Source organism: Wenyingzhuangia heitensis (assembly GCF_011762155.1).
Lineage (GTDB): Bacteria > Bacteroidota > Bacteroidia > Flavobacteriales > Flavobacteriaceae > Wenyingzhuangia > Wenyingzhuangia heitensis.
Map to the genome: position 1 here is coordinate 1 of NZ_JAASQL010000001.1, position 115,343 is coordinate 115,343.

The window sequence follows — 115,343 nt, forward strand, 5'->3', positions numbered from 1 at the left end:
CTGAGCCAGGATCAAACTCTTCATCGTTATTTTGTTTGATATATTACTATATCTTAAATTGTGATGATGCTCAAAAAAATCTTCGTATCTTCTACTGAAACTAGTTCAGTATAAACACGTAATTTACTCTTTAATTTTACGCTGTCAATTTCAATATCTTCAATGAACTTCGCACCTTAAGTGCCTTATTCCTTATCATTCCCTCTCGGTATGAATCACTTAACTCAATCGCTAAGCGGATGCAAATATAAGAACTTTTTTTCTTTTAAAACAAATAAAATTTAAATTATTTTTTAAATCTTTTTTCCTTCTAAAACTAACAGAAATCTCTGCCTAAATAAACCCTTATAATGTATCTGAACTCATCAACTTGACTAACTAAATAGTCGTTGTTGCGGGTGCAAAGATACGTTACTTATTCCCTTTTTACCAAATCTTTTTTTAACTTTTTTTAAAGTATTTCTTGAAAAATACTTAAACTATTTAAAACAAGGACGTTGTAAGCGTAAATAATTATGAAAATTTAACAAACATTATAAAACATCACCTGTTATTTAAAAGAAATACTGTAATACTACTAGGAAGAGGTCCTTTTATGATACTAAAGAAGTCTGAAAGATTATTATTCCCTCTATTAAATCCTAAATTAAAAATCAGGTATATTATAGCTTTGTTATTAAATAAAGAATGATTACTAAGCTAACCACATAAAAAAAACCATTTAGAAAAATTTCTAAATGGTTTTTTTTATGTGGTATTGACTTTAACTATCCTCCAAAGTCATCAAAACGTACATTTTCTTTTGGTACACCAAAATCATCACACATTTTAACTACTGCTTGGTTCATCATTGGTGGTCCACAGAAATAGAATTCTATATCTTCTGGAGCTTCATGATTGTTTAAGTAATTATCAATTAATGATTGATGAACAAATCCTACAAATCCATCCCCTTCATCATCATGTATATCTTTTTTAACCTTCCAATTATCCTCTGGTAGAGGCTCAGATAGCACTAACTGTAACTTAAAGTTAGGGAATTTTTCCATTAGAGACTCGAAATAGTGAATATAGAATAATTCACGTTTAGAACGTCCACCATACCAATAGGTAACTTTACGTCCCGTTTTCATAGTGTGGAATAATTCATATAAGTGAGATCTCATTGGTGCCATACCTGCTCCACCTCCAATATAAATCATTTCAGCATCAGAATCTTCGTTTATAAAAAATTCTCCATAAGGTCCTGAAATAGTTACTTTATCTCCTGGTTTTTGATTAAAAACATAAGAAGAGGCAATTCCGGGATTTACATCCATCCATCCACCCTTAACTCTATCAAAAGGAGGACAAGCAACACGTACATTTAACATAATCTCTCTTCCTTCAGCAGGATAAGAAGCCATAGAGTAAGCACGTTCTACTGTTTCTGGGTTTTTCATTTTTAATGGCCACAAACCAAATTTTTCCCATTCCGCTTGAAACTTATCAGGCTCTCCTGGGTGATCTGTTGGATGAGCAGTAATATCCATATCCTTATAGTCTACTTCACATGGTGGAATTTCTATTTGAATATATCCTCCTGCTTTGTAATCCATATCTTCTGGAATCTCTACTACAAACTCCTTAATAAATGACGCTACGTTGTAGTTACGAACTACAGTAGCTTCCCATTTTTTAATTCCAAAAATTTCTTCTGGAATAGAAATTTCCATATCATTTTTTACTTTTACCTGACATCCTAAACGAGCTCCTTTAGCTAACTCTTTACGAGTAAAGTGAGGCGTTTCTGTTGGTAAAGCTTCACCCCCACCTGAATGTACGTGACATTCACACTGGATACATGTTCCACCTCCACCACAAGCTGATGGTAAAAATATTTTTTCGTTACCTAAAGTTGACAATAAAGAACTTCCTGTTTCTACTTCAATTGTTTTTTCTCCGTTGATCGTAATTTTTACTTTTCCTGACGGTAATAATTTTGCTTTAGCTCCTAATAAAATACTTACTAAGATTAAAACAATAATCAAGAAAACAACGATACTAATTGCAATTACATTCATAATTATATCTGTTCTTTATTATTATAATTTGATTCCTGAGAAACTCATAAATCCAATCGCCATTAAACCCGTAATGATGAAAGTAATTCCTAAACCTTTTAAAGGTCCTGGAATATGAGAATATGCTATTTTTTCTCTAATAGCTGCAATAGCAACAATTGCTAACAACCAACCTATTCCCGATCCTAATCCATACACTGCAGATTCTCCCACATTGGCAAAATCTTTTTGCTGCATAAACAAAGAACCTCCTAAGATTGCACAGTTAACAGCAATTAACGGTAGAAAAATACCTAATGCTCCGTACAACGCTGGTGCAAAACGCTCAACAATCATTTCTACCAATTGTACCATAGATGCAATTACTGCAATAAACATGATAAAACTTAAGAATGACAAATCAATACTAGCGTAGTCTGCTCCTAACCAAGATAAAGCTCCTGGCTTAAGCAAATAAGAGTCTATTAAAAAGTTTACAGGAACTGTAATAGATAATACAAATACTACTGCCGCCCCTAAACCTACAGCTGTATTTACTGTTTTTGATACTGCTAAGTAAGAACACATTCCTAAGAAATATGCAAATACCATGTTCTCAATAAATATACTTTTTACAAAGATGTTAATATATTCCATCGTAACTATAGATTTTAGTGTTGTTCAATTAATTTTCTGTTCTTAGAACGTTGTACCCATATAATGATACCTACTGTGATTAATGCCATTGGCGACAATAACATAAACCCGTTATTTTCGTATCCTAATGCATACAACCCAGTAGAATCTGCTATTGTTTTCGCCTTGTGACCTAAAATCTCAATACCAAATAATTTACCAGATCCTAACAATTCTCTAAACACAGCTACCAATACCAATATTAATGCATAACCTGCACCATTCCCAACTCCATCTAAGAAAGATTTCCATGGTCCGTTTGCCAAAGCAAAAGCCTCTAAACGCCCCATTACAATACAATTGGTAATAATCAGCCCAACAAACACAGATAACTCTTTACTTACATCGTATGCATATGCTTTTAACACCTGATCAACCAAAATTACCAAAGAGGCAACGATTAATAATTGAACGATGATACGAATACGTCCTGGAATTAAGTTACGTATTAATGATACAATTACATTTGATGCAATTACTACAAATAATACAGCTAAAGACATTACAACTGCTGGCTTTAATTGCACAGTAATTGCCAATGCTGAACATATACCTAATACCTGAACTGAAATTGGGTTATTATCATTTAATGGATCTGATAATAACGCTTTATTTTGCTTTGAAAATAATGCTTCTTTTCCTTCTGCCATGACTAGTTATTTTTAAAATAAGGTAAATAATGAGACAAACGTTCATCTATCATTTTAGACACCCCATCAGAAGTAATAGTACCTCCAGAAATTGCATCTACTCCATGATCGTCTTCTGCTTTTGCTCCACCTTTAACAGCAGTAACAGAAACAAAATTGTTTGATTCATCTAAAATCTTTTTTCCTGTAAATTGAGTTTGAAACCAATCTGTAGTAATTTCTGCACCTAAACCAGGAGTTTCTCCTTTGTGATCGAAATTAGCACCTACAATTGTGTTTTTATCTGAAGCTAAAGCTATATACCCCCAAATAGCATCCCATAAACCTGCTCCATACAAAGGAACAATGTAAAAGGTTTCACCATCTTTTTCGGCTACATATAAAGGATAACGTTGTTTGTCTTCATCCTTTTTAATTTCATTTTTCAAACCAATTTTAAAAGCATCGGTACTTGTATCAACAGTTCCATCATTTTTTAAAGCCAATTGCTTTTTGATATACTTGTTAAATTCAAGTTCTGCTTCTTCTCTTGATACACCAGTTACCCCAACGGTTCCTAATATATTCTGCATTTTTTCTGCTTTTACGTTTGTATCCTGTAAAGGTTTTAAACTAGTGGCAGTAAATGCTAATAATCCTGCAATAATTGTTACAATAATAATTGCGAAGATAAACGTGTATGCGTTACTATTCTTGTTCATAATTATGCAGCTTTTAAACGATTTTTACGTTTTTTAATGTTCCCTGCAATCACATAGTGATCTATTGTTGGAGCAAAAACGTTCATTAATAAAATAGCCATCATCATTCCCTCTGGATATGCTCCGTTAAACACACGAATCAAAATTGCAAAGAAACCGATTAAGATACCATAAATCCATTTTCCTTTTTCTGTTTGTGCTCCAGACACAGGGTCTGTAGCCATAAACACAGCACCAAAAGCAAAACCTCCTACTAGTAAGTGTTGCCACCAAGGAAAGTTCATTAAATCATTAACACCAAGTGTGTTAAAAATTAATGCCATTACAGCACCTCCTACAAAAGTTCCTGTTATAATTTTCCAAGAACCTACTCCTGTAAAAATTAAAACGGCAGCTCCAATTAGGATGGCTAGCACAGAAGTTTCTCCAACCGAACCAGGAATAAATCCTAGAAACATATCCATTACAGACCAGCCAGGTTCAGTACCTGCTGCTAATTGCCCTAAAATTGTTTCTCCAGACACTGCATCAATAGTACTTGCATCTGCAACCCATACCTTATCTCCGGACATTTGTGGAGCGTAAGAAAAGAATGCAAAAGCACGAGCAATTAAAGCTGGGTTAAAAATATTCATTCCTGTTCCTCCAAATGCTTCTTTACCAATAAACACAGCAAAGACAACAGAAACAGCTAACATCCACAAAGGAAAGTCTACAGGCATAATTAAAGGAATTAACATTCCTGAAACCAAATACCCCTCGTTAACTTCATGTTGATTGTATATTGCAAAAGCAATTTCTATAGCCAAACCAACACCATAAGAAACCAATAACATTGGTAAAAACTTCCAAGCTCCAAAAATAATACAGTCTATAAATGCTGTACTTTCTCCTAACTGTGAAAAGTGTTGATATCCTAAATTATACATTCCGAAGAACATAGCTGGTAACAATGCAAAAATTACAGTTACCATTACCCTTTTTAAATCTACTCCATCTCTAATATGCGCTCCTTTGCTTGTGTTGTGTTTTGGCACAAATAACAAAGTATCGATAGAATTGATTGCTGGAGCAAATTTCTCAAGCTTACCTCCCTTATTGAAAGGTTTTCTTATTTCGTCAAATTTCTTTCTTAAAAAATCCATTATCCTACTTCTTTAATCATTAAGTCTAATCCCTTTCTGATGATGTCTTGAGCTTCTAATTTAGAAGTATTGGTATAATCAACCAAAGCAAAATCTTCAGGAGCTACTTCGTAAATCCCTAAATTCTCCATTTTCTCAATATCATTTGCAATACAAGCTTTTAATAGTTGCATTGGATAAATATCTAAGGGAACTACCTTTTCCATTTCTCCTGTAACCACTAATGCTCTATCTTCTCCGTTTGTACTTGTTGTTAATTCGTACTCTTTACTAGAGTTTAACCAAGCAAATGAAGTTTTAGAGTTACTGTGTATTGATCCACTACCTACAAAAGGCAACCACCCAAAGAAGCGGTATTCTTTTCCTTCTGGAATTATTGTAATTACATTGTCGTAGAAACCTAAAAAGTCATCAAGTTCTATTTGAGTTCCTGTTAAAACATTTCCTGAAATAACGCGAGAACCTTCTACAATTGCATTTTGAGTAACAACTTCTTTTATGTTTTGACCTGCTGCCAACACATGATATTGAGGATTGTTAACCTGAGAACCTACCAAAGCTACAACTTTTAATGCGTTGTAATTTCCTGTTAAAAAAAGCTCTCCAATTACAGCAACTCCCTGAGGACTTACAGTCCAAACCTTATCACCTTGATTTACTGGATTTGTAGCTGCTATTTGAGTCCCTACATTTCCTGCAGGATGCTTACCATAAACATTTAAAATGTTTGCGTTTTCTATCTTACTAAAAAAACTAGCTTCACTACCATCAACCGCTAAATTAACAGCACCTTCAGTTAATTTTGACAACGCATTGATTCCTGCTTGAAAAGCTTCCTCTTTCCCTTTTAATGCATACGCATAATCGGGTCCTAATGGAGCGGTATCAAATGACGAAACAAAAATAGCCTTTGGAGAATCTGCTGGATCTGCAACAACATCATAAGGACGTTGTTTTACATACGCAAAGCTTCCACTCTCTAAGATTTTTTCTAAAACAGCCTCTTTATCCAAGTTTAATGGATTTGCTGCTCCAAAATCTTTGAACTGATCTTCTGATTTTGCTTCAATGATAATTGCTAAAACCTTACGTTTAGCCCCTCTTTTAACCTCTTTCACAATTCCACTTACAGGAGAAGTAAACTTAATCCTGTCATTTCCTTTTGAAAAGAAAACCACATCACCAACAAGAACTTCTTCACCTGCTTTAACAGCAAGTTTTGGTGTAATACCATGAAAATCTGTAGGTTTAATAGCGTAGAAAGCGGAACGAGAAGATGCAGCTGTAGTCAGAGCTGCCTGTCCTTTAAGCTTAATAGTTAAGCCTTTTTTTACCCTAATGTCTTGTGACATATTTATAAATTTAATTTATTTTGTACGTATAAAATATGCAACAAATTTAAATAAATTGATTCTTGATAGGTCTACAAAAGGCCTTTTATTTAGAGGCTTTGTTTTATTTATAATAATTCTAAGTAATTTTGTTTTAAATATTTCGTTAACACCAAATAGTTTCAAAAAAATGAACATCAATTTATTACAAAACAGTATTTTAACCAAAAATTATTTAATGTTTTATAGATCCTTCTTTCTGATTATTTTGTACAGTTCGTGTTTGTTTTCTCAAATAAACGATGCCCATTTTATTAAAAGTGTATCAGTAAAAAACAATAAGAGTGAATTCCCTCACACTGTTCATCCATTACAGAGCACCGTTACTTTTAGCTTTGATGATGTTACTGGAAACCAAGAAGAATACTATTATTTAATTACACATTGTGAGGTAGACTGGACTCCATCAGACCTTCCTAATTCTTATTATGTGGATGGGTTTAACAACTTACAGATTAATAATTTTGAAAACTCTTTTGGCACATTGCAAAATTACACTCATTACAATTTTACAATTCCCAACGAAAACACTACCATTACAAAAACCGGGAATTATCTGTTTCAAATTCTTAACGAAGACGAAACTATTGTTTGCGAGCGAAAGATTACATTTTACAACAATCAAGTTACAGTAGGACTTAAAATTTCGGAAAGTAGAGATTTAGCTAATTTCAACAAAAAACAAGCTGTTGCTCTAACCATCTACACAGGAAGCTTAAATATAAACTATCCAAATCAAGAGCTTAAAACATTTATTTATCAAAATGGAGATAGACAAAACAAAACTCCCTTTTTAAAACCAACCTTTACAAGCAGCAACACCTACACCTATAGACCAACCCAAGAAACTGAATTTTATGCGGGTAATGAATTTTATTATTTTGACAATAATGAAATTTTGAGAAACTCTAGGTTTGTTGCTAAAAACTACAGAGAAGACAATGACTATCACTCTATTTTATTCCCTAAGAAAAGTAGAACTAATAGTTTATACACCTACAACCCTGATATTAATGGAAGTTTTGTCTTTAGAAACTTCAACTCCGAAAACACAAACACCGAAGCAGAATACAGTAAAATACATTTTGCACTGCAAAATGAAAAAGAATTCTCAGATAAAGATATTTACGTATATGGAGCTTTTAACAACTTTCAATTTACAGATAATAACAAATTAAAACTAGAGGAGTCTGGGAAATATTTAACAACATCTATTTTACTAAAACAAGGTTTTTACAATTATGATTTTGTAATTAAAAATGATGATGATGATATTGACAGACACACTATTAGTGGTTCTTTTTACGAAACAGAGAATAACTATGAAAGCCTTGTGTATTATCAACCTATAAACTCTATATACTACCAAGTAGTAGGGTACGGAATAGCCAATAGTAAACAACAAATAGAAAATTAGTTGTTTACTAATTTTATCTTGATTATATTTAAGTAAACGAATTTTTAATTAATGACCGAAGCAACTACTCAAGGAATTAAAATATCTGTAAATTCTGTTTTTTGTGGAATGCAAGAGCGCAACCAACAAAAACATTATTTATTTGATTATTATATCATTATTGAAAACTTATCTCCTAACACCGTTCAATTATTTTCTAGACATTGGGAAATATATGATTCTTTAAATCAGACAGAAATTGTAGAAGGAGAAGGAGTTGTTGGTATACAGCCTATTTTAAAAAGTGGCGAAAGACACGCTTATAAATCTCACTGTATATTGCTTTCTAATTGCGGCTCTATGAAAGGCTACTATAATATGTTGGACCTAGATAAAAAAACTACTTTTAAAGTAGAAGTCCCTAGATTTCAACTACAAACAGACTCTATACTTAACTAATTCTTTTTAATAAAAAAACAGCATTGTTTTGTTTTACAACTACTTCTTTACAATTGGTTGGATGTATAAATTGATACTTTAAAGACGGATTAAACCTTAGTGACTCTTCAATAAACTCACCTTTAAAATCATTAACACCCATTGCTGTATATCTAGCAATTTTATATGTGTTTTTTACAACAGATTCCATTTTAAACCAAGCACCACTACCAATGCCACCTAACCAAGTTGCATTTTCTATAAAAAAATTCTCTTTATCAGGAAACTCGGTTCCTATTCCACTTAATTCAACATCAAACTTATTAAAGAAACAACTAAAATATTCTTTTAACACAGACCTGTTTGCATAGTGTTGTATTTTAGAATTGTGCACTACCAAAATTTCATTTTCAGTAGTTCCTTTTATTACATTACCAATAGGGCTTGGGGTAAATAAATTAGAAGTTTTTAATTTTAACTGTATCTGTTTATCGCTACAAGAATTTATAATTGTATCTGTTACAAACCTGGCACAGTTGCTTCCTTTTTTAACAAATGCTCCATACGGAATTTCTTTCTCATCAATTAATTTATCAATAAAAAAAATTGCCTTTCGATAGTTAATTTCAGTATTTACACTAGCCACCAACCGACCACTACCATGCGTTTTTTCAGGATGCTTATTTAGCCATAACAATAGCTCATCAATATTAATTAGTTGATTATTTTTAAAAATAGCTTTTAAAGGAACTTCTAACTCTACATCTGTTTCTTTTGAACGAACCCTACCCGCTCCATAAGAAGTAATATACCTACCAAAATCATAATAATCTACTGTTTGTTGCTCTTTATGAATTAACAACAATGCAGCATGTCCTGCCTGAACAGCATCTTTAGTTCCTACCCCAAACAAAGGCCAAATTTTACTAGAAAACTCGCCGTAAGCAGGACGAACCACAGTGTCTGGATACGATAAGATTACTATAACTCCATCAGTAACCATAGACTACACATTTACTTTATCAAAAAGATTGTTAAATCTATGCGTTTCATTTTTTACATAATCAAAATATTGCATAGACAACTTATCTTGTTCTTTTACCACCACCGTTGTACTGATTGTTTCTACAATATCTCTTTTCATTTTTGGAGCTATTTCTACACTCCCTAAACTATCATTCTGATGAAATTTTAACAACTTTTCTTTTACACATCCTTTTTGCGACAGAATATCTTTTGCAAACCATTCTTTACGAAGTACTTTAACCTCATCGGTATACAAAGTAGATGAGGACCATATATAAGGCTGATCTGCATTTAGCACAGTTACGTGTTTTGTTTTATTACACCAAACTAGCTCATAAGCCTTGTTTGTGCTTTCCCAGTCTACAACAGTTAATGTAAACGGTGCTACATCTGTTAAATCAATAGACTCTAGTGTTGTTTTTAAATTATTGCATGTTAAAATAGACTTTACCACAACACCTCTACTTTTTGGATATTTTATAGCAGGATCGTGATATATAAAACCACCATTTAACAAACAAACCAAACGTTTTTGTTCCGAAACACCAATCCAAGTTCCACCAGCTACATTGTCTTTTGGATACATTAAATTTACATCCAATTCTTTATAATAAGCAGGTGGCAAAGTTTCTCTTTCTACCTGTTCGTCTCTGTTAGAAATAAAAACAAATCCTTTTAATGTAGGAACATAAGTTACGGTACACATAGGCAATTTAAAATATAATTACTTTTTCTTTTGTCTGTAAATCTATTAAAAATTACACTTCTTTAGCATTTAGAGTGTGATGGTTTCTTAAGATTGTTAAATTTGCAACCTTAACAAACTAGCATGCAACGCATACAAAAGCAATTTTCTATTACAAATCTGTCTAAAATCAAAAATCAAATATTGATTTGGGGAAACAAACACTCTAAAATTGCATGGTTAGACTCTAACAAAAACACAAAATCTACCACGCAAGCATTGTTGGCTGTTAATGCAATTAGCACACTAAAAACCGATTCTAAAAATGCTTTTGCCCAATTAAAAGAATACATCAACTCTATTAACGATTATGCTTTTGGTTTTTTAGGATATGACTTAAAAAATGATGTAGAAAACTTAAGTTCTAATAATATTGATGCTAGTGAATTTCCTGAAATGTATTTTTTTCAACCCGAAAAACTAATAGAGATCACAACAAATACTGTCCTTTTTAAATATCCCGATTATTTAGAACACGAAATTGAAAAGGATTGGAATGATATTTTAAAAGCACACTACCATCCACAAACAAAAAACAGTTTAACAATTAAAAGTAGAGTTGATAAAACAACCTATATACAACAAGTAGAAAAAGCTTTAGAAAAAATTCATTTGGGAGAAGTTTATGAACTTAATTATTGTCAGGAATTTTATTCTGAAAACGCAACCATTGCTCCTTTAGAAACGTATTTAAAATTAAACAGTATTTCATTGGCACCATTTGCTACATTTTTAAAATTAGACGATTTGTTTTTACTATCTGGATCTCCAGAAAGGTTTTTAAAAAGAAAGGGAGATTATTTATTGTCAGAACCTATTAAAGGAACTGCTAAAAGAGACACAAATCCTGCAAAAGACAAAGCACAAGTAGAAAGTTTAAAAAACAATACCAAAGAAATTGCAGAAAACATAATGATTGTAGATTTGGTAAGAAATGACTTGTCTCACATTGCCCAAAAAGGAACCGTTAAAGTAGACGAACTATGTAAGATTTATACTTTTAAACAAGTTCATCAAATGATTTCTTCTATTAGCTGTAACATAAAAAACAATATTCATTCTGTAGATGCTATTAAAGCTTGCTACCCTATGGGAAGCATGACAGGTGCACCTAAAATTGCAGCCATGAATTTTATTGAAGAATTAGAAGCTAGCAAACGTGGCATTTATTCTGGTGCTGTTGGTTATTTTACACCCAACCAAGATTTTGATTTTAATGTAGTTATTAGGAGTATTGTCTACAATCAAACAAAAAAACACGTGTCATTTTCTGTAGGTAGTGCCATTACCTCTAAAGCAGACCCCGAAAAAGAATACGAAGAGTGCTTGCTAAAAGCCAAAGCAATGCGAGAGGTATTAACAAACTAAGATTTCTTATTTTTATAAAAAACAATCCTGTGCTTAAAGAATTAAAAAATCACTTAGCTGCCAACTTCCCTTTTTTAAACAATCAAAAACTATTAATTACTGTTTCTGGCGGAATTGACAGTATTGTTTTAGCACATTTATTTCATCAACTAGGCTATACTATTGCAATTGCACATTGTAATTTTAAATTAAGAGATGAAGAAAGTAATTTAGATGAAGCTTTTGTAAGCAACTTTGCCAAACAAAACAACATTCCTTTTTATGCAACTCAATTTAACACCAAAGAGTATTGCTCCAAAAACAAAGTATCTACACAAATTGGAGCCAGAGAACTAAGGTATGATTGGTTTGCTACTTTATGTAAAGACTTTACATACAACTATATTTTAACAGCTCATCATTTAAACGATGTGATGGAAACTTTTTTCATCAACCTATCTAGAGGAACAGGTATTGATGGACTTACCAGTATTCCTGCAATTAACAACAATATTATAAGACCCTTGCTTCCTTTTTCTAGAAAAGAAATTGAAACCTATGCTAATGATCAAAACATTAACTGGAGAGAAGACAAAAGCAATGCAGAAACGAACTATTTACGAAATAAAATTAGACACAATATTGTTCCTGAGTTTTACAAACTAAACTCTAACTTTGAAGAAAATTTTAAAACAACACTTTCTAATATTTACAAAACTAAAGCATTTATAGATTCTAAAATAGCATCCTTAAGAGACACTCTTTTTAATACTGATAAAGACATCATTCGCATTCAAAAATCAACTCTTTTAACATTAAGTGAGTTTGAAATTTATGAGCTTTTTAAATCTTTTAATTTTCATTCTCCATCAGAAATCAGCAAACTATTACTAGCGCAATCTGGCAAAGAAATTTCATCAACAACACATAAGTTACTTGTTAATAGAGAGTATTTTATTCTTTATCAACAAGATAAAAACACAGAAGAAAAAAGCTATTTAATCAAAAGTTTTAACGACTTAAACAAATTACCTTTTTTACTAACAAGCTCATCAACACAAACAACAACAACAACAACAACAACAACAACAACAACAACAACAACAACAATAGACAACAATAACATTGCTTTAGATCTTACTAAAACTAAACTCCCCTTACTAATAAGAAAATGGCAAGAGGGAGATGTTTTTTACCCTACAGGAATGTTAGGCAAAAAGAAAGTTAGCAAATATTTTAAAGATCAAAAATTTTCTAAGCTAGACAAAGAAAATTGTTGGCTGTTATGTAATTCTAAAAATCAAGTAATCTGGATTATAGGACACAGAGCAGACAGGACACAAACCACTAATGTAGCTAAAGAAAATACTGTTTTTTTACATAAAAAATGATATTTCTCAGTATCTATAGCGTTGTTAACTCTTTAACTATTTAATTAGAACTGTATTTTTTTACATTATTTTTTTACAGTACACAGCCATGTTGTATATTTATAAAAATTAATCTAATAAAACATGTCTAAACAAACCAAATTAACAAGATTCAATGATAACGTTCTTGCTAAATACCAGGTTTACAATAGTGTTTTTTCTACCCTACCTTTTGATAGCGTAAGTAAGACAGGAACACTTTTGCCTTTATTTAACGAGAATTGTATTGAAGGTTTTAAAAGTGGTAAAACTCCCACCGAAATTGTAGATGAATTCTTTGACAAATACAAAACAGGATCTACCGAAGAAGAAAAAATTAGTTTTCTTTTTAAGTTCATCCAATACATAGAACGTCAAGTAGTATTGTTTGATGCTATTGAAGATGCTGCTTTCCCTATTGTAAACAATATGGCGGGTGTAGGTACTATCAGAAATATTAAAGAAGAAGCTAGTTCTAAACGTGTAAGAAAAGAGTTAAGACAATACTTAAACGAATTTAAAACTCGCTTGGTATTAACCGCTCACCCTACGCAATTCTATCCTGGAACTGTTTTAACTATTTTAACAGATTTACAAGAAGCTATTAAAAATGACGATTTAAGTTTAATTAAAAAGTTATTAGCTCAGTTAGGAAGAACTACATTTTTTGCTGATAAAAAACCAAGCCCATATGATGAAGCAATTAGCTTGATCTGGTATTTAGAAAATGTTTTCTATCATTCTATTAGTAAAATATACGATTACATTCAATCTCATTTATTTGATGGTGATGATATTGATAACGAAATTATCAACTTAGGATTCTGGCCTTGTGGAGATAGAGATGGTAACCCATTTGTAACTACAGAGACTACATTAAAAGTTGCTAGAAAATTAAGACAAACAATTCTTAAAAATTACTACAGAGACGTACGTCAACTAAAACGTAGATTAACGTTCCCAGGTGTTTTTGAATTGATGAATGAAATAGAATCTGCTTTATACGATAGCTGTATTACAGAAAACTCTCCTATTAGAATTTCTGTAGAATCATTATTAAGCAAAATGATTTCTATTAAAAAAACCTTAAAAGAAGAACAAAGTAATTTATTTGTAGATGAAGTAGATAGCTTTATCAACAAAGTAAAAGTATTTGGATTCCACTTTGCAACCATGGATATTCGTCAAGACAGCCGTGTGCATCACGATGTATTTACGGGTATTGTAAAAGAATTACACGAAAAAGGAGATACAACTTTCCCTGCAAACTACTTAGAATTATCTCCAAACGAGCAAATTGAAGTATTAGCTAAGGTAAAAGGAGATATCAACCCAGATCAATTCTCTGAAGAAATGGTTGTTAGAACTTTAGGATCTATTAGAGCTATTGGAACTATTCAGAAAGAAAACGGAGAAAAAGGTGCCAACCGTTACATTATTAGTAACAACCAAACAGCATTAAACGTAATGGAAACATTTGCGATGCTTAACCTATCTGGTTTTGATGATGGTTTAAATGTTGATGTTGCTCCTTTATTTGAAACCGTTGACGATTTAGAAATTGCTCCAGAAGTAATGAGACAATTGTATTCTAATCCAGAATATCGTGCTCACGTAACAACTAGAGATAACAAACAAAACATTATGTTAGGTTTCTCTGATGGTACCAAAGATGGTGGATATTTAATGGCCAACTGGGGAATTTACAAAGCCAAAGAAGAGTTAACAAAAGTATCTCGTGAATTTGGAATTAAAGTAATATTCTTTGACGGACGTGGTGGACCACCAGCTCGTGGAGGAGGAAAAACATCTAAATTCTATGCTTCATTAGGAGAAAATATTGAAAATAAAGAAATTCAGTTAACCATTCAAGGACAAACTATTAGTTCTAACTTTGGAAACTTAGACTCTTCTCAATACAATATTGAGCAATTATTAGGAGCAGGAATTACCAATAAGATTTTTAACGATCCGATGAATGCTTCATTATCTGATGAACAAAAAGAATTATTAGAAAGCCTAGCAGAATCTAGCTTTAAAGCATATTCTGACTTTAAAAACCACGAAATGTTTGTGCCTTACTTAGAACGTATGAGTACATTAAAATTCTATGGTAAAGCAAACATTGGATCTCGTCCATCTAAACGTTCTAAATCCGATCAATTAAACTTTAGCGATTTAAGAGCTATTCCTTTTGTAGGATCATGGTCTCAGTTAAAACAAAACGTTCCTGGTTTCTTTGGTGTAGGTACTGCCTTTAAAAAATACGAGGATGCTGGCGAATTTGACAAAGTTCAAGATTTATACAACAACTCTAACTTCTTTAAAACGTTATTAGAAAACAGTGTAATGTCTATGGAAAAATCATTCTTTGACTTGACTAGCTACATGGCTAAAGATGCAGAGTTTGGTGAATTCTGGAATATTATTCACGATGAATTTGAATTAACTAAGAGATTGTTGTTAAAACTAACAGGTCACAAAGAGTTAATGCAAAACTATCCTGATGGAAAAGCTTCTATTGCAGTACGTGACTCTATTGTATTACCATTATTAACCATACAACAATACGCACTTAGAGAAGTACAAAACATGAATAGAGAAGGTATTCCTAATCCTACACGATTAGAGACTTTTGAAAAAATTGTAACTCGTTCATTATTTGGAAATACAAATGCAAGTAGAAACTCTGCTTAATAAAATATAGTGTATATAATATTAAAAGCCTTCTGAGAAAATCAGAAGGCTTTTTTTTATGATAGTATGTTACTAAAAAAGTCATAGAATATCATTTAAACCCTATTACTTTACTTGTATTCTTAATACCTACAACTGATTACACAATTCATCAGGAATATTATAATTATCATCTATATACTCCGTTTTATCAAAAGTAATTGTATGCTCATGACGACGACCATTGTAATACACTCTAAAACTATAAGGTTTATTCAGTTCCATATCATGTAATGTTATTTCTCCTCTATAAATATATCCTTTGTATTGCCAATAATTATACGTTTCATTAAACATATACAAATGTGTAGAAGGTCTAATAATTCTATCATTACACTCCCCTGAATATTTTACGTGTATTCTTATAGGTGCCGGTGGTAGTTTAGAAACCATTGATGAAGCATCTATATTTACTTGCCCGCCTGCACAACCATCAAAAGCAGGAGATCTAAAAATTTCTTCTCCTCTATTGTATCTAGAATCACCAGAATAAACAACAAGCTGTAAATTTCTTCCTGCAGGTGTATTGTTTAATTCAAAAGTTTGTCCATCGTACCAATATTGTGTTTTTGTTGCGTTGTAAGAAACCTCTTGACTGGTTCCTTCGTAAACAAAGGTTGAAAGCAACCTGCGAGAATCACTACTACTAACACCTGGCAAACTAAGCTGTAATGTAACCGGAGTACCATTACTACTGTCTCCCCACCAAGAATATCTACTACATCTTCTTCCATAAAAATCCATATTATACCAAGACAAGTGTGTGGTAGTATATTCAACCTGAAGTTTACCATCTATCATTACAACCTCACTATCTCCATGATAATCCCACTGCCCGTTATCTTTACTATAAGACCAAATAGGAATTACATCACCTAATTTAACCAACTCCCCTGTATCAGGATTCATAGAGCCCGTATCGACACTCATTGTTATTGTAATAGCTTTTGAAAAGTTTTTTACTTCTACACCTCCAACTTCCATATCTACAGAAACAAAACCAGCAGTTACAAATGCCACGTCATTTACAACTTCTCCACCATCTAACGTTACAGATTGAGGAGAAAAACCTCCAGGAAAAGAAGTTAATGCATCAATATTGGTAGGAGAAAAATTGGTTACTTCTAATTCAACCTCATCACCTTCAATAAGATTTCCATTTATATCCTGAAACTGAGTACCTACATCTATAGAAACTTTCGCTTTATTTTTTGTTTGATTTACTATTTCAGTTTCAATGACAATTTGCTCTTCAGAAACTCCATTTTTAATAGAAGCTGTTTTTTCTTCTCTTTCAATACCATCTACCGGAGATGTTTTATTAACTACATATGCCGAAACCTCAGTTCTTTCATCTATACCTATAGTAACCGGAACCGTTGTGGTTAAATAATTATCACCCGATATTTTTAACAACACTTCAACAGGATTATTTTCTATGTTTTTATTTGGGTTTACAACTAAATTAACAACACCATCAATAATTTTTAATTTAGATATATTTTCTCCTGCATCTGTAACCACTTTGTCTTTATCATCTCCTAAAACCTCTACACTTAAAGCAGTATCTCCTTCTAAATTAGATTGTCCAGAAGGATCAAAAACTTGAATTACCGCAATTTGATTAAATAAATCTGTATCAATAGTAACCTTAAATTGATCCTCAAACTTCTTATCTATACACCCTACTTGTCCTACAAGAAGTAGTGTAATTATTATATATTTTATTGTTTTCATAATTTAAATTATTAGTTAGTTATTAAAAAGAAAAAGCAAACCTAAATGCTACATAAGGCAAAAATTTATTTTCCTTAAAACTTTCTTGTAATAAACCCTCTTGATTTTTAGTGTTTTCTATCAGTCCATTTGCATTTAAAGACATTGATGGTCCATCAGCATCATAGTAAGCTCCTAATTCTAACCCAAAACCAAAACCCGATTTTGGTACAGGTCTACCAAAAGATATTCCAGCGTAAGGCAACAAACCATTCCACTCTGTATTTATAAGTAAACTCCCAATATCATCTGAAGTAAAGACCACCTCTCCAATAGTTACTTCATCTTTAAAAGTCATCATTACATCCACATCACTACTAGTAAAATACCCCGCCCCTAAAACAAATCTAAATGCTTTTCCAAAAGGAGCTATACTAATTAATGCATCTATATGACTAAAATCAAATTCAGCATCTACTAACATATCTTCTCCATCTATTTCATAATCAAAACCTTCTTTTTTATAAGGCAGCGTACTATACCTAGCAGTTGCATAAAAATAATTGTTAATTTTATAGGAATAGTCTATTCCTAAACCTGTACCCACACCAATAGAGACAGCGTGTTTTTTTTCTTTTTTTTCTTGTGCATTTATCACCCCTACGGAAGATAGAATGCAAATAATTAATAGTAATTTTCTCATACACATAGTTTTATAGTTAAATATTATAGTTACACTACTTTTATTACAACAAAGAATCCCCCTCCACCAAGCATCAAAAGATCAAAACTGTTTGCATTCTTTTTTATGTAAAGTAAAAGACCTTTTAAAAACCTATTTTCATACTAAAGTATGATTTACTCAAAACCTGTTAAAAAACAAGTTTACCAACCTAATAAATAGTACTTTAGTATGAAAATATGGAACACAACAGTCCTTAATATTGTTGTTATGAAAAAGATTTATAAAATAATTATTGCTGATGATAATAAATTCTTCTCAGATGCACTTGAAAGTTACTTAAACAACTTTGAGGATTTTAAAGTGATTGCAACCTGCAACACCATTAATGAAACTATTTCTTATACAAACAGCACTAATTTTGAAGTATTAATTTTAGACTTAAGTTTTAACGGAAAAAGATCTTTAGATTTCCTAAATCAGATTAGACCTAACCCTACTCTTTTTAAAACAATATGCTTAACCAGTTTTAATAACTGTATTATAAAAGATGAAGCTATTTCCTATGGAGTTGACTATTTTATGGGCAAAAACACAGACTTAATTAGCTTTCCTGATGTTATTAGAAACCTATTAACAGCTCACAAACCCAACAATAACACAAATAATTCAACTGACACAAAAGCAAATCTAACACTAAGACAAATAGAAATTATAAAAGCTTGTTTTGAGTTTAGCACAGAAAAAGAAATAGCACACTATTTAGACATCAGTATTAATACATTAAAAACGCATAAACAACATTTATTTAACAAAACATGTGCAAAAAATAACCTGGAGTTAATTAAATATGGTATAAAGGAGGGGATTATTATTATTTGATAGTCTAACTTTATAAAATGAAAAAAAATCTGTTGTTAACATTCTGTTTGATGAATGTGTTTTTATATGCTCAAAAAAAGAATATTTACAAGCAATGTTTTTTCTTAACAGATACAATTGAGTGTAACTCAATTATTAAAGCGATACACCAACTAGAAAAAGGAAATTTTAACAAACCCTTTGGAAACAACATTTATCATAAAATACCTAAAAACAAAACTGTTTGGTTCCATTTTAGATTGCCTGCTAATAAAGAAACGTCTTACTTTACCATTGCCAATTCTTATTTACATCACGGAAAAATATACACACACAACGCAAAACACATTGATAGTTTAAACACCATTAACTATTATGACAAATTTGGGTTTAAAAATGTTTTTTATAGACACCCTACTTGGGAACTAAAAGCAACCAACACTCCTACGGATTATTTTATTCAGATAAGAGATGATGAACCCAAGGCAAGACTAGAACTTTTTTTAAACTCATCAAATGATTTTTTAAAAAGAAATCAGATTGAATACTTTTTATTAGGTACAACTCTTACTTTTTTATGCTCTTTAATTTTAATTATACTTGCTTTATTTACAACTCAAAAACAATACAGCTTGCTATGGTACGGAGGTTTTGTTTTATTTTTAATTACCGCCATACTTGCCAACAAAGGTGTTGGAACACAGTACCTATGGAGTACATCAAAATTTTTAATACAATCTTCCAAAAGTTTTTCTCATACACTTGCAACCATGTGCGCTGCTTTTTTTTACGCTAACTTTTATCCTTTAACCCATAAACATAAAATCATCAAAAAAATATTTTTAGGCATAGGTTACTCCTGTCTACTTCTTACCACAGTCTATTTATACAAATTGTTGTTTGGAGGATTGCCTTATTGGTATTTATCTGTTTGGATTGTATTAAAAATTTCTTTGCTTATTATTGGTGTTTTACATTTTTATTTATTGTTTAAAAAAGTAATCCCGCTATACTTAGCTATTGGTTTTATTTTCTCTATTGCGGGAACATTTACCTATCAATTTTACAACCCAACTCAAAACTTTTCTTTGTTAAAAACCTACTTCTTTACAGATATTTTTTACCTAACGGTAGTATTAGAACTAACCTTGGTTATGTATTATATTATTTCTGAAATTGTAAAAGGAAAACTACTTTCTATTTATTTAGAAAAAGAAAATCTAACGCTAAAAAATTCTTTACAAAATATAGAAGACACACATAAACACAAATTCTCTAGTAACGTACACGATACTTTTGGAAGTTATATAGAGGCTCTAAATCTACAAGTTTTAGTAAACCCCGACACTCAAAAACTACATGAAATTATCAATTCATTTAGAAACGAATATCATCTTTTATTAACAAATATGTTTACTCCTAATTTAAATCCAGAGAATTTTATAAAATCTGTAGAAAGCTACTGTTCTAAAATGAACCATTTAACTAGTCTACAAATTGAATTTAATCATGTAAACTCTCACAATTTATCTATCCCAATAATTTATGCACAAGAGATCTATAAAATAATTACAGAACTAACCACCAATGTAATTAAACACGCAAATGCTAATAATCTTTTGATTTCTATTATATACTACAATAATTCTATTTTTATAGAACTGAAAGACAATGGTATTGGTTTTAACACAAACACCTACACCAAAGGAGTTGGTCTTGAAAGTGTGAACAACAGAATAGATCTTTTAAAAGGAGCGTTTACTATAAATTCTGGAGCTAATAAAGGAACTGTAATTAAAATACATCTTCCTATTTAAGATTTATCTTTTAAAAAAAAAGACCTGTTTTTTAGCACTAAGACAGTGATCGTAATATTGAATACGTTCTACTACAGAATTGACCTTTTACAGCCTCAATACCCATTTCTCCCTTTATTCTAATTACTTTTCTTGTTTAGTTTCTTATAACGTAATCATCAACAATAATAAGATTTTAAGAAGCTCTATTTACCTTATTAAACAAAGTAATTAAACTACATTGCAAATATTAAGCACAAAAAAAGGAGTAGCGAACACTACTCCTTTTTAAATACTAAATTTTATAAAAAATATTACCCTAAGACTTATAAAGCTACTTGGTGATAATATGTTTTAGCTTTTGTATCATCTTTAACTTCTAAGAAATACTTCACTTCTTTTTTAGCTCTAGGAACAATTAGACCTCTGTACTTTTTACTAAAGTTAGCCTTAACTTCATTTCCTTTAAAGTCTATCAACTTAATACTAGAGTAGTCACCATTATATCTAACTAACACTTCTGTTTTAGCTTTTCTAATAACAATATTACCTCTAGATGCATCACTATCTTTTCTCATAGCTGCTGCATATACTTCTGCTTTTGTTTTTGTCTTTTTCTTTACAAACTCCGCATCAGTATCAATATCTTTTAATCCAGATAACGATTCATAAGTATAAATACTACCTTGGTAGTTATAAACTTGCCCTTTTGTAGCTTTAGCAACGCTTGTGTAATCTACACCAACTTGAGGAGATGATGGCTCTAATAAAGTTGCATCAATTCCATTTAAAGCTCCATAACTCAAACCTAATGAGCTATAATTTTGTCCGTAAGATGTACCTACCAACAACAACACTGCGATTAAAATAAATTTTTTCATAATCATATCATTTATGTTTGATACAAAGTTACTGAACATCTACAGCCTTTGTTTTAACTTAATGTAAAATAAGAAGTAAAATAGCACTTTAGTGAAGTTGATAAATTTAGATTGATTAATAAATAGCAAAAATGCATCTTTATTTTTTTTATTGAATATTTAATAAATTTAACTCAATATTATTGACAATAATTCAAACTGCGAAAAAACAGGAACCAAAAACCGACTCTCTCAATGTTAATTTAATATTAACAGAAAGAGATTCAAACGCTTAAAAACCTTCTTTCATTACTTATTTTGAGTTAGTTACAAAATTAACATTAGAAAACATTCTGATTTTAGATACTTTTAACAATTTTTGAGCTAAATCATTAAATCTTCCTACATCTTTTAGATATCATCTCTAAAACTATTACACAAGAGCCCCTTATTTAACCAAACAACTAGTATTCTATAAGTGTATAGTTAGCTTTACTATCACATTAGACAAATAAATAAAACTTACTAATCACACAACCTTAACCCTAAACTAAGTGAACCCCAATAATGCACGTCTTTTGCTCCTTTAAACTCTTGACTCCTACCATTAATAGTAAAACCTAGATAGGCAGTATCAAAAAAATTAAAATTTACACCTGTACTACCCTCAAATTGATATCTACGAATGTCTGAATGATTTATTGTATACACACTATTATCTGCAAATAAGGCTCCTTCTAACGTACTGTTGTGCAAAACATGTCTTAATTTTGGCTCTATATAAATATTAACTCTTAGCAATTTCTTCTTTTTCTTCATCAATATAGCTTCCTTTTTCTTTTTAGCGGGTGGTGTCCCAACTATATAAGGCGTAGTATTTATATTACAAGCTAAATTTAAGCCCAAAGAAACATCTGTCATGTAACTACCTAAATTTGTACCCAATCTATAGGCAGATGCAAAATTAAATCCATTCCATTTTTTATTGGCGAATTGCTTTAAATAATTAACATTATAGTTAAATGTAAAAACATTATCATTCCCTATTTGATGATGCCAACCTTCTGGCACAATTCTTTTAGTTCCAAAAAGCTCTTCATCATGAATGTAAGATTGTCCATCCTTAGCCAAATCAAGCCCTAAAAAACCAATATACAATTCAGATTTTAAAAAGCTATTTTTCCCATAGTACTCTTTCCCAAAACTTAAAGCAGTAAAAGAAGCGTAAGGCCTGTCTCCATACTGTATTTCTGATCCTAAATTTTGAGGAGTAAATGCCGTAACACTAAAAGCAAAGGTGCTTCTTACATATTCAGCATTTTTTAAAGGGATAAAAGGTTGATAAAATTTCCATTCTGGTGTTAGCAATTCAACTTTTACACCTCCTGTATAATGATCATCATCATTTCTTAAATTTAAAAAATAAGCAAAAGAATCATTATCATGGGTAACCATTAACTGATATCCACCTCTATCTTGACTATAAGACAAGTTACAAACCAAACAACAAAATATTATAAGTAGTTTATTCATCTTTTAACCCTGTTAAATCAATAACACCTCCTACAACGTCATCCTTACTATCTTTTAAAAGTTTAGCAAGTTTTACAACCTCATTCTCACAACCATCAACTTCATTTATATTTGCTTTTATAACCAATACAATTCCTTCTGGATCTTCTTTACCTTTTTTATAAGACATATTAGGTATTGGTTTTATCATATCACTTGGTATAACTTCACCTTCTTTAAATAAATAACCCGACTCCTCAGTATCATTCAGTTTTTCAATAAAACTAAAATTAGTTGTAGTAAGAGTTTCTAAATGTTTTTCTCCTATCTTATCTTCCCAAGCCGCCATAATAGTAATTTCTGAATTTATTAAAACTTTAGATTCATCTTTCTCTTTACAAAAACAAGATTTTTTGGTGATTTTTGCTTTGGCATAATTAAACTTTAAGCTTTTAGGAACTAGCTTAAAATAATTGTCATGATTCTGAATTTTAACCTTTAATTCCATAGCTTCTTTAACATCATTGTCTAAAGTCCTTTTAACAACAATTGTATTTAAGCTATCCTTATAAAAGCCTTGTTGTTGCATTACTCCATTATAACTGGCCGTGTATTTATCTTTTTCTTTATCTATAAAATCTACTAGCTTAGTATAGCCAAAACCTATAAGTTCTTTTGCTATTACCAAACCAAGAGATTCAATAATTTTTTCTTGTCCGGCAACACTATCAACTTCATTTATTAAGTTTATAGTTACCTTAGAGTCATTATCCTGATAAGAATTTTTGTGAACGGTACAACTTGTTAAAAAGACAAGTCCTATTACTAAAATTTTAAAATTTTTCATGGTGATGCTTTTAATTTATTACATATATATTTAGTTATCAGAAAGGTAGACTATGGTAAAAGAGAAACCCTCATACTTTGGTATGGTTTTAAAAAAGAGACTAAAAAACACATTTAAAACAAAAAAACTCCATCTTAATTAAGATGGAGTTTTATATTTTTAAATCTAAGCTAATTAATAAGCTCTTTTGTTATTTCCTTCGTAAAAATTAATAAAAGCCTCGTTCACAACACGCTTACCTCCGTCTGTAGGGTAATCTCCTGTAAAATACCAATCTCCAGAATGATTAGGACAAGCTTTGTGCAATCCTTCTATTGTTTGAAAAATTATCTCAACATCTGCATTAATTTCAGAAGTCTTTAACATTTCAGAAATTTTAGCAGAAATTACTTCTGGCGTAAAAGGTTTGTATATTTCTTTTACAAAATTCACAATTCCAGCATCGTTTTTACTACGTTGTTTAATACACTTATTATAAACGTCTGTTACAATTTGGTACTGACCTGTTTCTTTTAACAATTCTACAGCTGCTCTAAAAGCAATAAAGTCTCCTAGTTTAGCCATATCAATACCATAACAGTCTGGATATCTAATTTGTGGTGCAGATGAAACTACTATAATTTTCTTAGGTTGAGTTCTATCTAAAATTTTAATAATACTCTTTTTAAGTGTAGTACCTCTAACAATACTATCGTCTATAATAACAATATTATCATCTTTCTTAACAACACCATAAGTAATATCATATACATGTGCTACCAAATCATCACGACTATCATCTGCCGTAATAAACGTTCTTAATTTAGCATCTTTAATTGCTAATTTTTCAAAACGTGGTCTTTGTGATAAAATTGTACTTACTTCTTCTGCACTTAAATTTTTACCTCCTGCTAAAATCTTTTCAGTTTTTTGTTGATTTAAAAAGTCTTCAGCAGCTTCAAACATCCCGTAATAAGAAGTTTCGGCTGTGTTAGGTATATAAGAAAATACAGTGTTTTCTAAATCTCCATTAATACTTTCTATAATCTGTGGAAAAACTCTAACTCCTAAATCTTTTCTTTCTTGATAAATATCTGCATCACTACCTCTAGAAAAATAAATACGTTCAAAAGAACAGGCTTTTTTCTCTAACGGTTCTAATATTTTTTCAATACTAACTTTTCCGCTTTTTTTGGCAATAATTGCATGACCCGGCTCTAATTCTTGAACTTTTTCCATTTTTAGGTTAAAAGCTGTTTGAATTACAGGTCTTTCAGAAGCGACAACTAAGACCTCATCATCTTTATAATAAAAAGCGGGACGAATACCAGAAGGATCTCTCATTACAAAAGCATCTCCATGACCTAACAAACCAGCCATTGCATACCCACCATCAAAACTGCGAGTTGCTCTTTTTAAAATATCTACTAAATCTACTTTTTCTGCAATAATAGGAGAAGCTTCTTTTTTAGTATACTTTCCTTTTACTCCTTGATAAATAGATTCTACTTGGTCATCTAAAAAGTGACCAATTTTTTCCATTACCGTTACTGTATCAGTACTTTCTTTTGGATGTTGCCCTAACTCTATCAATTCATCTAACAATTGACCGTTGTTTGTCATGTTAAAATTCCCTGCAACAATTAAGTTTTTGTGTCTCCAGTTAGATTGACGTAAAAAAGGATGTACATTCTCTATAGAATTCCCTCCTGATGTTCCGTATCTAGTATGACCTAAAAATAAATTTCCAATAAAAGGAATGTTCTCTTCTTGCCAAGCAATATCATTCTTCTTATCCGAATTCGCTTCCATAGTATCGCTAATACGGTTGTTAATCTTTTTAAAGATATGTTGAATTGGTTGCTGTTTGTTAGAACGGATTCTACTAATGTACCTGCTTCCAGGATTTACGTTAAACTTAATACTTGCAAAACCAGCCCCATCTTGTCCACGGTTATGTTGTTTTTCCATTAACAAGTACATCTTATTTACTCCGTAAAAAGCGGTACCATATTTTTCCTTATAATACTCTAAAGGTTTTAGCAACCTCACCATTGCAATCCCACACATATTGTATCTTTTATTGATTAAGTTTTACATCAGTCGTAAAACCGTTAATTTTTTGCAAAATTACAAAGAAAATTTCGTTAACTCCTTAAATTTCTCTAAACGCTGTTCTACTTCTTCTGTAGCAACCTCTGCAATTCGTTTTACACCAAACTCTTCTACTGTAAAAGAAGCTAAATTAGAACCCCAAATTACAGCATTCTTAATGTTTTCAAAAGAAAGTTCTCCTTGTTGAGCTAAATATCCAGTAAATCCTCCTGCAAAAGTATCTCCTGCTCCTGTTGGGTCAAAAACATCTGCTAAAGGCAATGCTGGTGCAAAAAACATTTTGTCTTCGTGAAACAATAACGCTCCGTGTTCTCCTTTTTTAATAACTACATATTTAGGTCCCATTTCGTGAATTACCTTCGCTGCTTTTACTAAAGAATATTCACCACTTAATTGCTGAGCTTCTTCATCGTTAATTGTAATAACATCTACTTTCTTTAACAATGCTTTTAAATCGTCTAAAGCAATGTCCATCCAAAAATCCATAGTATCTAGTACTACCATTTTAGGCTTTGTGGTCATTTGCTCTAATCCTGCATTTTGAACTAAAGGATGCAAATTACCCAACATTACAATTTCTGCATCTTTATATTTTTCAGGAACTACAGGACTAAAATGTTCTAACACATTTAATTCTGTAACTAGAGTATCTCTCTTATTCATATTGGTGTGGTACTTTCCACTCCAAAAGAATGTTTTTCCATCTTTTACAACTTCAATCCCCTCTGTATTAATGTTTTTTCCGTGTAACAAATCAAAATACTCTTGAGGAAAATCATTTCCAACTATAGAAACCAAACCTGTATCTACATTTTTAAAATTACTAGCAGACAAGCCAATATAAGTACCTGCTCCTCCTAAAATCTTATCTGTTTTTCCAAAAGGAGTTTCAATAGCATCAAACGCTACTGTTCCTATAACCAATAGTTTACTCATGTGTTTATTTTCAAAATTTAACTAGACCACAATCAATGTTTGTTGTAGTTGTATCCTAGCTTTATACTCAGTATCTTTGTGCCTGCAAAAATAAGTTTAAAATATGACTATCAAAGAAATACAAGAGGAAATTGTAGATGAGTTTGCAATGTTTGATGATTGGATGGAGCGCTATGAATATATGATAGAATTAGGAAAATCTGTTCCCGTTATTAACGAGCAATACAAAACAGACAATAACCTTATTAAAGGATGTCAATCTAAAGTTTGGTTGCACTCTGAATTACACGAGAGTAAAATTCAATTCTCTGCAGATAGTGATGCCATCATTACCAAGGGAATTGTTGCTGTATTGTTACGGGTTTTTAACGACCAAGCTCCTAAAGATATTTTAGAAGCCAATATGGATTTTATTGATGAGATTGGTTTAAAAGAACATTTATCTCCAACAAGAGCTAACGGATTGGTATCTATGATTAAACAAATAAAACTATATGCTTTAGGAATGCAAAGTAAACTTAACGCATAACCCCTAAAAACAACCATTATGAAACACGAAGAAACTGTAGAAATAGGAGATAAAATTGTAAACGTATTAAAGACTATTTATGATCCTGAAATTCCTGTAGATATTTACGAATTAGGTTTAATTTACGATGTGTTGGTAAACGAAAGTAGTGATGTTAAAATATTAATGACTTTAACATCTCCTAACTGTCCTGTTGCCGAAACAATGCCTAAAGAAGTAGAAGAAAAAGTAGCTGCCCTAGAAGAAATAAATAATGTAGAGGTAGAATTAACTTTTGACCCAACATGGACTCAAGACATGATGAGTGAAGAAGCTAAATTAGAATTAGGTTTCCTATAATTAGTACTAAACTAACAGTACAAAGCACATAGATCATGTTTGTTATTAGTTTTCTTAAAACCAATAGACCAACAACTGTGTGCCAAATACTAATTAACTATGGATGAAATTGTAAACAGAGTTGCCAACAGCAAACTACAAAACATAGATTTAGAGGATTTTTATCCATCTGGAGAACGAATTTTGTTTGATATTAAAGATTGGTTATTTCAGGAATTAATTTTAAAAGAAAAAGACTTTAGAGAAAAAGCAGATGCTTATGACTGGTCTTTACTAGCCAATAAATATGTAGCATTCACCTGCAGTGCAGATGCTATTATTCCGTCTTGGGCCTATCTTTTGTTAACTACAAAAGCAAGTACATATGTTAAAAAATGTGTAGTTGGAGATCTTAACCTTTTAGAAACTGTTTTATATGTAGAAATTATTTCTAAATTTGACCTAAGTCAATTTGAAGACAAACCTGTAATCATAAAAGGATGCGCAAACAAACCCATTCCGGAAACTGCCTACACTTTATTAGTACAAAAATTACTTCCTGTGGCTAAAAACATTATGTATGGTGAAGCTTGCTCTACCGTACCACTTTATAAAAAAACTAAATAATTATAAACACAAACTAAACTATTACTATGAAACAAATTATTGCCATAGCATTATTATTATGCTCTACAATTACTATTGCTCAAGACAAAGAAAGCAACTGGAAAAAAGGAGGAGTTTTTACTTTATTATTCAATCAATCTGCTTTTAACAACGATTGGCAAGGTGGTGGAGTAAGTAACATTGCTACTAGTGCTAATGTTAACTACGACTTTAACTATAAAAAAGACAACGTAGTTTGGGACAACAAAGTAATTTTAGCCTATGGTTTAACAAAGTTAGACGGAAATGATGATTTTAACAAAACAAATGATAAAATCGAAATTTCATCTTTATATGGTAAACAAGCAAACAAATTTTGGTACTATTCTGCTTATGCCAACTTAAAAACACAATTTGCAGCTGGATATAAATCTTCCGCTCAAATAGATGAAATTTCAGGTTTCTTTTCTCCTGCCTACTTACAAGCAGGTCCTGGTATGTTGTGGAAAAAATCTGACAATTTAAAAGTAAACATTACTCCAGCATCTGCCAGAGCAATTTTTGTAAGTAGCAAATTTACAGAAGATGGTTCTTCTTTTGGTGTAGAGCAAGGAGAAACAAGCCGTTTTGAATTGGGGGCAAACGTTGCTGCTTATTTCAAAACAGATTTTGTAAAAAATGTAACTATTGAAAATATTTTAAACTTATACGCTAACTATTTAGAAGATGCAGGAAATATTGATATTGACTACACGCTTAATGTTGCTATGAAAATTAATGACTATTTATCTGCTAACATTGCAGCGCAAGCAATTTATGATGACAATGCTGTGCAAGCTGTACAGGTTAGAGAAGTATTTGGATTAGGATTTAACTATAAATTCTAAAAAAAACACCTATTAAAAAAACCTCTAGTTATCTAGAGGTTTTTTTATGAAATAATAATTCCTTTAAATTTTATCACTCCTAGCTAATTAAGTAATTTAACATACTATTAGCAACTCTGATATTTATTTTATGAAAAATATACTTTTACTCACTTTTTCTTTATTCATACTTTCTGCTTGTAAACAAGAACAACAGCTAAGCTCTATAAGTCCTGTAAATTGGGAAAAAAGATATGCAACCATAAACCCAAATCAACAATTCGTAAACGGGGCTACTCACCTATCTGTTTATTCGCAAATTTACAGTTATACAGAGCATAAAAAACACGGATTAACCGCAACCATAAGCATTAGAAATATAGATAGAAAAGATACCATCTATTTAAGCAATGCTAGTTATTACGATACTCATGGAAAATTAATTAGGTCTTATTTTAAAAAACCAATTTATTTAATTCCGATGGAAACTGTTGAAATTGTGATTGACGAAACAGATAAAGAAGGAGGAACTGGCGGTAATTTTGTTTTTGATTGGATGACCAAACCAAACAGAAACGAACCCTTATTTGAAGCCGTAATGATTTCTACTTCAGGACAACAAGGATTATCTTTTACCACACAAGGTGTTAAAATACATTAATTGATGAAAGAAGTTTTTACCTCTATACTATTTATGATTGCCGTAATAGATCCATTAGGATCTGTACCGGTATACTTAGAAGCCACCAAACAATTTGATGAGAAACACAAGAAAAAAATAGCCATTAGAGCCTCTTTAATTGCTTTTTCTGTTTTGTTCTTTTTTATTATAATTGGACAAGTTATCCTAGAAGGGATGAATATTTCTCTGTATGCTTTTCAAATTTCTGGAGGGTTAATTTTATTCCTATTTGCCTTAACCATGATTTTTGGTGATGGTAAACCTGCATCTGAAAAAGAATTAATTAGCGATTACAGACATGTTACTATATTTCCTGTTGCCATTCCTTCTATCGCCTCTCCTGGTGCTATTATGGCCGTGGTTTTAATGACAGATAATCATATTTATACGCTAGGACAACAAGCAGTAACCACACTATTAGTACTAATTGTAATTGGTTTAACTTGTTTGCTTTTATTAGCAGCAAATATCGTTCAGAAAAGAATTGGAGATTACGGAATTACCATTATTAGTAAAATAATGGGATTAATATTAGCTTCTTACGCTATACAAAGTATACTTAGTGGTTTGCATGATTTTATTCAACTACAATAACACTTTAATATTCATAAAAAAACCGAGCTAAATAGCTCGGTTTTTTTATAACAATATATATATATATATATATATCTAATCAATAGCAACTTTCACTACCACTTTAATCACTTTGGATGATTGATTTATTTTTATACCTGGAGCATGTACATCTGTAGGATAAAAAACCATAAAGCTACCTGCGGATAATTTTATATTAGCTGCCTGTCCGTTGTAAAAAACAACATCTTTTTCTGTTAATAAATCCTCTGTTACTTCTTGATTATTTAAAGGTTCAACTCCTATAAATTCTTCTCCAGAAATTAAATACTGAATATCTATATATTTTTGATGAGACTCTAACCTACAATCAACTTCTTCTTTGGTATCATAAGTTTGTAAAATTGCAAAAACATTGTCTCCTTCTATTTTATAAACTCCCATTTCTAAAGCAGAAAAATCTGTCGTAGTAAGGTAATTAAAACCTACAGCCAAACGCTTGCTTAAATCTTTGTACAGCTTGGCATTTTCTATGGTATCTAAAATCATAAATTATGTAATTTTATTTCCGTCTTGATCGTATTCGGAATATAAATAATTGTTATAAGGAAAACGTTTTGCGTGAATCTCTCTAACCAAATCAAAAACTTTCTCTTTAAACTCTTCCATATTTTCTTTGTTAATGGCAGATATAAACACAGATTCTTCTTCTATTTTAGACATCCAAGAATTTTTAAGCTCGTCTATCGTATAATGTTTCTCTGTTTTTTCGGTCACTAAATCATCCTCTTCAATTACTTCGTGTGTGTAATTGTCAATCTTATTAAACACCATTAAGGTTGGCTTATCTGCGCTTTCTATTTCTTTTAAAATAGTATTCACAGAACTAATATGATCTTCAAACGTAGGATGAGAAACATCAACCACATGCAATAACAAATCGGCCTCACGTACCTCATCTAAGGTAGATTTAAAAGATTCTACCAACTGTGTAGGCAGTTTTCTAATAAACCCAACGGTATCTGTCATTAAAAAAGGAATGTTCTTAATCACTACTTTTCTTACGGTAGTATCTAAGGTTGCAAACAATTTATCTTCTGCAAACACTTCACTTTTACTAATCACATTCATTAACGTAGACTTACCCACGTTGGTATACCCTACCAAGGCAACACGAACCATTTTTCCACGGTTTTTACGTTGCACAGCCATTTGTTTATCTATGGTTGCTAATTTCTTTTTTAACAAAGATATTTGATCTCTTACAATACGTCTATCCGTTTCAATTTCTGTTTCTCCAGGACCACGCATACCAATCCCTCCTTTTTGCTTATCTAAGTGAGTCCACAATTTGGTTAATCTTGGTAGTAAATACTCACACTGTGCCAATGCTACTTGGGTACGTGCGTAACTAGTTTCTGCACGTTGGGCAAAAATATCTAGAATTAAAGTTGTTCTATCTAGTATCTTAATATCTAAAATTTTCTCTATATTTCTTAATTGAGCTGGAGATAATTCGTCATCAAAAATAACAGTTCCAATATCATGTGTATCAATATAAGCCTTAACATCTTCTAACTTACCAGTACCTATAAATGTTTTAGGATGGGGTTTGTCTAACTTTTGAACAAAACGTTTTACAGATACACCACCTGCTGTGGTTACCAAAAACTCTAATTCGTCTAAATATTCCGTAGATTTTGCCTCATCTTGATGCTGTGTAATTACACCCACCAATACTGTTTTTTCCGAGGTTACCTTCTTTTCTTCTATCATACTACAAATGTACATAATTCCCCCATTATCAATACTATTTGCATATGCTCATAATCTTTGATTTTTATCAACACATTCCTCAACCTTTCTTTGATGAATCTCATTAATAAAGATATCTTTACGCATCCAAAAAAAAACAATAGTGGCAGAAGACAACTTATTTTCAATTGCTTTTTACAATACCGAAAACTTATTTGATTATAAGGATGATGCCCATACTTTAGATAGTGACTATACTCCTGCTGGTAGAAAAAAATGGGGACACTACAGATACCAGCACAAAATAAATAAAATAGCCAAAGTAATTTCCAAAATTGGAACGGACGATTGTGTTTTTCCTCCTGTACTAGTAGGCTTGGCAGAAGTAGAAACCAAACAAGTTGCTTTGGACATTATTCACAGTGAAACACTTCGCTATTTAAATTACGACTGTGTTCATTACGAATCTCCTGATGAACGTGGAATTGATGTTGCTCTACTTTATCACAAAGACTTTTTTGAACTGTCTTATTCTGAAGCAATTCCTATTGAGGTTTTTGAACCTAACGGAGTTAAAGACGAAACTAGAGATATTTTGTATGTAAAAGGAAAACTTTATGGAGAAGTTACACACGTTTTTGTAAACCATTGGCCATCTCGTAGAAAAGGTGTAGACAAAACACATCTAAAAAGAATTGCTCTTGCCAAAATATTAGCTCAAAAAACTAAAGAAATATTAACAGAAAATCCTGATGCTAATATTTTAATTATGGGAGACTTTAATGATGATCCTATCTCAGAAAGTATTGATAAATTTCTTGTTTCTAATAAAATCATCAATCCTATGAAAGCTCTTTATCAAGATCAAAAAGGGAGCTTGGTTCACAACGGTGTTTGGCATTTATTTGATCAAATTTTGTATAGCAAAAGCTATAAAGACTCTAGCGACACCACGTTTATAAAATCAGAAATTTACAACAAAGACTTTCTTACAGACTGGACCGGAAGAAGCAAAGGAGAACCTTTAAGAACTTATATCGGTAAGTTTTATCGTGGTGGTTTTAGCGACCATTTTCCTGTGTATGCTATTTTTAAAAAATAACGTACCTTTCCTACAAACTGTATTTGTTTGATTACTTTATTATTACAACAATTAGAAAAACAACAATTAGATAGCCAAGCTTTAGGTTATCTAAAGGGTGTTTTTGCCTCTCAGCGTTTGCACTCTATTCTACCTTATACAAGAGAAGATGAAAACATGTTTTTTTCTGCAGCCATAGCTTTTACACTACAAGAAAATTGTGATTCACTTTCTAAAGAAAACCAAGCTACAGCACAAAAAATTATAAAAAGGATTGTAAAATGTTATCCTAACTTTAAGAATTTTAAAGGAGGTAGAACCTATAATTTTTTCAAAACAAACCCCATGGATTTCTTTCCTAACGGGCTAGTAATGAAGCATTCCAACTTTTTTAAACTAGCAGATGATGCTGATGATACTGTTTATGTATATTTAACCGATCCTAAAAAACAAAACCATAGCTGGTTAAAGGAAAAGTTAATCAAACATGCAAACGGAACTTTAAAGTGGAGTTTTCATAAAAGATCTAATTACGGAGAGTTAAAAACTTATAGCGTTTATTTTGGTAAAAAAATGCATATAGAAACCGATGCTTGTATACTATCTACTCTCTTATTATGGTCTTACAGAAATAAACTTGCCAAGACTAAACAAGACAAAGATTCTAAAACTTATTTATTAAGAGCTATTACTTCTAAAGACTATATTAAATACCCTTATTTAGTTTCTCCTTGCTACCCTACTACAGCACAAATATGTTATCACATAAGTAGATTGATAAAACAGTTAAAAAACACCAACAAACTATCAGCCCTAAAACCTTTATTAATTGATGACATTCAAGAACAATTAAAACAGCCTCAATCTTTTAGCCATCAATTATTTTTTCACATTTCTTTATTAAATCTGGGGGTAAAACCCAAAACAAAGCTTCGCTATCAGTTAAACGATGTTTTAAAAAGCACTACTTATTTTTACACATCTATTCCTTTAATGATTCCTAATTTAAGGATTAGAAAACTTCAGAAATATAAATTATTTAATTCTTTAGGATTAAGAACAAAATGTGATGGATACACAACAATGCTCGTTTTTGAATACCACGTTCTCTACAATTCTTTATAAACACAGAAACATATTGTTTGTTCATTGACAATCTGCTTTGTTTTAACACTTATATACAAACTAAAAAAAGGCTTGTAAATTAACATTTACAAGCCTTTATATTTTTAAAGTTGTTGCTATTAAATATTAGCAGCCAACCAATCTCCAACTTCTTTAGTTCCAAAAGATTTACCTCCATCAGCTAAATCTTCAGTTACTACACCTTCAGCTAAAGCCTTGTTTACAGAGGCTCTAATTGCAGCACCTTCTTCTTGTAAACCAAAACTTTCAAACATCATTGCAGCAGATAATACTGTTGCCATTGGGTTTGCTATATTTAACCCTGTTGCTTGTGGGTAAGAACCGTGAATAGGTTCAAATAAAGCAATATCAGACCCCATAGATGCAGATGGCATTAATCCCATAGATCCAGAAATCACAGAAGCTTCATCTGTTAAAATATCTCCAAATAAATTTTCAGTAATCAATACATCGTAAGAGTTAGGCCATTGTACCAAACGCATAGCTACAGCATCAACAAATTCATAAGCTACCTCAACTTCTGGGTAATCTTTTTCCATTGCCTGTACAGTTTCTCTCCACAAACGAGACGTTTCTAATACGTTGGCTTTATCTACACAACATAATTTTTTAGAACGAGTCATTGCCAATTCAAAACCTTTTTTTGCCAAACGAGTTACTTCTTCTTTTGTGTACACACAGTTATCAAAAGCTGTGTCTCCACCATCTCTTCTACCTTTTTCACCAAAGTAAATACCTCCAGTTAATTCGCGTAAAAAAACCAAATCAGTTCCTTCAATACGCTCTCTTTTTAACGGAGACTTATCTAATAAAGATGGAAATGTAAAAGTAGGACGTACATTTGCAAACAATCCTAATGCTTTACGCATTTTTAATAAACCTTGCTCTGGACGAACTTTAGCTGTAGGATCATTATCATACTTAGGATGACCAATTGCTCCAAATAAAACAGCATCAGAAGATTTACAAATCTCGTGTGTTTCGTCTGGGTAAGGCTCTCCAACTGCATCAATAGCAGCTGCTCCTGTTAAAGCAGGTTTCCAAGTTAATTCATGTCCAAATTTTGCAGCAATTGCATCAGAAACTTTTACTGCCTGATCAATTACTTCTGGTCCAATTCCGTCACCAGCTAATAATGCAATGTTTAATTTCATTTTATCTTAATTTATATAGTTTGTAAAGCGTTGATTTTATTAAAAAATGTTCTCGATACTATTTTGTTCATTTTGTAAACTCCACAAACAAAATCACTCGAACTGACATTTTAATTTTAAATCTTTATTCGCTAAATAATATTCAACATTTTTTCGGTTGCCATAATTGCAGATACTGTTTGATCTGAATCTAAACCACGTGTTTTGTATTCTTTTCCGTTTAAATCCCAAGTAATCACTGTTTCACACAAAGCATCAGAATTAGATCCTGGAGGAATACGCACCGCATAATCTGTTAACGTTGGCAAAACTAATCCTTTTTTATGATAAATTTTACGCAATGCCTTTATAAATGCATCGTATTGCCCGTCTCCACTAGCACTTTCTTCTACAAGTTCCCCTTCAAAAGAAACGGCTACTGTTGTAGATGGTTTTAAACCTTTAGCGTGTGTTAACACGTAGGATTCTACTTTTACTTTTTCTGATATTGTATTAGAGTTAAGTACATCAGAAATAATGTATGGCAAATCATTTTGAGTTACCAATTCTTTTTTATCTCCTAATTCAATCACTCTTTGTGTAACCAATTTTAACTCTTCATCATTTAAGTTTAATCCTAAATCTTGTAAGTTTTTTTGAATATTGGCTTTTCCTGATGTTTTTCCTAAAGCGTATTTACGTTTACGTCCAAAACGTTTAGGTAGTAAATCATTAAAATAAAGATTCTTTTTATTGTCTCCATCTGCATGAATTCCTGCCGTTTGTGTAAACACGTTTTCTCCAACAATAGGTTTGCTTTCCGGAATTTTAAATCCTGAAAAAGCTTCTACCATTTTACTTACTTTATACAAGGCTTTTTCATTGACCTCTACCAAGTAATCTGGCATAAAATCATTTACAACTGCTACCACACTTGCCAAAGGTGCATTTCCTGCACGCTCCCCCATTCCGTTTAAAGTTAAATGCAATCCATCTGCACCTCCTTTAATAGCTTCCATAGCGTTGGCAACACTTAAATCATAATCGTTATGACAGTGAAAATCTAAATGTAATGTTGGGTATTTGTCTTTAATTTCTTTAATATATTCAAAAGATTCTTGAGGTGTTAAAATTCCTAAAGTATCTGGCAACATAATTCTTTTGATAGGCTGAGTTGCTATAAAATCTAAATATTGATATACATACGCTCTAGAATTACGCATTCCATTAGACCAGTCTTCTAAATACACATTGGTTTCAATTCCGTTCTCTTTCGCTTCTTTTACAGAGTCTGCAATTTCAGAAAAGTGTTGTTCTGGAGTTTTACGTAGCTGGTGCTCTAAATGATTCATAGAACCTTTAGTTAACAAGTTTTGAACTTTGGCACCTGCTTCTTTCATCCACTGAATAGAAGTCCCTTTATCTACAAAAGTTAAAACCTCTATTTTATCTATATGACCATGTCCTTTAGCCCATTCTGTAATATTTTTAACAGCATTAAATTCTCCTTTAGACACACGTGCCGAGGCAATTTCTATACGATCCACTTTTAATTCGTCCAATAATAGTTGGGCAATTGTTAGTTTTTCGTTAGCTGCAAAGGACACTCCTGAGGTTTGTTCACCGTCACGGAGTGTAGTATCCATTATTTCTATTTTCTTTTGGCTCATAATATGATCGATAATTTTTAAGAGTCGATTATTTTAGTTACTGATTTACAATCATTTTTAACCAAACACCCCTTAAAAAACACAGAATGCAAATATAAAAAAAGCGTTTCACAATTATGTGAAACGCTTTTATAAATATACCTAAATCTATTTTTATCTTACTCTACCCAACATCAAACCTAAACCAACTCCATAAAAACTCTTCTTTTTATTTAGTATAACTTTTGGTGAAATATACAATCCTGAAGCACTGAATTTAACAAATTCAAACTTAGGGTTTAAGATAACACTATAAATATGGTAATCTTCAAATTCAGAATTATAATAATACCCATTATTTGTTTTTTCTCCTCTAGTATAATTATACTCTCTATAGCCTGAAGTTCTAGCTAATCCCATAGATAAATTGAATCTAAACTTATCTGAGTTCTTTATTTCAATTATCCTCCCAATACTAAAATAAATATGCCCTGCATCGTCTATACCTTCAAACCCTAAGCCATCAGTATCGTCTTTATCGCTAGGATAATTATCAGACCCATATAACATCCCTAACCTACCCAAAGAAAAAGAATATTTGTTTTTATAAATATAATTAACGCTTACATCAAACCCCAAATGATTCCCTACTTCTAAAGAGCCCGCTGCGTAAAATGCATTTATTGGCTTTGATTTTTCTTCTTGAGCATATCCCCGAATTACAACTAACAGCAACAACAATAGAGTCTTTTTCATTTTCTTTTTTCATCAAATATAACTTACATTATATCATAAAAAAAGCGTTTCACAATTATGTGAAACGCTTTTAGAAATATTATGATGTTCTACAAAAGAACTAGAAAGGTCTTTTACCTGCAAATTCAGTAATTTCTCCTTCAATGTTTTTTAAGTAATCAATATCATCAAATCCGTTTAACATGTTTCCTTTTTTGTAACCGTTAATATCAAAAGATTCAGACTCTCCCGTAGACAATAAAGTTACTGTTTGAGTTGTTAAATCTACTTTGATTTCTGTTTTAGGATCTGCTTCAATTGCGTTAAACAACTTATCAGCAAAAGGAGCGGATACCTGTACTGGTAAAACCCCTACATTTAAACAGTTGTTCTTAAAAATATCTGCAAATGCAGAAGAAATTACACAACGTAATCCAAAATCGTACACAGACCAAGCTGCATGCTCTCTAGAAGAACCAGAACCAAAGTTTCTACCTCCTACTAAAATTTTAGATCCTGCGTATTTTTCTTGGTTTAAAGGAAAATCCATTTTAGGAGTTCCATCTGCATTAAATCTCCAGTCACGGAAAAAATTAATATCAAAATCTTTACGCTCAGTTGCTTTTAAGAAACGAGCAGGAATGATTTGATCTGTATCCACATTCTCTATAGGTAATGGATAAGCTGTACTTGTTAATACTTCAAATTTATCGTAAGCCATTGTATTCTATATTTAAGCGTTAGCAGTTAAAATTGTTCTTGGATCAGTAACTACACCTTCTACAGCAGATGCCGCAGCAACTAATGGAGAAGCTAGTAAAGTTCTAGACCCAGGTCCTTGACGACCTTCGAAGTTACGGTTAGATGTAGAAACTGATAATTTTCCAGCAGGAATCTTATCATCGTTCATTGCTAAACAAGCAGAACATCCTGGCTCTCTTAATACAAATCCAGCATCTGTAATAATTTTATCTAAACCTTCTTCTTTAATTTGATCTACTACTTTGTGAGATCCTGGTACCAACCATGCTGTAACGTGATCTGCTTTTTTACGTCCTTTAATAACGGAACAGAAACCTCTAAAGTCTTCTATACGTCCGTTAGTACAAGATCCCAAAAACACAAAATCAATCTTTTTACCAATCATAGAATCTCCTTCATGGAAATCCATATAACCTAAAGATTTTTTATAGGTCTCAACTCCACCTTCTACAGATTCTGCAGTAGGAATAGAATTTGTTACTCCCATTCCCATTCCTGGGTTTGTTCCGTAAGTAATCATTGGTTCAATATCAGCTGCATCGTAGTTAAACTCTGCATCAAACTCTGCACCTTCATCAGTACTTAAAGTTTCCCAATACGTCATTGCTTTATCCCAATCAGCTCCTTTAGGAGTTTGAGCACGACCCGCAATGTAATCGTATGTTTTTTGATCTGGAGCAATCATACCTCCACGTGCACCCATCTCAATTGTTAGGTTACAAACAGTCATACGACCTTCCATTGTCATATCTTCAAAAACATCTCCAGCATATTCTACAAAATAACCTGTAGCACCTGATGTAGTTTGTTTAGAAATAATGTATAAAGCAACATCTTTAGGAGTTACTCCTAAACCTAATTTTCCGTTTACGTTAATACGCATCGCTTTAGGCTTAGACTGCATAATACATTGAGTAGACAATACCATCTCAACTTCAGAAGTACCAATACCAAAAGCAATAGCACCAAAAGCTCCGTGAGTAGATGTATGAGAATCTCCACAAACAATAGTTGCACCTGGTAATGTAATTCCATTTTCTGGTCCTACTACGTGTACAATACCGTTGTTAATATCTCCTAACCCCCAATGAGAAATTCCGTGATTTTTAGCATTTCTTTCCAATGCATTTAACTGGTTTGCAGATAAAGCATCTTCTACCGGTAAATGTTGATTGATGGTTGGAGTGTTGTGATCTGCCGTAGCGAATGTACGGTTAGGATATACTACACTGTTTCCTCTACTTTCTAATCCTAAGAATGCTACTGGACTTGTAACTTCGTGAATAAAATGACGGTCAATAAAAAACACATCTGGTCCGTCTTCTACGTGACGTACTACATGCGAATCCCAAACTTTGTCAAATAATGTTGTTGCCATATTGATTTCGACTTATTTATTGTTTTCTGTTATGGTTGCAATTCAATGAATTACAGGTCGGCAAATTTATAAAAAAACGAGGTATTATCACTTAGACTGGCTATAAATTATTACGATGCCCAAGAAAGGTTCTCTATCTGCTCAAAAGTTTAAAATTATATAGTTTACTATTTGCTCACTAATGTATTCTATATGTACCTTTATCACATCCAAACCTAAATGATGAAATATTTAAAGTGCGAGAGTTGTGAGCATTACAACCTACTGAATTCAGAATATCAAATTTTTTGTAATGCTTGTGGAAAGAAACTTTCTAACAATTTTAAAACATGGCAAAAAAAACATCCTACCAAAAACTTTGAAGCTTATACTAATGAAGTAGGCACTGAAAAAGGAAAACCTAAAAGAAATTTTAAATTTAGTATTAAAAAAACACTCCAAATTACCGTAATCATTATTGCCATAGGTTTTGGTGCTTTTTTTGGAAAAAAATACAGTGCAAGTGCCTTTGCCTTTTTTTATGAATATGCTTATCCTGTTTCAGAACTGTTAGATAAAGAATGGGGAAGACAGTTTTTTATGGGAAATAAAGTGGTGATAGAATCTCCTTATTGGTTAGAGAAACAAAAAGAAGAAATACCACTGCCAGCCGAAGTTAAAAAGCTTATTAAGGAAATGAATTACTATACTTATAACAATTTTGCTGGTTTTGGAACCGTACTCATGACTAGTGTTTATGACAAAGCTATTGGTAAAATAAATCCTAAAGGTGCCGGAGATGGAGCCATACAACAGACCTACCAAGTAATGAAGGGTTCTGATTTATTTTACAATGATGAAACCACTCAAATAAACAATTATCCTGCAGTATTAAAAAAGGGAACTTTTATGAGTGATGGTAATGAAATTCACTTTAAAAGTATTGCTTGTGTTAAAAACGATTTAACGCTTGTTTACATGATTACCTTTTGGGCAAACAACAATAAGGATTACGAATTACTTACAGACAGAATCATTGGTTCTTTAGAAATATATTAATTTATAATTCTAAAGAATCAAACACTTGTACTTTTTCCCACAAAGCAGAAGCTTCTTTTAAAAATAACAAATGAGCAGGTTCTTCTTGATATTTTTGATGCAATTCTTCATTTTCAAAACTAACCAACAAAGCATACGTATAACTATTATCTACAACAGACCTGTCTGAATGTGCAGGTTTGCTAATAGCTGCGGTTTTGGTATAAACAGATGCATTTAAAAACTTTTGCAAAGCAACTTCAAACGTTTTACAATATTCTTTATTCTCTGGCTGTTTTAACCAAAAATACACACTGTGAAAAAAAGTTTTATTTTCCATATTTACACTAAATTTATTTACCTGCAACTATTAATACAATCTCTCCTTTAGGTGGTTTGTTGGCGTAATGTTCTGCCAACTCTGTAACGGTTCCTCTTCTGGTTTCTTCAAATAGCTTAGTCAATTCTCTAGAAACCGAAGCTTGTCTATCAGCTCCCAAATACTCTGCCAAATTCCCTAATGTTTTTACTAATTTATGAGGAGATTCATATAAAATAATCGTTCTATCCTCTTCTGCCAACTTTAACAATCTTGTTTGACGACCTTTTTTAACAGGTAAAAATCCTTCAAACACAAATTTTTCATTTGGCAAACCAGAGTTTACCAAAGCGGGTACAAATGCAGTTGCTCCAGGCAAACAATCTACTTCTATATTATTTTGAATACAAGCACGTGTTAGCAAAAAGCCAGGATCTGAAATAGCGGGAGTTCCTGCATCAGAAATTAAAGCAACTGTAGTTCCACTTTTTATTTTATTGATGATATTTTCTACCGTTTTATGCTCGTTATGCATATGATGACTTTGCATATGAGTGGTAATTTCAAAATGCTTCATTAATTTACCACTGGTACGAGTATCTTCTGCCAATACCAAGTCTACTTCTTTTAAAACTTTAATCGCTCTAAAAGTCATGTCTTCTAAATTTCCAATAGGTGTAGGGACTAGGTATAGTTTCATTTTTATGTTTTTGACTTTTTACTGCTAAATTAAGACAATAAATGTATTATTCCTTAATGATTCTTTTCACAATTCTTTTCCCCTCTTGTTCTATCAATAATATATATATGTTTGGTGCCAATTTACTAAGATCTAACTCCTCAGTAAAAACAACACCATCATCTACATGCTCTTTATAAACAATAAGTCTTCCATAGTTATCAAACAAAGAAATTTTAACAACACCATTTGCTAGACCTGACACCAATGTTGTGTTAAAAACAGGATCTGTTTCAACTACAAACCCAGCTAACTCTTCGTTACTATACAACGGTACATCTGCTACCATGGAACTTAATAATTCTACCCTCCTAGGTGAGTTTTTTAATACCGTAAGCATTCTCTGTTTTTGATCCTCTGTAAATGTATCCATACAGCTATCATTGGTGTAATCCATATAGTTCTGCACCATATCATTCCCTAAATTATCTGACAAACATGTGTCGTATACTTCTTCACAAGAATAATGTTCTTCTGTTGCATCTGGAGTATCTAAACAATAATCTCCATTTCCACAAGTATCCGTATCTCCCCAAATATGCCTTAATCCCAGCCAATGACCAATTTCATGTGTAGTTGTTCTTCCTTGGTTGTACAAAGTATTTAAATTAAAAGAACCATCATCTTTAGTAATATCACCAAATGCATGATAAGCTATCACAACTCCATCTGTTAATGCATCGCCCCCATTCACATCTAATCCATCTAAATTAGAATCACTAGGGAATTGTGCAAAACCCAGAACTCCTTCTAAACCTTCATCTTCTACATTTTTCCCTCCCATTTTAACAACCCATATATTTAAATATTGGGTAGGATCCCATTGAGTTGTTGTTTTCATCAATTGTAGATCTTCATATGTTTCCCAATCAGCACCTTCAGAATTATTATAGACATTATTTGTATACGGAGTTATATTATGTCTTATAATCCCTGAAGTTTCTAAGCCATCTAGATCTTGTTTTGCTAAATAAAAATTAATTCCTACATCTACTGCAACTCCTGTTGAATTGCTTCCACCAGGAGTCCCTTGCATTCTTCTATAGTCTTGATTTAGGACATTTATTTGGGACTGTACTTGAGCATCTGATATGTTTTCTCCAACAATATTACCTATTGTATTTATAGGGTCGCCATTATGAACAACATGAACAACAACAGGGATATTATAAGTCTCTGCTGTTAGTTTTGCCATTGATCTATTAGCATTGAGTTGTTGTTTTTTTGATAACATCCAAGACTCAAACGCTACCTCTGAAGACTTATTAGTGTATTCTTCTGATTGTTTTTTTTCGTACTCAACCGTAAAGCACCTAACAAACCCGGTTACATCTTTAGCCCTTGTATTTGCTTTGGTTATTTTTGTCGGATTGGTGTTATCTTGAGAAAACAAACTAGTTCCAAACATAAAAGCTACAATTAATAAGACCGTTGTCTTATTAATTGTAGCTTTTAAAAATTTTACTTTTTTAGTATTTATAAATTTCACAATAGATGCTTATATATAATATTAGGCTTTAAAGTTTTGTAAAACATCTGCTATGTTACGATTGTCTGACAATTGAGGGATTTTATTTTGACCTCCAAATTTACCAATCGACTTCATATACTCATGAAAACCACCTTTTTTAACCTTAGTTACCACTATTGGTTTTAGCACACTTCCTTTTATTAAATCAAAATAATAAATATTTTGTGCTTGCATAGATTCATCAATTTTAGTTGCTAATGCTTCTAAATTTTCTGGCTCATTTTCAAACTCTATAAACCATTCGTGATATGGCAACCCACTTTCTGGATTTACTTGTGGTGCTACTGTAAACTCACTTATAGTTATATTGGTTCCTACAATGGCATCATTTAACGCTTTTTCTACCTCTTTACCAATTACATGTTCTCCAAAAGCAGATATAAAATGTTTAATTCTACCCGTAACTTTAATTCTGTGCGGAACTAAAGAAGTAAACTCAACAGTATCTCCAATATTGTACCCCCACAAACCTGCAGATGTATTTAAAATAATTACATAATTAACACCTAATTCTACCTCTCCTACAGATAGTCTTGGGGGATTTTCGTCAAAGAACTGATCGGCTGGAATAAACTCATAAAAAATCCCGCTATTTAACTGTAGCAACATTCCTTTTTCGGTTTGAGAATCTTGATAAGCAATAAAACCTTCCGAAGCTGGATACAACTCTACGTAATCTATTTTTTTACCTATTAAACTTTCAAATTTATTTTTATAAGGTTCAAAGTTTACACCTCCGTAGACAAAGAAATTAAACTTTGGAAATATTTCCGAAATTGTCTTTCCTGTCTTTTCTTGTAGTTTTTCAAAATACATTTGTACCCAAGATGGAATTCCACTAATTACAGACATGTCTTCATTAATGGTTTCTTCTACAATAGCATCTACTTTGGTTTCCCAATCTTCAATACAATTGGTTTCCCAACTTGGCAATCTATTTTTTTGTAAATAGGACGGCACATAATGTGCTACAATTCCACTTAAACGACCTAGCTGAACTCCTTTTAAATCTTTAAGAATTGGACTTCCTTGTAAAAACATCATTTTGCTATCAACAAAGCTAGCATCTCCTGTTTCTGCAATATAAAACAACAACGCATTACGTGCTGCTTTTATGTGTGTAGGCATAGATTCTTTTGTGATGGGAATGTATTTTGCTCCAGATGTAGTTCCAGATGTTTTTGCATAATACAAAGGCCTACCTGTCCATAAAACATCTGACTCTCCTTCTACCATTCTATCTACATAAGAACGGATTCCTTCATAATCATTTACTGAAACATTTTTTTTAAAGTCTTCATAATTTTTTATTTGCTCAAAATTATGATCTTTACCAAAAGCTGTATTTTTTGCCGTTTTAATTAAATATTGAAACGTTTTTTCTTGGGTTTCAACAGGATTGTTAGCCCACTTATATACTTGCTTACAAATTACCTTTGCAAAAGGCAATGCTATTTTTGATTTGATACTCATTCTTAAAACTTCATAAAATTAGTTGGATCTACTGGATAACCATCTTTCCACATTTCAAGATGAAGATGTGGACCCGTACTTAACTCTCCCGTAGAACCTACATTTGCAATTACCTGACCAGCTTTTACTAGCTCGCCCTGAGACACATTTATTTTGCTATTGTGCTTGTATACTGACACAAAATTATCGGTGTGCAATAATACAATTACATAACCTGTTTCTATAGACCATTCTGCAAAAATTACAACTCCATCTGTAATTGCTTTTACAGAAGCTTCTTTTGCCGTAGCAACATCTATAGCATAATGTTTAGACGTAACACTAAATTCTTGTGTTATATTTCCAACTGTTGGAACTACAAAAACTTGTGTTGCATTTTCTCTTTCATATCCAAAAATACTAAAGCGCTCTTCTCTTTCTACTTTTTCTCTAAAAACAGAATCTAATCTAGAACTTTCTAAAGACTCTAGCTCTTCATCAGACAAACCTTCTTCATCTGTAATAGCGACAATACTACTTGCACCATCAATTGTGTCTATTTCAAAACCTTTGTATTGTTCTTTTAAAGATTCTATAGTTTTGTTTTTTTGCTCTAATAGAGAATACAACCTTGCTAATTTGTTATGAATTGAATCATTATTAGCAATTCCTGACTGATAAACAGATTCTCCTTCTTTTGTTACATAGGGCAATTCATCTATTTCAACAGCCTTGTCTCCTATTAAAATTGGCTTCATAGATTCTGTATATAATTCTAAAGCATGCATTTTTTGCTCAATAGAATCTAACTGAAAATTTAGGGAAATTGCATCTTTTTTTAACTGTGGGGATTCAAAACCCGGAATATATTCTTTTAACGGAGTATAAACAATTAATCCTGATGTTAATGCTATTAAGAAAACACTAAAAACACCTCCAAAAACAAAAACATTTAATCGTGTTAATTTAAAAGAGAATTTTTCCTCAAAAGAGTCTTCTGTTAAGACTACCAATCGGTATTTCTTAACCAGTTTTTTCTTTATTTTTTTTCTCTTCTCTTTCATTATCTATTAAATGTAAAACATTTATTTATTACAAAACAACAATCAACAAATGTACTACTATCCTTTTTATTTGTAAAAATTCATTAAGTCTATATATTCCCAAACTTTAGAATCTAATAAATGCTTTACGCTTTTGTCGTTTTTAATTCCATTCCTTATAAACGTAGATGAAATTTCTACAACAGGAGCTTCTACAATATGAATTTTAGAATGTTTGGCTAATTGATTCTCTTTTAATGTATTTCCTATTCTTGGATACACATACACCTCATACTCTTCTAAAATAACCTCATAATTTTTCCATTTATGAAAAGATTTTAAATTGTCCTCTCCCATAATAATTGCAAATTGATGCGTTGGATATTTTTCCGAAATGTGCACCAAAGTATCAATGGTATAATTGGGTTGTTTTAACTTAAATTCAATATCTGTTGGATGGATATGTTCATAAGATTCTGTTGCTTTATAAACCATTTCTAAACGATGATGATTGTCTAACAACGTACTTTTCTTTTTATGTGGATTGTGTGGTGTAACCACCATCCAAACCTCATCCATATCTGTATAATGCAACATATGATTTGCCAATATCACATGTCCTACATGCACAGGATTAAATGTTCCAAAATACAAACCAACCTTCATAAATTATTTTTTTATAAATTCAGACACCATCGTATAGGCATCTTCTTTAGCTATAGACAAATCATTGTTAATTAAAACGGTATCAAACTTTTTAGCAAAATCCATTTCTTGAGCTGCTTTAGCAACACGCATTTTAATTTTTTCTTCAGTTTCTGTAGCTCTTCCTCTCAATCTTCGTTCCATTTCTTCTAAAGAAGGTGGTTGCACAAAAATGGCCAAAGTTTCCTTAGGAAATTGTTTCTTTATATTTAATCCTCCAACTACATCAATATCAAAAATCACATGTTTTCCTTCTTTCCAAATTCTGGTAATTTCAGATTTTAGAGTTCCATAAAAATTATCTTTATACACTTCTTCCCATTCTAAAAAAGCATTTTCATCAACTTTAGCTTTAAATTCTGATGCTGATAAAAAATAATAATCTTTTCCGTTTATTTCTCCTACTCTTGGCTCACGAGAAGCTGCGGATATAGAAAAGTCTAAAGGCAAATCTGTTTCTGACAACAAATGTTTTACGATGGTGGTTTTTCCAGATCCTGAAGGTGCAGAAAACACAATTAATTTTCCTGAAGCCATTACAATACGTTTAATATTTGTTCTTTAATCTTTTCCAACTCATTTTTCATTTGCACCACAACCTGTTGCATGGGTGCATAGTTAGATTTTGATCCTGTAGTATTAATTTCTCTTCCTATTTCTTGAACAATAAATCCTAATTTTTTACCATCAGAAATTTCACTATCTAATTCTTTTAAAAAATAGTCAAGGTGATTTGCCAAACGAACTTTTTCTTCGTTTATGTCTAATTTTTCTAAATAGTAAATCAACTCTTGTTCAAACCTATTTTCATCAACAGTAACCTGCAAATCATCAATAGCTTTGCGTAATTTTATCTTTACAGCAGCCATTCTATCTTCATCGTGTTGATTAACTTCTAAAGAAAAACTTTGAATATTCTGAATTCGTTCTCTAAAATCTAATTCTAAAGAAGCGGCTTCATCTTTTCTAAACTGAACCAAAGCCTCTAAAGCTTGCTTAATTCCTGTTTCTATACTTGCCCATTCTGTAGGATCTAACTCTTCACGTTCCGTTTTTAAAGTATCTGGCAAACGCATAGCCATTTCTAACAATTCTACATCAGAACCTGTTGCTATTTGCTTTAACTGATTCATATAATCAGCCACAACATTTACGTTTACTTTGGTTTGAGAAACCTCTGCAGTCATTTCTACATAAATAGAAAAATCTACTTTTCCTCTAATCACACTATTAGCAATAGTTTTACGAACGTTAATTTCTTTTTCTTTGTAGTACTGAGGCATACGAACGCTTAAATCTAAATTTTTACTATTTAAAGATTTAACCTCTACTGTTACCTTTTTGGTTGGTAATTGCACAATTGCTTTCCCGTACCCTGTCATAGACTGTATCATATATCCAAAAAATTTGGGTGTAAAAATACGTATTTTACATTGGATAGACTTCTCTACAATACGCTAACTTTATTCTTATCTATTTTTGGAGGTAAAGTAACCAAATAAACCCCTATAAAAATAAGCAAAGTACACAGCACTTTTGTCCACGACAACTGATCACTACCCATAAACAAAGCAAACAGACTTGCCAGTACAGGTTGTACATAAATAAAAGCACTAACCGTAGTTGGTTTTAAGTGTTTTAACCCATAAAGGTTGAATAAAAAATTACAATATGTTGCAAAAACTACCACATAAGCTATAATCCAATAAATATTAAAAGGAATTTTTTGCCATTCCACCTCTAGCACTTCACTAAAAACAAACGGAGTCATAAACAACAATCCAAACGTATATAACCACTTTACAAAAACAATAGGGTGGTATTTGGTAATCATTTTTTTAGCCAATATTAAATACAACGCATACCCCGATGCATTTACAAACACCAATAAATTTCCTAAAGGAATATTTTCTGCGTTTTCCGCAATTTTTTCTCCAGAGGTTGTTAAAAAATAAGCCCCCAACAAACCAATCACAATTCCAAACGCACGTTTTAATTGTAATTTCTCTTTTAAAATAATTAAAGAGAATACAAATACTAAAATAGGAGTAGTCACCATAATAGCAGCTCCGTTAATAGGAGTGGTTAAACTAAGTCCTTTAAAAAAGGATAAAATATTAATAACAATAGCTATAATAGACAACAAGGCTACTGGTAAAAAATCTTTTTTTTCTAACTCAGGTGGCTTTATTATAAAGGATGTCATCCAAAACAAAACGGTAGCTGCAAAAATTCTAATCCACACTAAGGCATAAGGACTCATATAAAAAGGCATTACCTTTTTTACCAAAGTATAATTAATTGCATAAAACACTGCTGTACTAAAAACAGCTAACAACGCTAGGTTTCTTTTACTCATCATTTTCTTTAATCTATTACAAAGATGAAAAGAAAATTAAGACAGGCATCCTTAAACATCCATAGAAAATAATTAAATTCGTTGCATGCAAAACAAAAAGCACCTTTTAGTTATTCGTATGTCTGCCATGGGCGATGTTGCCATGACAGTTCCCGTATTAAAAACACTATTATCTCAAAATAAAAACCTAAAGATCACTGTCGTTTCTAAGGGATTTTTAAAACCTCTTTTTGACAATATTGAACATGTCTCTTTTTTTGCTGCCGACACCAAAGGCAAACACAAAGGAACCCTTGGTATTTACAAACTTTACAAAGAATTAAAAAAATTAAATATTGATGCAGTAGCAGATTTACATAATGTTTTACGCTCTAAACTATTACGGATTTTATTTAAAATAGACGGAACTCCTGTTGCTTTTATCAATAAAGGTAGAGCAGAAAAAAAAGCGTTGACTGCCATAAAAAACAAAGTATTTAAAGTTTTAAAAACAACACACCAACGTTATGCTGACGTATTTAATTCTTTAGGATTTTCTGTTGATTTAATCAATCCATCATTAAAAGAAAAAGAAGTCTTATCTAACAAGTTAATGAACTTATTTGATTATATACCTAATGAAAAACTAATTGGGATTGCTCCTTTTGCAGCGCACGATGGAAAAAAATATCCTTTAGAATTGATAGAAGAAGTAGTTATTGAATTGTCTAAAAATCACAAAATTTTATTATTTGGTGGCGGACAATCAGAAGTAGATACCTTAACAACCATTACCCAAAAACACAAAAACACATTCTGTCTGGCAGGGCAAGTTAAACTAAAAGACGAACTGGCTATTATTAGCAACCTATCTGTTATGATTAGTATGGACAGTGGAAATGGACATTTTTCTGCATTGTACGGAATCCCTACCATTAGTATCTGGGGAGCCACACATCCTAGCGCTGGTTTTGCTCCATTTAACCAAATAGATAATTGTATTTGTGCTAATAGAAAACAGTATCCTTTATTGCCTACGTCGGTTTACGGAAACAAAATTGTCCCTAACTATGAAAACGTTATGAAAACAATAACTCCTAAAACCATCATCAACAAGGTATTGTCAATAATAAATTAGATTTGTTAATAAGTTTCAGGATTTTATATTTTAGTTTCTTCACAATCTATTTATTTTTGATTTTCAATAAATAAATGAAGACAGACATGCAAGTATCAGGAAAAATTAAATTAATCAACGAAACGCAAACATTTGGAGCGAGCGGATTTAGAAAAAGAGAATTGGTAGTTACTACTGATGAACAATATCCTCAAATGTTAATGATTGAGTTTGTACAAGATAAAGTAGATATTTTAGATGCTTACAAAGTAGGGCAAGACGTTACTGTCTCTATCAACTTAAGAGGTAGAGAATGGATTAACCCAGAAGGAGTTGCTAAATATTTTAACTCTATTACAGGTTGGAGAATTGAAGCGACTGCACCTGCTGCTCAAGGAGGAGAAGCACCAGCTACTTTTGAGACTACTTCTATAGCACAAAATGAAGAACCAGACGATTTACCTTTCTAAGAAAGTTAAAACACAACAATATTTAAAACGCTTTCAATAAAATTATTGAAAGCGTTTTTTAATTTTACAACCATGTATCTTTTAGAACCCAACTCAATAGAATTCCCTAATCCTTCCTTAGCTTCTGAAGAAGGCTTGTTGGCTGTAGGTGGAGATTTATCTACAAAAAGATTAATCGCTGCTTATCAAAAAGGAATTTTCCCTTGGTTTTGTGAAGGTGAACCTATTTTATGGTATAGCCCAGAATGGAGAATGGTGATAGACCCTAGACATTATACTCCTTCTAAAAGTTTAAAGCAAACGCTTAAAAAAGGAATATTTACAGTAACCTTTAATCAACATTTTAAAGAAGTTATTTACAACTGTAAATCTATAGACAGACAAGATGGATTAGGCACATGGATTACCAACGACATGGAAAATGCTTATATAAAACTACACGAACTAGGCATTGCAAAATCTGTAGAAGTTTGGCAAAATAATCAATTGGTTGGCGGACTGTATGGTGTAGATCAACTAAATGTATTTTGTGGAGAAAGCATGTTTAGCAAAGTTAGCAATGCTTCTAAAGTAGCATTTGCCTGGTTAAACAATTATTTATTAGAACATAAATACGATTTACTAGATTGTCAAGTGCACAACGATCATTTAGAAAGTTTAGGTGCCTATGAAATCCCTAGACAAGAATATTTAAATATCTTACAGAAAAAATAATCAATTCAAACCCTTATCTTTGAGCCGTTTTAAGTCAGAAAGATCAAACCGAATCATACATATATTATCATGGATATTAAGAATGCACAACTAGATGTAGACAATTGGATTAAAGAACATGGAGTTCGTTATTTTAACGAACTAACAAACATGGCTCAATTAACAGAAGAAGTTGGAGAGGTAGCAAGAATTATTGCTCGTAGATACGGAGAACAATCAGAAAAAGAAAGCGACAAAAACAAAGACTTAGGAGAAGAGTTGTCTGATGTTTTATTTGTTGTTTTGTGTTTAGCCAATCAAACAGGAGTAGACTTACAAGCTGCGTTTGATGCTAAATTAGACTTAAAAACAAAACGTGATCACGATCGTCATCACAACAATCAAAAATTAAAATAATGGCAAATCAAAAAATACAAAAGGTAGCAAATACTCCCATCTGGAAATTAGCAATCCGTTTTATGATTTCTTTTTCATTTATTTTGGCCATTGTTCTTACAGCAGCCGAATTATTTAGAAGCGGAAATTTAAACGCTATTCCACAAAGTTTTCAAAACGGAAGTTGGATTACTTTTGTAGGAATTAGATTGGCAATTATTACAGGATACGGATTTGTAATGGCTTTTTTAACCAAAAGAAAAGCTAAAAACACACTATAAAAATGGCACATGCAGACATAGGAACAAAATTCCTAAAACAATACAACGGAACTGTAAACGATGCTTTTCAAATTACAGGATCTAAAAGCGAAAGTAATCGTTTGTTAATTTTACAAGCGTTATACCCAAGTATAGAAATTAGCAACTTGTCTAATTCTGATGACACTAACTTAATGTTAAATGCATTAAACTCATCAGAAAAAGAAATTAACATAGGACACGCAGGTACTACTATGCGTTTTTTAACAAGTTATTTTGCAGTAAAACCAAACTCAGAAATTATTTTAACAGGATCTGCAAGAATGCAAGAACGTCCTATTAAAATTTTAGTAGATGCTTTGCGTACTTTAGGTGCCAATATTGAATATGTAAACAACGATGGATTCCCTCCTTTAAAGATTACAGGAACTACATTAACAGACAATAAAGTTAAAATTGATGGTAGCGTAAGCAGTCAATACATTTCTTCTTTGTTGTTAATTGCCCCCACTTTACCTGAAGGTTTAACAATTGAGTTTGACGGAAAAATCACATCCATTCCCTACATTCAAATGACATTAAGTTTGTTGAATGATTTAGGCGTAAAAACAAATTTTGAAGGACAATTTATAAGCGTTGCCCCAACAACAGAAATTAAAAACACAGACTTTACAGTAGAGTCTGACTGGAGCTCTGCTTCTTATGCTTACGGTTTTGTTGCTTTGACAGAAAACGGAACTTTAGAAATTTCATCGTACAAAGAAAACAGCTTACAAGGAGATTCTGTATTACAAGAAATTTATAAAGAATTTGGCGTAACTACTACGTTTAACGAACACACTATTACATTACAAAAAACACCAAATTTCACATTGCCAAAACGTGTGGAGTTTGATTTGGTTAAAGCACCAGACATTGCACAAACAATTGCTGTTACCGCTTTTGGTTTAGGTGTAGAATGTCACATGACAGGCTTACATACTTTAAAAATTAAAGAAACAGATAGAATTGTTGCCTTAGACAATGAGCTTTCTAAACTTGGAGCCACTTTAGAAACATCAAACGAAACTTTAACTGTAAAAGCATTTAACGGAACTATTAATTCGGATATACATATTGCAACCTACAACGACCATAGAATGGCCATGGCCTTTGCTCCGTTGTTATTAAAAACCAACATTAACATAGATGATGCTGGAGTAGTTTCTAAATCATACCCTAGTTTTTGGGAAGATTACGAGAGATTTCAATAAATTAAAAAGCACAAAGTACTGAGTATTCAGTCTACAGTTTTAAAAAAGCTCAAAAATTCAATGAATTTTTGAGCTTTTTTATTTGGTACAAAAACGCTTTAACACTATACAAACACTAGTATTCAGCATTTAATACTTTGTACTCAATCCTTAAAAAACAAAAATAAACATCAATATGCTTGACAACCCCTATTCTCAGATTGTATATTTGCGTTCTATTTAAAAACAACATATACATGAAGTTATCTGCATTTCATTTTGATTTACCAGAAGAATTGATAGCTCAACATCCTGCTGAATACAGAGACGAATCTCGTTTAATGGTATTAAACAGAAAAGAGCAAACTATAGAACACAAAACATTTAAAGACGTTATTAACTATTTTGAAGATGGGGATTTAATGGTCTTAAACAACACCAAAGTGTTTCCTGCTCGTATGTACGGTAACAAAGAAAAAACAGGTGCTAGAATTGAAGTTTTCTTATTACGTGAATTAAATGCGGAAAACCGTTTATGGGATGTTTTAGTAGACCCTGCTCGTAAAATTAGAATTGGTAACAAATTATTTTTTGGAGAAGATGATTCTTTAGTAGCGGAAGTAATTGACAACACCACATCTAGAGGTCGTACTTTACGTTTCTTATACGATGGTTCTTACGAAGAGTTTAGACAAAAACTAGAAGATTTAGGAGAAACTCCAATCCCTAAGCACATAGAAAGAGATGTAGAACCAGAAGACGAAGATCGTTTTCAAACTATATACGCAAAAGAAGAAGGAGCTGTTGCAGCACCCACTGCTGGTTTACACTTTTCTAAACACTTAATGAAGCGTTTAGAAATTAAAGGAGTAGATTTTGCTGAACTAACATTACATATTGGTTTAGGTACTTTTAATCCTGTTGAGGTTGAAGATTTATCAAAACACAAAATGGATTCTGAAAAAATGAGCGTATCAGAAGACACTTGTGAAATTGTTAACAACGCAATAAACACAAAACGTAGAGTTTGTGCTGTGGGAACTACCGTAATGAGAGCTGTAGAATCTACCGTATCATCTAACGGAAGATTAAATCCTTACACTGGTTGGACAAATAAATTTATTTTCCCTCCATATGAGTTTAGTATTGCCAACTCTATGATTACCAACTTCCACCCTTCTAAATCTACATTAATGATGCAAGTAGCAGCATTTGCTGGTTACGATTTCTTAATGAAAGCTTACGAAGAAGCGATTAAAGAAGGATATAAGTTTAGTACTTACGGAGATGCTATGTTGATTATCTAATCAATAGTTAAAATATATTTTAAGAATCCCGAAGTTTTACACTTCGGGATTTTTCTTTTATAAGAGTTACGTACCTTTGCCAAACAGAATTTCACAAAACCATTATGTCTAAAAAAGATATTAGAGCCCTTAGCAAAGACCAATTAAGAGATTTTTTCGTAGAAAACGGAGACAAAGCTTTTAGAGGTAACCAAGTTTACGAATGGTTATGGTCTAAATCTGCTCATACCTTTGAGGACATGACTAACCTATCCAAACAAACTAGGGATATGTTGGACACCAATTTTACCATCAACCATATTGAAGTAGACAATATGCAACGTAGTAAAGATGGTACGGTTAAAAATGCAGTAAAATTGCACGATGGATTAATTGTAGAATCTGTTTTAATTCCAACTAGTGACAGAACTACCGCTTGTGTATCTAGCCAAGTAGGTTGTAGTTTAGATTGTGAATTTTGTGCAACCGCTCGTTTAAAACGCATGCGTAATTTAAATGCTGATGAAATTTTTGATCAGGTAGCTGCTATCAATCAAGAAAGTATAAAAACCCACAAACATAAATTGTCTAACATTGTGTATATGGGAATGGGAGAACCATTGATGAACTACAACAACGTTCTAAAATCTATAGAAATGATTACCAGTGATGAAGGCTTGGGAATGTCTCCAAAAAGAATCACCGTTTCAACATCAGGTCTACCTAAAATGATTAAAAAACTAGCTGATGATGACGTAAAATTCAATTTGGCAGTTTCTTTACATTCTGCTATTGAAGAAACTAGGAATAAAATAATGCCTTTCTCTAAAAACTTTCCGTTAACAGAATTACGTGAATCTTTAGAATATTGGTACGCAAAAACGCAAAGTAGAATTACCTATGAATATGTAGTTTGGAGAGATATTAACGATCAACAAGAAGACATTAACGCATTAGTTACTTTCTGTTCTTACGTTCCTTGTAAAGTAAACTTAATAGAATACAATCCTATTGATGATGGAGAATACCAACAAGCCAGCTCTAAAGCCACAGATGATTACGTGTATACTTTAGAGAAAAATGGAATTGTAGTAAACGTTCGTCGTTCTAGAGGAAAAGATATTGATGCTGCTTGTGGACAATTAGCTAACAAGAGTTAACTATTATTTGTATTTAAACTTTAAGATCAATAATAAAACAGCACCCAACGTAAAAAAACTATTGGTTACATAAATGTAGGGGTCTAATTTTAAGATTCCGTACATCAGCCAAAAAAAACCATTTAGCATTCCAATCACCAAGCCTGGCCAAGACAAGCTACTGGTATCTTTTTGCTTAAAAGATTTCCATACTTGTGGAAAAAACATACTGCTAGAAGTCATTGCTCCTAACACACCAAAAAGGGATGCAAAATTGCCCATAGTTCTTTAATTTTAAGTTGCTAAGATATAAAGCAATCTTACAAATACTCCCAATAATCTTTTTAATTAAAAGTATTATAAAATAACGTCCTCATAGACTCCATGTTACAAAAAAAGACTCAGAAAAACCTCTCCCAAAGACACGGTCAGTTGTATTTTCAGACGACACTTTATTTACAGGTGATGAAAAATCTATAAGAACAAGATTCAACTCTCCTTCTAAAAACTATTCATAACTAAAAAAAGACCTTCAATTGAAGGTCTTTTGTGTTTTTTATAAAAAAATGCTTGTTACTTCACAAACCTATACACATGATCATTTATCTTCAACACATAAACTCCACTAGATAGATGACTAACATTAAATGAATTATTATTCAAACTTAATTCTTTATTCATCATCATTTTTCCTTCAAGATTATAAATTGTAATATTATTATTTCCCTTTTTAAGACCTTGAATGGTTAGCTTATCGTTACGCATTGATATCCCTGAAATTTCATTATCCAAACCCTTTACTGACAAAGTTAAATCTCCTTTAGTTACGATTTTTCCTACTGACTCTTGTGGCATGTACAAAGTTGTTCCAGAAATAACAATATCCCTTAATTCTTTATTATGATCTGTATCCTCTGCTACTGTCGTTACATCGGAAGAGTTTTTTAACTGAACTTTTTTAACAACTCCAATATCAGTATAGTATAAAAATTCATTAAAAACATATATACCTTCAGTACTTACACCGCTAACAAATGTATTAACACTTGGTGAAGACAGAGAAACATCTACACTATATATCTTTTCAGCTTCTCTATCTCCAATATAAAGAATACTGTTCTTGAACTCTAAATCTTGTGGTTTCAAAAAACCACCAACAACATTAACAACAGTCGGATTGTTAACTGTTACATCTATTTTATTAAGAGTAGCTCCTCCTCCTGCTAAACTATTTTCAGTAAAATAAAGCTCATTATTATAAAAACCTAAAGCATTTACAAAACCTAAACCTGTAACTATATTATTTAATACCGTTGGAGTATTGATATTAAAACTAGCTAGGGTACTGTCTCCAACATCATCATTTATATATGAAATATAAAAAACATCACCTACTTTTACCAAACCACCAATTTCAAACGGCCCACCACTTGTAGGTAAGCTATTAAACAACACCGAAGCACTAGGTGATATATCAGAAAGGTTTATTTGATATATTTTACCAGGTAAACCACCTTTTACATAAATAACATTATTATCTATTATTAAACGTTTTGGAGAATTAATACCTGTTATAAAATCGTTAACCTGAGCATCTACACAAAAGGTTGTGATTAAAAATATAAATAGTAATTTTATTTTCATATTTAAAGTTTTTATTAAATAGCTAATTTATAGTTTAATAACAAAGAAAACGTCAAACGTAAAACTATTTTCAATCTTCAACTATTATAAAAAACTACTCTAAATAACAACCTAGATTTAGACATATTCAAATTGAAGCTTTATTTCTATTTATTACAACACAATGCCTACCTAAACCATACTCATTAAAAACTTCTGATTTAGAATTTTTATTTTATTACTTCTAAAACACAAAATAATTAGATAAGTAAACTAATCTTAAAAACAGGACACATCACACTGTTTTTTAAAAACACCAGAGCAACAACTAATACCTACTTTTTATATATGTCAATCAGTTATTCTAAAAGAAAAGTTTTATCAAAAACGAACTGGTGTTAATTAACATTCTAACCTATTTCTAAAATTCTAATCATAAATATTTAATTTTTAACTATATTTATGCCCGATAAGCTTTAGGGGTGTCTTTTAAAAAAAGGCTGAGAGTTACCCTTTGAACCTGATTAAGTTAAAACTTGCGTAGGAAAAAGCCTGATCAACAGATCAGTTTAGTTATATGTGGTAGCAATGTAATATTGTACACTCCTTTATCAGCTTCAAAAATAGGCATTCGCCTAAAAGGTTATCAAAACATATTTTATTTAAATAATGATGACCGTTAAAGTAAACAATCAATCCAGAGAAATTTCAGAAAACACTTCTGTTGCTCGTTTGTTACAACAACTCGAACAACCAGAAAATGGAATTGCTGTAGCTATCAATCAACTAATTATCACCAAAACAGATTGGACAACTAAAGTCATCAATCTAAATGATGATATTTTAATTATTCAAGCCACACAAGGAGGCTAATCAGTTACAAATTTAAAAATTAAACGTAGCTACGATAAGTCCTTATACTTTCTACCTACTACCAAATACCATAAAGAAATGAAAAACAAAGACACTGCACCAAAGCAAGACGGAATTACAAGAAATCCTTTTCCGAATTCAACAAAAATTTACGTAGAAGGAAAAATTCATCCACAAATTAAAGTGGCTATGCGTGAAATTTCTTTAAGCGACACAACAGATTCGATGACGAAAAAGAAAACTCCTAACGAGCCTGTAACCGTGTATGATACTTCTGGACCTTATACAGATCCTAATAAAGAAATTAACATTCATGCAGGAATCGAAAGAATTCGTGAAAGTTGGATTAAAGATCGTGGAGATGTAGAGGAATTAGATGCTTTTTCATCAGAATACTGTAACGAGCGTTTAAACGATAAGAGTTTAGACCACATGCGTTTTGACTTAAAACACAAACCAAAGCGAGCAAAAAAAGGACAAAATGTGACACAGTTACACTACGCTAAGAAAGGAATCATCACTCCAGAAATGGAATACATCGCGATTCGTGAAAATCAGCGAATTGATGAGATGACTGAAATTAGAAAGCAACACAAAGGAGAGCACTTTGGAGCTTCTATTCCAGACAAAATTACACCAGAATTTGTTCGTAGTGAAGTTGCTAGAGGACGTGCAGTAATCCCTTCTAACATCAACCACCCAGAAGCAGAACCTATGATTTTAGGTAGAAACTTCTTAGTAAAAATAAACGCAAACATTGGTAACTCTGCCGTAACGTCATCTATTGAAGAAGAAGTTGAAAAAGCTGTTTGGGCGTGTCGTTGGGGAGCAGATAACATTATGGATTTATCTACAGGAGAAAACATTCACGAAACTCGTGAGTGGATTGTACGTAACTCTCCAGTACCTATCGGAACTGTACCTATTTACCAAGCGTTAGAAAAAGTAAACGGAGTTGCTGAGGATTTAACTTGGGAAATTTTCCGTGATACATTAATTGAGCAAGCAGAACAAGGAGTAGATTACTTTACCATTCACGCAGGTGTCTTGTTACGTTATGTACCAATGACCGCTAAGCGTGTAACAGGTATCGTTTCTCGTGGAGGTTCTATCATGGCAAAATGGTGTTTAGCACATCATAAAGAAAGTTTCTTATACACACACTTCGAGGAGATTTGTGAAATCTTAAAATCTTATGATGTTGCTTTCTCTTTAGGAGATGGATTACGTCCAGGTTCTGTAGCAGATGCAAATGATGAAGCTCAGTTTGCCGAGTTAGAAACCTTAGGAGAGTTAACACAAATTGCTCGTAAGCACGAGGTACAGTGTTTTATTGAAGGACCAGGTCACGTGCCAATGCACATGATTAAAGAAAACATGGAAAAGCAAATAGACGTTTGTGACGAGGCACCTTTCTATACATTAGGGCCTTTAACTACAGATATCGCTCCTGGTTACGACCACATTACTTCAGGTATTGGAGCAGCCATGATTGGTTGGTTTGGTTGTGCAATGTTATGTTATGTAACTCCAAAAGAACATTTAGGATTGCCTAATAAAGAAGATGTACGTGTTGGTGTGGTTACGTATAAATTAGCTGCCCACGCTGCAGATTTAGCCAAAGGACATCCTGGTTCTCAACACAGAGACAATGCCTTGAGTATGGCTCGTTTTGAGTTCCGTTGGGAAGATCAGTTCAACTTAGGATTAGACCCTGAGCGTGCTTTAGAATATCATGATGAAACCTTACCAGCAGACGGTGCTAAAGTAGCACACTTCTGTTCTATGTGTGGACCAAAATTCTGTTCTATGAAAATTTCTCAGGAAGTTCGTGACTTTGCTGCAGAAAATGATATTGTAGACAATGAAGTAATTGCAAAAGGATTCGAAGAGAAATCTCAAGAATTTAAAGATAAAGGTTCAGAGGTATATCTATAATATAAGTCGGGAGTTGCTTTAGATGGACATCGAGCGAAGTCGAGATGCCCATCTAAAGCCGGGCTTTCGGTACTCGCTTTTTAAAACGAATATCTCGACTCCGCTCGATCAACGTTTTAAAAGAGCTCAAACAAAACCTCAATCCCTAACTCAACAAATGTCAGTTCGAGTGATTTTGAGGAACGAAAAATTGTATCGAGAACTTCTCGATACTAATTTTTACTCATTTCAATCGTAAAATTCACTCGAAATGACAAATTATAAGTAAAAATGATAGTACTAATAGCACCTGAAAAAGACATTCCAAACGAAATAGAGATATTACATCAGTTATTTAAAGAAGGTTTAGAATATTATCATTTAAGAAAGCCTAACAAAAATTACGAGGAACATTGTGAGTATTTAAATCTGATCGATAAAAAATACCACAACAGAATTGTAGTTCATTATTTTCATGAATTGATTAACGAATACAATTTAAAAGGAATTCATTTTCAAGAACAAAAACGAAAAGATCATCTAGACATTCCTACCGATTATTTTGTAAAACTGAATAACATGTTTGGAAAAACCATTAGTTCTTCATTTCATGAACCTGAAGAATTGGAGAATTGTACATTCGAGTTTGACTATCATTTATTAAGTCCTGTTTTTTCGTCCATCTCTAAACAAGGTTATAATGGTCGTGGTTTTAATGTCAACCATATTGACAAAACAATTGTGGGTATGGGTGGAGTTACAACCACCAATTTAGCTGAATTTGACAAACTTGGTTTTAAAGGTGTAGGTGTTTTAGGAGGTGTTTGGAATAGTGAAAATCCTATAGAAGATTTTAAAAAAATGAAAAGTCATTTTAACTAAAAGGTTCTCCATACAAATTTCACTCATTACAATCGTGAAATTTACTCGAACTGACTAGTAGTGATTTTAACAAAGAATATTTAAAGTCACTTCGAGTGATTTTGAGGAACGAAAAATTATATCGAGAAGTTCTCGATACATTTTAATTCGTAACCTCATTAAAACACTCGAACAGACAAAAAACACAAAATGCAAAACGATAAAAACTACATATTAACTATTGCAGGATTTGATCCAAGTAGCGGTGCTGGAATTACATCCGACATCAAAACCATAGAAGCTCATAATTGTTATGGTTTGTCTGTTTGCACAGCAGTTACTGTTCAGAATGATATCGCTTTTAAAAATTGTGTTTGGATAAACCCAACCATTATTATTTCTCAAATAGAAACCTTATTTGAACGTTTTGAAATCAATATTGTTAAAATTGGAATTGTTGAAAGTTGGGAGACATTGTCTCTTATCTTAGACAAACTGCACGAATTAAATTCCGAAATAAAAGTTGTTTTAGACCCTATTTTTAAAGCCAGTGCTGGTTTTGATTTTCATACCAAAGAGCATCAAAATTTATTAGATAAAATATGGAAACAATGTTTTATCATCACTCCAAATTATGATGAAATCCAAAGTATTTATCCTGAATTAGATATTGAAGAAACTATTGAACATATTTCTAGCTTCACCAATATCTACTTAAAAGGAGGACACAGAACAGACAAAAAAGGTTGGGACGAATTGTATCATAGCGGAATTGTTATGGTAAACATTCCTCCAAACGTAGAAAAAGTTTCAGAAAAACACGGAAGCGGTTGTGTATTATCTTCTTCATTAGCCTGTAACTTAACTCTTGACTTAGAATTAGATGACGTTGCTAAAAATGCAAAATATTATACAGAGGAATTTTTAAATAGTAACGAATCTTTGTTGGGAACGCATACTCAAATTCCAAAAAAAGAAACCCCGAATAAGGAAGAAGAAGTTGACGAAATTGATGATATGTTAAATTTCAATAAAACATATTCTAATCTTTAATTTCTTAACTCATTAAATTCTTAACTACTAAATTCTTAAAACATGATCATTAACAAACTACATTATATATCTCAAGGAGCTACTCCTAAAGAACACATAGAAAACATTCAACAAGCTTGTTTATCTGGAGCTGAATTGATTCAGTTACGTTTAAAAAATTTATCAGAAAAAAAGATTTTAAAAATAGCTCTAGAAGCTAGAGAAATAACAAATCAATTTCAGACAAGATTAATTATAAACGATTATTATAAAATAGCAAAAGAAGTAAAAGCTGATGGTGTTCATTTAGGAAAAACAGATACTTGCCCTACTGAAGCTAGAAAACATCTATACACTTGGCAAATTATTGGAGGTACTGCAAACACTTTAGAAGATTGCAAAACTTTGATTAGTAAAGAGGTAGATTATATTGGTTTGGGACCTTTTAGATTTACTACCACTAAAGACAATTTAAGTCCTGTTTTAGGCTTGGAGGGTTACACTGTAATTTTAGAAGAATTAAAGACCGATACTCCCATTATTGCTATTGGGGGAATTACAGTAGAAGATGTAAAAGCTATTTTAAAAACTGGAGTTTCTGGAATTGCTATATCAGGAGAAATTACTAAAGATTTTAATAAAATTAGAACTTTTCATCAACTCCTAGAAGCAGGAAGTAGCGAAGAACAAAAATATAAAATTTAAAAAATAGAAGTTAAAGCTTCCTTTGGAAGCAGGAGTTAAGGAGGTAACTACTAAAACCGTCCTATTCTTAACTACTTCAATTCTTAACTACTTAACTATTTATACAAAATGAACGATATATTAAAAATAGCAGATAAAGAATTTAGCTCTAGATTATTTACTGGAACAGGAAAATTTAGCTCTAACCAATTGATGTCTCAAGCATTAATTGCAAGTGAAAGCGAATTGATTACTGTAGCATTAAAACGTGTAGACGTAGACAACGAACAAGATAGAATGTTGCAAAGCATTATGAGACCCAACGTAAATTTATTACCAAACACATCGGGAGTAAGAAATGCGAAAGAAGCTGTTTTTGCAGCTCAATTGGCTCGTGAAGCTCTAGAAACCAATTGGATTAAGTTAGAAATTCATCCAGATCCAAAATATTTATTACCAGATCCTATTGAGACTTTAAAAGCCGCAGAAGAATTGGTGAAATTAGGTTTTGTGGTGATGCCTTATATTCATGCAGACCCTGTTTTATGTAAAAGATTAGAAGATGTAGGAACGCAATGTGTAATGCCTTTGGGAGCTCCTATTGGGACCAACAAAGGAATTAAAACTGTAGATTTTCTAGAAATTATTATAGAGCAAAGTAATGTTCCTGTAATTGTAGATGCTGGAATAGGTAGTCCATCTCACGCTGCATATGCTATGGAATTAGGGGCAGATGCAGTTTTGGTAAACACCGCTATTGCAGTTTCTCAAAACCCTATAGAAATGGCTAAAGCGTTTAAAATGGCCGTAGAAGCTGGTAGAATGGCTTTTAACGCAAAATTAGCTACTATAAAAAAACACGCAGAAGCGAGTAGTCCATTAACGAGTTTTTTAAATTAGTTATAACAATGTCACTTCGAGTAATTTTTGAAATGATAATTGAGAAAATTGTATCGAGAAGTTAACTCAAATAAGTTCTCGATACTTTTTAATTCGCTACCTCATTAAAACACTCGAACTGACATAAGAATACACACAATGAACAACACCTTTCAAAATTTATTTGACACTTATAACTGGGATGAAACTTTAGCGAGTATCAACTCAAAAACAACGCAAGATGTTGAATATGCACTTTCTAAAAACAAGAGGGATTTAGAGGATTTTAAAGCATTGGTTTCTCCTGCAGCCGCTCCTTATTTAGAGCAAATGGCACAGTTGAGTATGGCCACTACAAAAAAACGTTTTGGAAATACCATACAAATGTATGTACCCATGTACTTGTCTAACGAATGTCAGAATATTTGTACCTATTGTGGTTTTAGCATGACAAATAAAATTCCGCGAAGAACTTTAACCGATGCCGAAATTTTAAAAGAAGTAGCATTTCTTAAAAAGAAAGGATACGATCATATATTATTGGTTACTGGGGAAGCAAACAAAACTGTTGGAGTACCGTACATCAAACATGCTATGGAGTTGATTAAAGATCAGTTTTCTAACATTACTATAGAAGTACAACCTTTAGATCAAAATGAATATGAAGAGTTAATTGAAGCCAATTTGTATGCGGTTTTGGTCTATCAAGAAACCTATCATAGAGATGAATATAAAAAACACCATCCTAAAGGAAAAAAATCAAATTTTGATTATAGATTAGATACTGCAGATAGATTAGGAAAAGCTGGAGTTCATAAAATAGGGATTGGAGCTTTGTTTGGTTTAGAAGACTGGAGAGCCGATAGCTTTTTTACAGCTTTGCATTTAAAATATTTACAAAAAACATATTGGAAAACTAAATATTCTATTTCTTTCCCAAGATTAAGACCGCATTCTGGTGGATTAGAACCCAAAGTGGAAATGACCGATAAAGATTTGGTACAAACTATTTGTGCATTTAGATTGTTAGATGAAGATGTAGAATTGTCTATGAGTACTCGCGAAAGTGAAACTTTTAGAAACAACATTGTACATTTAGGAATTACTTCTTTAAGTGCCGAATCTAAAACAAATCCTGGAGGTTATGTAGTAGAACCACAATCTTTAGAACAGTTTGAAATATCTGATGAAAGACCTACCGAAGAGATTGCAGAAATGTTATCTTCTCAAGGATTAGAACCTGTGTGGAAAGATTGGGAAGCGTTTCAATAAATAAATTTATCCATGAAAATATCTGTAGAACTTACGTTAACTCCTTTGCAAAACGAGTTTGAACAACCTATTATTGATTTCATCATCAAATTAAGAAAATCTGGATTAACCGTTCTTGAAAATCCTTTAAGCACACAAGTATATGGGGATTACGACAAAGTAATGGAATTGATAACTGCTGAACTTAAGAACACTTTTAAGTTGATTGACAATGGAATATTATTTATGAAAATTGTAAAATCTGATCGTAGCGACTATGAACCATTTTTTTAATTTCTTATTTAGTCAATACGCAGACTATCAAACACTAGACATTAGTTTAGAAATTATTGCTGTGTTTTTTGGTTTGACATCTGTAGTATTCTCTAAAAAAAATCATCTATATGTATTTCCTACAGGGATGATTAGTACTGCTATTTTTGTCTATTTACTTTTTAAATGGCAACTTTTGGGAGATATGTTAATCAACGCTTATTACTTTATTATGAGTATTTACGGTTGGTATATTTGGTCGTACAAAAGTAATACGAGTGATGAAACTCCAATTTCTAGAACAACCTCTCTAGAAAAAAAGAAAAGTATCGTTATCTTTTTGGCTACCTTGGTATTTGTGTTTACAGTTTACACTGTTTTTAACAAATGGACTCATTGGACTGCTTATGTAGATACGGTTACTACCGCTATCTTTTTTGTGGGAATGTGGTTAATGGCCAAAAGAAAAATTGAAAATTGGATCTATTGGATTGTTGGAGATCTAATTTCTATTCCACTCTATTTTTACAAAGGATTTACATTTACAAGCTTTCAGTATTTAATATTTACACTACTTGCTATTTCAGGATATTTAACATGGAAAAAACACTTGAACAACAGCCATCAGACCTTATAAAAATTGTTTTGTTTGGACCAGAAAGTACCGGAAAAACAACTTTGTCTAGACAATTATCTGCCTACTACAAAACAAATTGGGTACCTGAATTTAGCAGAGATTATCTACAAGAAAAATGGGATAATGATAAACAAATCTGTGAACTCAAAGACATCATTCCTATTGCTAAAGGTCAAATAGCTTTAGAAAACAAACTGGCTTTAACCGCTAATAAAGTATTAATTTGTGATACGGATTTGTTAGAAACAAAAGTATACAGTCAGCAATACTACAACGGAATTTCTGATCCTAAACTTGATCTAGCCGTAGCAAAAAACAAATACGATTTGTATTTATTAACCTACATAGACACTCCTTGGGAAGCAGACGATTTGCGTGACAAACCCAATGAAAGAGAAGAAATGTTCAGTGCATTTGAACAAGCTTTAATTATACACAAAAAACCTTATCTAACCTTAAAAGGTGACAAAGAAACTCGTTTAAAAACAGCTATAAACGCTATAAACAAACTATTGTTAGCTAAATAAAATTGAACGGTTTTGTTTCGTTTATCCAAATTTACATTTTAACTTTGTAGTGTCTCATAAAGGGGTGCCTATTATCGGCTGAGATCATACCCAACGAACCTAGAACAGGTAATGCTGTTTAGGGAAATAAACGGAAAATCTATAGATTTTTCACACTAACTATTATTCAATAATAACAGAATAATTACCTCTTTTTATTCATTTTACTCAAAAAAAATGAATTTAAATCTAATCATCCAAAGGCAAAAAATAAGCGTTTTCTTTTTATTTCTATTGATGGAATTGTCAATACAAGCACAAACTATATTAACGGGTAAAGTTCTAAACCAAAACAAAGAACCTTTGTCTAGAGCTTCTGTTAGCATTAAAGAACTAAACAAAACCACCGTTACAGACAACAACGGAATCTTTGAACTAAACCTAGCAGAAGGAAACTATAGTTTAGAAATTTCTTATGTAGGATACACAACTTTATCAACAACAGCCAATACAAAAGACACCAACCTTATTTTTACCTTACAAGACGAAATGCATCAATTAGAAGAAGTATTCGTTTCTGCCGTAAGAGTAAAAGAAAACACTCCTATCTCTTATTCTAATTTAAATAAAAAAGAAATTGCCAAACGTAATCTAGGACAAGACATTCCTATTTTAATGAACTACATGCCTTCTGTAGTTACCACTTCTGATGCGGGTGCAGGAATAGGATATACCGGTATTCGTGTTCGTGGATCTGATGCCAGCCGTACCAACGTTACTATTAACGGAATTCCTTATAATGATTCCGAAAGTCAAGGTGTGTATTGGGTAAATGTAAATGATATTGCCTCCTCTACACAAAGCATTCAGCTACAACGTGGAGTAGGAACTTCTACCAACGGAGCAGGAGCTTTTGGAGCAAGTTTAAACTTGTTAACAGACAATGGAGCCAATGAGGCTTTTGCAGAAACTTCAGCATCCACAGGATCTTTTAACACGCAAAAAGTAACTGCAAAATTAGGAACAGGTTTGATCAATAATCGTTTTAATTTTACTGCTAGATTGTCTAAAACCACTTCTGATGGATACATAGATAGAGCCTCTTCTGATTTAACTTCTTATTTTTTACAAGGAAGCTATCAATACAAAAACACCTTAATAAAAGCCTTGGTTTTTGGAGGACATGAAATCACTTATCAAGCTTGGAACGGAATTGATGCAGCTACGCTAAAAACGGATCGTACTTTTAATTCTGCTGGAGCAAAATATGATAGCAATTGGAATGTAACTGGTTATTATGATAATGAAGTGGATGATTATGAACAAGATCACATTCAGTTACATTGGAATCAGAAATACAACAACAATTTGTCTTCTAACATTGCTTTGCACTACACTTCTGGAAAAGGATTTTATGAGCAATACAAACAAGGAGCCGATTTTTCTGACTATAACTTAACACCTATTACCATAGAAAACACCACAATTAATACGACAGATTTGGTGAGAAGAAAATGGTTAAACAACGATTTTTATGGAATCACCTACAGTTTAAACTATAAAAAAGAAAACTTAGATTTTCTAGTTGGTGGTGCTTTAAATGAGTACAAAGGAGATCATTTTGGAGAAGTTGTATGGGCTAGAAATGCTTCTGATAATGAAATTAGAGATCGTTATTATGATGACTATGGTGACAAAATTGATTTTAATATGTATGCAAAAGCTACTTATAAATTAAACAATCAATTTTTATTATATGGAGACTTACAATACAGAACCATTAACTACAAAGCCAACGGAGTGCAAGCAACACTTGTAGATGATACGTTTAACTTTTTTAACCCCAAAGCAGGGATTACGTATTTGGCTGATGGGAATAATAGTATATATGCTTCTTATGCTCGTGCCAACAAAGAACCAAACCGTACCGATTATGAAAATGGAAATCCAAAACCAGAACAATTAGATGATTTTGAATTGGGATGGCGTTATAAAACAGGAAAATCTAAAATAAACACCAATTTTTACTACATGTTCTATACAGATCAACTTACGTTAACCGGGCAAGTAGACAATATTGGTTCTCCTATTAGAGCAAACTCAGGAAAAAGTTACCGTTTGGGTATGGAGGTAGATGCTAGTTTTTATATTTCAAAATATTTAACCATTGCTCCAAACATTACGTTGAGCAGAAACAGAAATGTAGATTTTAAAGAAACAGATGGTACAACAATTACTAATTTAGGAGACACAGAAATATCGTATTCTCCAAACATTGTAGCGGGTAATAAAATTGTGGTTACACCTGTGGAAAATTTATACGTTGGTCTTTTGTCAAAATTTGTAGGATCTCAATACATGAGCAATACAGAATTTAAAGATTCTAAATTGAAGCATTATTTTATAAATGATTTAAACATCAATTACAGCATTTATCCAACAGTAACTTTTAAAGAAATTACATTAACAGGGTTGGTCAACAATATTTTTGATGTAGCATACAGCTCTAATGGTTATATGTGGGGAACAACTCCCTACTATTTTGCCCAAGCTGGAACAAACTTTTTGGTAGGAGTTACCTTTAAATTCTAACAAGAAAAATTACTCTGACTAAACTTTAAATGATTTGTACCTTCGCCATAGAACGTTTCATTGTAAATTCAACCAAACTCTTGGTAATTTTTAAGAAAGATGACATTAAATAAGAACGAAAAAATACTATACAGCCGTCACCTCTTATTAAACGAGATAGGATTAGAAGGTCAAGAAAAAATAAAAGCTGCTAAAGTTTTAGTAATTGGAGCTGGTGGATTAGGCTGTCCTATTATTCAGTACTTAACCGCTGCGGGAGTAGGAACTATTGGTGTGGTAGATGGAGATACAGTGGATGTAACCAACTTACAACGTCAGGTATTATTTACGGTAGATGATGTTGGAAAATCCAAAAGCCGTGCAGTAGCCAACAGGATGAAACAATTAAATCCGTACGTTAAATTTAATATCATCAATGCATTTTTATCTTCTGAAAATGCGTTGGATCTTTTTAGCCAATATGATATTATTGTAGATGGTTCCGATAATTTTCAGACAAGGTATTTGTGTAACGATGCTGCTGTTTTGGCTAACAAACCTTTAGTTTTTGGATCTATTTTTAAGTTTGAAGGTCAGGTTTCCGTTTTTAATTATAATAATGGTCCAACCTATAGATGTCTGTATCCTACACCTCCAAAAGAAGGCTCTGTTCCTTCTTGTTCAGAAATTGGAGTGTTGGGTGTGTTACCTGGAATTGTTGGGAACTACCAAGCCAATGAAGTTCTTAAAATTATTTGTGGAATTGGTGAAGTGTTATCAGGAAAATTATTGACCATTAATACGCTAAACAATCAGAGCTTTGTTCTAGGTTTTGAGAAGAATAAAAACATCCATATTACTGAATTAATCGACTACAATTTCTTTTGCGGTGTTGAAGAACTAGAAGGTGAAATTGAATTTTCAGACATTACATCATCTCATCAACTAATTGACATTAGAACTGATATAGAGCGAGAAATTAAAAATATCGGAGGAAAACACATTGCCGAAGTAGACATACGCAACAACCCTAGTTTAGTATCTAAAGACAAAAATATTGTTTTGTATTGCGAAACAGGAAACCGTAGTAAACAATTGATTAAAGATTTAAATTTAAACCTTCAATCCTTAAAAGGTGGAATAAAAAAAGCATCACAATTGTGATGCTTTTTGTTTTATAAATCTGCGATATAATTAAATCCCTCAATTCTATTTTCAACAAATATTTTTTTATCATTAAGAAAACGCTCCAATTCTTTCACTATTTCGGCTTTTCTATCAGCATCATAGTGAACAGCAAATAAATTTTTGTCTCCCTCATCTGTTAGATACTCAACAAAAACTGCATAATACACACAGGTAGTACCAAATTTTCTAGAAAAAGGTTTTGAAGTATTATTTTTCACAGTAGGAGTTCCCCCTGTTCTAATTTTTAACATGTTCTGACTACAGTCAGTGTATATATCATTATATAAAGCTTTTGTTTTATATTCTTCTGTTAAAAAATAACCACTGTACTCTTCAAAATGTCCTACAAAAACAATCTTATTAATTTTACTCCACTCAACAACATTACACCTTTTTAAAGAGGTAACAACATTTACACCTTTATTGTCATAAGACAACAAAGACTTTCCCTTTAATTTAGCAAATAACTTTTTCATACTGCAAATATACACTTTAAAAACTTTCTTATTGACGTATGTTAACTAAACTGTGTGAAAACACCTTTTTTCAACATATATCATTCTATCATTGCTATTTTTTCAAAATAACCCTCACATTCATTTCTTCAACTTTTTTATTAGATAGTTTTGATGGTGATTTAAACAATAAATCTTCTGAACTTCCTGTTTTAGGAAAAGCCATTACTTCACGTATAGAAGCTTTTTTCTCTAAAATCATCATTAATCTATCTACCCCCCAAGCAATACCTCCATGTGGTGGTGCTCCATAATGAAATGCTTCATACATCGTACCAACACTTTTTAACATTTCTTCTTTATTGTAACCCATATTTTTATAGGTTGCTTCTAAAATTTCTGGTTTATGAGCACGAACAGATCCTCCTCCAATTTCGTAACCATTCAGAATTAAATCGTATTGTTGTGCAATAATAGTTCCTATTTCTTCTCCTTCACCATTCATATGTTTATCCAAATCATAAATAGCTGGCATAGAGAATGGGTTGTGTGTAAACGTCCATCTTCCTTCATCTGTTTTTTCAAACATTGGGAAATCTACTACCCAAGCAGGTCTTAATTCCTTAGGATTTATCAATCGTAACATAGCTCCTAATTCTTGACGAACAGCATCTAAAGCTTTGTTAGCTGTTGCATAATCTGCTGCTGAAAAGTAAACTATATCCCCAACTTTTGCTTCACACTTAAGTATGATGTTTTTGGCAATCTCTTCCCCTAAAAACTTGATAATTGGAGATTGCAAATCATTTTCATTTACAATAATATAAGCCAACCCTCCTAACCCATGTTGTTGTGCGGTAGCTGTTAATTTTTCAATCTGTCCTTTAGACATACGTTTCCCACCTTGTTCTTCAGCAGAAACCTTAATACATTTTACAATTCCACCATCTTCAATTGGCTTAGAGAAAACCTGGAAAGTTGTATCTTTTACAATGTCTGTAATATCTTGCATTTGCAATCCAAAACGTAAATCTGGTCTATCACAACCATATTTATCCATAGCATCTTTATAGGTAATCACTTCAAACGGACGTAAAACCCACTTATTCCCATAAATTTTCTTGACGATGGTATTAAACATCTCTGTATTCAAATCTATGATTTGTTGCATAGATGCATATGCCATCTCCATATCTAATTGTGTAAATTCTGGTTGACGATCTCCACGAGAATCTTCATCACGGAAACAACGTGCAATTTGGAAATACTTTTCAAACCCACCAACCATCAACATTTGTTTAAACTGTTGTGGTGCTTGTGGCAAGGTATAAAAAGCTCCTGGTTCTTTACGAGTAGGCACAATAAATTCTCTTGCTCCCTCATCTGTTCCTGCAGTTAAAATAGGAGTTTCTACTTCTAAAAACTCTTGTTCGTCTAACATGTCACGTAGTAATTTAATTACTTTATGACGATTAACAACTGCTTTACGAACGTCTTGATTTCTGTGATCTAAAAACTTGTATTCAAAACGAACTGCTTCATTAGAACGTGTTGCTTTTTTAATTTCAAAAGGCAAGGTTCTAGACAAGTTTAAAATATCTAAATCCGTAGCTTCTAATTCAATCTTACCTGTTCTTAATCCTGCGTTGTAATCATCTTCTCTACGTTGCACAATTTTACCTGTTACAGATATTACAGACTCTGGTTTTAACTTTACCAATTCATCTAAGTTAGGGAATGACTCTCTACTTAAACGAACCTGAATTACTTCGTAAGATGAATCACGTAAATCAATAAACATCAACTCTCCGTGGTCACGAACAGAACTTACCCATCCTGACAACCCAACTGTTTCATCTATAGTTTCCTCAGTGATTTGAGTAATTACATGTGTACGGTATTCATCTTTAATAATGATTGGCACTTTTGGAAGTTCTTCTTTCTTAGTACTCAGTACTGAGTCTTCAGTATTCAGTTCCTCTGGATTTGTCTTTGTACTTTGTACTTTTGACTTTGTACTACCCGATAGGCTTTCTAAAATCAACTCACGAACTACATTTCCTGCAGCTCCTTTCCCAATCTTAGCAATTACTTTTCCTACTAAAACCCCAGCCTTTCCTTTGTTACCTCCTTTAATATCGTTGGCAATCGCTTCGTTTTCTGCAATAGCAGCATTTACAGCTTCTTGAATTTGTGCTGTAGAAATAGTATTGTCTGCAAAATATTTTTTATAGTCAAACTTAGGATCTTTTAACAATTCTTCAATTGCTTTCTGAACCAATACATTGGTTACTTCTCCGTTTTTAAACGCTTTAAAAATGGCTACTAAATCATCAATATTCTGAATTTTATCGTAGTCTTCTGCTTTTAAATTATTGGTTAATGTTTTTGCTACAAAAGCAACATCACCAACAGCATCAATTAAAGTCATTACTACTTTAGAACGCAAAGCATCTGCTGTAAAAAACTTAGCATCTTGCGGTAATACTTTTCCGTCAATCAACTTAGATTCTACATAATATGGCAATACTTTAGGGTCTACAGTAATTCCATCCACTACATTTTTAATGGCTACAAAAGGTAAATCTGGCTCAGAAATAAAACGATAATCTGCATCGTATTCTTTCTTACGCATCACCTTGGTTTGCTTTAAATCAGCATCCCACAAAACCGTAGTTTGATCGGGTCTAAATTCTTTATTTTCTAAAAAGTAATTTAATTGTTTTTCAATTTCTTCCTTTAAAGCTTCTACCATAAACTTAAACGAGTTTAAGTTTTTGATCTCGGTACGAGCATTTAAAACATCAGATCCTTTAACACGTAAAGACACAGATACATCAGACTTAAACTGACCTTTGTCTAAGTTCGCTTCTGAGATCCCTAAGTTTTGTACAATACGCTGAATGTATTGTGCATAGGTAGAAACATCTTCTATGTTACGAATACAAGGTTTGGTTACAATTTCAATTAACGGAACTCCCGCTTTGTTAAAATCTACCAAAGAAATGGTTTTTTCGTGTACCAACTTCGCAGCATCTTCTTCCACATGTACTTGCTCTATTTGTACAGTAAACTGAGAACCATCATTACGATAACAAGACACCTCTCCATCAGGAATGATAGGGTTGTGAAACTGTGTTATCTGAATATTTTTAGGGTTGTCTGGATATTCGTAATGTTTACGATCCCAAGAAATCACCTCATTAGAAAAAGTAGAATTTACCGCTTTTCCAAAGTATATAGCTTTTGTAATAGCCTCTTTGTTAATGGCTGGTAAAACTCCCATTTGACCTGTACACACAGGACATATATTTGTATTTGCTTGCTCACTTTCTTCGTTAGCACACCCACAAAACAATTTAGATTTTGTGTTTAAACGTACATGCGTTTCTATACCTGCAACCAACTCTAGATTATGTTCTTCTAGTAGTCCATTTAATTTATCTAATTCCATTATTGCACTTGGTTTAAGAAGTTTGCAAACTGTAAAATAGTTTGTTCTTTGTTTTTTGCCCCTGTTACTTGAATTCCGGTTTCTGTTCCAAACGGACAAGTTAAGGTTGGTAATTGTCCTAAACTGAAACCTACGGTATAAGCATCAGACAAATACATTGCATGTGGATTGTTTAACACCTCTCCTATTTTGGGTACAGGACCTGGAGTTACAGGTGATAAAATAATATCTACTTTGTTAAAATCAGCTTCAAAAGCTGTTTCTATCTCTTTTCTTAGTTCTTGACCTTTTAAATAAATAGCATCGGAAAATCCTTGAGACAATACTTGATTTCCTCCTACAATTCTACGCTTAGTTTCCTCCGTAAAATTTTCAGAACGAGTTACCATGTAGGTTTCTTTTAAGTTTTTATCTTCAATTCTGTTACCATAATTGGTACCATCTAATCTAGATAAGTTTGATGCCGTTTCTGCCATTGCTAACGTGTAGTAAGTAGAAACTAACGTATCTGCATCAAAAAAGTCTAATTCTTGAACTGTATATCCTGCTGCTTTTACTTTTTCTATCGTCGCTAAAAAATCAGCTTTTATCGTTGGGTCAATCGCATCATTCTCAATAAAGTTTTTAAAGTAACCTACTTTAATTCCTTCTGGTGTTGATGAAATTACCTCAGCTTTTATTTCTTCTGATGTAATTGAGGTTTGATCTTTTCCATCTTTCCCACTAATTACATTCATAATAATCGCAATATCTTCAATAGATTTTGCCAAAGGCCCAACCGTATCTGTAGACGATGCGTAAGCCATTTGTCCGTAACGAGAAACACGTCCGTACGTTGGTTTTAATCCATAAATTTTATTGTAACCTGCTGGCTGACGAATAGAACCTCCTGTATCTCCACCAATAGAAAACACGGTATAATCTGCTGCTACGTTTACTGCAGAACCTCCAGAAGAACCTCCTGCAACCAAACTAGTATCAACAGCATTTTTCACACTTCCAAAAACCGTATTTTCAGAAGAAGAACCATGACCAAAACTATCACAGTTTTCTTTAGCCATAGGAATTGCTCCAGCATCTAACAACTTCTGAATAGCCGTTGCCGTATATGCAGATTTATAATTTTTCAACAAATCTGAACTTGCCGATGTACAGGTTCCTTGTACCATATACACATCTTTAATTCCAAACGGAATTCCTTCTAACAATCCAATTTCTTCTCCGTTTGCAATTTTAGCGTCTACTTTTGTAGCAGCTTCTAAAGCCAACACATCTAAAACCGTATTTACAGAGTTGTATTTATTTTCTTTTAACAAGGCTAACTTTTCTTGTACCAAAGCAGTACAAGTATATTTTTTAGCAATCAAGTCTTGATGTATTCTTTTTATCTCGCTCATTTCTATGAGATTTAAACCTTCCAGATACTAAATTCTAAATCTTAGATTTTTGAATTATTAACGACCTAAATGGCATTAAAATTATTATCCTTCAATTACTTTAGACACCACTAAGTACCCATCTTTCTCTTTCGGAAAGTTTTCTATAATGATCTGTTTGGTGATTTCTGAACTATTTTCAACAACATCTGCACGTAAATCGTCTATAGACACGGCATTCTCTGCATTTTGATTTGAGGAATTCTGATTGATTTCAGCATTTTTAATTACGTCAAACAACTTATCCACCGCCTCAGAAGACTTAGCTCCTTTGATGCTAGACAAGATGTCTACAGGCATTATTTTACTCATTGTGTTCTTTTTTAAATTCAGACTTCAAGTTTGCGAAAATACAAAAGTTTTAACGGAGTAAAAAGCTTTGAAAGTCTAAACTTTAGACTGCTTTTTATCCCTAAAAAAAACAGCCAAATTCTTCTTAAAGAATCTGGCTGTTTTCACGAACAACTAATAAAAAAACAACTATTATCTAATGGTAATCTGATACTGCAATACCGCCATCCCTTTTCTATCTATTTCTTTTAAACTTGCACTATCAAAAACAGGTCTGTATTGATAGCCTAAACTTAATTTATTACTATGTCCCATTCCGTTTAGAAAAACATTTACCGTAAAATCGTATACAACCATTGCTTGGTTTAAAGCATCATAGTCTGAATATTGAACAGCAACATTGGGTTGTGCTACTATTTCTTTATTAATAGGAAATGCGTATCCAAACTGAGTAAACAGTGTCGCTCCTGTACCTATCATAGGAAATCCATTTCCATCACCATTGTATGTGGTTCCAGACCCACTATCAAACATAGAACCGTTAGCATCTACATTTCTGATATAATTTTTTCCAAAATCTAAATTGTAATACCCCAAATAAGCAGTAATTCCATGATCTGCCTCTAAAGGCAAACTTAGGAATGAATCTATCGCCCAAGCTTTCATATCATACAAATTAGTGGTTGATAATAACGCATCTCCATCAGCAAATGCTTTTTCTTGAAACTGACCTCCCAAACCAATATTAAACACTTTTTTTGTATTAATATATGTTCCTGTTTGATAAGATGATTTGTTTGATTCTTCTTCAAAAAACTGATACTTTACATAAGAAGACACTCTTTTTCGAGGTCTATTATTGGCAAAATCTACACTCCCGTTAGGGGCATTTGTTATAGATATTGGATTTGAAACAACCAAACGGTAATCAAACTTAGCTGCCTTACCTTTAATCCAAACACTTAGATTACGTCCTAAATCATCATTTTTATTTACTGTATTTAAGGAAAATAATGGAGAGTCTAACCCCATTAAAGATTTTGACGAACGTACATTCCATCTATTCAACCCTTGCCAACCAGACTTTCCCATTCCTACCTCTATCTTTTTAGAAAAAGAGTATTCTGCATACAAATCTAGAACCTGTAATGGAAAGTTTTTAGACTTATGGTTAAAATTATTTCCTCCAAACAATGCATATGCATATATTTTTGGTGTTATTTGAGAAGAAACAGGAATCCTTAATCTTCTTACAGAAACATCTGTATAACTATCTGTTTTTTCTCCATTTAATGTAGTTCCCTCATTTAAATCTGAATACCTAGCCCAAAACTGTGTGGTAATAGACCAATTTACTTTAGGTGGTTTACTTTCGCTTTTTTGTGCAAACCCCATCACAGTTAATAAACTTACTACTATCCCTAATTGAATTCTCATTCTTATTTCTTTTTAAAATTTAAGTCCGCTAACTTACACAAAAACTAAAGTTCCGTATTTACACTTAGCTACCTCCCTTACGTTTACTTAAATTAATCCTAGTAACTGAAACCCTAAGATTACCAACACTACAATGATAGGCCCCAACAATCCAGCAATTAACCCTCCAAATCTAAAGTCCTTTTGCGTTATTAACCCTGTACTAAATGCAATAGCATTTGGTGGTGTAGAAATTGGAAAAAACAAAGCTGTTGATGCACTAAACCCAATAACCAATGGTAAAATAATAGGATTGTCTGTTGCCAAAATAATAGCAATTGGAATTAAAATAGTAGTGGTTGCTGTATTACTCATAAAGTTTGATAACACTACAGTAATTAGAGCAAAAACACCAATCATTACATAACCGTTTAAGCTATATTCATTTAACAACCCAACATAATAAGCAGCCAAACCTGTTTCTTTAATAGCCAACCCTAAAGACAAACCTCCTGCTACCAACATTAAGGTATCCCAAGGTAATTTTCTAACATCTTCTGAATTTACAATTCTAAACATTGTTAACAACATGATAGGCAACATAGAAACTGTAGAAGCTGATATTCCATGAATTTTACCTGTTAACCACAACAACATGGTTACAATTAAAACTCCTAATACAAATTTCTTTTTCATTACAAAGATTTTCTCTGTAGATCCTTCTTCTGGCTCACCCTCACTTAAAAAACCTAAATCGATAGTAGACACTTTGGGAATAAATTTACTAATCATAATAAACCAGAAAATCAAAACCAAAACAATGGCAGTAGGAAAACCAATCATCATCCACTCTAAAAACCCGAATTTAATTCCGTTTTGCAACAACCCATCCACAGCAACTGCATTAGGTGGAGAACCTATAATAGTTCCCATACCCCCTAAAGAAGCGGCAGCAGGAATACCAATTAGCAATGCTTTTGTAATTTTAGCATCTTTTGGCAATGTTTTTAAGAAAGGCAACACGGCAGCAATCATCATTGCTGTGGTAGCTGTGTTACTCATAATCATAGAGAAAATAGCAGTTACCAACATAATCCCTAACAACACATATCTTGGTTTTGTACCAAATCTTTTAATAGTTAGCTTAAAAATAGTTCTATCTAAACCTACTTTCTGCATTGCTTCGGCCATAAAAAAACCACCTAGCATTAGCCATATTACAGAGTTAGACCATGTTTGCACATATTTTTGTACTATTTTATTAGAGGTTGTTGGGTCTATATCATGATAATGTTTTCCGAGTGCAAAGACCAGAAACCCAAAAATAAAGAGACCTACTGTAAAAGGTGGAATTGCTTCTGTTACCCATAAACAAACGGATAAGATTAATAAAAATAATACATAAACTTGTGGAGTATCTAACGCAGGAGATTGTAATAAATAAGTTCCTCCAAAGGCTATAATGATACTTCCTAAAAAATTAATAATTCGACTTTGAAAACTCACCATATCTTGAATTCTCGAATATTGTCTTATGGATGCTGATCTTGAATCTGACATTATTATAGTTGTTTTAGTTTGATGGTATAAAATTCTATAGAATATGAAAAACAATATATGACTTTGGTCATAAACACTCATTTTTAAAGATAATTTAATATTAAGCCTACATGCCAATTTATATTTCAATACATTGTAAAATCGACACACTATTTTTAATAAAAAGGCTTTTTTACAATCAAAATCAATTTTAATTACTTCTAAAAAAGAAATCACTATTGCATATTTTGCGTTTTCACACTCTAAAAAAATCCTTTTTAAGACAACATCTGTTTCTTTTTGAAAAAAATCTGTTTTAAAAAACACCAAATCAATCAGGAACTAATTTTTAAGTGTTTTAAGCGTTTTTTACCAAAACTCCCAATTCTTAAATTTTATTTACAATCTTTCTCCAAAAGCTTCTATTTAATTATATTTGATAGGGTTATTTTATAAACCCCCAACAAAACTTATAATCAATGAGCAATATAGAAGACAAACAACAGTATTCTGCAGATAGTATTCAGGCCCTTGAGGGAATGGAGCATGTTAGAATGCGACCATCCATGTATATTGGAGACGTAGGAGTTAGAGGTTTACACCATTTAGTATATGAGGTAATTGACAACTCTATTGATGAAGCTTTAGCTGGACACTGTAACAATATTGATGTTTATATTAACAAAGACAATTCTATTACCGTATTAGATGATGGTCGTGGAATTCCTGTTGATATGCACAAAAAAGAGGGTGTTTCTGCACTAGAAGTTGTAATGACTAAAATTGGTGCCGGAGGTAAATTTGACAAAGATTCTTATAAAGTATCTGGAGGTTTACACGGTGTAGGTGTTTCTTGTGTGAATGCATTATCAGATCATTTAAAAGCAACTGTTTTTAGAAATGGTCAAATATACGAACAAGAATACTCTAGAGGAAAAGCACTTTATCCTGTAAAATTAGTTGGAGACACAGATAAAAGAGGAACAGAAGTAACGTTTACTCCAGATAAATCTATCTTTCAACAAACAACAGAATACAATTACGATACTTTAGCAGCACGTTTAAGAGAACTTTCATTTCTAAACAAAGGAATTGTAATTCACTTAACAGATAAAAGACATCAAGATGATGAAGGAAACGACATTACCGAAACTTTTACAAGCACTGAAGGATTAAGCGAATTTGTAAAATATTTAGATGGTACTCGTGAGCAATTAACTGCAGGAGTAATTGCCATGGAGGGTGAAAAAAATGGAATTCCAGTAGAAGTTGCCATGGTCTACAACACTTCTTATTCAGAAAACCTACACTCTTACGTAAACAACATTAACACACACGAAGGAGGTACACATTTATCTGGTTTCCGTAGAGGATTAACATCTACCTTAAAAAAATACGCAGATGCTTCTGGAATGTTATCAAAATTAAAATTTGATATTTCTGGAGACGATTTTCGTGAAGGTTTAACAGCAATTGTATCTGTAAAAGTTCAAGAACCTCAGTTTGAAGGGCAAACCAAAACCAAATTAGGTAACCGTGAAGTATCTGCAGCCGTAAGTCAAGCGGTATCAGAAATGTTAACGGATTACTTAGAAGAACATCCAGATGATGCCAAAGTTATTGTACAAAAAGTAATTTTAGCAGCGCAAGCCCGTCACGCGGCAACCAAAGCTCGTGAAATGGTACAACGTAAAACAGTTATGTCTATTGGTGGTTTACCTGGTAAATTATCTGACTGTTCTGAAACTGATCCAGAAAAATGTGAAATCTTTTTAGTTGAGGGAGATTCTGCAGGGGGAACAGCTAAACAAGGACGTGATCGTGAATTTCAAGCAATTTTACCTTTAAGAGGAAAAATCTTAAACGTAGAAAAAGCTATGAATCACAAAGTCTTTGAAAACGAAGAGATTAAAAATATGTTTACCGCGTTAGGAGTTACCATTGGTACAGAAGAAGATCCTAGAGCCTTAAACCTATCTAAAGTACGTTACCACAAAGTAGTAATTATGTGTGATGCCGATGTAGATGGTTCTCACATTGCAACTTTAATTTTAACTTTCTTTTTTAGATATATGAGAGAAATGGTAGAGCAAGGATATATTTACATTGCTACCCCTCCTTTATATTTAGTTAAAAAAGGAGCCAAAAAAGAATACGCTTGGACAGATGACCAACGTGATATGATCAACTTAAAATTTGGTGGTTCTGCAGGAATACAACGCTATAAAGGTTTAGGAGAAATGAATGCCGAGCAGTTATGGGATACTACAATGAATCCTGAATTTAGAACTTTACGTAAAGTTGTTATTGATAGCGAGGTAGAAGCTGATAGAGTATTTTCTATGCTAATGGGAGATGAAGTTCCACCGCGTAGAGAGTTTATTGAGAAAAATGCAAAATATGCAAATATTGATGCTTAATTAAAGTTATCTATTTTAAACAAAAAAGGAGGTGAATGTAAATTCACCTCCTTTTTTAATCCCTTTATTCCTTTAAAACTATTTACGAGTATTTTTGTACATTCGTAAACAACATAAATCAACTATACTTATGAAAAAAATAATCTTATTAATGGCTTTATCAGCAGGTTTATTTACTGCCAAAGCACAAAACATTGAAGAAATTTTAGTATTAGGAAAAGATGCAGGAACTTTAATGCAATCTTACCTACAACCTGCTTTTGAAGGTACTATTTACAATTTAAATAGCGGATGGTACAGAACCGCCAAACCACATAGATTATTAGGTTTTGATATTACTTTAAATGCAACACTATCTTCCGTTCCGAGCAATAGAAAAAATTTCACATTTAATGTGGCTGACTACGAAAATGTTCGTTTAGAAAGTGGAGCTAGCCAAACAGAATTACCTACAGCCTTTGGAGGAAGTTCAGATGAAGTTCTTATTGTATCAAAAGATGTTGATACTCCATTAGGTACGCAAACAGCAGAATTTGATTTTGAGGCTCTTAATGGCTTAGGAGATGAAATTGGATTTGATCAAGTTCCTGCAGCTATGGTACAAGCAGGAATTGGATTGCCATTTAAAACAGATGTAACCGTAAGATTTGTACCAAAGGTAGGTAGCGATTCTTTTAAATCTGATTTATTTGGTATTGGTGTTAAACACAATATTTTACAATACTTTCCTATTGCGAAGCGTATTCCTTTAGTAGACATCTCTCTATTTGGAGGATATACTAAATTAAGCTCACAATACCTACCAGGGGAAGAAGGACAAAGTATTGACATGGAAGTTACAAGTTTAACTGGTCAATTACTAGGTTCTGTAGATTTAAAAATTGTTAACTTTTTTGTTGGATTGGGTTATTCAACAGGTACATCTAGCTTAGTTGTAAATGGAGACTATTACTTTCAATATAAAGATCCAAATACTGGTATAGCTCTAGGAGAACCTCAACAAATTGACTCAGAAGATTTACCTAATATAGAAAATGATGTAACTAGTTTTATGACTACCGCTGGGATGAGTTTAAACTTAGCCTTCTTTAAAATATACGGAAGCTACACACTACAAGAATACAATTCTATTAACGCAGGTATTGCCTTTAGTTTTAGATAAAAAAATTCTTATAAAAAATCACAAAGCCTATTGTTCATAAATACAATAGGCTTTTTTGATTTTATTACCTATTTTTAGAAGAATTATCAAGCTAAAAAAACTATGAAAAATATTTTAAGCCTATTATTCTTTTTAACGCTATCCTTAAATGCTCAAACATCAAAAGAGAAAGTTAAAGAAATGCAAGCTGATAAAATGGTGAGCCAAATGATGGATCAGATGATCCCCATGATGCAACAACAAATAAAGGCAACTTTAAAAACCGAAGAACAGAAACAAAAGTTAGAAAGCATAAACACCATTATACTAGAAGAAGTAAAATCTTTCACCAAAGAAATGATTAACGGCCCTATGGTAACTATTTATGCCAAACATTTTAACGACAAAGACATAAACGATCTTATTAAATTTTACAAAAGTGATACCGGTAAAAAATTAATAACGCTTACACCCGTAATTACCAACGACCTAATGCAAAACATGATGCAAAATGGAATTCCAAAATTTCAAAAAAGAATAAAGGAAAGAGTTGAACAAGTAAAGGCGGAATAATTTTAAACTGTTTAATGACCAAAATCATATTTTAGGCACAAACAAATAACTACATTTAATATATAAAAATTAATCATCCATAAAAACAAAATAAAATGAAAGTAACCGTAGTTGGAGCTGGTGCCGTTGGAGCATCTTGCGCAGAATACATTGCTATTAAAAACTTTGCTTCTGAAGTTGTGATTGTAGACATTAAAGAAAACTTTGCCGAAGGTAAAGCTATGGATTTAATGCAAACGGCTTCTTTAAATGGTTTTGATACTAAAATTACTGGGTCTACTAACGACTATTCTAAATCTGCAGGATCTGATGTTGCAGTAATTACTTCAGGAATCCCCAGAAAACCAGGAATGACACGTGAAGAATTAATTGGAATTAACGCAGGAATCGTAAAACAAGTTTCAGAAAATCTAATCAAACATTCTCCTAACGTAATTATTATTGTTGTATCTAACCCAATGGATACTATGACTTACTTAACCTATAAGTCTACTGGTATTGCAAAAAATAAAATTATTGGTATGGGTGGTGCTTTAGATTCTGGACGTTTTAAATACCGTTTAGCCGAAGCTCTAAAGGCTCCTTTATCTAATGTTGACGGAATGGTCATTGGAGGATTCAGATACCGGAATGATCCCTTTAACAAGATATGCAACACGTAATTCAATTCCAGTGTCTCAGTTTCTTTCTGAAGAAAAGTTAGAAGAAGTAGCACAAGCAACCATGGTTGGTGGAGCTACCTTAACCAAAATGTTAGGAACCTCTGCTTGGTATGCTCCAGGAGCGGCTGTATCTGCCATGGTACAAGCTATCGCAACAGACTCTAAGAAAATATTCCCTTGTTCTGCTTATTTAGAAGGTGAATACGGACAAGAGGATATATGTATTGGTGTTCCTTGTATTTTAGGAGCTAATGGTATTGAAAAGATTGTAGCTATCGATCTAAACGAAGCTGAAGCAACTAAATTTGCAGCTTCTTCTGATGCGGTTAGAAAAACAAACAGTTTGTTAGATATTTAAAATCAAAACCTGTTCATAAAAAAGGCTTTTACGTTTTGTAAAAGCCTTTTTTATTTATGAAAATCATACTATTATTCAGAATGTTTAACCACCTACTCTTTGTTTAAAATCTATAAATTTATTTTTAAAAACTAGATGATAAGGGAATAACAAAATCAATAAAACAATAGGAGCTACATTAAAAATTATGTCATTAAAAAAAGTATTAAACAAATGAAAAGAAACCAAGACCACTAATACTAAATTTGCGTACTTCCTACTACAAACAGCTAAAACCGCTGTAAGCTGAATACCAAAAACTAAAAGAGTAGCTATTTCCCATATATATGGAATTTGGTATAGACTAAACATAAAACTTGAAACTTCGTTATCTAACATTCTTCTATTAGTTATCGCGTTTAACTCAACAGCATCTTTATGTAACCAACTAACACTTTTAAAATCTCCTATATAAACAGTCTTAGCAAGAGAAAGAAATTTCCAAAAACCAGCCATACTATATGTTATTAATATTCCAAAAAGAGATAGTTTAACAATCTTTAAATCTATTCTAATCGCTTTGATATTCCTTTTATTATAATTAGGTGTAAATGCAAAAAACAAATGAGTTAATATAAACAGGTGTCCTACATGAGATGTAGACCCATAATTCCACCTAATCGCATTCAACAACATAACCAAAAAGGCTAACAAAAAACATTTAAAAAAACTTTTTGAAAGAAAATTAAATACCGATAATCCTATACTTAACAACACTATAATTACAAATAAAAAAGGAGGGATTAAGCTAGGTAAAAACAACTTCTGAAATCCCCAAATTGGCTCATATAACAAGACAGGTCTCTGAATTAAAATATTATAATCAAAGACAATATAAATTGTCCAAATTATTGTAAACAGCATTAAAGCTCTGTTTGCCATAACATGGTTATAAACCCAACTTAAATCTTTCTTTTTATCAATCATTTTTAGCTGAAAAAATTACCTTTACTTTATACGCATTCGGATTTCTTACAATATCCAAAGGATTAAATTCTTCCTCTACTATTAAGTACTCTTTACTATTAAAACCAAGAGCTTTTGCAAATATTTTAATTCTATTTACAATATGAATTGAATCTCGTTTATTCTTTAAAACACTTTGTGCTTCTCCTTGAATAAAATAAAAATAATCATCCTTATCAAACAAGGAATAACCCTTATTATTTATTCTAAAAGTGTCTAATTTTTCTGTAACCCCATACAATCGGTAATCTTTATAACTATACATACAACCCGTTGGCTTGGTGTATAATTTCCAGTAAAAGAAAGGATAAAAATCTTTATCTTCAAAATACTTTTGTCTAACAAATGAAAAAGCAGACATTAATATTGAGAAGCAGCAAAAAGTAAGTAGTAGGTAATATCTTCTCTTCATATTACTCTAATTACTTTTCCAAAAATAAGGAGTTAATACAATTAATACCGTAAACAACTCTAATCTCCCAATCAACATTAAAAAAGAACAAAATAATTTTGCCCCGTCCGTTAAGTGTGCAAAATTATTCACTGGACTTAAACTTCCTAAAGCAGGCCCTACATTTCCTAAACAAGATGCAGAAGCGCTAAAAGCAGATAGAAAATCTAATCCTAAAAATGTTAATACAACCGTACTTAAAATAAAGATTAGCATATAGATAACAAAAAAAGATAAGATGTTAAAAATAATTACTCTTGACACTCTACTCCCGTTATAACGTACAGATATAATAGCTTTAGGATGTAATTGTTTTTTTAACTCTAACATAGAGTTTTTAATCATAATTACATGACGAACTACTTTTACACCTCCACTAGTAGATCCTGCAGACCCCCCAATAAAAAACAAAGAAAACATTAATGCCGTGGCTAAATAATTCCACATTGTAAAATCGGCAGAAACAAAACCTGTAGTTGTTAAGACACTTACTACCTGAAAAGCCGCATGTCTAAATCCACTTTCTAATGCACCATAAGGCATAGGATGATGAATAGTGGTTTGCAAAGCTGGATCTTGAAACCATACAATTAATACGGTGATCGAAATCGTTACAAATACAGTAAGTAAAAAATAATATTTAAACTCGTCATCATTAAAAATCTTAGACACTTTTCCTTTTAATGCAAAATAACTTAAAACAAAATTAGCTCCTGCTACAAACATAAATCCAATAATTATATATTGAACAAAAGGATTATCATTCCAATAAGCTACACTTGCATTTTTGGTAGAAAAACCACCTGTACTAAGTGTTGCCATTGCATGGTTGATGGCATCAAACCATGTCATTCCCGCAATTTTTAACAACAAAAATTCTATAAATGTAAAACTAAAATAAATTAGCCATAAACGTTTTGCTGTTTGTGTAATTCTAGGGTGTAATTTATCTGTAGAAGGTCCAGGAGCCTCAGCTACAAACAACTGCATCCCTCCAATCCCTAACAAGGGTAAAATAGCTACCGTAAGTACAATAATTCCCATTCCACCAATCCAATGTGTTGCACTTCTCCAAAACAAAACTCCTTTAGGTACGCTTTCTATATCTGTTAAAATAGAAGCTCCTGTAGTAGAATATCCCGAAATGGTTTCAAAAATAGCATCAGGAAAAGATGTAATGGTTCCCGTCATTAAATAAGGCAAACTACCTGTTAAGGTTAGCATTAACCAACCCAAGGTTACAATTAAATACCCGTCTCTTTTATGAATATCTTTAGGTGCATTTCTATTAAAAAACCATAACAAAAAACCTACAGAAATGGTTAACAGACCTGCCGATAAAATTCCGGTACTAGCTGTTTCGTGATAATACCAACTAAAAGGCTCGGACAATAGCATGAAAAATCCATTCATCATGGAAGTTAATCCTAAGAAACTTGCTATAATTTTAAAGTTTAGTCCTTTCATCTATTAGTTATTAAAAAACTTTTCTACTTCAGAAATAGCATCTGGCAAGCAAAAAACAATGGCTCTATCTCCTGGTAAAATTGTAAAATCACCATAGGTCATTAATGCCTTACCTTTTCTAACCACTCCTCCTAAAACTGAATTTTTAGGTAAGTCTAAGTCTTTTATTTTTGATTCAGTTATTTTGGTATTTCTTCTTACAAAAAACTCTAAAACCTCTGCCTCTACATTGTGTAAATTTGCCAATGCCAACACACGACCTTTACGAACATGTCTAAAAATAGCACTTGCTGCTAATATTTTTTTATTGATTAAAGTATCTATTCCTATGGATTGAGAAATATCCATATAATTCATATTTTCTACCAAAGCAATGGTTTTTCTAACTCCTTTAGATTTTGCAACTAAACTAGTCATAATATTGGTTTCGGAGTTTCCAGACACTGCTATAAAAGCATCCATATTACTTAAAGACTCTTCTTCTAGCAACTCAATATCTCTACCATCACCATGAATTACCAATGTGTTTTTTAATTCATCAGACAAGTCAAAGCACTTATTTCGGTCACTTTCAATCATTTTTACACGCAAGTTTTTACCGCAAAGTCTTCTCGCTATTTTTTGTCCAATTCTACCTCCTCCTAAAATCATTACATCTTTAATCCCTATTTTTTCTTTATCTACCAGTAGGTGAATTTTACTTAGACTTTCTCTAGGAACCGAAAAATAAACCTGATCATTTAATTCAAAAACAGAATTTCCTCTAGGAATTACAATTTCATTAGATGTATCTCTTTTGATAGCGATAACAATAAAGTCAAAATTAAATTTAGAATTTATTTCTTGTACTGTTGCTCCTATTATTGGAGATCCTTCGGATAATTTAGCTCCTAAAACACTTAATTCTCCTTTTTCAAAATCAAATTTATCATTAAAAGCAGTTTCGTTTACTAAGATTTCAATCTCGTTTGCAGCCAATTCTTCGGGAGAAATCATATAATCAATTCCACTATCCGAAAAATTAATTTCTTTGGTCTTAATATATTCAGTGTTAGAAATACGAGCAATTGTTTTTTTAACTCCTAGCTTTTTACCTATTCCAGCTATTGTTAAATTGGTGTTTTGAGACTCTGTTACAGCAACCAACAAATCAGCTTCACTTATCCCTACCTCTTTTAAAACCTGAATAGATGCAGCATCCCCTTTTTTGGTAAACACATCAATATGAGTATTTAAGTGGTTTAGTCTTTGTGCATTTTGGTCAATCACAAAAATATCGTGTGCCTCCATAGACAATAACTTGGCAAGATGATAACCAATTTCTCCTGCTCCTGCAATAATAATCTTCATACCTGAATATTTGCTACAAATATATTACATTTAATTAGTATCTGTCACAAATAAAGCGCTATGAAACAAGATATAAAACCATTGACAATTAAAGAGTGGAATGAGGAAGATAGACCTAGGGAAAAATTAATTCTAAAAGGAGTAGCATCCTTGTCAGACTCTGAACTTTTGGCCATTTTAATTGGATCTGGAAACAGGAATGAATCAGCCGTAGAATTGTCTAAAAAAATTCTAAATCACTTTAACAACAATTTAAACGTATTAACCAAAGCTAGCATAAATGAGTTAATGAAATTTAATGGTATTGGAGAAGCCAAAGCCATTAGCATTGTAACTGCTTTGGCTTTAGGAAAAAGACAGCGTTTGTCTGCTGCATTATCTATCCCTAAAATTACTTGCAGCAAAGATGCTTTTGATATTTTTGAACCTATTCTAGGGGATCTACCTCATGAAGAATTTTGGATTTTACATGTAAACAACAGCAATAAGGTTATTGATAAGCAACTAATTAGCAAAGGAGGTCTTACGGGAACTTTGGTAGATTTACGTATTATTTTTAAGAAAAGTCTAGAATTACTTTCTACCGCTATGATTTTAGGACACAATCATCCATCTGGAAAACTACAACCTAGTCAGGCCGACAAACAAATTACTCAAAAAATTAAAAATGCTGCAGCCACATTAGACATTAAAGTATTGGATCATTTAATAATCACACAAAAAGCTTATTTTAGCTTTGCAGACGAGGGAATTCTATAAATTATGACAGAAGAATTATTAATATATACACAAAAAATAACTCCTAGAGTAAGCTATGTTTTTAAACATATTTTTGTTCGTATTTTAAATATTCCCATAAAATTTACTTCAACTATTGAAGAATTTGTGGCTCACGACAGCTTAAAGATGACTTATGCCAAAGCTCCGCTAGGTAACGAATTTTTTATTCAGAGTCATGGCTTGCTTTTTGAACAAGGTATTAATGATATAGAAATTACAATGTCTCAATGGGACAGCACTCCTTGTTTTTTTAGCAAGGGAAAAAAATCTGCTATTCCATTTGATATTTTTGCAGCTAGTTTCTACCTATTAAGTAGATATGAAGAATATTTACCTTGTGTTTTAGATGAAAATGATTGTTATCCTGCCGAAGAAAGTATTGCTTATCAAAACAACTTTTTAGACAAACCTATTATTGATGTTTGGGCTTATAAATTGTTAAAGGCTTTAAAAGAAAAATATCCAGAATACCAACATCAGCCCAACAGTTACAAATACATTTCTACGTTTAGTATCAATCAAACTTTTTTGTATAGATGCAAAGGAGTTATTAGAAATTTAGTAGGTGGTTTTTATGATTTTTTCACGCTAAAAATTTTTGAAGTATGGATGCGTATTGCTGTCTTTTTAAGAATAAAAGAAGACCCTTATGATACGTTTGATAAAATTATTTCGCTTCAAAAAAAGCACAACATCAAAACTATTTTCTTTTTCTTAATTGCCAATTATACTACGTATGATAACAATGTAGCTTTTACCAAAAGAAAATATCATTTGCTTATTAAATCGATTGCAGACTATGCAAAAGTGGGGTTATTAAGTTCTTATTTTACCATGGATAACGAAGAAAAATTATCGAAAGAATCTGATAGACTTTCTCATATAATCAACACTCCTACCAAATTATCTAGACAACATTTTGGTAGAAATAAACTACCTGAGACTTATCAAAAATTAATTGATTTAGATATTACCGAAGATTATTCTATGGGATATTTAAAACACATAGGATTTAGAGCTAGTACTTGTACTCCCTTTTATTTTTATGATTTAGATTTTGAAATTCAAACCCCTTTAAGAGTACACCCATATGCTTTTATAGACAACACCTTGCGTTTTAATTTACAATTAAGTCCTAAACAAGCACTTATGAAAATTAATCACATTACCAACATGGTAAAACAGGTAAACGGAACTTTAATTTCTGTTTTTCATAATGATTGCCTTTCTAATTTTGGTGACTGGAAATATTGGGAAGATTTTTACGAAGAGGTTTTAAAATGTGTTAAAGAATAATGATTACGTACGTTACAAGAAAAAATATTGATATAATAAAATACGATGCTTGTATTCAGAACTCAATTAATTCTAGAGTTTACGCACTAAGTTATTATTTGGATATTGTTGCTGATAACTGGGATGCTCTTATTTTAGACAACTACAAAGCAGTAATGCCTTTACCATGGAGAAGTAAATATTTTATTAAATACATTTACCCACCTTGCTGGACTCAGCAATTAGGGGTTTTTTCAACTAACAAACTAGATATTTCTTTAATCGATAATTTTATCAAAGCAATTCCAAAAAAATTTCTAAAAACAACCATTCAGTTTCATAGCAACAACTATTCTGATTTGTTTTTAAAAAAAGACAATTATATTCTAGACTTAAATCACTCGTACGAAGAACTACATAAAAACTATAGAAAAGACAGAAAAGACAGATTAAAAAAATTCAACAAATCTGAGTGTACTCTAGAAAAGAATATAAGTGCTAAAAAAATTACTACATTATTTAAAGAGAATTATACTAATGAATTAAACATCAACCTACAGGATTATAGAAGACTTGAGCAATTAGCAACCACAAAAAAATTAACCCCCATTACTTTGGGTGTTTTTGATAAAGAACGACAGCTTATTTCTGGCTCACTTTTCTTTAAAGATGCAAATAGAATTTATTATGTTTTTTCCGCCAACAATAAAAAAGGAAACAAAGTACAAGGGAATACTGCGGTATTAAATCACATAATCCAAACTTACGCTAACACTAATTATACATTAGATTTTGAGGGCTCTATGCATCCTGGAATTGCTTCATTCTTTAAGAGTTTTGGAAGCAAAATGGAAGCCTATTATTTACTTACCAAATTACCTATCGATTCTTTTTTAAGCTCTTTAAAAAAATAAACTAACAAAAAAGCATACATCAGTCCTTGCAAAACAGCCATTGTAATTACAAAATGCTTTATTTCAACAAACATAAACACACTTACAAATGTCATTACAATTAAAACAAAATTAGCTATTAGACTAATTTTGTTTTTACTCAAAATTTCTTCTAAATTACTAATAACACCATAAACACAAGTTGGAATATAAGCTACCACATAAACCTTTATAAAAAAAACAACCCCTATCCACTCTTTACCCAAAAAAAAATCTACAACATAAAATGACAGAAAAAAAATCCCCAAAGCAATAATAATTGCAATAAAAAAATTAAGTTTTACAACTTTTAATGTGTAATCAAATAATTCTTTTTTATTTGTTCTATACAACAATGATGCCTTTTTGAAATACAACGGAGCTAGTACAGAGTTACAATAATAAGTAGCTATAGATAATATTGTAATTGCTAAAAAATAAACCCCTGTTATATTTTTTCCAAAAAAATAAATTAGCAAAAGAGGCATAATACTACTAGAAACTACTCCTATCATATCTCCCGGAAAAGCATATAAAAGCAAATCTTTTCTTTTTAACAGAAACATCAATTTCTCTTTAATATTAATTTTATCAAAAGAACGATTTATACCTTTTGCCTGATAAATAACATTAAAAATTAATGACAAAAAAACTCCAAACCACAACCCTACCGAAGAACATCCTATATAAAATAAAAAAAACTGAATAAATATTTTACTCGTGGCTGTTATAATTTTTGTTTTTTTTATAAGATTATAATTAGAATTCACTAACAGTTGATTATTAAAAATATTCCCCACTCCTTTTAACAAGGCACAAAACAATAAAACAAACCAAAAAAAGCAATCAAACCCCCACAATGTATCTTTAAATAGAAAAACTACAAGTCCTGGTAACACAAATAAAAGAATAATTGTTATTGGTATTAATGTTAAATAACAAAAATTATTACTCTTATTATTTTCATGGTCTAAAATAATTACAGATTCTAACCTCAGAGTACTAAAACTAGAGATAATAACTAAAAAACTCATAAAAAAAGAAAACTCACCAAAATCTTCAGGAGTATATATTCTAGCCAAAAAAATGCCCCCAAAAGCCGCTAAAAACTGAGCTATTATATGCCCTACAGATAGATGAACTAAATCATTAGGTAATTTAATTTTTAACATTATCTATAAAATTTCTCAACCATAATTCATAAGAAACCAGTTGCCATATTTGTCTTGTATTTTTACTTTTCACAATATGATCCATATAACTATTATTAAATATATTTCTATTTCTCAAATCACTTAAATGATCCCCTACAAATTCACTCAACTCATTATTAATCCATTTTTCCAAAGGAAGGCCTAATCCTTTTTTTGACATAGCAAGACAACTAGGAGCTATATATTTTTTAGCAACTTCTTTTAATATATACTTTGATATACCATTCTTATTCTTGTAAACTGATGGGATTTTAAACGCTGTTTCAATAAACTGATGATCTAACATTGGAAGCCTACCCTCTATTGAAAAACTCATTGTACTAGAATCTACAGCTCTTAATTGATGATTCCCAATATAAGATTTTAAATTAAAATAACTAATTGCTTCAAAATTGTCAGAAAAGCCAATACCATCATCCATATATAACTCCTCTAACAAATTATCTGTATTCTTTATTTTACCTGTTAACAAACCCAATTCAGAATCTGAGAAAGTCGTATAATAGTGTGAATAGAATTGACCTATCTTTTCGTACGATAAAATTTGTTTTACTTTTTTAATTTTGGGATGAAAACTCGGAAAAAATTTTAGAACATTTTTGTGTTTTTTATTTTTTTCCCAGAAAGAAAGCTTTTTATAAACATCATACCCTCCAAATAATTCATCTCCTCCTAAACCATTTAGCACAACTTTTAAATTATTATTTTTTGCCAAGCTAGATATCGCAAAATTTGCAGACAAATGATGATAGGGCTCTTCATAAGCGACCACTGTTTCCTGTATTTTCTTAATAAAATCATCTGGATTAATTGTTTCTATAATATGATCTATATTATTCAACCTAGCAGTATCCTGTGCCTCTTTAATTTCATTAAGAGCCTCATAATTCTTAAAGCCCAAAGTTAAAGATTTTATATCAGGTTGAAATTTAGATGCTATTGCAGATATTAAAGTTGAATCTACTCCTCCACTCATAAATGTACCAACCTCAACATCTGCCTGTAACCTATATTTTATCGATTTAAATAAAGACTCCTCAATCATTATTTTCGATTGAGACTCTGTTAGACTAAAGTCTTGAGTACCTACAGGAATATTCCAATATTTTTTTTCCACAAAGTCCCCTGTTCGAAAATTCAAAACACCATAACTAGCAGGACTTAAAGACTTCAAAGATTCAAAACAAGTATGAGGTCTTTGAGCTACTGAAAACTTAAAATTCTCCCACACTCCCTGTTCTGATATTTTAGCAAGTACCATTCCTGATGCTAAAATTGATTTCTGAGTACTTCCAAATATAAAATTATCATTTGTTTTAGCGTAATAAAAAGGCTTAATCCCCATTCTATCCCTAGCCATAAAAACAGTAGATGTAGTTCTGTCTATTATAGAAAAAGCAAACATTCCATTAAATCGTAACAAAGCTTTATTAGACCATTCTTTATAGGCTATTAAAACAACTTCAGTATCCGAATTTGTTCTAAAAACATGCCCTAATCCTATTAATTCTGCTCTTAATTCTAAATAATTATAAAGCTCACCATTAAAGACAATTGCAAACCTTCTTTCATTATCAACCATAGGCTGATGTCCTAAATTTGATAAGTCAACTATTTTTAATCTTCTAAAGCCTAATACAATCTTAAATTCATCCATAAAAGATGCTGAAATATGCGGTAAAGATTTAACAACAGAGCCATCCCCTCTAAAAGAAAAAAAGTTATCTTTTAAACACAAATATCCTTCATCATCAGGTCCTCTATTTATAATTTTCTCAGTCATAGAAACCACATTAGATGAAATAGATCTACCACCTAAAAAACTTATTATCCCTGTAAATCCACACATTTATCGGTTATTTTTCATATTTATCTCCCCACCTATCTTTCATTACTTTTCTAAATTCATTTTCACGAGCATTTACTCCAGGATTGTATAGAGACATTCCTTTTAACTCATCGGGCATAAACTCTTGCTCCACAAAATTACCAGGATATGCGTGAGAGTATTTATACTCTTTTCCGTAGTTCATATCTTTCATTAGCTTAGTAGGAGCATTTCTTAAATGTAATGGAACTGGTAAGTCTCCTGTTTGTTTTACAACCTGAATTGCTTTATTAATAGCTTCGTAACTCGTGTTACTTTTTGCAGAGTTTGCTAAATAAACAGCACACTGACTTAGTAAAATTCTAGCTTCAGGATAACCAATAGTTGTTACTGCCTGAAAAGTACTTGTTGCCATAATTAAGGCTGTAGGATTGGCATTACCAATATCTTCGGAGGCAGAAATTAACATTCTACGTGCAATAAACTTTACATCTTCTCCACCTTCTACCATTCTTGCAAGCCAGTAAACAGCTCCGTTAGGATCTGACCCTCTTATTGATTTTATAAAAGCAGAAATAATATCATAATGTTGCTCTCCTGTTTTGTCATATCTCACTACATTACGTTGTACTTTTTGCAGCACCAAGTCGTTTGTAATTACAACTCCCTCTTCTTCTGATGCTACAATCAATTCAAAAACATTTAATAGTTTTCTGGCATCTCCGCTAGACACCTGTAACAAAGCATCAATTTCTTTTAAAACTACCTTTTTTTTAGCAATTACCTCATCCTCTTGCATCGCACGTTTTAATAATGCTTCCATATCTCCCTTATCAAAAGGATTTAACACATACACCTGACATCTTGACAACAAAGCTGGAATCACCTCAAAACTAGGGTTTTCGGTAGTCGCACCAATTAACGTTACCCAACCTTTTTCTACAGCTCCTAATAAAGAGTCTTGTTGTGATTTGCTAAATCGATGAATTTCATCAATAAATAAAATAGGATTTTTAGTCGTAAACAAACCTCCGCTCTGTTTTGCTTTGTCTATCACTTCTCTTACATCTTTTACACCTGCATTAATAGCACTTAATGTAAAAAAAGGTCTTTTTGATGTTTCTGCAATAATATTTGCCAACGTTGTTTTTCCAATACCAGGAGGTCCCCACAAAATTAAAGAGGGAATCATTCCTTTATTGATATGATTGGTCAACACTCCTGTTTTTCCTACAAGGTGTTGCTGACTGATATAGTCTTCTAATGTTTTAGGTCGAATGCGTTCTGCCAAAGGTTGATTCATACAGTAAATATACGAGTTCCTAATTGCAATTAACAACGGATGATTCGCAATTATTCTTCACTATATATTTCAACAATTGTATTGTTCAATACGTCAATTACTTTACTTATTTTTGACATCTAAAATTAAGAAACATGGCAACACAAAAAATAAGTTTAAACTGGAAAGATGGAGTTCATTTTGAATCTAAAGGGCCTGGAGGTAATGTTCCTATTGATGGTTCTGAAGAAGTTGGTGGACAAGGAAAAGGATTACGTCCTAAAGCATTAATGTTATCTGCTTTAGCAGGTTGTTCTGGTATTGATGTTGCTTCTTTAATAAAAAAAATGCGTATTGATGTGGATACTTTTGACATTGATGTAGAAGCTGAATTAACAGAAGAACATCCTAAGTTTTATCATAAAGTTTGGGTGAATTTTAATTTTTACGGAGACAACCTTAATCAAAAGAAAATAGAAAAGGCAGTTACTTTATCTGTAGATACCTATTGTGGGGTTATGGAAATGTTTCGTCAGTTTGCAACTGTAGAAACTAAAATAAATTATTTTCCCAAAAAATAGAGGTAACAAATCTCATCCAAAGCTTCGGGAAACTCAATGACCAGAATTAGTTACCTATACATCTGTAAACGAGACACAAATAGCACAAAATTAAAAAAGGGAAGCTAAATTTCAGCTTCCCTTTTTTCTATTTCACATGGTTTTTATCAAACCATTTATTTGTTAAATACTTTGCTAATTTTAGATATAAAACAGCTTCTACAACTCCTAAAGTGTATCCGCATAAAATATCTCCAGGATAATGTTTCCCCATATAAATTCTACTATAAGCAAACAATAATGGATAGATATAAAATAATATTGTCCATTTGTATTTTTTTCTAAAAAGCAAATACACAAATGTAGTTACTGCTGTTGATGTTGTTGCATGTCCTGAAACAAAACTAAAACTACGAGAACATTTTAAAATTCTAATTTGCTCTAAAACACCATCTTGCCAACATGGTCTTGGTCTTGTAGTAGCATATTTAATAATATTCACTAACACATCAGACAAGCCTGCCATAATACAGATAAACAAAAACAGAAAAAGTCCTTTTCTCCAACTATAGTTTTTAATTAACAAAAATAACCAGAAAAGAAAAAGTGGAATCCAATTGGTTGGTTTGGTAACAAACAACCAATAAGCATCAAACGGTTGACTACCAAAATTATTTAAATAAATTAATAATTGTTGATCTGCCTGAATAAGGCTTTCTAAAAAACTCATAATTTAGTTCTTCTTATAGGTCCCGTCATGTCATCAATATTTTCTTTAACATCATCAACAGCCTTTTTAATGTCTTTGGTTACATTTAAATCAACTCCTGATTTTGTAGCTGTATTGTTTATTTCACGCTTAATATCATTGGTTGCATTTTTAACCTGATTCATCCCTTTAGCCAATCCTCTAGCTATTTCAGGAATTTTATCTGCACCAAAAAACATGACTACAATAAGTAGAATAATAAAAACTTCTGGACCTCCAATAAATAAAAACATAGTGTTCTAATTTTTAACAAAGATACTAGGAATAAATGAATTCTATAAATATAAAATCCCACAAAAAAAGGTCTCGAAAAATCGAGACCTTTTTAAATATACTTTACAACTTAAATTAGCTTAATTTAATGTTGTTTTGCTCCATTAAGATATGAATATCTTCATTTATCACTTCTTTTTTAGTGTCTGCATAATCTAAAAACTTAGGGTAAATAGCATCTAACTCTAATTTGGTTAGTTCGTATCCTACATTCTTAGCTCTATAAGCCAAAGCTGCTCTACCACTACGTGCCGTTAGTACAATTGCAGATTCTGTTACACCAACATCTGCAGGGTCCATAATTTCGTATGTTTCTCTGTTCTTAATTACTCCATCTTGATGAATTCCAGATGAGTGAGCAAAAGCATTAGAACCTACCACTGCTTTATTAGCTTGCACAAACATTCCCATATGCTCTTGTACCATTTGAGAGGTACTGTACAATAACTTTGTATTTACTCCTGTATCTATATTTAAGTCTGGATGTTGTTTCATAATCATCACAACTTCTTCTAGAGAGGTATTTCCTGCTCTTTCTCCAATACCATTAATAGTACATTCTATTTGACGAGCTCCATTAATTGCTCCTGCAATTGAATTGGCTGTTGCCAAACCTAAATCGTTATGACAGTGACAAGACAACACTGCCTTTTCTATTCCCTTAACATTTTCTTTTAGGTATTTAATTTTAGCTCCATATTCATCGGGCAAACAGTATCCTGTTGTATCTGGAATGTTTAACACTGTTGCTCCCGCTTTAATAACAGCCTCACAAACTCTTGCTAAATATTCATTATCTGTACGTCCTGCATCTTCTGCATAAAACTCTACATCCTCTACAAATCCTTTTGCATACTTAACAGCTGCAACTGCTCTTTCGATAATTGCATCTCTGTTAGAATTAAATTTAAATTTTATATGAGAATCTGAAGTACCAATCCCTGTATGAATTCTTGGTCTAACAGCATATTTTAAAGCCTCAGAAGCTACCTTAATATCATTTTCAACAGCACGTGTTAATCCACAGACCGTTGCATTCTTTACTAATTTAGCAATTGCCTCCACCGATTTAAAATCTCCTGGACTAGAAACGGGAAAACCTGCTTCAATAATGTCTACCCCTAATAAATCTAAACGCTCTGCAATTATTAACTTTTGCTCTGTATTTAGTTTACATCCGGGAACTTGCTCTCCATCTCTAAGAGTAGTATCAAATATTTGTACGTGATCCTTAGCCATTATTGTTGTTTTTTTACTTTAAGCAAACAAAAATAAACTTCTCAGTAGGCGAGCAAAACTCCTATTAATTTACCTTTCCCTTAGTCAAAAGATAATTTATTAGCTAAACCCTAACAAATACAGGGCTATATCCAAAATAAGTTTACGACATCCAAGAACCGAAATCTGAATATTTTTGTATTTTTGATATAAATTAAGGCAATCTTATATCATGAAAAAAGAAAAGAAAACAGACCCCTTATTTTCGCTGATTAAATCTTTAAGCAAATCGGAAAAAAGACAATTTAAACTGTATGCTGGTAGGTTAGAGGGAAATACACAATCTAATTTTATGGCATTATTTGTTTTAATGGATAAAATTAACACCTATGATGAAAAATTAATTTTAGCCAAAACAGGAATTAGAAAACAGCAGATTTCTAACACCAAAGCACATTTATATCGTCAAATCTTAATCAGTTTACGATTAAGTCCTGTTCATCAGAATAGTATTACTCAAATTAGAGAGCAAATAGATTTTGCCACTATTTTATACACTAAAGGCTTGTATAAACAGAGTTTGCGTTTGTTAGACAAAACAAAATCTGTAGCAGTAGCTAAGGAACAATACAATTTGGCTTATGAAATTATTGAATTAGAAAAAGTAATTGAGTCCCAATACATCACTCGTAGTATGAGTGACAGAGCCGATACGTTGGCTATTGAAGCTAAAAACATCAACCAAAAAAATGTAATCACCAGTAAACTTTCTAATTTATCTTTGCAATTATACAGCTGGTTTTTAAAACACGGATATGCTAGAAATGATACAGACACCCAAACCGTAGAGCAATATTATGCTGATAGAATTCCTAAATACAAATTTTCTGATTTAGGTTTTACTAGCAAAATGTATTTGTATCAAGCCAACTTATGGCAAGGTTTTATTACGCAAGATTTTTTATCCTGTTACCGTAATTCACAAAAACTGGTTCAGTTGTTTCATGATTTGCCCGACATGAAAAAACTCCATCCTGTATTTTACCTAAAGGCCGTTAATTATTTATTAGAGTCTCTTTTTTACCTACAAAAAAAAGACAAGTACCAAGAAACATTAGATGGTTTGACCAAAGAAATTCAAGACGAAAAAATATTTTCATCAGAGAACACACAAAACTTATGTTTCCTGTATCTGTATCAACACAAAATAAATTCTTTTTATTTAACGGGTGAATTTAGAAAAGGAACTGAATTTGTAAAAAGTGTTTTGATTGAATTGGATAAAACCGATAAAAAAATAGATGCTCATCATGTCATGCTTTTTTATTACAAAATAGCGTGTATGTTTTTTGGTGCTGGCGATTATGAAAAATGTATTTTTTACTTAAATAAAATCATCAAAAACAAAGATTTAAAAATGCGTGAAGACTTGCTATGTTATACACGTGTTTTAAACTTAGTTGCCCATTACGAGTCTGGTGATGATGAATATATTGAAGAATTAATTAAATCTACCTACAAGTTTTTATTAAAAATGAACAACTTATACGAGGTACAAAGAAAGATGATTAAATTCTTAAGAAATTTAAGCAATTTATATCCGCACGAACTAAGAAAAGCATTTAAAGAATTATATGAAGAACTAAAAGTGTACGAAAATCATCCTTATGAAAAAAGATCCTTTTTATACTTAGATATTTTATCTTGGCTAGAATCTAACATTAAAGGGGTGCCTGTAGAAGAAATTGTAAAACAAAAAATACAAAGACAAACATCTTGAAATACGAAAACGACTCTTATTACTTATTAAAACTACAATATTTAGGCTTTCGATTTCATGGTTGGCAAAAACAACCAAATGTTAAAACCGTACAAGGAATACTAGAGAAAACTTTTAAATTTATTTTTGATCATAATTTATTTAAAACATTGGCCGCTAGTAGGACTGATGCGATGGTATCTGCCCATGAAACCTATTGCCATTTAATTACAAAAACAGATTACGAATCCCATTGGATGCTCTATGAGTTGAATAAAAATTTACCTCAAGATATTAGAGTTTTATCTATTGATAAAGTGGATAAAAACTTTGATATTATTCAAGCATCTAAAACAAAAGAATATCACTATTTATTTTCTCACGGAGAAAGAAACCATCCTTTTTGTGCCTCTATTTTAACAGGAAAAAACAACGTACTAGATATTGATTTAATGCAACAAGGTGCTAAACTATTTGTAGGAAAACACAATTTTAAAAAGTATACAAAAAAACCTAGTGAGAACACTATATTTGAAAGAAAAATTTATAGTTCTGAAATTATAAAAAACAACACATACACGGCAAGCTTCTTTCCTAAAAAAAGCTACTTATACAAGGTTACCGGACCTGGTTTTATGCGTTATCAAATAAGAATAATGATGGGAATTCTTTTTCAACTTGGAAGCGGAGAAGTAGATTTAGACTTTTTAAAGAAAACATTAAGTAATTGGGATGATAACGTAGTTTTAAAAGAAATTGCTCCTGCTAGCGGATTAATTTTACATGAAATTAAGCTCTAAAAAACTATAATTATATCTTAGCTAAGTATAAGCACCACAAGGGCTTCCGTAGTATTACGTATTTTAAACAAGTATCCTAAAAACAAGCTATTTAACTGTGTTTGATTTGGTATTTTCGACTGAAAATCATCAAAAACCACAATGAAAATAACAAAACTATATAAAGAATTTTTTAACAGCGAAAAAACAAGCGGTATCATTCTAATAATTTGTACGCTTGTTTCTTTAATAATTGCCAATTCAGCCCTAGGGAATAGTTATCAATCTTTTTGGAACATTTACATTGGTAATCATAGTATTGTTCATTGGATCAATGATGGATTAATGACTATTTTCTTTTTACTGATTGGTTTAGAATTAGAAAGAGAAATATACCACGGAGAACTCTCTAACATTAAAGATGCATTATTGCCTATCTTTGCTGCTTTGGGAGGAATTATAGTTCCTGCAGGAATTTATTTGTTTTTAAATTATGGCACAACTACACAATCGGGTGCCGGAATCCCAATGGCTACAGACATTGCTTTTGCTTTAGGAATTTTAGCCTTGTTAGGAAGTAAAGTTCCTACTTCTTTAAAAATATTTTTAACTGCTTTAGCTGTAATAGATGACTTAGGTGCCATTTTAATTATTGCTACTTTTTATACCAAAACTATTTTCTGGGTCAATTTACTTATTGCTTTAGGTATTTTTGGAACACTTTTAATTTTTAACAAGCTAAGAATTAAAAATATGTTGATTTACATTATTGGTGGAATTGCCATGTGGTATTTCATGCTAAACTCTGGTGTGCATGCAACCATTACAGGTGTTTTGTTAGCGTTTGCCATTCCTTATAGAAATGGTGGAGAAGAATCCACTTCTTATAGATTACAACACTTTTTGCACAAGCCAGTTGCTTTTATTATTCTTCCTGTTTTTGCGTTGGCAAACACCGCTATTGTTTTAAGCGGAAATATAGAACAAGTTTTAACACAAAACTATAGTTTAGGTATTATGCTAGGTCTTATTATAGGAAAACCATTAGGCATCTTTTTAATCACTTTTATTGCCGTTTCTTTAGGACTATGTAAATTACCCGAAGACTTAAATTGGAAATCTATTATAGGAGTTGGTTTTTTAGGAGGAATAGGATTTACCATGTCTATTTTTATCACCTTACTTGCTTTTGACAACACTACTATTATAAACAATACTAAATTTATTATTCTAATTTCATCATTAACAGCTGGATTGATTGGCTTTTTAATATTAAAACTAAATTTAAAAAAAGAATACACAGACGACAACTAGACGCTAATCACTTTACTATCAAACAAATAAACACACAATGTTTTGTTACACAAATTATTACACATTAAAATAAAACTTGTATATTTGCCGTCCGATTACCAAAGTGGTAATCTGCATAATAATCATTTACATAAATATTAGCATGTCATTATCAAAAGAAGGAAAAGCTGAGATTTTCGCAAAGCACGGAAAATCAGCTACAGACACAGGATCAACAGAAGGTCAAATTGCATTGTTCACAAAAAGAATTTCTGATTTAACAGAACACTTAAAAGTAAACAGAAAAGATTACAACACACAACGTTCTTTAGTAAAGTTAGTTGGTAAACGTAGATCTTTATTAGATTACTTAACAAAAGTAGATATCTTAAGATATCGTGCAATTGTTGCTGAATTAGGATTAAGAAAATAATTCAACATATAAAAAGAGGCTTAATCGCCTCTTTTTTTTATTTTAGACACTTCGCTGGAATACATTTCCAGTGTTATAAAAATAAGAGGTCAGAACACAGCTTCTGAGTCCATTGTTAACAAAGCCCTACAACAACACAACATTTTTTGTTAAACAATAACCGTTGGTCTTTCTTATTTAAGCCAACATTTAAAACATTTTATTTATGATACCTAAGGTATTTAAAGAAGTTATCGAATTAGGAGACGGGAGAACCGTATCTATCGAAACTGGAAAATTAGCAAAACAAGCTCATGGTAGCGTTGTTGTGCAAATGGGAAAAGCTATGTTATTATGTACTGTGGTTTCTAACTACAAACAATCTGACGTAGACTTTTTACCTTTAACAGTAGATTATAGAGAAAAATTTGCTGCAGCAGGTAAATACCCTGGAGGTTTCTTTAAAAGAGAAGCTAGACCAAGTGATGATGAGGTATTAACAATGCGTTTAATTGACCGTGTATTACGTCCTTTATTCCCAAAAGACTACCATGCAGAAACTCAGGTAATGATTCAGTTAATGTCTCACGATCCTGAAGTTATGCCAGATGCATTGGCTGGATTAGGAGCTTCTGCTGCTATCCAATTATCAGATATTCCTTTTGAAACTCCAATTTCTGAAGCTCGTGTGGGTAGAATTAATGGAGAGTTTGTTATCAACCCTACTAGAGCACAATTAGCGGAGTCTGATTTAGACATGATGATTGGTGCTTCTGCAGATTCTGTAATGATGGTAGAAGGTGAGATGGACGAAATTTCTGAAGAAGAAATGGCGGATGCTATTAAATTTGCTCACGAAGCGATTAAACTTCAATGTGCTGCTCAGGTAAAATTAGCAGAAGCATTTGGAAAGAAAGCTACACGTGAATACGATCAAGCAATAGAAAACGAAGAATTAGCAGCTAAAATTAATACTTTAACATACGATAAGTGTTACGCTATTGCCGCTAAAGGGACTTCTAAAGTAGAAAGAACAGATGCTTTTGCAGTTGTAAAAGAAGAAGTAAAAGCTGCTTTTACAGAAGAAGAGTTGGCTGAATACGGAGACTTAGTTGGAAAATATTTTAACAAATCTCAGAAAGAAGCAGTTCGTGAATTAACACTGGCAGAAGGTTTACGTTTAGATGGTCGTAAGACTACCGAAATTAGACCAATCTGGGGAGAAGTAGATTATTTACCTTCAACTCACGGATCTTCTATTTTTACACGTGGAGAAACTCAAGCATTAGCTACCGTAACTTTAGGTACTTCTAGAGATGCTAACATTATAGATTCACCAACACACGAAGGTGAAGAGCGTTTTTACTTACACTACAACTTCCCTCCTTTTTGTACAGGTGAAGCTAGACCTTTAAGAGGTACTTCTCGTAGAGAAGTTGGACACGGAAACTTGGCTCAAAGAGCATTAAAAGGAATGGTTCCTGCAGATTGTCCTTACACAGTAAGAGTGGTTTCAGAAGTATTAGAATCTAACGGTTCTTCTTCTATGGCAACAGTTTGTGCAGGTACAATGGCCTTGATGGATGCTGGAGTTCAAATTACAAAGCCAGTTTCTGGTATTGCTATGGGATTAATTTCTGATGGTGATCGCTACGCTGTATTGTCTGATATTTTAGGTGATGAAGATCACTTAGGAGATATGGATTTTAAAGTAACTGGTACTGCTGATGGTATTACTGCTTGTCAGATGGATATTAAAGTAAAAGGATTGTCTTACGAAATTTTAGTAAATGCACTAAAACAAGCTCGTGAAGGACGTATGCATATCTTAGGAAAAATTACAGAAGTAATTGAAACTCCTAATGCAGATGTAAAATCTCACTCTCCTAAAATGATCACTAGAGTAATTCCTAACGAATTTATTGGTGCTCTAATTGGACCTGGAGGTAAAAACATTCAAGAGTTACAAAAAACTACAGGATGTACTATTGTTATTAACGAAGATCCTGTTACAGAAGAAGGTATTGTTGAAATTTTAGGTACTGGACAAGAAGGTATTGATCAAGTTTTAGCAAACATAGAATCTATGTTGTTTAAACCAACTGTTGGAGAATCTTACGAAGTAAAAGTAATTAAAATGTTAGATTTTGGAGCTGTTGTAGAATATACACAAGCACCAGGAAACGAAGTTTTATTACACGTAAGTGAATTGGCTTGGGAACGTACAGAAAACGTAACTGATGTTGTAAACATGGGAGATATTTTTGAAGTGAAATACTTTGGAAAAGACCCTAAAACTCGTAAAGAGAAAGTTTCTAAAAAAGCATTATTACCAAAACCTGAAGGTTTTAAACCAAGACCTCCAAGAGAAAATAACGATCGTGGTGGACGTGACAACAGAGGTAGAGACAATCGTAGAGACGATAGAAAACCAAGAGAAGAGAAAAAAGCTGAATAGTTTTTAACTTTTTCTAAATATATCAAACCCTTTCAAGCTTACTTGAAAGGGTTTTTTGTGTTTTAACCCATTTTTTACGTTGAAAAAACAAATTTTTAAAAAACTAAAAATCAACACTCTAAAAATAAAAGTAAAATAAACTCGTTATTTTTGTAACAAAAAATAAGGAATCCTCGTATATATAAAGACATACAAAAGTTTAACAAGTAGAAATCCATGAGACAACTTAAAATTACCAAGCAGGTAACCAATCGTGAAACAGCTTCTTTAGATAAATATTTACAAGAAATTGGTAAAGTAGATTTAATTACTGCCGATATGGAGGTAGAATTAGCCCAAAGAATTAAAGCTGGAGACCAAGCTGCTTTAGAACGTTTAACAAAAGCGAACTTACGTTTTGTGGTATCTGTTGCAAAACAATATCAAAACCAAGGTTTAACTTTACCCGATTTAATTAACGAAGGAAATTTAGGTTTAATTAAAGCAGCAAAACGTTTTGATGAAACTCGTGGTTTTAAATTTATCTCCTACGCTGTATGGTGGATTCGTCAATCTATTCTACAAGCTTTGGCAGAACAATCTCGTATTGTACGTTTGCCGTTAAACAAAATTGGTTCTATTAATAAAATCAATAAAATGTACGCTTTCTTAGAGCAAGAAAACGAACGTCCACCATCTGCAGAAGAAATTGCTAAGAAATTAGACATGACTGTAAATGATGTAAAAGAGTCTATGAAAAACTCTGGTCGTCACGTATCTATGGATGCTCCGTTAATTGAAGGTGAAGATTCTAACTTATACGATGTATTAAACTCTGGAGAATCTCCAAACCCAGACAAAACGTTGTTACACGAATCGTTAAAAGTAGAAATTGAAAGAGCTTTAGAAACCTTAACTCCTAGAGAAGCAGACGTAGTTCGTTTGTACTTTGGTTTGGGTGAGCACCAACCAATGACTCTAGAAGAAATTGGAGAAACTTTTGATTTGACTCGTGAACGTGTTCGTCAAATTAAAGAAAAAGCGATCCGTAGATTAAAACATACATCAAGAAGTAAAATTTTAATGACTTACTTAGGTTAGTCTAACTACCATACAAAAACAAAGATGAGTAAATTAGTAGCTCCATCGGTATTAGCAGCCGACTTTGCCAACATCCAACGTGATGTAGAAATGATTAACAACAGTGAAGCTGACTGGTTTCATATAGATATTATGGACGGAAGCTTTGTTCCTAATATTTCTTTTGGAATGCCTGTAATGCAAGCCATTAAAAAACACGCAACAAAGCCTTTAGATGTACATTTAATGATTGTAAATCCAGATCAATACATTAAAACCTTTAAAGAAATTGGTGCTGATATATTAACAGTTCACTACGAAGCTTGTACACATTTACACAGAACTATTCAGGCAATTAAAGCTGAAGGAATGCAAGCAGGTGTCGCTTTAAATCCACACACTCCAATATCTGTATTAGAAGATATTATTAAAGATTTAGACTTGGTATGTATTATGAGTGTAAATCCAGGATTTGGAGGGCAATCTTTTATTGAAAACACGTATTCTAAAGTACAGCAATTAAAAAATCTAATCACTTTTAATGGTTGTGATACTAAAATAGAAATTGACGGAGGTGTAACAGATAAAAATGCAAACAACTTAGTAGAGGTTGGTGCAGATGTGTTGGTAGCAGGTAGCTACGTTTTTGGAGCAGAAAGCCCAACACAAACCATTAAAGAATTAAAAGCAATGATTAATTAAAATCTTAGCTTACAACTATAAAAAAAAGGACAGCCTAAACAGACTGTCCTTTTTTTTATACTATATCTAACGTTACTTTATAACCTTCATAACTCCTCACATTAAAAACTTTTCCGTCTTCAAAAATTAAATACTGACCTTTAATTCCTTTTAAAACTCCTTGATAAAAATTTTCTTTTTCCAAGTTTAAAGAACTTACTTTTAAAGGATAGTTTTCTACCGGATAATTTATATCCAACACAAGATCTTCATTTATATAATACTCTTTAGTCTCTTCTGGTAAATATTGTCTTAGCTCTTTTTTTACAGCTATTAGATCTTCATCAGCCACATCATTCTTTAGCATTTTTTGCCAGCTCGTTTTATCACTTACATGTTCTTTTAAAGCTACCTCTGTAATTCCGGCTAAAAAACGATTGGGTACTTCTACAAACGGAATAGCTTTATTTGCTCCTTGATCTATCCAACGAGTTGGAACTTGCGTTTTTCTGGTTACTCCCACTTTTACATTGCTAGACAATGCCAAATACACAATATGCGGTTGCAATTGAGCTTTTTCTTCATAAGCTAAATTTCTATCCTCAATTCCCAAATGAGCTTTACTTAGTTCTGGCTTCATCACCCAATCTGCAACTCCAGGTTGTTCATAAAAACAATCGTAACAGTGACCTTGTCTAAATATTTTTTTCGCTTTACCACAGTTCAAACATTCATACCCATCAAAAGTAATTGCTATGCTTTTATTTAGTAATTGATTTAAATTGAGCACATGAGAAGATGTAGTTAAATAATATTGAACTTGCTCTTCATTTTCTGTTGCCATTTTTGTTAATACACCCTGATATTTCATAGAAAAAAACTAAATTAGATACATCAAAGATATCATTTTTAACCTGCAAATAGTATTTTAATCTATGGCATTGCCTATTGTAAACTCAATTATTTCTTGGTTTCTTAAAAAAAGAAAACATCAAGTAGAACTTTTTATAAAATATCCTGTAGAGGTGCAGTTTGAGCAAATGCTAAAGCTATTAAGAACTGCTACTAATACTGAGTACGGAAAAAGGTATGCGTTTAAAAAAGTGGAAAATTACAAGGATTTCACCACTCAAATCCCCTTGGTAAACTACGAAGCTTTAAGTCCTTATATTCAAGAACAAAGAACAACTGGTAAAAATATATTGTGGCCTAACAAAATAAAATGGTATGCAAAATCTAGCGGAACCACCAATTCTAAAAGTAAATTTATTCCTGTTAGTGAAGATGCCATAAAGCTTTGCCACTTTAAAGGAGGAAAAGATATGTTAACCTTATTTTGTAACAACAATGAGGATGCAAAATTGTTTACAGGAAAGAACCTAAGACTAGGTGGTAGTAGTGCTGTTTATGAAGATAACGATGCCTATTTTGGTGATTTATCTGCAATTATTATAGAAAACTTGCCTTTATGGGCAGACATGAGTAGTGCTCCTAAACAAGAAGTCGCTTTAATGTCTGAATGGGAATCTAAAATGGATGCTATTATAAAAGAAACTGTAGACGAAAATATTACAAGTTTAGCAGGAGTCCCTTCTTGGATGTTAGTTTTATTAGAAAGAGTTTTAAAATATACGGGTAAAAACAACATTTTAGAAGTATGGCCAAATTTAGAAGTCTACTTTCATGGAGGTGTAAATTTTAACCCTTACAGAGAACAGTATAAAAAACTAATACCTTCTGATAAGTTTAAATATTACGAAACCTACAATGCCTCCGAAGGTTTTTTTGCTATTCAAGATCAAAACAACAGTGACGAATTGTTATTAATGTTAGACTACGGTATTTTTTATGAATTCATTCCTATGGATGAATACAAAAGTATTAAATCTAAAGCCATTTCTTTAGCAGATGTAGAGCTCAATAAAAATTATGCACTAGTTATTACAACCAATGCTGGATTATGGAGATACATTATAGGAGATACCATAAAATTCACCTCTTTAACTCCACACAGAATTAAGATTACAGGAAGAACCAAACATTTTATCAATGCTTTTGGAGAAGAATTAATTATTGAAAATGCGGAAGAAGCTTTAAAAATAGCTTGTACAAAAAACAATGCTTTAATTAAAGAATATACTGTAGCCCCAATTTTTATGGCAGAGAATGAAAAAGGAAGTCATGAATGGCTAATTGAATTTGAACAAGCCCCTACAAGTCTAGAAAAATTTCAAACAGAATTGGATACTGCGTTGCAAAACATCAACTCAGATTATGAAGCAAAAAGGTACAAAGACATTACTTTAACCTTACCATTGATTAGCCTAGCATCTAAAAACCAATTTCATTTCTGGTTAAAAAGCAAGAACAAACTAGGTGGACAACATAAAGTTCCTAGACTTTATAATGATAGAAGTTTTATAGATGAGATTAAAGAATATCAGCTAGAACAACAGTGCTAATTTTCTATAACAACATCTTTTAAAATGGGTTCGATAGTATCTCTAGGGATGTCATTAATTTTCATAAAAATCAAAGCATCTATCGCATCGTTAAAATCTTGATCTATATTGTAAGCGACAAATTTTGCATTTTGCTTTATATATTGTTTTATCAACACTGGTAAACGCAACTTATCACCTTCAACCTCTTTGATCAGCTTGTCTAATTTTTTAACATCTCCATTTATATTATTTTCTACATAAAGTTTTTCACTCGCTGTTAAATCTACTTCAAAGGGATTTTTAGAGGTGATAAAATGTTTTACTTCTGCATTGCTATAATATTTATCTAGAAAATACATCAACATAGATTTAGAATACTCTGTAAATAAATTACTGATAGTAGCACCTCCCATTAAGTATTTGTATTGAGGATATTTTACCGTAACAGCTGCTATTCCTCTCCACAACAAAAATAAAGGCATAGGCTTTTGTTGAAATTCTGGTACAATAAACGCTCTACCCATCTCAATAGTCTCTGGTAGTTTTTCATTCATTTCTGATGAAAAATTAAAAAAGTTAGCAACATAAAAACTCTTAAAACCCCCACTTTTAAATATTTCTTGTCCTAACCCCATACGGTAAGCACCTACAAACTTTTCTTCTTCTTTATTCCACAAAATTAAATGATGATAATAATCGTCATATTTATCTGTATCACATTTCTTATTTGTTCCTTCTCCAATTAATCTAAAAGTTATTTCTCTAAGTCTACCTATCTCTTCCATTAAATTGGGAATATGATTTGCTTTGGTAAAAAAGACCTCATACTCATTAGAAACAAACAATCTTTTTTTCTGTTCTCTAATTGTATTAATTTCTTTACAAATATCTTTTTGGTTTTTAGGCAAAGCAACCTGTTTTACTCTTTTCTTTAAACGTTTTCGATATTGTTTTACCAATTTCTTTTTTCGCAGAAAGGACTTAGACAATAAATAGGTTTTTTCTCTTAAAAAGTTATTTAAAACGTTTAAATCATCTATTTTTTGAATCTCCTTTTCTTTTATAGGATCTCCAATTTTAATATGAATGACTTGTCTTTTCTTATTGTTAAGTTCTGACGGTAATTTTAAAGTTCTTAACACTGGATTAATCTTAGACAAAAAATAAAAGAGCCTGCTATTTTTAGCATGAAAGTAAACAGGAATTACAGGAACATTTGCTTTTTTAATCAATTTAACAGCTCCTTCTTCCCAAGTTTTATCTACATAAATATTTCTTTCTTTAAGCGTAGAAACTTCTCCTGCAGGAAAAATCCCTAAAGGTTTTCCTTCTTTTAAATGTTTTAAAGATGTAATTAATCCTTTAACACTAGATTGATCATCTTTTCGATCATCAAAAGGATTCACTGGTAAAATATAAGGTGCTACGGGTGCCTGTTTTTGTAATAAAAAATTGGCAATTACTTTGTAGTCATCTCTTCGTTCTAAAATGTTTTTTAAAAGTAAAACACCATCTATTCCTCCTAATGGATGGTTAGATATTGTGATAAAAGCTCCTTCTTTTGGTATTTTATCTAAATCTGATTGAGAAACATGAAACCTTATTTCATATTCATTTAAGAGTCCATTTAGATAGGGCAAAATAGGTTTGTGTTTGTAAGTATCATACACTCTATTTGCTTTGTTTAGCTGTGTAATAAATAATAAAAACTTACCTACTAAAAAACCCACCACAGGAATTTTATCAAGCTTTAATAAAGCAGCAAAATCTTTAGAACTCACTAACGACATAATCAAACTATTAATTCATAGCCTGCAAGAATAAAAAAAAACTTTCAGCTTAGCTGAAAGTTTTTCTTATCTAAATATTAATAAATTGTAATCTAATAAGTCCACATATCGGATTCTAGATTTCTAATTTCTTCTTTAATTTTTTCAGCTTCTCTTAATTGGAATAAAGAATTACCTCTTATATATTCGTTAATACTTCTATTTCCAAACATATTTTCTTCTTTGGTAATCACAGATGAAAATGCTCGAGTATTAAGTATATAATCATAAGATTCTACATGTGCTGCAAATCCATTTTTAGTAGGGTGTGAATTGTGTAATACAAATCTTGCATCAGGATAAAACACCCAAAACACAGGATAAAAAGCATCGTCTACAATATCATCTCTACCAATAGTTTGTACATCTGGAGCCATAGGTGCAATTGCTAACAAACGATAATTCATTTGACCAGACATTTTATTGAAGTACCAAATTCCTTTTATTTGATAAGCTTGAATATCTTGAGCTTTGATAAAGTTTTTATCAATATATTCATCAATATTAGTTTCTCCTTGATTTAACATATCATAACCATAACTAGCTGTATCTATTCTAACTAGTTTTTTTTCAATTTCTGAAACTGGTAACTTATTAATAAACTGAGAGTCTTCATAAACTTCAGTTATTTTTCCTGTTCTAATGTTTTCTAGCAAAGTGGTAAACAAAGATTTTGTATTGGCTAATACATTTTCTTCATTAGTAGGGTAATACAATCTATAATTTTGTTTTTGATACAGATCAATAGTTTCCCACACTACTTTAGACCATAAAATATCACGCTCATCCACATATTCATAAGGTAATGGTTTATCTTGATCTAAACGTATTCTTTCATCGGATTTTACTCCAATTTCAGATACCTTTTTGGCATTTAACAAACCGTAGTTTGATTGTGAAAAGGCTATTAAAGTTGTTGTAAAAAACAAAATTAAAAATGCACTAACTGTTTTATAATTCTTCATTCTAGTTCTTAATTAGAAATTTCTACACTAATAGGTAATACTTCTTTAAGTTTATAAGATGAATTTCCTATAATACTTGCTCTAATACCAAAGATAGTAACAATATCTCCTCTTTTTGCAGAAGCAATAGCTTTTTGCGCTTGAGAGTTCATTCTATTTCCGTTTACTATTACAGTAGTTTTACCAGGAACTTTTACTTTAAAGCTTAATACTTTTAAATTTAAATCGAATACAAAATCTGGTAAAGCAGCTGCTATAGAAGATTTTGCTAAACTTGTTTTAGGCATAGTTATAGAACCAAACTCTCCCCTAATACTAGCCATTGCTTGTGGTACATCTTTAATTCTAAAAGTTACAGGAGGAGATTTAATAGTCTCACCAGAATCCGTTGTTCCTGTAACGTTAATATTTACTGTAGTACCAGTACCAGGTTTTAACATATAGCTAGAACCTCCTTTTTTAACCAGTCCTGAAGCACTTGCTTTTATCTTTGTAGGACTAATTCCCGGCATTGAAATGGTAATAGGATTTTCTAAACCTCTATAAACTACATTCATTTTATCTGCCGACACATTTGCTTGATTAGAACCTGCCACTACAGAATAATTTCCGTTTACAGGTACTACTACTGATTTTCCATTTTCTACAAATGTAAAACTACCTACAATTGGTCTATCTCCTACAGCACCTGCTTTAAACTTATAAACTATTTTACCGTCTTCAAAGTTCTTAGGGTTCTTTAAATCTATTTTTGTACCATTAATTTTAACTTCATTAGGTACTTTTGTATCATCTTTACTTGCTAAAAACACAGTTGCTTCTACATTGTCACCTGGACTAAACGTATTTTTATTTAATTTAACAAAAGCTTCTAAGTTATTAGCTGATGTAGCCTTTTTTAAACGTCCAGAAATAAAACCACTTAAAGTTTCATTTTCAACACTTAGCACTACATTTTCCATGCTAGACAAAACGGCTAAAGATCCAATAGAAGGCAAACCGTAAAAGTTATAATTTAACCAAGGTATTTTTGCTCCGTCTACTTTTGTTCCTTCTGTATTAAAACTTGTCTCTAACTGGTTTTTTACTGCACTATTGTTACCCACTAACTGTAACATCCCTATTTTGTAGTTGGTTACCGTTTCTATAAACTTTTTTCCTGCTTTAGAAGTTCCACTACCGCTAAACAAATAGTTGTCTAAAACTTCGCTTTTATCCATATTTGCAGCTGGTAACTTACCAGTATCTTCATCTAACTCTACCGAGTTAATAATTTTAGTTTTTAAAATATTTAATTCTGTTACCAGGCTCTCAGACAATTCTCTTACTTTTTGTCCTGTATTGTACAAGTCTTCGTATTGAGCTGGGTTTTCTTTACTTAATGTTTTAAGTTCCGACAGAATTTCTTTATTCTTTTCTACACTTGTCTCAATAGTCTTTTCAGAGCTATCAAACAATTTAGAAAAGGCCTCCATTACTTCTGATGATACGTTTAATGCTAACATTGCCATTAACACCAAATACATCAGATTTATCATTTTCTGCCTTGGGCTTAATTTTGCTGCTGCCATAAAGTTTAGTTTTTAAGTGATTACTAGTTTATATGCAGAAACTACTTATTTCCCATTGCGCTTAACATACCACCATAAACATTGTTTAATGAAGCTATATTTTTAGATAATGTTTCCATTTGTTTGGTTAATTCCTCAGATTTTTCTGATACAGAACTCACTAATTTAGATTGATTATTTAGCACTTCCATTTGAGCAGTCTGAACTTTAGTCATACTGTCTTCTTGTGTAGCGTACATAGAATTAATTTTCTCTAAATGATTTGCTGCTGAATTAATTTCTTTGTTATACTTACTAGTATCTGCAACAGAACCAGAACTTTCACCTATTTGCTTTGCAGCATTAGATAGATTATTCATACTTGTAGTTAACTTATTGATCACATTCGCATCTAAATTAGAAGCCGCTAACATTTCATCAATTTTTTTAGTCAAAACTCCTTCTGGACTTTCTTTTTCTTTTTTTGATCCTATTACTCCTCCTGCTAATTCTGGATATACCAATGCCCAATCTAACTCTTCTTGGGGTAAAGGCTCAAATGCAGACAATAAGAAAATTAACGCTTCCGTTCCCAAACCTACAATCAACATTAAGTTTGCGTTTGGCAAGTGAATAATTTTAAATAAAGCTCCTATAATTACAATAGCCCCTCCAATACCATAGGCCATTGCCATAAACTTTTTAAATCCTTTTGAATGTAACATAGTCAGTATAAATTAATTTAATCTGTAATTTTTAATAGTTTAATCCTCCCCATCTAGCTTCACCTAAATAGTCTTGTACAGTTCTAAAACCAATATATGATTTTGCTGAATCTGCATATTCATAATCTTGGGTACTTACTTCTAAAAAGTAAGCAATGTCTTTCCAAGATCCTCCTCTAATAATTTTTCTTTTATTAGTGGGATCGTCTACATCAATATTTAAAGATGAGGTTACATAAGATGCTGATATATTATAAGCGGTAGATGTCCACTCTGATACGTTACCAGACATGTTGTACAATCCATAATCATTTGCTTGAAACGATAAGGCTTCTACTGTATAGGTAAATCCATCGGCTGCTAAGTTGTTTCTTTTAGGTCTAAAATTGGCTAAATAATAACCATATCTATCAGTAACATAAGGACCTCCCCATGGATACTTTCCGTTTTCTATTCCCCCTCTTGCTGCAAACTCCCACTCAGCCTCTGTAGGCAATCTAAAATCTGGTGTTTGTACTCCAGCTCCTATAGCTCTAAGGTAATCGTTTTTCTTTTTTGTTCTCCAATTACAAAATGCTTTTGCCTGATTCCAACTTACTCCAACTACAGGATACTCTTCATAAGCAGTGTGCCAAAAATAATTTCTTACCATCACATCGTTATGAGAGTATGCAAAATCTTTAGCCCAAACAGTAGTATCTGGATATACGTTGATATCTACCTCTGCGTATTGATTTTTTTTAGAAACGTTCATCACGTTACTTTTATGTTTAGATAAGTAAGAATATTTCAACAATTCTACATCAAAAACTCTTACATTTCCGTTGTCTTCTGCCGGTAAATATACTTGATCCATTACCTCTGCATATTCTTCATCGGGAAACTCGTCGGCTCTCCAGAACAAGGGTACACTCCAATTTAAAGGCATGCTTCCTTTTTGATTAGAATTTATAGAACCATAAGTTTTAA

The 115,343-nt window shown here is 31.9% G+C and carries 106 protein-coding genes, 1 pseudogene and 1 riboswitch (1 of these 108 running past the window's edge); of the genes and pseudogenes, 52 read left to right on the plus strand and 55 right to left on the minus strand.

What is annotated here, in order from left to right; genetic code table 11:
- Positions 1–767: 767 nt before the first annotated feature.
- Genes nqrF through FHR24_RS00030 form a run of 6 tightly spaced genes read right to left on the minus strand, consistent with a single transcriptional unit; the run spans position 768 to position 6,586 of the window.
- A complete protein-coding gene (gene nqrF / locus FHR24_RS00005) occupies positions 768–2,063 on the minus strand; it encodes an NADH:ubiquinone reductase (Na(+)-transporting) subunit F (protein ID WP_167181991.1) in 1,296 nt (431 codons plus the stop codon).
- 21 nt (positions 2,064–2,084) lie between these two features.
- A complete protein-coding gene (gene nqrE / locus FHR24_RS00010; RefSeq protein ID WP_167181994.1) occupies positions 2,085–2,699 on the minus strand; it encodes an NADH:ubiquinone reductase (Na(+)-transporting) subunit E in 615 nt (204 codons plus the stop codon).
- Positions 2,700–2,713: 14 nt separating this feature from the next.
- Positions 2,714–3,388, minus strand: coding sequence for an NADH:ubiquinone reductase (Na(+)-transporting) subunit D (locus FHR24_RS00015; RefSeq protein WP_167181997.1), 675 nt, complete (start codon positions 3,386–3,388; stop codon positions 2,714–2,716).
- A 2-nt stretch (positions 3,389–3,390) separates the two neighbouring features.
- The gene (gene nqrC / locus FHR24_RS00020; RefSeq protein ID WP_167182000.1) at positions 3,391–4,089 is read right to left on the minus strand and encodes an NADH:ubiquinone reductase (Na(+)-transporting) subunit C; all 699 of its coding nucleotides are present in this window, start codon (positions 4,087–4,089) and stop codon (positions 3,391–3,393) included.
- A gap of 2 nt (positions 4,090–4,091) precedes the next feature.
- Complete coding sequence (locus FHR24_RS00025) at positions 4,092–5,234, minus strand: NADH:ubiquinone reductase (Na(+)-transporting) subunit B (RefSeq protein ID WP_167182003.1); 1,143 nt, start codon at positions 5,232–5,234, stop codon at positions 4,092–4,094.
- Positions 5,234–6,586, minus strand: coding sequence for a Na(+)-translocating NADH-quinone reductase subunit A (locus FHR24_RS00030; RefSeq protein ID WP_167182006.1), 1,353 nt, complete (start codon positions 6,584–6,586; stop codon positions 5,234–5,236). Before FHR24_RS00030 ends, FHR24_RS00025 begins: the two co-directional genes overlap by 1 nt.
- Before the next feature lie 169 nt (positions 6,587–6,755).
- Between FHR24_RS00030 and FHR24_RS00035 the strand changes: the two genes are divergently transcribed.
- Together FHR24_RS00035 and apaG are read left to right on the plus strand one after the other, a co-directional pair.
- Complete coding sequence (locus tag FHR24_RS00035) at positions 6,756–8,042, plus strand: type IX secretion system plug protein (protein ID WP_167182009.1); 1,287 nt, start codon at positions 6,756–6,758, stop codon at positions 8,040–8,042.
- 51 nt (positions 8,043–8,093) lie between these two features.
- Complete coding sequence (apaG, locus tag FHR24_RS00040) at positions 8,094–8,480, plus strand: Co2+/Mg2+ efflux protein ApaG (RefSeq protein ID WP_167182012.1); 387 nt, start codon at positions 8,094–8,096, stop codon at positions 8,478–8,480.
- Here the strand turns inward: apaG and FHR24_RS00045 are convergent.
- Together FHR24_RS00045 and FHR24_RS00050 are read right to left on the minus strand one after the other, a co-directional pair.
- Positions 8,473–9,462, minus strand: coding sequence for a DUF6695 family protein (locus FHR24_RS00045; RefSeq protein WP_167182015.1), 990 nt, complete (start codon positions 9,460–9,462; stop codon positions 8,473–8,475). The genes apaG and FHR24_RS00045 overlap by 8 nt on opposite strands.
- Before the next feature lie 3 nt (positions 9,463–9,465).
- Positions 9,466–10,191, minus strand: a complete 726-nt coding sequence (locus tag FHR24_RS00050) for an NRDE family protein (protein ID WP_167182018.1) — start codon at positions 10,189–10,191, stop codon at positions 9,466–9,468.
- 123 nt (positions 10,192–10,314) lie between these two features.
- Here FHR24_RS00050 and FHR24_RS00055 point away from each other — a divergent pair, with 123 nt between their 5' ends.
- From FHR24_RS00055 to FHR24_RS00065, 3 genes are all read left to right on the plus strand, one after another.
- On the plus strand, positions 10,315–11,598 hold the full coding sequence (locus FHR24_RS00055; RefSeq protein WP_167182022.1) for an anthranilate synthase component I family protein: 1,284 nt from the start codon (positions 10,315–10,317) through the stop codon (positions 11,596–11,598).
- Between the two features lie 29 nt (positions 11,599–11,627).
- Entirely contained in the window at positions 11,628–12,968 is a 1,341-nt protein-coding gene (gene tilS, locus FHR24_RS15700; protein ID WP_167182040.1) for a tRNA lysidine(34) synthetase TilS, read from the plus strand.
- Positions 12,969–13,091: 123 nt separating this feature from the next.
- Entirely contained in the window at positions 13,092–15,683 is a 2,592-nt protein-coding gene (locus tag FHR24_RS00065; RefSeq protein WP_167182043.1) for a phosphoenolpyruvate carboxylase, read from the plus strand.
- A 129-nt stretch (positions 15,684–15,812) separates the two neighbouring features.
- Here the strand turns inward: FHR24_RS00065 and FHR24_RS00070 are convergent, their stop codons facing one another.
- Positions 15,813–17,459 carry a hypothetical protein gene (locus tag FHR24_RS00070; RefSeq protein ID WP_167182046.1) on the minus strand — a complete coding sequence of 549 codons (1,647 nt, stop codon included), beginning with the start codon at positions 17,457–17,459 and terminating at the stop codon, positions 15,813–15,815.
- 22 nt (positions 17,460–17,481) lie between these two features.
- Positions 17,482–18,141, minus strand: coding sequence for a hypothetical protein (locus tag FHR24_RS00075; protein WP_167182049.1), 660 nt, complete (start codon positions 18,139–18,141; stop codon positions 17,482–17,484).
- Positions 18,142–18,390: 249 nt separating this feature from the next.
- Between FHR24_RS00075 and FHR24_RS00080 the strand changes: the two genes are divergently transcribed.
- Both FHR24_RS00080 and FHR24_RS00085 read left to right on the plus strand, forming a co-directional pair.
- The gene (locus FHR24_RS00080) at positions 18,391–19,002 is read left to right on the plus strand and encodes a response regulator transcription factor (RefSeq protein WP_167182052.1); all 612 of its coding nucleotides are present in this window, start codon (positions 18,391–18,393) and stop codon (positions 19,000–19,002) included.
- Positions 19,003–19,019: 17 nt separating this feature from the next.
- Positions 19,020–20,798 carry a sensor histidine kinase gene (locus FHR24_RS00085; protein ID WP_167182057.1) on the plus strand — a complete coding sequence of 593 codons (1,779 nt, stop codon included), beginning with the start codon at positions 19,020–19,022 and terminating at the stop codon, positions 20,796–20,798.
- Between the two features lie 305 nt (positions 20,799–21,103).
- On the opposite strand, the gene FHR24_RS00090 is transcribed toward FHR24_RS00085, so the two are convergent.
- From FHR24_RS00090 to FHR24_RS00110, 5 genes are all read right to left on the minus strand, one after another.
- Positions 21,104–21,658, minus strand: a complete 555-nt coding sequence (locus FHR24_RS00090; RefSeq protein ID WP_167182060.1) for a hypothetical protein — start codon at positions 21,656–21,658, stop codon at positions 21,104–21,106.
- A 504-nt stretch (positions 21,659–22,162) separates the two neighbouring features.
- A complete protein-coding gene (locus tag FHR24_RS00095) occupies positions 22,163–23,170 on the minus strand; it encodes a lipid A-modifier LpxR family protein (protein ID WP_167182063.1) in 1,008 nt (335 codons plus the stop codon).
- On the minus strand, positions 23,163–23,996 hold the full coding sequence (locus FHR24_RS00100) for a hypothetical protein (protein WP_167182066.1): 834 nt from the start codon (positions 23,994–23,996) through the stop codon (positions 23,163–23,165). Before FHR24_RS00100 ends, FHR24_RS00095 begins: the two co-directional genes overlap by 8 nt.
- A 174-nt stretch (positions 23,997–24,170) precedes the next feature.
- Complete coding sequence (locus tag FHR24_RS00105) at positions 24,171–26,045, minus strand: amidophosphoribosyltransferase (RefSeq protein WP_167182069.1); 1,875 nt, start codon at positions 26,043–26,045, stop codon at positions 24,171–24,173.
- A gap of 60 nt (positions 26,046–26,105) precedes the next feature.
- On the minus strand, positions 26,106–27,026 hold the full coding sequence (locus FHR24_RS00110) for a PfkB family carbohydrate kinase (protein WP_167182072.1): 921 nt from the start codon (positions 27,024–27,026) through the stop codon (positions 26,106–26,108).
- A gap of 103 nt (positions 27,027–27,129) precedes the next feature.
- On the opposite strand from FHR24_RS00110, the gene FHR24_RS00115 reads away from it, so the two are divergent.
- From FHR24_RS00115 to FHR24_RS00140, 6 genes are all read left to right on the plus strand, one after another.
- On the plus strand, positions 27,130–27,555 hold the full coding sequence (locus FHR24_RS00115) for a SufE family protein (RefSeq protein ID WP_167182075.1): 426 nt from the start codon (positions 27,130–27,132) through the stop codon (positions 27,553–27,555).
- An 18-nt stretch (positions 27,556–27,573) separates the two neighbouring features.
- Positions 27,574–27,894, plus strand: coding sequence for an SUF system Fe-S cluster assembly protein (locus FHR24_RS00120; RefSeq protein ID WP_167182078.1), 321 nt, complete (start codon positions 27,574–27,576; stop codon positions 27,892–27,894).
- A gap of 99 nt (positions 27,895–27,993) precedes the next feature.
- Positions 27,994–28,500, plus strand: coding sequence for a DUF2480 family protein (locus FHR24_RS00125; RefSeq protein WP_167182081.1), 507 nt, complete (start codon positions 27,994–27,996; stop codon positions 28,498–28,500).
- Between the two features lie 26 nt (positions 28,501–28,526).
- Positions 28,527–29,366, plus strand: coding sequence for a DUF3078 domain-containing protein (locus FHR24_RS00130; protein WP_167182084.1), 840 nt, complete (start codon positions 28,527–28,529; stop codon positions 29,364–29,366).
- Between the two features lie 130 nt (positions 29,367–29,496).
- Positions 29,497–30,006, plus strand: coding sequence for a DUF3124 domain-containing protein (locus FHR24_RS00135; RefSeq protein WP_167182087.1), 510 nt, complete (start codon positions 29,497–29,499; stop codon positions 30,004–30,006).
- Positions 30,007–30,009: 3 nt separating this feature from the next.
- The gene (locus FHR24_RS00140) at positions 30,010–30,621 is read left to right on the plus strand and encodes a MarC family protein (RefSeq protein ID WP_167182090.1); all 612 of its coding nucleotides are present in this window, start codon (positions 30,010–30,012) and stop codon (positions 30,619–30,621) included.
- Positions 30,622–30,696: 75 nt separating this feature from the next.
- On the opposite strand, the gene FHR24_RS00145 is transcribed toward FHR24_RS00140, so the two are convergent.
- Positions 30,697–31,149: a YhcH/YjgK/YiaL family protein gene (locus tag FHR24_RS00145; protein ID WP_167182093.1), complete on the minus strand. Its 453-nt coding sequence runs from the start codon at positions 31,147–31,149 to the stop codon at positions 30,697–30,699.
- Between the two features lie 3 nt (positions 31,150–31,152).
- Entirely contained in the window at positions 31,153–32,376 is a 1,224-nt protein-coding gene (gene hflX, locus FHR24_RS00150) for a GTPase HflX (protein ID WP_167182096.1), read from the minus strand.
- A 142-nt stretch (positions 32,377–32,518) separates the two neighbouring features.
- Here hflX and FHR24_RS00155 point away from each other — a divergent pair, with 142 nt between their 5' ends.
- On the plus strand, positions 32,519–33,457 hold the full coding sequence (locus tag FHR24_RS00155; RefSeq protein WP_167182099.1) for an endonuclease/exonuclease/phosphatase family protein: 939 nt from the start codon (positions 32,519–32,521) through the stop codon (positions 33,455–33,457).
- A 27-nt stretch (positions 33,458–33,484) separates the two neighbouring features.
- On the plus strand, positions 33,485–34,561 hold the full coding sequence (locus tag FHR24_RS00160; RefSeq protein ID WP_167182102.1) for a hypothetical protein: 1,077 nt from the start codon (positions 33,485–33,487) through the stop codon (positions 34,559–34,561).
- Between the two features lie 119 nt (positions 34,562–34,680).
- Here FHR24_RS00160 and leuB read toward each other — a convergent pair whose 3' ends face one another.
- The 5 genes from leuB to leuC form a co-directional block, all read right to left on the minus strand.
- Complete coding sequence (gene leuB / locus FHR24_RS00165) at positions 34,681–35,736, minus strand: 3-isopropylmalate dehydrogenase (RefSeq protein WP_167182105.1); 1,056 nt, start codon at positions 35,734–35,736, stop codon at positions 34,681–34,683.
- Between the two features lie 131 nt (positions 35,737–35,867).
- A complete protein-coding gene (locus FHR24_RS00170) occupies positions 35,868–37,385 on the minus strand; it encodes an alpha-isopropylmalate synthase regulatory domain-containing protein (protein ID WP_167182108.1) in 1,518 nt (505 codons plus the stop codon).
- Positions 37,386–37,538: 153 nt separating this feature from the next.
- Positions 37,539–38,120, minus strand: a complete 582-nt coding sequence (locus FHR24_RS00175; protein ID WP_167182111.1) for a hypothetical protein — start codon at positions 38,118–38,120, stop codon at positions 37,539–37,541.
- A gap of 100 nt (positions 38,121–38,220) precedes the next feature.
- A complete protein-coding gene (gene leuD / locus FHR24_RS00180) occupies positions 38,221–38,820 on the minus strand; it encodes a 3-isopropylmalate dehydratase small subunit (RefSeq protein ID WP_167182114.1) in 600 nt (199 codons plus the stop codon).
- Between the two features lie 12 nt (positions 38,821–38,832).
- The gene (gene leuC, locus FHR24_RS00185) at positions 38,833–40,239 is read right to left on the minus strand and encodes a 3-isopropylmalate dehydratase large subunit (RefSeq protein WP_167182117.1); all 1,407 of its coding nucleotides are present in this window, start codon (positions 40,237–40,239) and stop codon (positions 38,833–38,835) included.
- A gap of 222 nt (positions 40,240–40,461) precedes the next feature.
- Here leuC and FHR24_RS00190 point away from each other — a divergent pair, with 222 nt between their 5' ends.
- On the plus strand, positions 40,462–41,277 hold the full coding sequence (locus FHR24_RS00190) for a hypothetical protein (RefSeq protein ID WP_167182120.1): 816 nt from the start codon (positions 40,462–40,464) through the stop codon (positions 41,275–41,277).
- Position 41,278: 1 nt separating this feature from the next.
- Here FHR24_RS00190 and FHR24_RS00195 read toward each other — a convergent pair whose 3' ends face one another.
- The 9 genes from FHR24_RS00195 to FHR24_RS00235 all read right to left on the minus strand — a co-directional run bounded on the left by FHR24_RS00195 (position 41,279) and on the right by FHR24_RS00235 (position 49,404).
- The gene (locus FHR24_RS00195) at positions 41,279–41,596 is read right to left on the minus strand and encodes a Dabb family protein (RefSeq protein ID WP_167182123.1); all 318 of its coding nucleotides are present in this window, start codon (positions 41,594–41,596) and stop codon (positions 41,279–41,281) included.
- A 13-nt stretch (positions 41,597–41,609) separates the two neighbouring features.
- Positions 41,610–42,275 carry a 16S rRNA (cytidine(1402)-2'-O)-methyltransferase gene (gene rsmI, locus FHR24_RS00200; RefSeq protein WP_167182126.1) on the minus strand — a complete coding sequence of 222 codons (666 nt, stop codon included), beginning with the start codon at positions 42,273–42,275 and terminating at the stop codon, positions 41,610–41,612.
- Between the two features lie 46 nt (positions 42,276–42,321).
- Positions 42,322–43,803: a M43 family zinc metalloprotease gene (locus FHR24_RS15745; protein WP_167182129.1), complete on the minus strand. Its 1,482-nt coding sequence runs from the start codon at positions 43,801–43,803 to the stop codon at positions 42,322–42,324.
- 21 nt (positions 43,804–43,824) lie between these two features.
- Complete coding sequence (locus tag FHR24_RS00210; protein WP_167182132.1) at positions 43,825–45,318, minus strand: GH3 auxin-responsive promoter family protein; 1,494 nt, start codon at positions 45,316–45,318, stop codon at positions 43,825–43,827.
- Between the two features lie 2 nt (positions 45,319–45,320).
- On the minus strand, positions 45,321–46,361 hold the full coding sequence (locus FHR24_RS00215; RefSeq protein ID WP_167182135.1) for a M23 family metallopeptidase: 1,041 nt from the start codon (positions 46,359–46,361) through the stop codon (positions 45,321–45,323).
- Between the two features lie 66 nt (positions 46,362–46,427).
- Entirely contained in the window at positions 46,428–47,006 is a 579-nt protein-coding gene (nadD, locus tag FHR24_RS00220) for a nicotinate (nicotinamide) nucleotide adenylyltransferase (protein WP_167182138.1), read from the minus strand.
- A 3-nt stretch (positions 47,007–47,009) separates the two neighbouring features.
- A complete protein-coding gene (gmk, locus tag FHR24_RS00225) occupies positions 47,010–47,582 on the minus strand; it encodes a guanylate kinase (RefSeq protein WP_167182141.1) in 573 nt (190 codons plus the stop codon).
- Positions 47,582–48,439, minus strand: a complete 858-nt coding sequence (locus tag FHR24_RS00230; protein WP_243846478.1) for a YicC family protein — start codon at positions 48,437–48,439, stop codon at positions 47,582–47,584. The genes gmk and FHR24_RS00230 overlap by 1 nt, the downstream gene beginning before the upstream one ends.
- A 53-nt stretch (positions 48,440–48,492) precedes the next feature.
- Positions 48,493–49,404, minus strand: a complete 912-nt coding sequence (locus tag FHR24_RS00235) for a DMT family transporter (protein WP_167182144.1) — start codon at positions 49,402–49,404, stop codon at positions 48,493–48,495.
- A gap of 85 nt (positions 49,405–49,489) precedes the next feature.
- Here FHR24_RS00235 and FHR24_RS00240 point away from each other — a divergent pair, with 85 nt between their 5' ends.
- The 8 genes from FHR24_RS00240 (at position 49,490) to rlmN (ending at position 55,997) form a co-directional block, all read left to right on the plus strand.
- Entirely contained in the window at positions 49,490–50,521 is a 1,032-nt protein-coding gene (locus FHR24_RS00240; protein WP_167182147.1) for a glycosyltransferase family 9 protein, read from the plus strand.
- A gap of 86 nt (positions 50,522–50,607) precedes the next feature.
- Complete coding sequence (locus FHR24_RS00245; protein ID WP_167186820.1) at positions 50,608–50,970, plus strand: DUF3127 domain-containing protein; 363 nt, start codon at positions 50,608–50,610, stop codon at positions 50,968–50,970.
- 72 nt (positions 50,971–51,042) lie between these two features.
- Positions 51,043–51,684, plus strand: coding sequence for a leucyl/phenylalanyl-tRNA--protein transferase (aat, locus tag FHR24_RS00250; protein ID WP_167182150.1), 642 nt, complete (start codon positions 51,043–51,045; stop codon positions 51,682–51,684).
- 69 nt (positions 51,685–51,753) lie between these two features.
- Entirely contained in the window at positions 51,754–52,080 is a 327-nt protein-coding gene (locus tag FHR24_RS00255) for a nucleotide pyrophosphohydrolase (RefSeq protein ID WP_167182153.1), read from the plus strand.
- Positions 52,080–52,340 carry a hypothetical protein gene (locus FHR24_RS00260; RefSeq protein ID WP_167182156.1) on the plus strand — a complete coding sequence of 87 codons (261 nt, stop codon included), beginning with the start codon at positions 52,080–52,082 and terminating at the stop codon, positions 52,338–52,340. The genes FHR24_RS00255 and FHR24_RS00260 overlap by 1 nt, the downstream gene beginning before the upstream one ends.
- Before the next feature lie 2 nt (positions 52,341–52,342).
- Positions 52,343–53,572, plus strand: coding sequence for a 3-phosphoshikimate 1-carboxyvinyltransferase (locus tag FHR24_RS00265; protein ID WP_167182159.1), 1,230 nt, complete (start codon positions 52,343–52,345; stop codon positions 53,570–53,572).
- A gap of 236 nt (positions 53,573–53,808) precedes the next feature.
- Complete coding sequence (gene queA, locus FHR24_RS00270) at positions 53,809–54,858, plus strand: tRNA preQ1(34) S-adenosylmethionine ribosyltransferase-isomerase QueA (RefSeq protein WP_167182162.1); 1,050 nt, start codon at positions 53,809–53,811, stop codon at positions 54,856–54,858.
- Between the two features lie 104 nt (positions 54,859–54,962).
- On the plus strand, positions 54,963–55,997 hold the full coding sequence (rlmN, locus tag FHR24_RS00275; RefSeq protein ID WP_167182165.1) for a 23S rRNA (adenine(2503)-C(2))-methyltransferase RlmN: 1,035 nt from the start codon (positions 54,963–54,965) through the stop codon (positions 55,995–55,997).
- 3 nt (positions 55,998–56,000) lie between these two features.
- On the opposite strand, the gene FHR24_RS00280 is transcribed toward rlmN, so the two are convergent.
- The gene (locus tag FHR24_RS00280; RefSeq protein WP_167182168.1) at positions 56,001–56,258 is read right to left on the minus strand and encodes a SemiSWEET family sugar transporter; all 258 of its coding nucleotides are present in this window, start codon (positions 56,256–56,258) and stop codon (positions 56,001–56,003) included.
- A 291-nt stretch (positions 56,259–56,549) separates the two neighbouring features.
- Positions 56,550–57,620: a T9SS type A sorting domain-containing protein gene (locus FHR24_RS00285; RefSeq protein ID WP_167182171.1), complete on the minus strand. Its 1,071-nt coding sequence runs from the start codon at positions 57,618–57,620 to the stop codon at positions 56,550–56,552.
- Positions 57,621–58,067: 447 nt separating this feature from the next.
- Positions 58,068–58,163, plus strand: a riboswitch (TPP riboswitch).
- A gap of 105 nt (positions 58,164–58,268) precedes the next feature.
- On the opposite strand from FHR24_RS00285, the gene thiS reads away from it, so the two are divergent.
- From thiS to FHR24_RS00345, 12 genes are all read left to right on the plus strand, one after another.
- The gene (gene thiS, locus FHR24_RS00290; protein ID WP_167182174.1) at positions 58,269–58,472 is read left to right on the plus strand and encodes a sulfur carrier protein ThiS; all 204 of its coding nucleotides are present in this window, start codon (positions 58,269–58,271) and stop codon (positions 58,470–58,472) included.
- Between the two features lie 78 nt (positions 58,473–58,550).
- Entirely contained in the window at positions 58,551–60,410 is a 1,860-nt protein-coding gene (gene thiC / locus FHR24_RS00295) for a phosphomethylpyrimidine synthase ThiC (RefSeq protein WP_167182177.1), read from the plus strand.
- Positions 60,411–60,680: 270 nt separating this feature from the next.
- A complete protein-coding gene (locus FHR24_RS00300; protein ID WP_167182180.1) occupies positions 60,681–61,271 on the plus strand; it encodes a thiamine phosphate synthase in 591 nt (196 codons plus the stop codon).
- A gap of 189 nt (positions 61,272–61,460) precedes the next feature.
- Positions 61,461–62,303 (plus strand): hydroxymethylpyrimidine/phosphomethylpyrimidine kinase, encoded by an 843-nt coding sequence (locus tag FHR24_RS00305; protein ID WP_167182183.1) that lies wholly within the window; start codon positions 61,461–61,463, stop codon positions 62,301–62,303.
- A gap of 42 nt (positions 62,304–62,345) precedes the next feature.
- Positions 62,346–62,987 (plus strand): thiamine phosphate synthase, encoded by a 642-nt coding sequence (thiE, locus tag FHR24_RS00310; RefSeq protein WP_167182186.1) that lies wholly within the window; start codon positions 62,346–62,348, stop codon positions 62,985–62,987.
- A gap of 108 nt (positions 62,988–63,095) precedes the next feature.
- Positions 63,096–63,866, plus strand: a complete 771-nt coding sequence (locus tag FHR24_RS00315) for a thiazole synthase (protein WP_167182189.1) — start codon at positions 63,096–63,098, stop codon at positions 63,864–63,866.
- Between the two features lie 138 nt (positions 63,867–64,004).
- On the plus strand, positions 64,005–65,117 hold the full coding sequence (gene thiH, locus FHR24_RS00320; protein WP_167182192.1) for a 2-iminoacetate synthase ThiH: 1,113 nt from the start codon (positions 64,005–64,007) through the stop codon (positions 65,115–65,117).
- Positions 65,118–65,129: 12 nt separating this feature from the next.
- On the plus strand, positions 65,130–65,390 hold the full coding sequence (locus tag FHR24_RS00325) for a hypothetical protein (RefSeq protein ID WP_167182195.1): 261 nt from the start codon (positions 65,130–65,132) through the stop codon (positions 65,388–65,390).
- Positions 65,374–66,006 carry a nicotinamide riboside transporter PnuC gene (gene pnuC, locus FHR24_RS00330; protein WP_167182198.1) on the plus strand — a complete coding sequence of 211 codons (633 nt, stop codon included), beginning with the start codon at positions 65,374–65,376 and terminating at the stop codon, positions 66,004–66,006. The genes FHR24_RS00325 and pnuC overlap by 17 nt, the downstream gene beginning before the upstream one ends.
- Positions 65,967–66,533, plus strand: coding sequence for an AAA family ATPase (locus FHR24_RS00335; RefSeq protein ID WP_167182201.1), 567 nt, complete (start codon positions 65,967–65,969; stop codon positions 66,531–66,533). The genes pnuC and FHR24_RS00335 overlap by 40 nt, the downstream gene beginning before the upstream one ends.
- A gap of 216 nt (positions 66,534–66,749) precedes the next feature.
- Complete coding sequence (locus tag FHR24_RS00340) at positions 66,750–69,104, plus strand: TonB-dependent receptor (protein WP_208412266.1); 2,355 nt, start codon at positions 66,750–66,752, stop codon at positions 69,102–69,104.
- Between the two features lie 99 nt (positions 69,105–69,203).
- Positions 69,204–70,247: a HesA/MoeB/ThiF family protein gene (locus FHR24_RS00345; RefSeq protein ID WP_167182204.1), complete on the plus strand. Its 1,044-nt coding sequence runs from the start codon at positions 69,204–69,206 to the stop codon at positions 70,245–70,247.
- 11 nt (positions 70,248–70,258) lie between these two features.
- On the opposite strand, the gene FHR24_RS00350 is transcribed toward FHR24_RS00345, so the two are convergent.
- The 6 genes from FHR24_RS00350 to FHR24_RS00375 all read right to left on the minus strand — a co-directional run bounded on the left by FHR24_RS00350 (position 70,259) and on the right by FHR24_RS00375 (position 78,883).
- Positions 70,259–70,747, minus strand: coding sequence for a hypothetical protein (locus tag FHR24_RS00350; RefSeq protein WP_167182207.1), 489 nt, complete (start codon positions 70,745–70,747; stop codon positions 70,259–70,261).
- A gap of 94 nt (positions 70,748–70,841) precedes the next feature.
- A complete protein-coding gene (gene gatB/aspS, locus FHR24_RS00355; RefSeq protein ID WP_167182210.1) occupies positions 70,842–74,180 on the minus strand; it encodes a bifunctional amidotransferase subunit GatB/aspartate--tRNA ligase AspS in 3,339 nt (1,112 codons plus the stop codon).
- Positions 74,180–75,577 carry an amidase gene (locus tag FHR24_RS00360; protein ID WP_167182213.1) on the minus strand — a complete coding sequence of 466 codons (1,398 nt, stop codon included), beginning with the start codon at positions 75,575–75,577 and terminating at the stop codon, positions 74,180–74,182. Before FHR24_RS00360 ends, gatB/aspS begins: the two co-directional genes overlap by 1 nt.
- 84 nt (positions 75,578–75,661) lie before the next feature.
- Entirely contained in the window at positions 75,662–75,928 is a 267-nt protein-coding gene (locus FHR24_RS00365; protein ID WP_167182216.1) for a hypothetical protein, read from the minus strand.
- Between the two features lie 171 nt (positions 75,929–76,099).
- Positions 76,100–77,344, minus strand: coding sequence for a porin (locus tag FHR24_RS00370; RefSeq protein ID WP_167182219.1), 1,245 nt, complete (start codon positions 77,342–77,344; stop codon positions 76,100–76,102).
- An 87-nt stretch (positions 77,345–77,431) separates the two neighbouring features.
- The gene (locus FHR24_RS00375) at positions 77,432–78,883 is read right to left on the minus strand and encodes an SLC13 family permease (protein ID WP_167182222.1); all 1,452 of its coding nucleotides are present in this window, start codon (positions 78,881–78,883) and stop codon (positions 77,432–77,434) included.
- Positions 78,884–79,341: 458 nt separating this feature from the next.
- Between FHR24_RS00375 and gyrB the strand changes: the two genes are divergently transcribed.
- The 4 genes and pseudogenes from gyrB (at position 79,342) to FHR24_RS00395 (ending at position 84,016) form a co-directional block, all read left to right on the plus strand.
- The gene (gene gyrB / locus FHR24_RS00380) at positions 79,342–81,282 is read left to right on the plus strand and encodes a DNA topoisomerase (ATP-hydrolyzing) subunit B (protein WP_167182225.1); all 1,941 of its coding nucleotides are present in this window, start codon (positions 79,342–79,344) and stop codon (positions 81,280–81,282) included.
- 130 nt (positions 81,283–81,412) lie between these two features.
- Positions 81,413–82,444: a DUF6588 family protein gene (locus FHR24_RS00385; protein WP_167182228.1), complete on the plus strand. Its 1,032-nt coding sequence runs from the start codon at positions 81,413–81,415 to the stop codon at positions 82,442–82,444.
- A 102-nt stretch (positions 82,445–82,546) separates the two neighbouring features.
- A complete protein-coding gene (locus tag FHR24_RS00390; RefSeq protein ID WP_167182231.1) occupies positions 82,547–82,996 on the plus strand; it encodes a DUF2059 domain-containing protein in 450 nt (149 codons plus the stop codon).
- A 95-nt stretch (positions 82,997–83,091) separates the two neighbouring features.
- Positions 83,092–84,016, plus strand: a pseudogene (locus FHR24_RS00395) (malate dehydrogenase).
- Positions 84,017–84,100: 84 nt separating this feature from the next.
- Here FHR24_RS00395 and FHR24_RS00400 read toward each other — a convergent pair.
- From FHR24_RS00400 to trkA, 4 genes are read right to left on the minus strand one after another with little or no spacing between them, the layout of a single operon-like run.
- Positions 84,101–84,982, minus strand: a complete 882-nt coding sequence (locus tag FHR24_RS00400) for a hypothetical protein (RefSeq protein WP_167182234.1) — start codon at positions 84,980–84,982, stop codon at positions 84,101–84,103.
- A complete protein-coding gene (locus FHR24_RS00405; protein WP_167182237.1) occupies positions 84,975–85,382 on the minus strand; it encodes a hypothetical protein in 408 nt (135 codons plus the stop codon). The genes FHR24_RS00400 and FHR24_RS00405 overlap by 8 nt, the downstream gene beginning before the upstream one ends.
- A 57-nt stretch (positions 85,383–85,439) precedes the next feature.
- Entirely contained in the window at positions 85,440–86,939 is a 1,500-nt protein-coding gene (locus FHR24_RS00410) for a TrkH family potassium uptake protein (RefSeq protein WP_167182240.1), read from the minus strand.
- Between the two features lie 3 nt (positions 86,940–86,942).
- Positions 86,943–88,289, minus strand: a complete 1,347-nt coding sequence (gene trkA, locus FHR24_RS00415) for a Trk system potassium transporter TrkA (protein ID WP_167182243.1) — start codon at positions 88,287–88,289, stop codon at positions 86,943–86,945.
- 60 nt (positions 88,290–88,349) lie between these two features.
- On the opposite strand from trkA, the gene radC reads away from it, so the two are divergent.
- Genes radC through FHR24_RS00430 form a run of 3 tightly spaced genes read left to right on the plus strand, consistent with a single transcriptional unit; the run spans position 88,350 to position 91,258 of the window.
- Positions 88,350–89,048: a RadC family protein gene (radC, locus tag FHR24_RS00420; RefSeq protein ID WP_167182256.1), complete on the plus strand. Its 699-nt coding sequence runs from the start codon at positions 88,350–88,352 to the stop codon at positions 89,046–89,048.
- 3 nt (positions 89,049–89,051) lie between these two features.
- Positions 89,052–90,365 carry a polysaccharide deacetylase family protein gene (locus tag FHR24_RS00425; RefSeq protein WP_167182258.1) on the plus strand — a complete coding sequence of 438 codons (1,314 nt, stop codon included), beginning with the start codon at positions 89,052–89,054 and terminating at the stop codon, positions 90,363–90,365.
- Positions 90,365–91,258 (plus strand): hypothetical protein, encoded by an 894-nt coding sequence (locus tag FHR24_RS00430; protein WP_167182261.1) that lies wholly within the window; start codon positions 90,365–90,367, stop codon positions 91,256–91,258. Before FHR24_RS00425 ends, FHR24_RS00430 begins: the two co-directional genes overlap by 1 nt.
- Here FHR24_RS00430 and FHR24_RS00435 read toward each other — a convergent pair.
- Genes FHR24_RS00435 through FHR24_RS00445 form a run of 3 tightly spaced genes read right to left on the minus strand, consistent with a single transcriptional unit; the run spans position 91,204 to position 95,621 of the window.
- A complete protein-coding gene (locus tag FHR24_RS00435; protein WP_167182264.1) occupies positions 91,204–92,448 on the minus strand; it encodes an oligosaccharide flippase family protein in 1,245 nt (414 codons plus the stop codon). The genes FHR24_RS00430 and FHR24_RS00435 overlap by 55 nt on opposite strands.
- A complete protein-coding gene (gene asnB / locus FHR24_RS00440) occupies positions 92,435–94,339 on the minus strand; it encodes an asparagine synthase (glutamine-hydrolyzing) (protein ID WP_167182266.1) in 1,905 nt (634 codons plus the stop codon). The genes FHR24_RS00435 and asnB overlap by 14 nt, the downstream gene beginning before the upstream one ends.
- A gap of 7 nt (positions 94,340–94,346) precedes the next feature.
- A complete protein-coding gene (locus tag FHR24_RS00445) occupies positions 94,347–95,621 on the minus strand; it encodes a replication-associated recombination protein A (RefSeq protein ID WP_167182269.1) in 1,275 nt (424 codons plus the stop codon).
- Positions 95,622–95,755: 134 nt separating this feature from the next.
- Between FHR24_RS00445 and FHR24_RS00450 the strand changes: the two genes are divergently transcribed.
- The gene (locus FHR24_RS00450; RefSeq protein WP_167182272.1) at positions 95,756–96,181 is read left to right on the plus strand and encodes an OsmC family protein; all 426 of its coding nucleotides are present in this window, start codon (positions 95,756–95,758) and stop codon (positions 96,179–96,181) included.
- 127 nt (positions 96,182–96,308) lie between these two features.
- Here FHR24_RS00450 and FHR24_RS00455 read toward each other — a convergent pair whose 3' ends face one another.
- The 3 genes from FHR24_RS00455 to FHR24_RS00465 all read right to left on the minus strand — a co-directional run bounded on the left by FHR24_RS00455 (position 96,309) and on the right by FHR24_RS00465 (position 98,441).
- The gene (locus tag FHR24_RS00455; RefSeq protein ID WP_167182275.1) at positions 96,309–96,890 is read right to left on the minus strand and encodes a phosphatase PAP2 family protein; all 582 of its coding nucleotides are present in this window, start codon (positions 96,888–96,890) and stop codon (positions 96,309–96,311) included.
- The gene (locus FHR24_RS00460; protein ID WP_167182277.1) at positions 96,887–97,162 is read right to left on the minus strand and encodes a Sec-independent protein translocase subunit TatA/TatB; all 276 of its coding nucleotides are present in this window, start codon (positions 97,160–97,162) and stop codon (positions 96,887–96,889) included. Before FHR24_RS00460 ends, FHR24_RS00455 begins: the two co-directional genes overlap by 4 nt.
- Before the next feature lie 115 nt (positions 97,163–97,277).
- Positions 97,278–98,441: a 2-isopropylmalate synthase gene (locus tag FHR24_RS00465; protein WP_167182279.1), complete on the minus strand. Its 1,164-nt coding sequence runs from the start codon at positions 98,439–98,441 to the stop codon at positions 97,278–97,280.
- A gap of 211 nt (positions 98,442–98,652) precedes the next feature.
- Between FHR24_RS00465 and FHR24_RS00470 the strand changes: the two genes are divergently transcribed.
- From FHR24_RS00470 to rpe, 7 genes are all read left to right on the plus strand, one after another.
- The gene (locus FHR24_RS00470; protein WP_167182281.1) at positions 98,653–100,200 is read left to right on the plus strand and encodes a hypothetical protein; all 1,548 of its coding nucleotides are present in this window, start codon (positions 98,653–98,655) and stop codon (positions 100,198–100,200) included.
- Positions 100,197–100,979 (plus strand): tRNA pseudouridine(38-40) synthase TruA, encoded by a 783-nt coding sequence (gene truA / locus FHR24_RS00475; RefSeq protein ID WP_167182283.1) that lies wholly within the window; start codon positions 100,197–100,199, stop codon positions 100,977–100,979. The genes FHR24_RS00470 and truA overlap by 4 nt, the downstream gene beginning before the upstream one ends.
- 141 nt (positions 100,980–101,120) lie before the next feature.
- Positions 101,121–102,272: a Na+/H+ antiporter NhaA gene (nhaA, locus tag FHR24_RS00480; protein WP_167182285.1), complete on the plus strand. Its 1,152-nt coding sequence runs from the start codon at positions 101,121–101,123 to the stop codon at positions 102,270–102,272.
- A 142-nt stretch (positions 102,273–102,414) separates the two neighbouring features.
- Positions 102,415–102,684, plus strand: a complete 270-nt coding sequence (rpsO, locus tag FHR24_RS00485) for a 30S ribosomal protein S15 (protein ID WP_167182287.1) — start codon at positions 102,415–102,417, stop codon at positions 102,682–102,684.
- 205 nt (positions 102,685–102,889) lie between these two features.
- Complete coding sequence (locus tag FHR24_RS00490; RefSeq protein WP_167182289.1) at positions 102,890–105,121, plus strand: polyribonucleotide nucleotidyltransferase; 2,232 nt, start codon at positions 102,890–102,892, stop codon at positions 105,119–105,121.
- A gap of 216 nt (positions 105,122–105,337) precedes the next feature.
- The gene (locus tag FHR24_RS00495; RefSeq protein WP_010134614.1) at positions 105,338–106,201 is read left to right on the plus strand and encodes a sigma-70 family RNA polymerase sigma factor; all 864 of its coding nucleotides are present in this window, start codon (positions 105,338–105,340) and stop codon (positions 106,199–106,201) included.
- A 24-nt stretch (positions 106,202–106,225) separates the two neighbouring features.
- Positions 106,226–106,882 (plus strand): ribulose-phosphate 3-epimerase, encoded by a 657-nt coding sequence (gene rpe, locus FHR24_RS00500; RefSeq protein ID WP_167182292.1) that lies wholly within the window; start codon positions 106,226–106,228, stop codon positions 106,880–106,882.
- 55 nt (positions 106,883–106,937) lie between these two features.
- Here the strand turns inward: rpe and FHR24_RS00505 are convergent, their stop codons facing one another.
- The gene (locus FHR24_RS00505) at positions 106,938–107,732 is read right to left on the minus strand and encodes a DUF2797 domain-containing protein (protein WP_167182295.1); all 795 of its coding nucleotides are present in this window, start codon (positions 107,730–107,732) and stop codon (positions 106,938–106,940) included.
- A 64-nt stretch (positions 107,733–107,796) separates the two neighbouring features.
- On the opposite strand from FHR24_RS00505, the gene FHR24_RS00510 reads away from it, so the two are divergent.
- Positions 107,797–109,323, plus strand: a complete 1,527-nt coding sequence (locus tag FHR24_RS00510) for a GH3 auxin-responsive promoter family protein (RefSeq protein WP_167182298.1) — start codon at positions 107,797–107,799, stop codon at positions 109,321–109,323.
- Here FHR24_RS00510 and FHR24_RS00515 read toward each other — a convergent pair.
- The 5 genes from FHR24_RS00515 to porK all read right to left on the minus strand — a co-directional run.
- Positions 109,320–111,095 carry a lysophospholipid acyltransferase family protein gene (locus FHR24_RS00515; protein ID WP_167182302.1) on the minus strand — a complete coding sequence of 592 codons (1,776 nt, stop codon included), beginning with the start codon at positions 111,093–111,095 and terminating at the stop codon, positions 109,320–109,322. The genes FHR24_RS00510 and FHR24_RS00515 overlap by 4 nt on opposite strands.
- 92 nt (positions 111,096–111,187) lie before the next feature.
- Positions 111,188–112,099 carry a type IX secretion system ring subunit PorN/GldN gene (gene porN, locus FHR24_RS00520; protein WP_167182306.1) on the minus strand — a complete coding sequence of 304 codons (912 nt, stop codon included), beginning with the start codon at positions 112,097–112,099 and terminating at the stop codon, positions 111,188–111,190.
- Positions 112,100–112,107: 8 nt separating this feature from the next.
- Positions 112,108–113,670: a type IX secretion system motor protein PorM/GldM gene (gene porM, locus FHR24_RS00525; protein WP_167182309.1), complete on the minus strand. Its 1,563-nt coding sequence runs from the start codon at positions 113,668–113,670 to the stop codon at positions 112,108–112,110.
- 41 nt (positions 113,671–113,711) lie between these two features.
- The gene (porL, locus tag FHR24_RS00530; protein ID WP_167182312.1) at positions 113,712–114,374 is read right to left on the minus strand and encodes a type IX secretion system motor protein PorL/GldL; all 663 of its coding nucleotides are present in this window, start codon (positions 114,372–114,374) and stop codon (positions 113,712–113,714) included.
- A gap of 31 nt (positions 114,375–114,405) precedes the next feature.
- On the minus strand, positions 114,406–115,343 hold the 3' portion of the coding sequence (gene porK, locus FHR24_RS00535) for a T9SS ring complex lipoprotein PorK/GldK (RefSeq protein ID WP_167182315.1). Its footprint extends 451 nt past the window's final position; 938 of the gene's 1,389 nt are visible here — the last part of the coding sequence; its start codon lies beyond the right edge, outside the window; the stop codon is at positions 114,406–114,408.

Excerpts from the sequence above, each read along its gene's own strand:
- FHR24_RS00340 (WP_208412266.1), top strand. The coding sequence starts at position 66,750 with ATGAATTTAAATCTAATCATCCAAAGGCAAAAAATAAGCGTTTTCTTT.
- FHR24_RS00055 (WP_167182022.1), top strand. The coding sequence starts at position 10,315 with ATGCAACGCATACAAAAGCAATTTTCTATTACAAATCTGTCTAAAATC.
- porN (WP_167182306.1), bottom strand. The coding sequence starts at position 112,099 with ATGAAGAATTATAAAACAGTTAGTGCATTTTTAATTTTGTTTTTTACA.
- FHR24_RS00400 (WP_167182234.1), bottom strand. The coding sequence starts at position 84,982 with ATGATTGATAAAAAGAAAGATTTAAGTTGGGTTTATAACCATGTTATG.
- FHR24_RS00490 (WP_167182289.1), top strand. The coding sequence starts at position 102,890 with ATGATACCTAAGGTATTTAAAGAAGTTATCGAATTAGGAGACGGGAGA.
- FHR24_RS00065 (WP_167182043.1), top strand. The coding sequence starts at position 13,092 with ATGTCTAAACAAACCAAATTAACAAGATTCAATGATAACGTTCTTGCT.
- FHR24_RS00265 (WP_167182159.1), top strand. The coding sequence starts at position 52,343 with ATGGCACATGCAGACATAGGAACAAAATTCCTAAAACAATACAACGGA.
- FHR24_RS00030 (WP_167182006.1), bottom strand. The coding sequence starts at position 6,586 with ATGTCACAAGACATTAGGGTAAAAAAAGGCTTAACTATTAAGCTTAAA.
- FHR24_RS00110 (WP_167182072.1), bottom strand. The coding sequence starts at position 27,026 with ATGAGTAAACTATTGGTTATAGGAACAGTAGCGTTTGATGCTATTGAA.
- FHR24_RS00195 (WP_167182123.1), bottom strand. The coding sequence starts at position 41,596 with ATGGAAAATAAAACTTTTTTTCACAGTGTGTATTTTTGGTTAAAACAG.
- leuB (WP_167182105.1), bottom strand. The coding sequence starts at position 35,736 with ATGAAATTAAACATTGCATTATTAGCTGGTGACGGAATTGGACCAGAA.
- FHR24_RS00455 (WP_167182275.1), bottom strand. The coding sequence starts at position 96,890 with ATGAGTTTTTTAGAAAGCCTTATTCAGGCAGATCAACAATTATTAATT.
- FHR24_RS00230 (WP_243846478.1), bottom strand. The coding sequence starts at position 48,439 with ATGATACAGTCTATGACAGGGTACGGGAAAGCAATTGTGCAATTACCA.
- FHR24_RS00450 (WP_167182272.1), top strand. The coding sequence starts at position 95,756 with ATGGCAACACAAAAAATAAGTTTAAACTGGAAAGATGGAGTTCATTTT.
- FHR24_RS00080 (WP_167182052.1), top strand. The coding sequence starts at position 18,391 with ATGAAAAAGATTTATAAAATAATTATTGCTGATGATAATAAATTCTTC.
- FHR24_RS00215 (WP_167182135.1), bottom strand. The coding sequence starts at position 46,361 with ATGAAAGAGAAGAGAAAAAAAATAAAGAAAAAACTGGTTAAGAAATAC.
- thiS (WP_167182174.1), top strand. The coding sequence starts at position 58,269 with ATGATGACCGTTAAAGTAAACAATCAATCCAGAGAAATTTCAGAAAAC.
- nadD (WP_167182138.1), bottom strand. The coding sequence starts at position 47,006 with ATGAAGGTTGGTTTGTATTTTGGAACATTTAATCCTGTGCATGTAGGA.
- FHR24_RS00115 (WP_167182075.1), top strand. The coding sequence starts at position 27,130 with ATGACTATCAAAGAAATACAAGAGGAAATTGTAGATGAGTTTGCAATG.
- FHR24_RS00505 (WP_167182295.1), bottom strand. The coding sequence starts at position 107,732 with ATGAAATATCAGGGTGTATTAACAAAAATGGCAACAGAAAATGAAGAG.
- gmk (WP_167182141.1), bottom strand. The coding sequence starts at position 47,582 with ATGGCTTCAGGAAAATTAATTGTGTTTTCTGCACCTTCAGGATCTGGA.
- aat (WP_167182150.1), top strand. The coding sequence starts at position 51,043 with ATGTATCTTTTAGAACCCAACTCAATAGAATTCCCTAATCCTTCCTTA.
- trkA (WP_167182243.1), bottom strand. The coding sequence starts at position 88,289 with ATGAAGATTATTATTGCAGGAGCAGGAGAAATTGGTTATCATCTTGCC.
- FHR24_RS00430 (WP_167182261.1), top strand. The coding sequence starts at position 90,365 with ATGATTACGTACGTTACAAGAAAAAATATTGATATAATAAAATACGAT.
- hflX (WP_167182096.1), bottom strand. The coding sequence starts at position 32,376 with ATGATAGAAGAAAAGAAGGTAACCTCGGAAAAAACAGTATTGGTGGGT.
- thiH (WP_167182192.1), top strand. The coding sequence starts at position 64,005 with ATGAACAACACCTTTCAAAATTTATTTGACACTTATAACTGGGATGAA.
- rpe (WP_167182292.1), top strand. The coding sequence starts at position 106,226 with ATGAGTAAATTAGTAGCTCCATCGGTATTAGCAGCCGACTTTGCCAAC.
- FHR24_RS00510 (WP_167182298.1), top strand. The coding sequence starts at position 107,797 with ATGGCATTGCCTATTGTAAACTCAATTATTTCTTGGTTTCTTAAAAAA.
- queA (WP_167182162.1), top strand. The coding sequence starts at position 53,809 with ATGAAGTTATCTGCATTTCATTTTGATTTACCAGAAGAATTGATAGCT.
- FHR24_RS00465 (WP_167182279.1), bottom strand. The coding sequence starts at position 98,441 with ATGGCTAAGGATCACGTACAAATATTTGATACTACTCTTAGAGATGGA.
- porM (WP_167182309.1), bottom strand. The coding sequence starts at position 113,670 with ATGGCAGCAGCAAAATTAAGCCCAAGGCAGAAAATGATAAATCTGATG.
- thiC (WP_167182177.1), top strand. The coding sequence starts at position 58,551 with ATGAAAAACAAAGACACTGCACCAAAGCAAGACGGAATTACAAGAAAT.
- nqrC (WP_167182000.1), bottom strand. The coding sequence starts at position 4,089 with ATGAACAAGAATAGTAACGCATACACGTTTATCTTCGCAATTATTATT.
- FHR24_RS00315 (WP_167182189.1), top strand. The coding sequence starts at position 63,096 with ATGAACGATATATTAAAAATAGCAGATAAAGAATTTAGCTCTAGATTA.
- leuD (WP_167182114.1), bottom strand. The coding sequence starts at position 38,820 with ATGGCTTACGATAAATTTGAAGTATTAACAAGTACAGCTTATCCATTA.
- FHR24_RS00365 (WP_167182216.1), bottom strand. The coding sequence starts at position 75,928 with ATGAGTAAAATAATGCCTGTAGACATCTTGTCTAGCATCAAAGGAGCT.
- FHR24_RS00405 (WP_167182237.1), bottom strand. The coding sequence starts at position 85,382 with ATGTCTGCTTTTTCATTTGTTAGACAAAAGTATTTTGAAGATAAAGAT.
- FHR24_RS00025 (WP_167182003.1), bottom strand. The coding sequence starts at position 5,234 with ATGGATTTTTTAAGAAAGAAATTTGACGAAATAAGAAAACCTTTCAAT.
- FHR24_RS00140 (WP_167182090.1), top strand. The coding sequence starts at position 30,010 with ATGAAAGAAGTTTTTACCTCTATACTATTTATGATTGCCGTAATAGAT.
- FHR24_RS00370 (WP_167182219.1), bottom strand. The coding sequence starts at position 77,344 with ATGAGAATTCAATTAGGGATAGTAGTAAGTTTATTAACTGTGATGGGG.
- FHR24_RS00470 (WP_167182281.1), top strand. The coding sequence starts at position 98,653 with ATGAAAAAAGAAAAGAAAACAGACCCCTTATTTTCGCTGATTAAATCT.
- FHR24_RS00090 (WP_167182060.1), bottom strand. The coding sequence starts at position 21,658 with ATGAAAAAATTTATTTTAATCGCAGTGTTGTTGTTGGTAGGTACATCT.
- FHR24_RS00190 (WP_167182120.1), top strand. The coding sequence starts at position 40,462 with ATGAAATATTTAAAGTGCGAGAGTTGTGAGCATTACAACCTACTGAAT.
- nqrF (WP_167181991.1), bottom strand. The coding sequence starts at position 2,063 with ATGAATGTAATTGCAATTAGTATCGTTGTTTTCTTGATTATTGTTTTA.
- FHR24_RS00245 (WP_167186820.1), top strand. The coding sequence starts at position 50,608 with ATGCAAGTATCAGGAAAAATTAAATTAATCAACGAAACGCAAACATTT.
- FHR24_RS00285 (WP_167182171.1), bottom strand. The coding sequence starts at position 57,620 with ATGAAAATAAAATTACTATTTATATTTTTAATCACAACCTTTTGTGTA.
- FHR24_RS00375 (WP_167182222.1), bottom strand. The coding sequence starts at position 78,883 with ATGTCAGATTCAAGATCAGCATCCATAAGACAATATTCGAGAATTCAA.
- FHR24_RS00050 (WP_167182018.1), bottom strand. The coding sequence starts at position 10,191 with ATGTGTACCGTAACTTATGTTCCTACATTAAAAGGATTTGTTTTTATT.
- FHR24_RS00240 (WP_167182147.1), top strand. The coding sequence starts at position 49,490 with ATGCAAAACAAAAAGCACCTTTTAGTTATTCGTATGTCTGCCATGGGC.
- apaG (WP_167182012.1), top strand. The coding sequence starts at position 8,094 with ATGACCGAAGCAACTACTCAAGGAATTAAAATATCTGTAAATTCTGTT.
- nqrE (WP_167181994.1), bottom strand. The coding sequence starts at position 2,699 with ATGGAATATATTAACATCTTTGTAAAAAGTATATTTATTGAGAACATG.
- FHR24_RS00325 (WP_167182195.1), top strand. The coding sequence starts at position 65,130 with ATGAAAATATCTGTAGAACTTACGTTAACTCCTTTGCAAAACGAGTTT.
- pnuC (WP_167182198.1), top strand. The coding sequence starts at position 65,374 with ATGAACCATTTTTTTAATTTCTTATTTAGTCAATACGCAGACTATCAA.
- FHR24_RS00095 (WP_167182063.1), bottom strand. The coding sequence starts at position 23,170 with ATGAATAAACTACTTATAATATTTTGTTGTTTGGTTTGTAACTTGTCT.
- FHR24_RS00300 (WP_167182180.1), top strand. The coding sequence starts at position 60,681 with ATGATAGTACTAATAGCACCTGAAAAAGACATTCCAAACGAAATAGAG.
- FHR24_RS00235 (WP_167182144.1), bottom strand. The coding sequence starts at position 49,404 with ATGAGTAAAAGAAACCTAGCGTTGTTAGCTGTTTTTAGTACAGCAGTG.
- gatB/aspS (WP_167182210.1), bottom strand. The coding sequence starts at position 74,180 with ATGGAATTAGATAAATTAAATGGACTACTAGAAGAACATAATCTAGAG.
- FHR24_RS00445 (WP_167182269.1), bottom strand. The coding sequence starts at position 95,621 with ATGAATCAACCTTTGGCAGAACGCATTCGACCTAAAACATTAGAAGAC.
- asnB (WP_167182266.1), bottom strand. The coding sequence starts at position 94,339 with ATGTGTGGATTTACAGGGATAATAAGTTTTTTAGGTGGTAGATCTATT.
- FHR24_RS00145 (WP_167182093.1), bottom strand. The coding sequence starts at position 31,149 with ATGATTTTAGATACCATAGAAAATGCCAAGCTGTACAAAGATTTAAGC.
- FHR24_RS00345 (WP_167182204.1), top strand. The coding sequence starts at position 69,204 with ATGACATTAAATAAGAACGAAAAAATACTATACAGCCGTCACCTCTTA.
- thiE (WP_167182186.1), top strand. The coding sequence starts at position 62,346 with ATGATCATTAACAAACTACATTATATATCTCAAGGAGCTACTCCTAAA.
- FHR24_RS00170 (WP_167182108.1), bottom strand. The coding sequence starts at position 37,385 with ATGAGCCAAAAGAAAATAGAAATAATGGATACTACACTCCGTGACGGT.
- nhaA (WP_167182285.1), top strand. The coding sequence starts at position 101,121 with ATGAAAATAACAAAACTATATAAAGAATTTTTTAACAGCGAAAAAACA.
- FHR24_RS00100 (WP_167182066.1), bottom strand. The coding sequence starts at position 23,996 with ATGAAAAATTTTAAAATTTTAGTAATAGGACTTGTCTTTTTAACAAGT.
- porL (WP_167182312.1), bottom strand. The coding sequence starts at position 114,374 with ATGTTACATTCAAAAGGATTTAAAAAGTTTATGGCAATGGCCTATGGT.
- radC (WP_167182256.1), top strand. The coding sequence starts at position 88,350 with ATGAAACAAGATATAAAACCATTGACAATTAAAGAGTGGAATGAGGAA.
- FHR24_RS00045 (WP_167182015.1), bottom strand. The coding sequence starts at position 9,462 with ATGGTTACTGATGGAGTTATAGTAATCTTATCGTATCCAGACACTGTG.
- FHR24_RS00210 (WP_167182132.1), bottom strand. The coding sequence starts at position 45,318 with ATGAGTATCAAATCAAAAATAGCATTGCCTTTTGCAAAGGTAATTTGT.
- gyrB (WP_167182225.1), top strand. The coding sequence starts at position 79,342 with ATGAGCAATATAGAAGACAAACAACAGTATTCTGCAGATAGTATTCAG.
- rsmI (WP_167182126.1), bottom strand. The coding sequence starts at position 42,275 with ATGAAACTATACCTAGTCCCTACACCTATTGGAAATTTAGAAGACATG.
- FHR24_RS00350 (WP_167182207.1), bottom strand. The coding sequence starts at position 70,747 with ATGAAAAAGTTATTTGCTAAATTAAAGGGAAAGTCTTTGTTGTCTTAT.
- rpsO (WP_167182287.1), top strand. The coding sequence starts at position 102,415 with ATGTCATTATCAAAAGAAGGAAAAGCTGAGATTTTCGCAAAGCACGGA.
- FHR24_RS00260 (WP_167182156.1), top strand. The coding sequence starts at position 52,080 with ATGGCAAATCAAAAAATACAAAAGGTAGCAAATACTCCCATCTGGAAA.
- FHR24_RS00135 (WP_167182087.1), top strand. The coding sequence starts at position 29,497 with ATGAAAAATATACTTTTACTCACTTTTTCTTTATTCATACTTTCTGCT.
- FHR24_RS00075 (WP_167182049.1), bottom strand. The coding sequence starts at position 18,141 with ATGAGAAAATTACTATTAATTATTTGCATTCTATCTTCCGTAGGGGTG.
- FHR24_RS00360 (WP_167182213.1), bottom strand. The coding sequence starts at position 75,577 with ATGAGCGAGATAAAAAGAATACATCAAGACTTGATTGCTAAAAAATAT.
- FHR24_RS00105 (WP_167182069.1), bottom strand. The coding sequence starts at position 26,045 with ATGTGTGGGATTGCAATGGTGAGGTTGCTAAAACCTTTAGAGTATTAT.
- leuC (WP_167182117.1), bottom strand. The coding sequence starts at position 40,239 with ATGGCAACAACATTATTTGACAAAGTTTGGGATTCGCATGTAGTACGT.
- FHR24_RS00085 (WP_167182057.1), top strand. The coding sequence starts at position 19,020 with ATGAAAAAAAATCTGTTGTTAACATTCTGTTTGATGAATGTGTTTTTA.
- FHR24_RS00120 (WP_167182078.1), top strand. The coding sequence starts at position 27,574 with ATGAAACACGAAGAAACTGTAGAAATAGGAGATAAAATTGTAAACGTA.
- FHR24_RS00070 (WP_167182046.1), bottom strand. The coding sequence starts at position 17,459 with ATGAAAACAATAAAATATATAATAATTACACTACTTCTTGTAGGACAA.
- FHR24_RS00175 (WP_167182111.1), bottom strand. The coding sequence starts at position 38,120 with ATGAAAAAGACTCTATTGTTGTTGCTGTTAGTTGTAATTCGGGGATAT.
- FHR24_RS00335 (WP_167182201.1), top strand. The coding sequence starts at position 65,967 with ATGGAAAAAACACTTGAACAACAGCCATCAGACCTTATAAAAATTGTT.
- FHR24_RS00410 (WP_167182240.1), bottom strand. The coding sequence starts at position 86,939 with ATGAAAGGACTAAACTTTAAAATTATAGCAAGTTTCTTAGGATTAACT.
- rlmN (WP_167182165.1), top strand. The coding sequence starts at position 54,963 with ATGTCTAAAAAAGATATTAGAGCCCTTAGCAAAGACCAATTAAGAGAT.
- FHR24_RS00460 (WP_167182277.1), bottom strand. The coding sequence starts at position 97,162 with ATGTTTTTATTTATTGGAGGTCCAGAAGTTTTTATTATTCTACTTATT.
- FHR24_RS00435 (WP_167182264.1), bottom strand. The coding sequence starts at position 92,448 with ATGTTAAAAATTAAATTACCTAATGATTTAGTTCATCTATCTGTAGGG.
- FHR24_RS00305 (WP_167182183.1), top strand. The coding sequence starts at position 61,461 with ATGCAAAACGATAAAAACTACATATTAACTATTGCAGGATTTGATCCA.
- FHR24_RS00130 (WP_167182084.1), top strand. The coding sequence starts at position 28,527 with ATGAAACAAATTATTGCCATAGCATTATTATTATGCTCTACAATTACT.
- FHR24_RS00425 (WP_167182258.1), top strand. The coding sequence starts at position 89,052 with ATGACAGAAGAATTATTAATATATACACAAAAAATAACTCCTAGAGTA.
- FHR24_RS00015 (WP_167181997.1), bottom strand. The coding sequence starts at position 3,388 with ATGGCAGAAGGAAAAGAAGCATTATTTTCAAAGCAAAATAAAGCGTTA.
- FHR24_RS00255 (WP_167182153.1), top strand. The coding sequence starts at position 51,754 with ATGGATATTAAGAATGCACAACTAGATGTAGACAATTGGATTAAAGAA.
- FHR24_RS00390 (WP_167182231.1), top strand. The coding sequence starts at position 82,547 with ATGAAAAATATTTTAAGCCTATTATTCTTTTTAACGCTATCCTTAAAT.
- FHR24_RS00515 (WP_167182302.1), bottom strand. The coding sequence starts at position 111,095 with ATGTCGTTAGTGAGTTCTAAAGATTTTGCTGCTTTATTAAAGCTTGAT.
- FHR24_RS00495 (WP_010134614.1), top strand. The coding sequence starts at position 105,338 with ATGAGACAACTTAAAATTACCAAGCAGGTAACCAATCGTGAAACAGCT.
- FHR24_RS00035 (WP_167182009.1), top strand. The coding sequence starts at position 6,756 with ATGAACATCAATTTATTACAAAACAGTATTTTAACCAAAAATTATTTA.
- FHR24_RS00125 (WP_167182081.1), top strand. The coding sequence starts at position 27,994 with ATGGATGAAATTGTAAACAGAGTTGCCAACAGCAAACTACAAAACATA.
- FHR24_RS00280 (WP_167182168.1), bottom strand. The coding sequence starts at position 56,258 with ATGGGCAATTTTGCATCCCTTTTTGGTGTGTTAGGAGCAATGACTTCT.
- FHR24_RS00385 (WP_167182228.1), top strand. The coding sequence starts at position 81,413 with ATGAAAAAAATAATCTTATTAATGGCTTTATCAGCAGGTTTATTTACT.